Genomic DNA, 113615 nt, shown 5'->3' on the forward strand with positions numbered 1-113615 from the left:
CTGGCGCGACAGGCGAGCCGGACCGAGCACTTCAGAAGCGGCGGCCCGGGCTCGGGCCTGGCGGGTGGACGGGGATGACGATCTGGGCGGCGGGACGAGCGACCCGCGCAGCGCCGGAGCCGGTACGCCGCTCAGTTCGTCAAGCGGGCGCGGTCACGCACGGCGTGAGCGGATGAAGCCCGCGTGCCTCGGCCACGGGCGGGACGCCGCTCCGTGCTTATAGCTGAGGACACAGCCGCAGACCCCGAGTCGCAAGTTTGCGACGCATACAAATCTGTGAGCACAACCGCATGGCTTTCGCGGTCGATGCCCGCTGGGCATGCCTTCATCTCATTGCCGGTCAGTCACTTGGAAGGAGTTTCTTGAGAGGTTCCGTTCTTCGGAGGAAGAACCATGTAGTCCGAGATGGCCTCAAGCACCAGCTCCGGCAAACTTTCCGCGACCGCCTCTCTCATTTGGCGGGTGGCCCCTGGATCAACCGAGGCCTGCGCAAACGCCTGTTCTCGAGCCTCTGCACTGGGCCATTGCGCGTAGCTGTACCACCAACCATCCGCCCCGCGATGAAGGCGCGACCCAAGCGATCCACGCTCAGCAAGCAGCCGTTCCGATACACGCGACCACGCTTGGATGAACTGCTGTTCCTTTCCTTCATGCAGGCGCCACCGATAGAGGACAGCGAACCCAGGCCCCCGTTGCTTCATGCTCACTCTTTGCTCATCCTTGGAGACGGCTAGTTTGCCCGAGCCCTAACGGCTGCCTCCCGATGGCGCCGTATGGCACCAAACCTGATCTCGATCTCCTTTGCCAGAAGTGTTTGACGCTCTCCGCCGGCTACGGCCGCGGCGCAAACGAGATCGGCGTCGGGACCTGAGCAGTGTTGTTGACGTGGTCGGACGTGATCTGCAGCACGTACACCTGATCGTTGTAGGTCTGCCCTGCCGCGCAGGTCCGGTTGGTCGATGGGCCGACGACCGTCCCGGTGCTGCTGGTGCAGTAGCCCTCGATGTGCGAGTTCAGCACTCCCGAGGAAATGGTGCCCGTCGCAACGTCCAGTGACAGCGAAGCAGGAAGCGCCGGCCGTCCGGCAGGCACGACTGCCTTCAGTCCCGCCAGGCATGCCTGCGTCACACCTTGCACGGTCAACGTCCAGGCATTCGACTGGCCGAGTCGATAGGTCAACGCCTCGCGCTCCTCGACCTTGATGCTGGGCGCGTAGTGGAACGTGACCGTTCCGGTCTGCTCGCACCCGTTGTCATTTCCACCGCCGCAGCCGGCCAGGATCGTGACCGCCGCAGTTGCGAGGCACACGGTCTTTCCGAACCACATGGATATCCTCCTCACAAAATACTCACGGGCAGCTCTCCACATTGCGGAGAACACCCATCTTCTGACCACCGAACTGAAATGGAAACCGGCCCTCAGCGCTCCCGCGCTGCCTCCTGCCCGATCTTCTGCACTGGCGACAGCAGGTACTCGATCACCGAGCGTTTGCCCTGGTGGATCTCCGCAGCGACCAGCATGCCGGGGTTCAACGCGAGCTGTTCACCTGTGGCCGCACTAGTCAGCTTGCTGCCTTTGAGGCGCACGATCGCGCGGTAGGTCAGCATCGGCGCCTGGCCCTGCGGCGTCTGCTTCGGGTCGGCGGCATCGGCGCTGACCAGGGCCACCTCGCCTTCGAGCATGCCGTACTTCTGGAACGGGTAGGCCGCGACTTTGAGCATGGCCTTCTGGCCCACGGCCACAAAGCCTACGTCCTCGTTCTTCAGCAGCACCTCCGCTTGCAGCGGCTCGTCTTGCGGCACGATGTTCATCAACAAGGCACCGGCCGCGACCACCGCGCCGTGGGTCGTCGTCGCGAGGTCCTTCACGACACCGGCATTCGGTGCGCGAATCTCCAGCATGCCGGCCTTGACGTTGGACTTCTCGAGTTCCTGCCCGCTGCGGTTGAGCAACGCGACGGTTTCGATGCGTTCATTCTCGAGCTGCGAGCGGTATTGCGAACGCAGCGACGCGATGCGCCGTTCGGACTGCGCGATGGCGGCGTTGAGGCCCTGCACGTTGGCCGCCTGCACCTTCAGGTCCTGCTCCTTCTCGAGCGCCTCTCGGCCTTTCTCGTTGGCCGCCAGCTCGCCGACAAAACCTTCCTGCACCAGCTTGCGGTAGGCCTCGGCCGACTGGCGGTAGCTGGGCAGTGTCTGCGTCAGCTTGTCCAGCAGCTGCTGCGCCGCGCGCAACTCGGCGCGCGCCTTGTTGAGCGCTTCGTGCTCCTGCGCGAGGCTGTCAAGATAGGCCTGCCGGCGCGCGCGGAACTGGCCTTCCACCTGCGCGTAAAGCGACATGGGGTCCTCCTTGCCAGGCAGGAAGGGCCGATCGGCCAGCTCGGCGTCGATGCGCCGCAGCGTCAGCTTCTTCAGCGCCACGTCATGGCCGAGCGCCTGGGTGTCTGCCTGCGACAGCCGCGCGTCCAGGCGCAGCAGCAGCTGGCCCTGCTGCACGACGTCGCCGTCTTTGACCAGGATCTCGGCCACCACACCCGCCTCGGCCGGCTGCACCACCTTCGTGAAGGTCAGCGGAACGAGCCGCCCTTCGGCCGTGGCGATGATGTCCAGCTTCGCGAAGACGGCCCACACCAGCAGCAGCCCGATCAGTGCCGCCACGGTCATCAGCAGCGTGCGCGGCAGCCGCGCCGGCGGGCGCTCCTGGATGGCCAGCAGGTCCGGCGCGAAATCCAGGGCCTCCGGCGAGAGCAGCGGCGCGCGCGGTGCCTGCGCAGTCGCGTCAGCCATGGGGGCGGAACTCCTTGAGCACCGGCTGGCCTTGCGGGTTGACCAACCAGGCGTGCACAGTCTGGCCCGGCGCCACTGCGGCGATGGTTTCCTTGGCCACCGACTCGGCATCGCCGAACGGAGCCACCACGTCGATCAGCCAGGGGTTCGCACCGCTCTTCCACTCGTGCGGCGCAATGATCGGCGCCGTCGAGCGCAGCCGCTGGTCCACCGCGTCGCTGACGAAGGCCCAGGTCACGAAGGCCCAAGGCAGCTCGACCTTGGAGAACAGGCGGCACTGGTCGAGCACCAGCGGCGGCATGAGCCGCCAGTCGATGTCGGCCAGGAAGGTGAAGCGCCGCTGCGCATCGCGTGAGTACAGCCACAGCGCCGGCCCGAGCAGGGGCAGCTTGGCAAGCTCTTTCTTGGCCGCTTCGAGCTGGGCGGCGGGGTTGTCGAATGTCGGTTGTTGGGGGGTGTTCATGGGATTCCTTCAGGAGTTCTGGCGCCTCACGACAGCACCGGCGCGGGGCGGTCGCCACGCCATGCAGTCGTGCGCCCGCTGGCGCCGATGGCGGCGAAGACCAGCTCATCCTGCCCGGGGGCCGGCATCGGCGTGATCGGGCTGGGCAGGCCGACGGTCTGGTCCGCGATCAGGCTGAGGCCAGCCTGCAGCGCGGTCCAGGGGTCGATGGCCGTCGAGGCGCTCAGCGTTTGCCAGTTCGAGCCATTCACACCCGGCATGCGGTTGCGCACCGCGCGCCAGTCGAGGTCGCCGTAGCTGCCGCTGGTGGCGTACCGGTAGGCCAAGTCGCCACCGATGGCCTGCGTGTCGCTGCCGCGCAGGTAGGCCGCGTCGAGCTCACCGGCCAGCGCCCACGACGTGACCTGTGCATTGGCTGCGCGGGCCTGGTCGAAACGCTGGACGAGCCGCTCGAAGTTGAAGCTCACGACCTGGCGGTTGCGCAGGCGATCGCCGGAAGCGGCATCGTAGTCGCCACCGGCCGCGCCGGTGACGACCTGCAGTGTCGTCAGGTTGCGGCGCGTTTCGTCGAGGTACCAGTCGCGGAAGGTGACCCCGTCGCCCCGGCCGAGATCCAGCACCAGGTCGTTGCCGGACCGGCTGAGCCTCAAGTCTTCGTAGCGGATGCCGCCGCCCAGGCTCAGCGTATCGCGCTGCCAGCTCGAGGTCATCACGGTGTCGGCACCGTCGCCGCGGTTGAAGGCGATGACGTCGGCGTCCATGCCGGCATCGATCACGTCGTTGCCACGCCCGGCCGCAATGAAGTCCGCACCGTTGCCGCTGCTGATGCGGTCATTGCCGGCACCGGCGTCAATGAAGTCACCGTCGTTGTCGCTGACGATGATGTCGTTGCCGGCACCAGCGACCAGCACGTCCTGGCCGTTGCCGGAGCTCAGCACGTCGTTGCCGTCACCGGCGGCCAGCAGGTCGGCGTCGTTGCCGCTGTCGAGGCGGTCGTCACCACTGCCGGCATAGAGCTCGTCCTCGCCGTTGTTGCCGTCCAGCAGGTCGTTGCCGGCGCCGCCGTCGAGCCGGTCCGCATCGTTGCCGCCCCAGAGCTGGTCATTGCCGCGGCCGCCGACGAGCAGGTCGCGGCCGTTGTCGCCGTCGAGCCAGTCGTTGCCGGCGCCGCCCCACACCTCGTCGGCCTCGTTGCCGCCATAGAGGCGGTCGTTGCCGCCTTCACCGAACAAGCGGTCGGCGCCGTTGTCGCCGTACAGCGTGTCGTGGCCGCTGCGGCCGTAGACCACGTCGTTGCCGTTGCTGGCATAGACGGTGTCATCGCTGCGGTCGCCGGTCAGGGTGTCGTTGCGGTTGCTGCCGTACAGCGTGCGCGGCGCGACCATCAGCTGCGACAGGCTGGCTACCTGGCCGTCGGCAAACTCGAAGCGCTCGATCGGTGCGCTCCCGTCGGCGCCCAGCACCAGCTCGATGCCCTGTTCGGTCTCCTCGCCGTCGGCGTCGAGCACCGCGATGAAGAGGCGGTTCCGGCCATCGACCCGCACCATGCGCGCGGCCACCGAGTCCAGCGTCATGCCGGGGCCGAAGCGCAGGGTGTCGGCACCCGCGGCGTCGGAGATGAGGTCGCGGCCCTCACCCTGGAAGTACAGGTACAGATCGTCGCCGGTGCCGCCTTCCAGCGTGTCATGGCCCTGGCCGCCGGCCAGCACGTCGCTGCCGGCACCGCCGTCGAGGCGGTTGGCCGCGACGTTGCCGACCAGCACGTTGGCGAGCTCGTTGCCGTGGCCGTCGATGGCCTGCGAGCCGGTGAGGACCAGGTTCTCGACGTTGGCTGCCAGCGTGTGGCCGACCGAGGCGAGCACGGTGTCGTTGCCGGCCTCGGACGCTTCGATGACCGCATCGGCCTCGTTGTCGACCACATAGCGGTCGTCGCCGGCGCCGCCGGCCATCTGGTCGGCTCCTGCGCCGCCATCCAGCACGTTGGCCCGTTCGTTGCCGAACAGCAGGTTGTCGAGGTCGTTGCCGGTGCCGCGCTGCGCGGTGCCGGTGAGCGTGAGCTGCTCGACATGCTGCGGCAACACGTAGTCGATGCTGGCGCTGACGCGGTCGAACCCGGCACCGGCCTCCTCGATCACCAGGTCGCCGGCGTTTTCGACGACGTAGCCGTCATCGCCCTCTTCGCCGGCCATGCTGTCGGCGCCGGCGGCGCCGTCGAGCAGGTTGGCCGCGGCGTTGCCGGTGATGCGGTTGTCCAGCGCATTGCCGGTGCCAGCGATGGCGGCGCCGGTGAGCACGAGGTTCTCGACGTTCTCAGCCAGGGCATGGTCGATCGAGGCGAGCACGGTGTCGACGCCTTGGTCGGCCCGCTCATGCACCTGGTCCGCGTGGTCGTCGACGACGTAGGTGTCGTTGCCCAGGCCGCCGGACATCGTGTCGGCGCCTTCGCGGCCGTCCAGCAGGTTGTCTTCGGAATTGCCGACCAGGGTGTTGGCGAGTGCGTTGCCCGTGCCGGCGACGGCGGCGCCGGTGAGCACGAGGTGCTCGACGTTCTCGGCCAGCGCATGATCGACCGATGCCTGCACGGTGTCGGCACCTTCATCTGCGCGTTCCTGCACGCGATCGGCGTCGCTGTCGACGATGTAGGTGTCGTCGCCAGAGCCCCCTGCCATCGTGTCGCCGCCTGCACCGCCGTCGAGCGTGTCGTTGCCCGTGTGGCCACGCAAGGTGTTGTCGGCCGCATTGCCGGTCAGTGCCTGGCCGCTGCTCGCGGTGCCGGTCAGATGCTCGAGGCCGGCGCCCAGGGCGTAGCTGGCCAGGCTGGTCTCGACCGTGTCGATGCCGGCGTTGGCCTCTTCGATGGCACGGTCGCCGAGGTGGTCGACGACGTAGGTGTCGTCACCCAAGCCACCCGCCATCGTGTCGGCGCCAGCACCACCGTCGAGGCGGTTCTGGCCGGCGTTGCCGGTCAGCTGGTTGTCGAGATCGTTGCCGACGGCGCGAGCGTTGCCGCTGCCGGTGAGGACCAGGTTCTCGACGTTGGACGCCAGCGCGTGGTCGATGCCGGCAAGCACGGTGTCGGTGCCTTGGTCCGCAGCTTCGAACACGGCGTCGCCCGCGTCATCGACGACATAGGTGTCGTCGCCCAGCCCGCCGGCCATGGCGTCGGCGCCGGTGCCGCCGTCCAGCAGGTCGTTGCCGCCTGCGCCCAGCAGCGTGTCGTCGCCTGCCAGGCCGAACAGGCGGTTGTCGGCGTCGTTGCCGCTCAGGCGGTTCGACAACGCGTTGCCGGTGCCGTCCACGGCCCGCGCGCCGGTGAGCACGAGCTGTTCGACATGTGCGGTCAGGGTGTGATTGACCGAGGCACGCACAGTGTCGTTGCCTTCGCCGAGCTGTTCGACCACGGTATCGGCCACGTCGTCCACCACATAAGCGTCGTCGCCCGCGCCGCCGATCAGCGTGTCACGGCCGGCCGCGCCGTCCAGCGTGTCGTTCCCGGTATGGCCGCGCAGCGTGTTGTCGGCCGCGTTGCCGGTCAACGCCGTATCGTCCTGGCTGGTGGCACTGGCGTTTTCCGCATGGGCTGCCAACGTGTAGCTCGCCAGGCTGGTGAGCACCGTGTCTTGGCCGGCGTCGGCTGCTTCGACCACGCGGTCGTTCGCGTCGTCGACCACATAGGTGTCGTCGCCCAGCCCACCGGACATCGTATCGCCGCCGGCGCCGCCATCCAGGCGGTTGCGGCCGCTGTTGCCGATGAGTTGGTTGTCCTGTGCGTTGCCCAGTGCATCGATGTCGGCGGTGCCGGTCAGCTCCAGTGTCTCGACATTGGCCGCGAGTGCGAAGCTCACCGAGCTCAGCACGCGGTCGTTGCCTTCGTCGGCGTTCTCGACGACGAGGTCGCTCGCGTTGTCGGCCTCGTAGGTGTCATCTCCGGCACCGCCGTGCAGGCGGTCGGCTCCACTACCGCCGTCCAGCAAGTCGTCGCCCGAACCGCCGCCGAGATCGTCGTCGCCCGAGCCCCCGAGCAGCGTGTCGTTGCCGGTGCCACCGTCGATCGCGTCGTCGCCGGCCTGGCCGTCCAGGGTGTTCGCCAGCGCGTTGCCGGTCAACACGTTGTGCAGCGCATTGCCACGGCCTTCGACCACCCCTGCGCCCAGCACGAGCGCCTCGACGTTGTCGGTGAGCGTGTAGCTCGCCAGCGTGTTGACGGTGACCCGGTCGTGGCCCTCCCCCACCGCCTCGACGACCTGGTCGCCCGCGTTGTCCACCACATAGCTGTCATTGCCGCGGCCGCCTCGCATGGTGTCGCCGCCAGCGCCGCCGTCCAGCGTGTTGGCCGCGCCATTGCCGGCGAGCACGTTGTCGAGTTCGTTGCCGGTACCGTCAATGGCGTTGATGCCGATCAGCGCGAGGTTCTCGACATTGGCGGACAGCGTCGCCGTGATGCGGCTTTGCACCGTGTCCACGCCTTCGCCGGCCGCTTCGACCACGCGGTCCCCAGCGTTGTCCACGACGTAGACGTCGTTGCCGCTGCCACCCGCCAGGGTGTCGGCACCCTGGCCGCCATCGAGCGTGTCGTTGCCGGCCAGGCCTTCGAGCAGGTTGGCGCCGTCGTTGCCAACGAGCGTGTTGGCGCCGGCATGGCCGGTGCCGCGCAAGCCGGCCGTACCGAGCAGCGTGAGGTTCTCGAGCGTATCGGCCAGCGTGTAGCTGATGCTCGAGCGCACGGTGTCCTCGCCGCCGCCGGCGGCTTCGACCACCACGTCGTCGGCGCCGTCGACTTCATAGGTGTCGTTTCCGGCACCGCCGTCCATGGTGTCGGCCCCCTCGCCGCCGGACAGCAGGTCGTTGCCGATGCCCCCGTCGAGCTGGTCGCTGCCGTCCAGCCCCCACAGCTCGTCATCGCCGTCCCCGCCGAGCAACTGATCCCGGCCGCCTTCGCCGAACAGGCGGTCGTTGCCGGCATCGCCCGACAGCAGGTCGTTGCCGGCACCGCCCGAGACGAAGTCGTTGCCGTCGGCGCCGAAGGCGACATCGTTGCCGGCCTCCATCGTCAGCACGTCGTCACCCGCACCGCCGATGGCCAGGTCGTTGCCGGCACCGGTGAACACGGAGTCGTTGCCGCTGCCGGCGTCGACGAAGTCGTTGTCTGCGCCGGTGAAGACGAGGTCGTCGCCCGCGCCGGCCTGCACCATGTCGTTGCCGCCGTCGTCGTTGACCACATCGTTGCCGGCAGCCATCACGAACTCGTCCGAACCGGAGGTGCCGAACACGAGATCCGCCGCGTCGGTGCCGGTGAAGCGCTGGCCCTGCGCAAACGGGGCGACGTTCGCATGGGTGGTGCTGCCGTCGTCGTTCGTGATCTGGGTGACGTTGCGGTACTGCAGCGTCACGTCGGCCATCGCCAGCGTGCTGCCGTCGGTACGCGTGACGACCCCCGTGCCATGCACGGTCTGGCCGTTGATGACGCGGAACTGGCCGTCGCTGGCGAGCGCCACGCTCTGGATGCCCAGGTCGGTCAGCGAGCGCATCTCGCCGGCATCGACCACGCCATCGCTGTCGGCGTCTTGCCAGACGTTGAAGTCGCCCCACTTGTCGTCGGCCGCCGAGAACAGGCCGTCGCCGTTGGTGTCGAAGGCGCGCAGGCCTTCGAGGTCGGTCTGGGCGCCCGAAACATAGCGCGCGAAAGTCAGCTCGTCGACGGTGTCGACACTGCCGTTGCGGTTCTCGTCGAAGACGAGCACACCGTCGTCGGGCCCCACCCAGGCCGTACGGCGCCGCCAGCCTTCGCCGTTGACCGTGAGGAAGACGTTGGAATCGTCCACGTCGATGAACTCGAAGCCATCGCCGTCGAGGTCGAGCGCGATCGGCTTCTTGCCGCCGGAAGCGACGTCCGGGTTGGGACGGGGGCCGTAGTGCGGCACCGTCACGGTCTGCGTCGTGAACGTGTTGCCGCTGGGATCGGACAGGTCCGTCACGCGCACGATGAAGGTGTCGTAGCTGGGCGAAGCGCCCTCGGCACGCGTGTGGTCGTCCGTGACGACGTTCTGGTACACGTCAGTGCCCTGCACATCCTGCTCGACGTAGCGCCGGCCGGTGTAGGTGAAGGATCCGGTGCTCGCGTCGATCGTCGCTTCGCCGTACAGCGGCGCGGACACGATCGAGTAGCTCACCTGCGTGGCCCCGTCGGCGTCGTTCGACGTCAGGCGCCCGTCGTTGCCGGCCTCCGTGGCGATCGGTGCGTCGTGCAGGAAGGTCGGCGGCGTGCCCTGGATCCGGTAGCGCTGGCCGTTGAAGTTGACATCCAGATAGGTCGGCGCCGGGTTGTCCCAGTTCCATTGGCTGGAAGACGTCACCCTGGCCCACTCCCTGTCGAAGTAGCCCTGCGGGATGGTGGTGTCCACCACAGGACCGGTCTCGGCGTAGTGGCCGCTTTCGCTGTCGCCCGAGCTCGTCTGGATCCACTCCAGCAGGCGACCGCCAACCGTGGTGTATGGCTGGTAGAACGGCAGGCCCTGGTTGGGATGGATGGTGTACTCGGTCACACTGCCGTTGTCGCCGCCGAGCTCCACCGAGCGGGTGGTGGTGAGCACACCGAAACCGTACACCGCACGCGACGGCAGCTCGACGGTCACGGTGGGTGCATCGTTGACCGGCTGCAGGTCGATCGTCACGCGCGCGGTACGCGTCTGCCCGTCGCTCGCGGTCACCGTGTACTCGAAGCCCGCCTGGCCGGCGTAGTGGTGTTCCGGCGTGAACGTGACCACGCCCTGATCGATGTCCAGCGCCGCAACACCGTGCTCGCCGTTGCCGACGGCCGTGATCGTGAGACCGGCCATCGAGCCGTTGAAGCGGTCGTTGGCCAGGAGCTGCGCGATGGTGATGCTGATGGACTGGTTCGCGCCCGGGCTGCTGGCGTTCGGCAGGTCCGGCGACATGCCGTCTTCATAGGACGTGATGCTGTCGTCGCGCACCACGAAGTTGGTGCCCTGGCCGCTGCCGCCGCCGGCGTCGTTGACCTGCGTGACGAACAGCGTGCTGCTGCCGTCGCTGTGATCGACCTGGATGCCGCCTTCGACGAGGTTGACCCGCACCCCTTCGCTGCTGGCCTCGATCTCGGGGCTGCCCATGGCGAAGAACTGCCCGTCCCGGGTGAAGCGGCTCATGCCGTAGTCGAGGCTGGTGATGCCCAGTTCGCTGAGCGTGCGGGTTTCGCCGTTGTCCTGCACGCCGTCCTGGTCAGCGTCCTGCCAGACGCGCAAGGCGTTGAACACCGGGTCGCTGGCGTTGATCACGCCGTCTGCGTTGGCATCGACCCAGGCCATGCTGCGCACCCCTCGCGCATCGTTGCTGACCAGCCCGTTGCTGAACAGTTCTCGGCCGGAGTCGGCCACGCCGTTGAGGTTGCGGTCGAGCACGAGGATGCCCTCGCCGGAACCGACCCAGCCGGTCTGCGCGACGTAGCCGGTGTCGTCCCAGTCGAAGGTGACGTTGCTGTTCGCGTCGGTGACGGTGGTGATGGTGTTGTCGCCGTTGAGGTCGAGCACCACGGGGCGGAACTCGCCGGAAAGACGCTCGCCGTTGGCGTCGGCCGGGGCGGCCTGGCCTCGGCGCCCGGCACGCTCTTCCTCGGTGAGGCCGGCGTTCGGGTCGCCGATGTCCTGCTGCATGCGCGCCGTTTGCACTTCCCACATCGGCGCAATGGCCTGGCGCTCGATGGCGCTGTCCACCATGCGCTGGAAGACGTCACGCCGCTGCGCGAGATCGGTGGGGTCGGCGTTGTAGGGCGTGAAGTCGTCGTTGTAGCGAAGTTCCGGGTAGCGGGCTTCGCCGGTGAGCGGGTCGATCTCGACCACGGCGTAGCCGGGGTCGGCCTGGCGTGCCTCGCGCCACGTGATCGTGGGCAGGCGCTGCGGGATGATGCCCAGCGGGATGCCAGGATTGGCTTGCTGTGCGGATTCGATGACGCCGCGCAGGTAGCCAAGCAGGCCGTCGAAGCTGCCGCCGTTGCCTTCCATCAGGAAACGCACGCGGTCGGGGCCAAGGGACTCGCCGACGATGTCGACCTCGACGTCGGTCATGCCTGGCTGGAGGATGCCTGGCGTCCCAACCGTGATCGTCACGCCCGAGATCTCGTTGCCCTCCTCATCGAGCAACGGGCCGCGCGACAGCTGCACGTCACGCGGGTTGGCGAAGCGGATGCGCGCCGTGGCCCAGGACTCGGGCGGCTCGTCCCCAATGCTGCTAATCAGCAAGTAGGCGGCATAGATCCACCCGATGTAGGGCACGCCCATCGCAGAAGCGATGGCCACGCCAGCGCCCGTGTAGTCGCCGTTCTTGATGGCGATCACGGCGTTGACATATGGAAGCGCCTGACCGACGGTGTTTGCGACGCCGTTCAGGGTTTGGCTGGCGACCTCCCGCCCCAGCTCCTGGGCGACGGCATTGGCTGCGGCGTTGACTGCAACCAATGCATTGGCCGTCGCACTCAATCGTTGCAGGTCACTCCCCGAGCCACCGAATGCGTTGTGCAGGCTGTACAGGCTGGCAATACCGTTGACAACAGCCGTGGTCGTGAACAACGGCTGGTCGTTGATGACGGGCGCACTACCTGGGGCACTCGGGTTCGCCAGGTTGTTGACAAGTCGCAGGCCACTGCTGAGTACTGGTAGCGGCTCTCCGCTACGGATGGCTTGCACCAGGCTGTTGAGATCCTGTATTGCGGTCCCGAATCGCTCCAGGTTCGTGGCAGCAGGCGCAGTTGTACGATTTGTAATGACTCTGCCTTCGCTGTCCCTGCCACCCGTGATGACGTCACCGCGATAGTTCGTGAACTCGCTCAGTTGGCTGCTGTCATCGAAGGTCTGCACCTCCGCCGGGGTTGCCACGTCCGCCGTGACCCGGTTTCCACGCGTACCGTACTCATCCCAGATCCTGTTGCCGAATTCGTCGACACCTTCCGTGTGGACTGGCACCTTTCCATCCGGGAATTGGTCCGGATTGAAGGCTCGATCACTCGGAACGTCGGCAATGCTCAGGCCAGCATTGCGCAGGAAGCCTGTGGAGGCTTCGAGCGTCAAGGCCCCGAGCCCTTGGTCATAGAAGCCACCGATGTCGCCGTGATTCCCGTAGAAGTCGAAGGTCGATACGTTGCTCTGTTCCGTGTAGTCTGCAGCAGGGAACAGCAGGCGGAACTCGTCGGCAGCACGGATGACGGCGATGTTTTCGGCATTCGGCGCGAATGCCAAGTTGCCATCCACACCAGTGGTGACCGGATCGAATATCACACCTGCGGAGACACCAACTTCGCCAGGCGCGATTAGCACTGCCCCGGTACGCGGGTCGACCAACCCTCTTTCGTAGAGAAGTTGCGAGAAGATCGCCGCTGGCGCCCCACCGCGACTGAAGCCAGTGACCATCGTCGTCACCGAACCTCCAGGGTTGTTTTCCAACCACTGCGAGGCGCTTAGCGCAAAGTCGTTGTAGGCGCGTGTGGCCGTGGTGATGACTTCTTGCGTCACCATCGCGGGTATCCCCTCCGAACCAGGCAGGCTGCCATCGGTACCGGGGCCAGGGTAATACTGGGCGTCTAGGTTCGGATTGACCGCGCGCTGCCTGTTCACCTGGTCGAGGAGTTGTGCAACGTTTGTGGTCTGGGTCGTACCGGACTCAGGCAAATCATTCCGGTCGTTGTTGGTGCCGTCGAAGGCCGCAAAGAAGACGAACTGACCAAGCTGAACGACCTGCCTGGCGGCATTCGCAATGCCTCGTGCTTGTTGCTGTGCTTCCTGGACTTCTTGAGACGTAAGCGTTGTGGCGATGGTGCCCATGTTGTTCAGTTGGATGTGTTGGGATGAAGCGGCAGAACCTTCAGATGCGAGAACTTGCGCAGTGGGCTGGGCGGGTCTCCCGCAGCACGCCTTTTCGGAGTGATCAGGTAGACATACAACTGCGTATTCCGGACGACGAAATAGATACGGTGACCTGTTAAATCAGCCGGCAGCTTGTCTCGCAGGTCGGCTGTGTCTTCATAGACTTGCCCGGTAGCTTTGACGCGCCACTTCACGTACAAGTCTTCTCCACGGAGCATGGGTCCATTGACTCCCGCTCCTTGGTTGGCAATGCCGTAGCGCTGCTCTTGCAGCTTCGAGTTCGTCATCTCCGATGTGCCATATCGGTAACTGAGGACCTCGATATCGGGGCTATCCCAGACTGCGTTGAACTCGAACGAGTGATCAACCAGCCCCGCACCGCTGGCACAAGCCACCTGCAGCGCCAGCAGAGCTGACAGCACGACCCAACTTGCGCAGCGCAGGACTGTCATGTGCCACAGCCGCAATGAGGTATTCCCGAAGGTGCTCCAGGTCATCCCATGCCTTTTACAAAGTTTCCACCAACCCGCCGGTATCCCATCCTTGAAGCGAAACGCTCGAGAGGGACTGATTCGGTGTCACTGTTGATGCCAAAGTAGATCTCGAACGCTTCGCGATTCAATGCCCATTGCTCAAACGCCCTCAGCAGCCTCACCCCATATCCGCCCATCCGCGCCTCCGGCAGCACGTCGAAGTGCATGACGCTGGCGGTGTAGAGGTCCGAGAAGATCTGCTTCTCCATCACACCAATCAACGCACCGACGATGCGCTGCTGCGCACCTTCCGCGACGAAGAACACATAGCGCCCCCTGTCGTGCTGGATCAACGACGCAAAGGCCTCTGCCGTCTTCTGCGCATTGAAGGGCTGATTGCGAAAGCGCGTCAGCGCGTGCATGCGATTGCCGGCCTCCACGAGAGCCGGGATGTCTGCGAGTGTTGCGAATCGGATGCTCATGGCGTTTCAGTGGATACGAAACCTACTGCGCAGCGCGCAGGTTCTGCAGCTCTTTCAGGGCGGCTTCCTCGTGCTGCTGCTTCAGCGTGCATCGCAGATCGGTGTAGATGCCCACCGACCTGAGCAGGAGCACCTCGGTCTCCACATAGGCAGTCTCACCAGGCTGCAGATGCACGGCCAGCGGAGAAGGTCCGCAGTACATCACCCCGAAAACGTCTTTCACCACCACGCTGTGGTGACCGGGCGGCAGGACCACCCGCTGCCAGCTTCCGTTGGGCAGGCTCAGCGGCTCTTGGGCGCCGTCGATCAAGACGCGGTGCGGCGTGGCGGCACCCAGCATCCGCGCCACGCGGTAGACGTAAAGCTGTGCGCTGTCGCTAGACACTGGTTCGGGCTTCTGGAACACCGGCCCGGTGGCGCAGCCCGTCACTGTCAGCAGCGTTGCAACCAATGCGGACAAACGAATCATGGGGCGTTGGGACTTCATGGTCACGTAGCTGCAATCATGGGTGTGTAGGCACGTTCGTGGCCCGCTGCCCGCCCTCGGCCGGCACCACCTTCAACCGCTGCCCCCCCTCCCTGGTGAGGTGGATCACGTCGTCGATCTTCAGCGCCTTGGGCATCGCATGGGTGATGAACAGCATCGTCACCCTGCCCTTCAGCCCGTTGATGGTCTTGGCGAAGGCTTCTGCCGTTTCGCCGTCCAGCGCCGAGGTGGCCTCGTCGAAGATCAGCACCTTCGGTCCCTTGAGCAGCGCCCGTGCGATGGCCAGGCGCTGCTTCTGCCCGCCCGACAGCCCCGCGCCGCGTTCGCCAATCTCGGTCTGGTAGCCCTTGGGCAATGCCTCGATGACTTGGTGGATGCCGGCCATCTTGCAAGCCTGCACCACCTGCTCGAAGCTGGCCGCCGGGTTGCCGGCGCGCAGGTTGGCGAAGACGCTGCCGGAGAACAGCACCGTCTCCTGCGGCACCACGCCGAAGTAGCTGCGCAGCTCGTTGGCCGCGAGATGCCGGATGTCGACGCCGTCGATGCGGATCTGCCCGTCGGTGGGCGTGTAGAAGCCCATCAGCAGCTTGGCCAGCGTGCTCTTGCCGGTGCCCGAGGCACCCATCAGCGCAACTGCCTGGCCCGGCTCGATGGTGAGGCTGAGGTCCTGGTAGAGCAGCGGCAGGTCTTCGGCGTAGCGGAAACCCAGCCCTTGCACCTCGATGCGCCCGCTGCCCGCCTGGTGGCGCTGCGGTGTAAGACTGTACGGTTCGGCCGGCGCGTTCATCACATCGCCCAGGCGCTGCACGCTCAAGCTGGCCTGCTGGAACTGCGACCACAGGCCGACGATGCGCATCACCGGCTGGCTCAGCTTGCCGGCAAACATCTGGAAGGCCACCAGCATGCCGATCGTGAAGCTGGGCTCGGTCATCACCGTGTAGGCCCCCATCATCAGGATCAGCAGCGTCATGAGCTGCTCCATCGTGCTGGCGAACACGTTGTAGGTGTTGCCGATCTGCTTGGTCTTGAAGCCGGACTGCAGGTAGCTGGCCAGGTAGTCGCCATAGCGCTGGCGCAGCTGCGGCTCCATCTGCAGGCTCTTCACCGTCTCGAAGCCGCCAATGTGTTCGGTCACGAAGGCCTGGTTGCGCGCGCCGAGCAGGAACTGCTCGTTGAGTCGTGCCTGGAAGACCGGCGCCACCAGCACGCTGGCGATGCCGATGACCAGCAGGATGCCCACCGAGATGCTGGTCAGCAGCACGCTGTACCAGAGCATCACGCCCAGGCAGATGAGCAGGAACGGCAGGTCCAGCAGCAGCGTCACGGCGGCGCCTGAGACGAACTCGCGGATGGTTTCCACGCCATGCAGGCGCGCGGCCACCACGCCGGTGGGGCGGTGCTGGAAGTAACGCACCGGCAAGCGCAGCAGGTGCTCCCACACTGCGGCTCCGAGCACCGCGTCGACGCGGTTGCCGGTATGCAGCACGAGGTACTGCCGCACCCACGTGAGCAGGCTGGAGAACACGGTGAAGATGACCATGGCCACGCCGATGGCGATCAGCGTGCTCTGCGTGCGGTGAACGACCACCTTGTCGATGATGGCCTGCGTGAACAGCGGCGTGGCCAGCGCGATGAGCTGCAGCGCCAGCGAAGCGAGCAGGACGTCGCGCCAGACATGGCGGTGCTTGAGCAGCTCGGGCACGAACCAGCGGAAGCCGAACCGGCGCGTGGTGCCCGCGGCGTCCGGATCCTGCACGGCTTCACCTTGCGGGGCGGCGAGCCACGCGTCGCCGCTACAGGTGGCGAAGAAGTCGTCGTTGGAGAGCGTCTCGGGCTGGTTGCGACCCGCGCGAAATAGCACGACCTTGCCGTCGGCCGCTGCAGTGACGATGCCCAGAGCAGGTGTGGGTGCGTCGGGTTCTGCCGGGTCTTGCGTCAGCCCGACCAGCAGAGGAAAGACCAGCCGCTCAAGGTTGGAGCGCTTGAGCTTGACATGCTTGATGCGCAGGCCGAGCGCGATGCCGGCACGCATCAGCGTGGCATGGCTGCACGGTGGCGGGAAGTCGCGCTCGACCAGCTCGGCCGAGAACGGCTGCCGGTGCAAGGCGCAGATCGAACCAAGAGCCCAGAGGAGCTCTGCTTGGGGAACAGCTTGTGCAGCCCCCCTCCCTGTTGTTGTCACGATCTTGTGAAGGCAGAAAACTAACTGCGGCGCAGTCTATAGAAACGTTTGTTTACCTCCAGCTGTATCGCACCCCCAGAAGGTGGAGCGGCGCATCGAACTCGGCAGCGACGTGGAATTTTCCCGGGCGCGGTCGGAGTTCCGTCATGGCATCGACAGACGTTGGATGACACCCGGCATTGACGGCCGTGCCGCCCGACGCCGCGGCACGCTCAGGCTCTTTGACAGGTATGTCGTGCTGCGGTCCGCAACAGCGAGCAGCGCGCACGAGTATTGCCTCGGCAGCGCCTTCATCGCCTCAATGACCTGGGTGCCACCGCGACTCCCTAATGAGAGGGATACGCCAAACGCTCATCGACGCCCTCGCCTGCCTATCATGGCCAGCACCCATCAGTTTCGGAGTTGCGATGACCTACACCGAGACCCGTCACCACGAGCTGCGCAGGACGCGGCTTCAGATGGTGGATGGCAACCTGGTCCTGAACCAGCGGCAGAGCGAGGGCGGCTTGAGCTGCCGCGTCTACCACAACGGCTACTGGGGCTTCGCATCGGCTCCCCGGGGTGACGCCGCGGCGCTGCAACAGCAGGCGCACCTCAACGCCCAGGCGATGGCGCGCTTCGGCACCCGTGGCGCCCATGCGCTGCCCGGTGGCGGCTACCGTGGCGAGCATCGCTTCCAGGGCAAGCCGCCGATCAGCACCGGCCAGGCCGCCGAACAGCTCGCCGCGCTGCATGCCTACTGCAAGCGCCGTTACCCGACCCTGAAGTCCACCCGCTTCCTGCTCCGCGAGGAGGAGCATGCAAAGCAGCTGGCAACCAGCGAGGGCGGCGAGTCCCTGTCCGCCATCCGGCGTGCCACCTGCCACCTGTTCATGGTGGGCGAGGATGCGCAGGGCGCGCCGGTGGAGATCGACGAGCCGCTGTCCGTCAAGGGCGGCCTGGGCGACTTGGACTTGAGCGTGGAAGCGCTGGCGCCGGTACTGGAGCAACTGCACGAGCACGTCCAGGCCAAGCGCCATGCGGTGCCGGCCGAGGGCGGCCTGCACACCGTAGTGATGGCGCCGGCGCTGGCCGGCATCCTGGCGCACGAGGCCATGGGTCACCCTTGCGAGGCGGACATCGTGCTGGGCGGTGCAATGACGGCCGATCTGCTCGGCCAGCGCGTCGGCAGCGAGCTGGTCACGATGATCGACTACGCGCACAGCGTGGACGGCCAGGAAGCGATGGTGCCGGTCTACGTGGACGATGAAGGCACGCCGGCGCGCGACGCGGTGCTGATAGAGCGCGGCATCCTCAAGGGCTACATGAGCAGCCGCGAGACGGCGGCCCGCCTCGGCATCGAACCCAGCGGCAACGCGCGCGCCTTCGGTCCGCATGACGAGCCGCTGGTGCGCATGCGCAACACCGCCATCCTGCCCGGTCGCGACCGCTACGAGGACATGATCGCCGGCGTCGATTCGGGCTATCTGCTGCTGAAGACCACCAACGGCCAGGCCGACTCGACGACCGAATTCATGTTCGGCATCACGCTGGCCTACGAAATCAGGAACGGCCGCGTCGGCCGCGCCATCCGCGACACGACGGTGTCGGGCTCGGCGATCAAGGTGCTGCAGAGCGTGGATGCGGTGTCCGACCAGATGCACTGGACCTGCGCCGGCTACTGCGGCAAGAAGCAGACGATGATTGTCTCGATGGGCGGGCCGGCGCTGCGCGCGCGCGCCCACCTGGGGGGGCAGTGATGACGGCGCAGGAGCTTCTACAGGACCGCGCCGAGCAGGCGCTCGAACGCATGAGGGCCGCCGGCTTCGATGCCTCGCGTGCCGAGGCCAGCGTGCAGGCCACGACCGAGTTGAACGTCGCCCACAACGAGCCCAGCCTGCTGCGCAGCACCGTGGTCGAGAAGCTGGCGCTGGCCGGCCTCGTCGACGGCCGCATGGCCACCACCGAACTGACCGACCTGGGCAACGACGCCATCGCCGCCGCCGTCAGCGCGCTGCATGTCGACGCGCTGGCCGCTCCCCAGGACGAAGCCAACACGATCTGCGCCGGACAGGTGGCCGAGATGGCGCACGGCCCGCTCGAGGCGGACCAGGCGCTGATCGCCGACAAGGTGGCGGAGCTGCTCGCCTTCCGCGCGCGCGAGGTGCCGACGGTCATGCTGGAGGAGGCGTCGATCGCCCACCAGCGGCTGGATGCGCGGCTGCTCAGCAGCAGCGGCAGCGCCATCGGCCGCCGCATCGGCTGCTACCAACTGGCGATGATGGGCACGGCGAAGGAAGGTAAGCGGACCAGCTCCTTCAACTACACCCAGGGCCGTGCGGCCGAGCTGGAATCCCAGTCCATCGAACGTCATGCCGGCATGGACCTTGTCCTGCGTGACACCGTGCGCCAGGTGCACACTCAGCCGCTGGCGGCCAGGTTCGTCGGCGACGTGGTGCTGACGCCGCTGGCCGCCGCCAGCCTCTTCAGCTGGCTGCTGAGCCAGGTGGCCGACATGCAGCTGATCGCCGGCAGCTCGCTGTACCGCGAACGCGTGGGCCACGCCATCGCGTCCCCGTTGTTGTCCTTGCGCAGCCGCTTCGACGGGCCGGGCAACAGCGCCATGTCGGCCGACGGCTGCGTGGCCGCGCCGATGGAGTTGCTGCGCGCCGGCCAGTTGACGTGCCTGACGCCCAGTCTCTACGCCAGCCGCAAGACCGGCCTGGCACACGTGCCGGTAGCCGCCGAGGGCTGGGAAGTGCCGGCCGGCCATTCAGCGCTGGCCGAGCTGGTGGGCGGCGTGCGCCAGGGCGCGCTGGTTGGCGGCCTGTCGATGGGCGACCCAGCGCCAAATGGCGACTTCTCCGGCGTCATCAAGAACAGCTTCCTGATCGAAGGCGGCAGCGTCGGGCCCGCGCTGCGCGAGACCATGATCAGCGGCAACATCGCCCGCATGCTGCAGGACGTGCAGGGCATCAGCCGGGAACGCATCGACACCGCCGCCTGGTGCCTGCCGTGGTTGCGCATCGGCGGGCTGCACTTCATCTGAACTGCCGGTGAATCGATCCGCGACACCCACGGGGTCAGTCGAGTGAGGATCTGAACGTCGGTCGCACGTGCTTCATGCGTCACTACGCGGCGGGGCGAATCGCGGGCACCTGTAAGAAACAGGGCCGGCCGAGGACTACCTGGGAAGAAGCAACCCAACAGCCGCGCCCACCATGCTTGATACCCCTTCGACTTCCGGCCTCGGCGAGCTCAGCCGACAGGACGTGCTGTACCGGGACGCCGCAGGCCAGTACGGCCTCGACATTGCCCGCTTCGTTGCCGGCTATGAACGCGACGAGGCACGGCGCCAGGAACTGCTGCAGGACGTCCATGTCGCGCTGTGGCAAAGCTTCGCGGGCTTCCGCGGCCAATGCGCACTGCGCACCTGGGTGTACCGGGTTGCCCACAACGTCGGCGCGTCCCACATCGAGCGCGACCGCAAGGTCGCCGAGCGCGGCTACCTTGGCCTCGACGATGCCGCGGCTGAAGCCGTCGTCAGCGATGACGCTGGCATCGCATCCGTGGAACGCCGTATCGACCTGCAGCGCATCTTCGCGCTGATCCACCGCCTCAAGCCGGCAGACCGGGAGGTGATGCTGCTCTACCTCGAGGATCTCGACGCCGCCGCCATCGGCGAAATCACGGGCCTGTCCGCGCGCAATGTCGCGACCAAGGTGCACCGCATCAAGGCCGTACTCACCCAGCAACTCCGCATCCGGGAGCCCCAGCGATGAACCGTCCCCATGACCCCCTCGACCCGCTCGATCCCCGCGATTCGGAGGACGACCTGAAGCGCTTGTGGCGCTCGCAGGCGGCGCCGGTGACGGAGTTCGCCGTTGACGAGTTGCGCCGCGCCGCCGTTCGTTTCCGGCGTCGCGTCGCCTGGCGCAACGGCATCGAGTACATCGCCTGTGCCGGCGTGGCGCTCGTGTTCGCGCTCCAGCTGGTCGCGTTCCCGTACCCGCTGATGCGAGCGGGCAGCGTGCTCGTCATTGCCGGTGCGCTTGTGGTCGCTTGGCAGCTGCACGCCCGGGCCTCGACCCAGCCCACGCCCGAGGATCGCGGCCAGCGCACCTGGGTCGACTACCACCGCCACCAGCTCGAGCGGCAGCGCGATGCACTTCGCTCCGTGGCCCTCTGGTACATCGGTCCTTGGGTGCCAGGCCTCGTCGTCATTCGGTGGAGCGTGGAGACCGAGCTCCGCGTGGACGCATCACTCGTTCGAGGGCTCGTGGCCAGTCTGGCCATCGCCGTCGTACTCGTGGCAGTCGTCATCGTCAACCGTATTGCCGCCCGCAAGCTACAGCAACGCATCGACCGGCTGGACGAGGAGGCCCGCTGACATGGTCGGTACCGATTTCGCGCGAGCAAGGACCGAACCGACACTAACACACGGCCTGCAATTCGTCCTCCTCACAGGCAGGCCATGCTGTCGGCACGGCGGTTCGTCACTCCTATGGTGCTCCCACGAGCCGCCCTTTCTAGAGTCGAACCTTCAACAGATGACAGGGAGAAAGTCATGGATCTCTTGATCGAGGCCCGCGGCCTGAGCGTGCGGCACGGACACAAGACGGCACTGGAGCGGATCGACCTCGCCGTCGCGCCCGGGCGCATCGTGGGGCTGGTCGGCCACAACGGTGCGGGCAAGACCTCGCTGCTCAAGGCCCTCGTGGGCCTGCTGCCGGTGGAGGGCAACTTGCAGGTGCTGGGGTTGCATCCGCACCGGCAGCGCGTGCGGCTGCTGGAATCGCTTTGCTACATCTCGGACGTGGCCATCCTGCCGCGCTGGGCACGGGTGGAGCAGCTGATTGCGCTGATGACGGGCCTGCAACCGCGTTTCTCGGCCGAGCGCGCACGAGAGCTGTTGCGCCGCACCAGCGTCGGCCTCTCGCAGCCAGTGGATCGGCTCTCGAAGGGGATGGTGGCACAGGTGCACCTCGCGCTCGTCGCTGCCGTAGATGCCAGGCTCATGCTCCTGGACGAGCCGACCCTGGGACTCGACATGCCGTCGCGCCAGGCGTTCTATGCCATGCTGGCCGGCGAGTGGTGCGACGGCCGGCGCAGTGTCGTCGTGGCGACCCACGAACTGGAGCAGATCGAGCCGGTGGCCACAGACGTGGTGATCCTCAACGAGGGCCACGTCACGCTCAGCACCCCGCTGTCTCAGGAGCCGCATGCCAGCGGCACAACACGCAAGCGCCCGACACTGGCAGAGTTGTTTGCCGCGCTCACCCGCTCACCCGAAGTTCTGCCCTTGGGAGGATGAGCCATGCACACCCGTTTCCAGGCATTGCTTCTGCGCGAGTGGATGCAGTACAGGACAGGTTGGCTGTGGTTGACCCTCAGCGGACCGGTACTGGCAGTCGTCCTCGAATTGCTACGTCCCTGGACCGTGCAGCCGGACAGCCTCGTCCTGATGGGTACGTCGGGGGCGATCACGCTGACGGCGATGATCTTCTGGCTGGCCGTGCCGGTGCAGGCGCTCGGACTGGCAAGGCGGGATGAAAACGACCGGTCGATCGAGTTCTGGATGACCTTGCCTGTGGGCCACTGGGCAAGCGTTGGCGCGACGCTGCTGATGCACCTGTTCCTGTTGCCACTGGCCGCGCTTGGCACGGCCTTCCTCTGCGGCACGGGCATCGGCCCGATCCTCGTGCTGGTCAAGCATGGTCCGCAGGCCTTGCTGGACGTCGCCTGGCTGCAGGCGAGCGCCGCCAACGCGGCGCTCTTCGCCCGCATGGCGGTGAGCCTGCTGTTGGGCATCCTGTGGCTGATGCCCGTGGTGCTGGTCGCCATGGTGGCCAGTGCGTGGCTCAAGCGCTGGGGGCTGCCCCTTCTTGCCGCGGGCTTGGCCGTCGCTCACGTGCTCGGTGGCGGGCTCAGGGAGCAGACCAGCCCTGTGACGAAGTTTCTTGGCCGGTTGCTCATGCAGGCGCAGTCGCGCATCACCGACGCAGGTTTGATCGAGGCGGGAAGCGGCGACCTGGCCACGTGGTGGATCACGCCGCAGCAGGTAGCCGGGGAGACATGGCTCGGCCTCGAAAGGCAGCCTTGGAGCATGCTGGGGCTGGGCCTTCTGGTGAGCGCCGCCTGCTATGCGTTGCTCGTCGCACATCGGGGGCGCAGGCATGGAGGGCCCCGGTCGATCCCAGGCTTCAATGCCTCAGCGTTTGGAAGACGTGGTAGCCCAGTTACGGGTGTTGACTAGCTTCTTGCCAAGCATGGCGTGGGCGTCGTCGTAACCAAGCCGGAACGGTGTATCGGCCGTCGCCCGTTCAGTGCAGTCCCAGGTCGATACAGGCACTGGCCGACTCGGTTGCCAATACACGCGGTGGCGTCGCCCCTGCTTTTCCGTACTTTTTCCGTACCACCAAGAAAAAAGCACCTAGCGTCGCCGCCAAGTGCTTGATCCTTCTACCGAATTTGGTAGGCGCGATTGGACTCGAACCAACGACCCCCACCATGTCAAGGTGGTGCTCTAACCAGCTGAGCTACGCGCCTGGAAAACCGCGACTGTAGCACAGGTTTTTGGCGCTGCTCTTTCGGCTACTTGCGACGTGCGCTGCGCACGCCGCTCACCTGCCTTGCCACCCCCAGCACCGAGGCCAGGCGGGCCGAGTCGGTCACCTCGACCGTGAAGGTCATCCACGCCGTGCCCTTGAGTGTCTGCGTATTGACGCCGATCACGTTCATCTTTTCCTTCGCGAACACTTCGGAGATGTCGCGCAGCAGGCCTTGCCGGTCGGCCGCCTCCACCGCCACGTCCACCGGGTAGACCGCCGGCTTGTCGCGGGTGCCGGCAGCGGCGCCCCACTCCACCGCGATCACCCGCTCGGGCTGGCGGCCGGCCATCTGCCGGAAGTTGGAGCAGTCGGCGCGGTGAATCGCCACGCCCTTGCCTCGGGTCACGTAGCCGCCGATGGCATCGGGCGGCGCCGGTTTGCAGCAGCGCGCCAGCGTGGTCAGCAGCGACTCGACGCCCACCACCAGCACGCCGCCCTTGGGCGTGCTGCTGCTGGACTCGCCGCGCGAGAGCTTCTGGGCCAGCGCCTCGTCGGGGTCGGGCGCCGGTTCCGCGGGCTTCAGCAGGTGCTCGATGTTCTTGAGCGAATACTCATCCTTGCCCACCACCTCGAACAAGGCGTCGGCATTGCGAAAGCCGAGCTGGTTCGCCAGGTCTTCCAGCTTGATGGCCGTCCGCCCCTCGCGCTGCAGCAGCTTTTCGACCGCCTCGCGGCCGCGCGCGATGGTCTGCTGCTGCGCCAGCGCGTTGAACCAGGCACGCACCTTGGCCTTCGACCGGGTGCTCTGCAGGTAGCCGAGCTCCGGGTTCAGCCAGTCGAGCGAAGGACCGCCCTCCTTCAGCGCGGTCACCTCGACCGTCTGCCCGCTTTGCAGCGGGGTGTTGAGCGGCACCATGGCCCCGTCGACCTTGGCGCCGCGGCAGCGATGGCCCAGGTCGGTGTGCAGGGTGTAGGCAAAGTCCACCGGCGTGGCACCGGCCGGCAGGTCGATGATGGCGCCCTGGGGCGTGAAGACGTAGATGCGGTCGTCGAACAGCCCTTCGCCCGCCGCGCGGCCCTGATGCTTGCCGTCGTCGGCGGTGGCGAGGTCGCGCTCCCAGGCGAGCAGCTGGCGCAGCACGGCCTTGCGGGCCTGCGCCACCTGCTCCTCGAAGTCGCCGGCGGCGACCACGCCGCTGTAGCCGCGCGCGCCGGCCTCCTTGTAGGCCCAGTGCGCCGCGACACCGCTCTCGGCGTGTTCGTGCATCTCGCGCGTGCGGATCTGGATCTCCACCGGCCGGCCGGAAGAACCCAGCACGACGGTGTGCAGCGACTGGTAGCCGTTCGCCTTGGGTCGCGCGATGTAGTCGTCGAACTCGTCGGGCAGCGAACGCCACAGCTCGTGCACCCGGCCGAGGGCGGCATAGCAGTCGGCCACGCTGTTCACGATGACCCGCAGTGCACGCACGTCGAACACGCGCTCGATCGACAGGCTCTTGCCCTGCATCTTTTTCCAGATGCTGTACAGGTGCTTCGGTCGCCCCTGCACCTCGGCCTGGATGCCCACGCGCCGGAGCTCGGCCTCGAGCTTCGCCCGCGCCTGCTCGATGTTTTTCTCGCGCTCCACGCGGGTTTCGTCGAGCAGCCTGGCGATGGCCTTGTAGTCGTCCGGCTGCAGGAATCGGAAGGCGAGGTCCTCGATCTCCCACTTGATCTGCCAGATGCCCAGGCGGTTGGCCAGCGGCGCAAAGACCTGCAGCGACTCGCGCGCCAGCACGCCCGGGCAAGGATGCTTCGACACCGCGTAGTAGCGCAGCGTCTGCAGCCGCGAGGCCAGGCGCATGAGCACCACGCGCAGGTCGCGCGAAAAGGCCAGCAGCATCTTGCGCACGCGCTCGAGCTGCTCGGCGCTCATCTGCGTGTCGCGTTCGGCGGCTTCATCGGCCAGCGCGTCGCGCGCGCTGCGCTGGATCTGCACCAGCTTGCGGGTGTGAGCCACCAGGCTCGCATAGCTCTCGCCGTAGGCCTTGGCCACCACCTCCTCGGGCTTGTTGAGGTACTCGGCCGCGTACACGAGGTAGGCCGCAGCCCGCATGGAAGGCGCCGCGCCGATGTTCTTCAGGATGGCTGCCACGCCATCGGCGTGATGCAGGGCATCCTCCCCGGTGCCGAAACGCTGGCCGGTGAGCAGCGGCTCCGCGAAGGCCCGCGCCTTTGCCAGCATGGCTTCCTCGGTGGCCAGGGCCTGGCCGGGCGATGCATCGCCCGCCAGTTGAACGATGGGCGCCGCCTGCGCGGCGACGTCCGCCAGACTCGTCTTCATGCCAGCAGAAAGTCCTTCACGATCGCCACCTGGTCGTCGGCGACCAGGGTCGGCGCATGACCCACGCCGTCAAGCTCGACCAGCCTCGCCCGTGGCCCGCGTTGCGTCATGGCCACCGCCGTCTCGTGCGACAGCAGGTCGGACTGCCCTCCGCGGATCAGCAGGGTCTCGCAGCGCACCGCGTCATAGCGCTGCCACAGCAGGGCCTCGCCCGCCGCGGCCAGCTGAGGCGTCACTGCCTTGAACGGCAGCGCGATGCGCGGGTCGTAGTGGCCGACGAAGCCGTCGCCGTCCGGCTTGAGCTGCGGCCGGGTCAGCGCGAGCCACTGCTCGCGCGTGTGCGGGCCGAAGCCCTGCGAGATGCTCCAGAGGTAGTCGGCCGCCTCTTCCAGGCTCGCATATCGCCTGGGCATGCCCAGGTAGCCGCCGATGCGCAGCAGCGAGTCGTACTGGATCGCCGGTCCCACGTCGTTGAGCACCAGCCGGCGCACCGGCGTGTCGGGCAGCGAGGCGAGCCCCAGGCCGATGAGCCCGCCCATCGAGGTGCCCACCCAGTCGAGCTGCTGCGCGTTCAGCCGTGCCAGCAGCGTCACCATGTCGGCCACGTAGGTGGGGATCTGGTAGCCGCTCGGGTCGGCCAGCCAGCCGGACTGGCCGCGGCCCACGACGTCGGGGCACACCACCCGGTAGTGCTGGCACAGCGCCTGCGCCAGCGTGTCGAAGTCGCGCCCCTGTCGCGACAGGCCATGCACGCACACCAGCACGCGCGGGTTGGCCGGGTCGCCCCATTCCCAGTAGGCCATGCGATGCAGCCCCTGCGGGTCCAGGCATTGCACGTGCTGCAGTCGCGGTTCAGTCATTTTTCAAGGTCCCGGGTCAAAATGGTTCGATCGTAACCAAGCCCCTGCACCCCTTCGGAGGATATCGACATGCTGAAAGCAAAGACCGCGCTCGTCACCGGCTCCACGAGCGGCATTGGCCTGGGCATCGCGCTCGCGCTGGCGCGCCAGGGCGCCAACATCGTGCTCAACGGATTCGGCGACGTCGAAGCGCCGAAGGCGCAGGTGGCCGCGCTGGGCGTGAAGGTGGGCTACCACGGCGCCGACATGAGCAAGCCTGCCGACATCGCGGCGATGATGGACTACGCAGCCAGGGAGTTCGGCGGGGTGGACGTCCTCGTCAACAACGCCGGCATCCAGCACGTGGCGCCGGTGGAGGAGTTTCCTGCCGAGAAGTGGGACGCCATCATCGCCATCAACCTGAGCTCGGCCTTCCACACGACGCGGCTCGCGATCCCCGGCATGAAGGCGAAGAACTGGGGCCGCGTGATCAACGTCGCCTCCACCCACGGCCTGGTCGCTTCGGCGCAGAAGTCGGCCTACGTGGCTTCGAAGCACGGCATCGTCGGCTTCACCAAGGCGGTGGCCCTGGAAACCGCGACCACCGGCGTCACCGTGAATGCCATCTGCCCCGGCTGGGTGCTCACGCCGCTGGTGCAGAAGCAGATCGACGACCGCGCCGGGCGCGAAGGCATCTCGGTCGACAAGGCCAAGAACGACCTGCTCGGCGAGAAGCAGCCGTCGCTGCAGTTCACCACCCCCGAGCAGCTGGGCGAGCTGGCGGTGTTCCTGTGCTCGGCCGCTGCCGACAACGTGCGGGGGGTCGCCTGGAACATGGACGGCGGCTGGGCCGCCCAGTGATGCAGGTCCCTCGGCCGGCGAGTACGCCGGCCGGCCTGCTCGCCCGATTCGGGTGCTCTACCGCAACGCTACGGTGCCGTTGACGTTCACCGTGATGGTGCCCTTGCCGGGCTCCACCGGCAGCGCCGCGTCGGCCGCCTCGGCCGCACCCTTGGCCATGCTCATCATCCGCGGCATCGGGGTGAAGCCGGGTTCGCTCGCCTGCACCGCCACCTCGCGCAGCGTGTAGCCGCTGAAGCCGAACTGCCGGGCGACGTCGGCTGCCTTGGCCTGGTACTTCTTGATCGCCTCGGCGGTGACCGCGGCCTCATGCTTCTCGCGCAGCTCGCGCGACAGGCTGTAGCCCACGTTGGTGATGTTCATGCCTTGCAGCTTGCCGGCGGTCTGGGCCACGCGCTGCGTGTCCTTGCCCTCGAGCACCAGCTCGGCATTGCCCTGCCAGCCCGAGATGCGGCCGTCGCGTGAATAACGCGGATACAGCGAGAAGTTGCCGGTGCGCACCTCCATCGCGCCGGGCAGCGCGGACTTCTTCGCTTCGTTCAGTGCGGCATCGAGCACCTGCTTCAAGGCAGCCTGCACGCCGGCTGCTTCGGCCCCGTCGCGGGTGGCGTTGAGCGTCACCGTCAGCAGGTCCTTGGTGACCTCGAGCTCGGCGCTCGAGCTGAGTGCCACCACGTTCTGCGGCGGCGGGTAGCTTTGGGCCGCGGCCAGGCCGCAGGCCAGGAACATCACGCTTGCGAGAGCGGTATGTCGTAGCAGATGCATCAGCGTCTCTCCTGAGGGGGCATTAGGTTTTGAGGAAGTCGATGGTATCGAAGCGGCCCTTGACCACCGGCTCCGGGCTGATGCCCCACCAGCGGGCCGCCACGGTGCCGTACACCTGACGGAAATCGGTCGTGTGCACCAGGTTGCCGGTGTCGTCCAGCGTGTCGAGCGATGGCTGGCGGCCATGCAGGCCGCCGCGCACCGCACCACCCAGCGCAAAGTGCGCCGCCGCGGTGCCATGGTCGGTGCCGTTGCTCTGGTTCTGCCGCGCGCGGCGGCCGAACTCCGAATAGCTCAGCACCAGGGTGCGGTCCCAGGCGCCCGACTCGATGAGCCCGGCGCGCAGCGCGGCGAGGCCTTCGGCGAGTTGCTTCAGCAGGCTGGCATGGGTGCCGGGCTGGCCCTGGTGGGTGTCGAAGCTGCCGATCGACACATGGAACACCGGCACGCCGCCCTTGCCTTTCTGCCCGGCGACGATGTGGCACACCGCCTTCACCGCCTGACCGAAGCCGTGGTTCGGGAACTCGGTGGACAGCGGGGCCGCGGCCGAGCCGCGCAGGCCTTCGGCCGCCTGCAGCACGTCGCCTTCCACGCGCAGCACATGGCGCAGCGCCGCGTTGCCGCTGCTGGCCGCCGGCCTCGCCAGGCGGGACTGGCTGATGAACGCCTCGGGCTGCGTCAGCGCCACGGCACGTGCACCGGCCAGCGCGCCGAGCCCGGCGTTGCCCACCGCCACGCCCTCGGTGGTGAAGCGGCTGCTTTCGCGCAGGCCCGACGCCATGGCCCGCGCCACCCACCCCTCGTCGAGGTATTCGTTCGATCGCGAGCCGGTCTCCCAGATCTCGATCGATCGAAAGTGCGACAGGTTGGGCTGCGGATAGCCGAGGCCCAGCAGCACTGCCAGCTCCTTGCGCTCCCACAGCGGCAGCAGCGGCTGCAGCGACGGGTGCAGGCCCAGCCGTTCGTCGAGCGGCAGCACCTCGCCCGGCTTGATGCCGATGGTGGGCCGAAGCTGCGCATACAGCGGGTCGGCATACGGCACCACGGTGTTCAGGCCGTCGTTGCCGCCCTTGAGCTCCACCAGCACCAGCACGCGGTCGGCTGCCCCGGCGGCGCGCTGCTGGCCTTGCGCCCAGGCGCCCGGCAGGGCCAGGCCGGCCAGCGCCAGCGAAACGAAGTCGCGTCGGTTGGGATGCGTCATGACGGTGTCTTTCACTTGAGCTGGTAGGCGGGGTCCAGGGTCAGGACCCGCAGGTAGGCAAGGCCCACGGTGCCGGCCGGCACCGCATTCACCGGTGGTGCCGCCAGCACCGCCGACTCGATGCGGGCCTTGGCAGCGGCATCCGGTTCGCGGTCGGGCCATGCACCGAAGCCTCGCAACCAGCCGTCGGCATCGAACACGAAGCCGAACGGGTTGACCTTTCCACCGCCGCCGCGTTGAAGCTCGCGCAGCTGGGCCCGTGCCGCCTTGCGCTCGCGCGGCGCGGCGCCGGCCAGGCTGTCGCGCATCTCCCGCATCTCGCCCCGCCGGCCCGTCGCCATGCCGTCTGCGGCCGGCGTCATCTCGACCGCGCGGAACAGCCGCTCGGTGAAGCGCTTGCGCTCCAGCAGCGTGGTGCTGTCGATCCAGGCCGTGTAGCCGGGCCAGCCCTTCACGTTGGGCGGCGCGAACAGGCCCTGACCCAGCCTGGCGGTCACCAGCGAAACCGGCAGCGCATCGGCAAGCTGCATCTCGAACTGCCGCAGGCTGCCCACCGCCAGCTCCACCGGCGACTTGATCAGCACCGCGCGGTTCTCCGGCGCCCAGAACGCCTCGCTCAGCAGCAGCTCGCGCAGCGCCGGGGCCATCTGCCAGTCGCCCGTGCGCAGGCGCTCGGCCACGCGTTCGAGCTCCGCCTTTTCGGCTGCATTGCGCGGCTCGGGCGACACGAACTCGCGCCACAGCTTGCCGCTGATGAACCGCGCGGCCTGCGGCTGCTCGAGCAGCAGGTCCAGCACCTCATCGGCGCCGAAGCGGCCGCTGCGGCCCAGCACCGTCTTGCTGCCGGCGTCGTGCAGCCGCGGCCGCAGGCGGGCCTGCCATTGCACGCGGTCCACCGTCCAGCCCGAAAAGGCCCGCGCGGCCTCCTTCACGTCAGCCTCGGTGTAGTGCCCCTCGCCCAGGGTGAACAGCTCCATCACCTCGCGGGCGAAGTTCTCGTTGGGCGCCTGCACCCTGTTGCCGGCGCCGTCGAGGTAGATCAGCATCGCCGGGTCGCGCGCGATGCCATGCAGCAGCTCGCGAAAACTGCCCAGCGCCTGACGGCGCAGCAGTTCGTGCTGCCGCCACATGCCTTGCGGCTGGCGCACCTTCTGCACCGAGGTCGAGAAATGGTTGTGCCAGAACAGCGTCATGCGCTCGGCCAGCGGCGTGGGCGTGGCGAGCATCTGCTCGAGCCACCAGGTGCGCAGCTCCAGCGACTGCTCGACCACCCGCTCCAGCGCGGCCTTGCGTTGCGCGGGGTCGTCCAGGCGGTTGAGCGGCGGCTCGATGGGTTCTCGGGTGAATGCCGGGGGCTCGACCAGCAGGCGGGCCTGCTGCGCATCGGCCAGCAGCCGGTCGACGGCCTGTGCGGGGGTCTGGCCCACCCAGGCCCGCAGCTCGGCAGGCGACGGCGTGAAGCCGGTACGGCTGAGCAGGTGCCGCGCGTCGGCTTCGTCGAGCCGCTGCGGCAGCGCGGCCCACGCGCCGCCCGCGCCTGCCAGCACCAAGGCCGCCGCGGCCAGGACATGCCTGTGGATCTGCTTCATGGATCTCTTGCCTCTCTCGGTTTCTCTTGTTTGGACGAAACAACGACCACTGTCGCAATGCCGCCGACACCGCCGTCCTCGGTCGCGCGTAAACCAAGGTAAAGACGACTTCAAGCCAGGGACTTGCAGCCAAGAGCGCCGAGGGGCAAGATTTGTAACAGCTGGTCAGGGGGACCGGTTTTGTGCAGTGATGCCGCTCACAATGCGCGGCTGTTACAAATATGGAGGTGCTTTATGACCCCGCCGACCAATCCAAATCAACGCGCCGACCGCATCGTGGTCGTCGATGACGACGCCCGCATCCGGGACCTGCTGCGTCGCTATCTCACGCAGGAAGGGTTCGAGGTGCTGCTGGCCGAGGATGCCAAGGCGCTGAACCGCCTCCTGACGCGCGAGACCGTGGATCTCATCGTGCTGGACCTCATGCTGCCCGGCGAAGACGGCCTGTCCATCTGCCGCCGCCTGCGCGCCGCCAGCGACTCCACCCCGATCATCATGCTGACCGCCAAGGTCGAGGACGTCGACCGCATCGTGGGCCTCGAAGTCGGTGCCGACGACTACCTGCCCAAGCCCTTCAACCCGCGCGAGCTGCTGGCCCGCATCCATGCCGTGCTGCGTCGCCGCCCCGCCCTGGAGGCACCGGGCGCGCCGGCCAAGGAGCCGCAGACCGTCACCTTCGGGCCGTTCGAGTTCGACCTTGCGCTGCGCCGCCTCAGCAAGGAAGGCGAGCCGATCGCGCTCACCACCGGCGAGTTCTCCATGCTCAAGGCCCTGGTGCGTCACCCGCGCCAGCCGCTGTCGCGCGACAAGCTGGCCCAGCTGGCCCGCGGCCGCGAATTCGAGCCGTTCGACCGCAGCCTGGACGTGCAGATCTCCCGCCTGCGCAAGATGATCGAACCCGATCCGTCCCAGCCGCGCTACATCCAGACGGTGTGGGGCGTAGGCTACGTGTTCGTGCCGGACGGCACGGCCTGAGGATCCGGACAGAGGGGGACGCTTGGCCAGCAAGGGGGACAACGCAGCCGACACGCAACCGATGCAGCCTCGCGCGCCAGCCCAAGGCAGGCCGCGACGCGACAAGGTGCGTGAGCGGTCGTCCTCGTCCTCTTCTTCGCACGCCTCGCGACCCCGCAAGCGCTTCAAGCTTCCCCGGCTGCTGCCGCGCCGCGGCATCGCGCTCAGCCTGTTCTGGCGCACCTTCATCCTGCTCTCGCTGCTGCTGGGCTGGGGCATCTTCGCCTGGGTGCAGACCTTCCGGGCGCTGGAGTTCGAACCGCGCGCAGTGCAGGCCGCGCAGCAGATCGCCAGCCTCGTGAACCTGTCGCGCAATGCGCTCAAGTACGCCGACGTGATCAACCGCGTCACGGTGGTGAAGGCGATCTCCGACCAGGAGTCGATGAAGCTGCTGCCGCGCGAACCCAAGGACAAGTACGAGCCCTTCGAGGTCGACCGCCTCACCCGCGCCATCAGCCAGGAGCTGCGATCGCGCCTGGGGCCCAACACGGTGGTCGCGAGCTCGGTCAACGGCGAACCGGGGTTGTGGGTCGGCTTCGTGATCGAGAACGACCAGTACTGGCTGCAGGCCGAACGCACCCGTGTGCAGCCGGTGCAGGGCTCGACCTATTTCGTCTGGGTGGGCATCGCCCTCTTCGCCACGGTGCTCGGCTCGGCGGCGATCGCCGGCCTCATCAACCGGCCGCTGCAGCAGCTGTCGTTCGCCGCCAGCCGCATCCGCGAAGGCGAGTTCGACTCGCGGCTCGACGAGACCATGATGACCCGCGAGATCCGCGAGGTGAACCAGGGCTTCAACCGCATGGCCCGCGAACTCGCCAAGGTGGAAGAAGACCGCGCCGTGATGCTCGCCGGCATCTCGCACGACCTGCGCACGCCGCTGGCGCGCCTGCGCCTCGAAACCGAGATGAGCGTGGTCGACGACGAAGCCAAGCGCAACATGGCGGCCGACATCGACCAGCTCGACGCCATCATCGACAAGTTCATGGACTACGCGCGGCCTGGCGAGGTGAAGCTGGTGCCGGTGCACCTGGCCCCGCTGGTGGAACGCGAAGCCGCCGCCTTCCGCGACCCGAGCCAGATCCGCATCGAGGTGCGCCTGCCCATCGACACCCATGTGATGGCCGACGACACCGAACTCGGCCGCGTGCTGGCCAACCTGTTCGAGAACGCGCGCCGCTACGGCCGCACCACCGAAACCGGCTGGGCTCGGGTGCAGGTGAGCTATGCCAGAACCGGGCCGTGGGTGATCATCAGCGTGCGCGACCACGGGCCGGGCGTGGCGCAGGAAAAGCTGGCCCAGCTCACCACGCCCTTCTTCCGCGGTGACGCGGCCCGTACCGCAGCCACCGGCGCCGGCCTGGGCCTGGCCATCGTCGAGAAGGCGATCCAGCGCATGGGCGGCACCTTCGAGATCAACAACGCGCCCGACGGCGGGCTCGTCGCGCACATCCGCCTCAAGAAGGCGCCCTGACGGGCCGCCATCACCCGTCACCGCATGAACTTACTCGCGTCGCGAGTAAGCCCGCGGCCTATGCTCTGCTCTCCCAAAAGGAGACCCGACATGCCGTCGTCACCCAAGCGACCTGCCGTACTCGACCTCATCGGCAACACACCGCTGCTGCAGGTCACCCGCCTCGACACAGGCCCCTGCACCCTCTTCCTCAAGCTCGAATCGCAGAACCCGGGCGGCTCCATCAAGGACCGCATCGGGCTGGCGATGATCGAGGCCGCCGAGCGCGAAGGAAAGCTCCGGCCCGGCGGCACGGTGATCGAGGCGACTGCCGGCAACACCGGCCTCGGCCTCGCGCTGGTGGCGCGGGCCAAGGGCTACCGCGTGGTGCTGGTGGTGCCTGACAAGATGTCGAACGAGAAGGTGCTGCACCTGAAGGCGCTGGGCGCCGAGGTGCACACCACGCGATCCGACGTCGGCAAGGGCCACCCCGCCTACTACCAGGACTACGCCGCGCGCCTGGCGAGGGAGATCCCCGGCGCCTTCTACGCCGACCAGTTCAACAACCCGAACAACCCGCTGGCCCACGAGCGCACCACCGGCCCCGAGATCTGGCAGCAGGCCGGCCACGAGCTCGACGCCATCGTGGTGGGCATCGGCTCCTCGGGCACCCTCACCGGCCTCACGCGCTACTTTCGCGGCGTGCAGCCCCGGCTCGAGTTCGTGCTGGCCGACCCGGTGGGCTCCATCCTGCGCGACCAGGTGCTGACCGGCACGCACGGCGAAGCGGGCTCGTGGGTGGTCGAAGGCATCGGCGAGGACTTCATACCGCCGATCGCCGACCTGTCGGGCATCAGGCACGCCTACAGCATCAGCGACGAGGAAAGCCTCAACACCGCTCGCGAGCTGCTGCGGGCCGAGGGCATCCTGGGCGGTTCGTCCACCGGCACGCTGCTGGCCGCGGCCCTGCGCTTCTGCCGCGAGCAGACCCGGCCGCTGAGGGTCGTCACCTTCGTCTGCGACACCGGGACGCGCTATCTGTCGAAGGTCTACAACGACGCCTGGATGATCGACGAGGGCCTGCTGCACCGGCGCGAATACGGCGACCTGCGCGATCTCGTCGGCCGGCGGCGCAACGAAGGCGCGGTGGTGAGCGTCGGGCCGCAGGACACCCTGCTCACCGCCTTCCAGCGCATGCGGCTGGCCGACGTGTCGCAGCTGCCGGTGCTCGACGATGCCGACAGGCTGGTGGGTGTGGTCGACGAGTCCGACCTGCTCTTCAAGCTGCAGGCCGACCCCGCGCACTACACCGACCCGGTGGCCGAAGCGATGACCACCTCGCTCGAGACCCTGGCGCCCGGCGACAGCCTGCGGGCGCTGCGCTCGGTGCTCGACCGGGGCTTGGTGGCCATCATTGCCGACGCACAAGGATTCCACGGCCTCATCACCCGCTTCGACCTGCTCAACCACCTGCGTAGACAACGGACCGCCTCATGACCCAGGACACCTCCCCCCGCGCCTTTGCCACCCGCGTCATCCATGCCGGCCAGTCGCCGGATCCGTCCACCGGCGCGGTCATGCCGCCCATCTATGCCACCTCCACCTACGTGCAGCAGAGCCCCGGCGTGCACAAGGGGCTGGACTACGGCCGCTCGCACAACCCCACGCGCTGGGCCTTCGAGCGCTGCGTGGCCGATCTCGAAGCCGGTGCCGGCGCGTTTGCCTTTGCCTCCGGGCTCGCAGCCATCGCCACCGTGCTCGAACTGGTGGACCACGGCGCGCACATCGTCGCCAGCGACGACCTCTACGGCGGCACCTACCGTCTGTTCGAGCGGGTGCGCCGGCGCAGCGCCGGTCACAGCTTCAGCTTCGTGGACCTGTCCGACCCCCGGGCGCTGGCAGACGCCATCCGCCCCGAAACGCGGGTGCTCTGGGTCGAGACGCCGAGCAACCCGCTGCTCAAGCTGACCGACCTCGAAGCCGTGGCCCGCGTGGCGCGCGAACGCGGCCTCATCGCCGTGGCCGACAACACCTTCGCGAGCCCCTGGGTGCAGCGGCCGCTGGAGCTGGGCTTCGACATCGTGGTGCATTCGACGACCAAGTACCTCAACGGCCACTCGGACGTCATCGGCGGCGTGGCCGTCGTGGGCGGGCAGCCGCGCCAGGCCGAATGGCTCGAGCGCCTGGGCTTCCTGCAGAACGCGGTGGGCGCAATCGCCAGCCCCTTCGACAGCTTCCTGGCGCTGCGCGGCGTGAAGACGCTCGCGCTGCGCATGGAGCGGCACTGCAGCAATGCGCTGGAGCTGGCGCAATGGCTCGAAAGGCAGCCGAAGGTGGCGCGGGTCAGCTACCCCGGCCTGCCCTCGCACCCGCAACACGAGCTGGCGCGCCGGCAGATGCGCACCGGCTTCGGCGGCATGATCTCCATCGACCTGGCCACCGACCTGGCCGGCGCGCGCCGCTTCCTCGAACGCTGCGAGGTCTTCACCCTGGCCGAAAGCCTGGGCGGCGTCGAAAGCCTGATCGAGCATCCGGCCATCATGACCCACGCGACCATCCCGCCCGAGCAGCGGGCGAAGCTGGGCATCGGCGACGGGCTGGTGCGGCTGTCGGTGGGCGTGGAAGACGTGGAGGACCTGCGGCGCGACCTGCAGCAGGCGCTGCAGGCCGTGTGATTTCACAGCACCTTGACCATCTCCACGTGCGCGATGCCGGCCTCGTCGAACTCCGGCCCGCGCTCCACGAAGCCGGCCCGGCTGTAGAAGGCGGCCGCCGAGGTCTGCGCATGCAGCACCGCTTCGCGGTCGCCACGCTCCTTGGCGGCCTTCATCAGCGCGTCGAGCACCGCACGGCCCACGCGGCTGCCGCGCATCGGCTGGCGCACCGCCATGCGGCCGATCTTGGCGACGCCGGGCACGTGCTCCAGCAGCCGGCCGGTGGCCAGCGGCAGGCCGTAGCGGTTGTAGGCCACCGCATGCAGGCAGTTGTGGTCGGCCTCGTCCCATTCCATGTCGGCCGGGATGTTCTGCTCCTGCACGAACACCTCGGTGCGGATCGCGCGAGCGTGTTCGCCCAGTTCGGCCCAGCGGCCCACACGCACTTCCACCATCGGCTTGCCGGCCTCGAAGTCCTGCAGCACCTGGCGGAAGTCGGGCGGCACGGTCTTCGAGGTCCTGGTGGCCGGGTCGGCGAACACGTAGACCACTTCGCAGTTCACCAGCAGTTCGTCCTGGCGGAAGATGCCGCTGGAGAACACGATGGACGAGTTGCCGATGCGCGCGCAGCGGATGCCCACGTCGAGCACGTCGTCGTAGTGCGCCGACGCGTGGTATTCCACCGAAGCCTTGCGCACGAACAGGTCGCCGCCGAAGTGTTCGAAGGCCTGCGGATACGGAAACGCCATCGCACGCCAGTAGTCCGACGTGGCGGTGTCGAAGTACATCAGGTACTGCGGGTTGAAGACGATCTTCTGGGCGTCCACCTCGGCCCAGCGCACGCGCAGTCGGTGCATGAAGCGGAAGTCGCTGCGTTTCATGGGAACAGTCTTTCTTTCAATGCTTGTGCGGCCGAAGCCTGCGCCTCCAGCGCCTGCGGGATGGCCCGGCCCATCTTGATGAAGTCGTGCGTCATGCCGCGCCACAGCTCCAGCTGCACCGGCACCCCGGCCAGCCGCAGCTTGTCGGCATAGGCCACGCCTTCGTCCACCAGCGGGTCGCATTCGGCAAGCCCCACCCAGGCCGGTGCCACGCCGTCCACGTCGGCGGCGTTCAGCGGCGCGAACCGCCAGTCGTCGCGCTGTGCATCGTCGATGTAGTGCCTGAAGAACCAGTCGATGCCCTCGGCCTCGAGCAGGAAGCCGCGGGCGAAGGTGGTGTGCGAGGGCGTGTCCTGCCGTGCGGTGGTGCCGGGCGTGACGAGCAGCTGCAATGCGAGCTCGACACCCGCATCGCGGGCCATCAGCGCACACACCGCCGACAGCGTGCCGCCGGCGCTGTCGCCGCCCACCGCCAGGCGGCTGCCGTCGAGGCCGAGTTCGCCTGCCTGGGAGGCCAGCCACTGCAGGGCCGCGAAGCTGTCGTCCACCGCCGTCGGGAAGCGGTGCTCAGGCGCCAGGCGGTAGGCCAGCGACACCACCGCCGCGCCGCTGCGCTGCGCCAGCTGCCTGCACAGGCTGTCGTGCGTCTCGATGCCGCCGATGGTGAAGCCGCCGCCGTGCAGGTACAGCAGCACCGGCAGCCGCTCATGGCTTTGCGCATACAGCCGGGCACGCAAGGGCGCGTTGCCGGCGCCCGGAATGTCGAGGTCCTGCACCCGGGCCAGCGGCACACGCGGCAGGTCGAGGATCTCGGCGGCCGAGTTGTAGGCCCAGCGGGCTTCCTTGGGGCTGAGCGTGTGATAGGCCGGCACCTTGGCTCGGCGGATGCGTTCGAGCACTTCGCGCATGCGCGGGGTCAGCAAGTGCTCCGCAGTCGACGTCGATTTCATCCTCGGGAGAGCTTCTGCGCGGGGCCCCCGGTGCGCTGTCGCCGACACGACAGGCTGCTTCATGGTGAGCCCTCATGGTTGATGATTTTTCCCGCGAGGATACTCGCAGCAGGCATTCCCCGAGGCAGCCATGGCCAGCATCTTCTACGTCACGCAGATCGAGTTCGAGTTCGGCGCCGTCAAGGCGCTGGCTTCGCATTGCGAGCGCCTGGGCATCACCCGCCCGCTGGTCGTCACCGATGCCGGCGTGCGCGCCGCCGGCGTGCTGGCCCACGCGCTCGACGCACTGGCCGGGCTGCCGTACGCCGTGTTCGACCAGACGCCGTCGAACCCGACCGAAGCCGCCGTACGCGCCGCCCATGAGGCATGGACCGCGAACCGTTGCGACGGCCTCGTGGCCGTGGGCGGCGGCTCCAGCATCGACCTGGCCAAGGGGCTGGCCATCATGGCCACGCACCCGGGGCCGCTCACCACCTACGCCACCATCGAAGGCGGCTCGCCGAAGATCACCGCGGCGGCCGCGCCGCTCATCGCGGTGCCCACCACCGCCGGCACCGGCAGCGAGGTGGCGCGCGGCGCCATCGTGATCGTCGACGACGGGCGCAAGCTCGGCTTCCACTCGTGGCACCTCGTGCCCAAGCTGGCCGTCTGCGACCCCGAGCTCACGCTGGGGCTGCCTCCGCTGCTCACCGCGGCCACCGGCATGGACGCCATCGCCCACTGCATGGAGACCTTCATGTCGGCCGCCTTCAACCCGCCGGCCGACGGCATTGCGCTCGACGGCCTGGAACGCGGCTGGGCGCACATCGAGAAGGCCACGCGCAACGGCAGCGACCGCGACGCACGGCGGCAGATGATGAGCGCGTCGATGCAAGGCGCCATGGCCTTCCAGAAGGGCCTGGGCTGCGTGCATTCGCTCAGCCACAGCCTGGGCGGCATCAACCCGAGGCTGCACCACGGCACCTTGAATGCGGTGTTCCTGCCGGCCGTGGTGCGCTTCAACGCCGGGGCCGCCAGCGTGCAGGCCGAGCGTCGGCTCGAGCGCATGGCGCATGCGATGGGCCTTGCGTCTGCCGGTGACATTCCCGATGCCATTCGCGAGCGGAACGCCAGCCTCGGCCTGCCGGCCGGCCTCTCGGCCATGGGCGTGGAGCGCGGCCTGTTCGACCGCATCATCGAACACGCCCTGCTCGACCACTGCCACAAAACCAACCCGCGGCTGGCCTCGGCAGACGACTACCGGCAGATGCTCGAAGCGTCGATGCAGGCGTGAGCTACTGCCGGCCCAGCAGCGTGCTGGCCGCGATCACCTCGCGCAGCCGCTCGGTCACCGCCTGCGGCGCCTGCCACTGCGGCGCGCTGCGCATCACTGCGGCCAGCCGCCACAGCAGCTTCAGCTCGCCGTGAGCCTGTTGCAGCGGCTCGCCGGCAACGTCGTCGCCGCCGGCGCAGAACTCGATGCGCAGGGGCCGCCCGCCCCGCTGCACACGCAAGGCGGCCGCCTGGCGCTCGCATGAACATTCGGCGCTCGCGTCCGCCAGCCCGCACCGCCCGCGCAGGAAAGCTTCGAGCCGGCGCCGGCCGCGCGACAGCCGCTGCCGGTAGGCCGCCGGGCTGATGCCCAGCACTTCGGCGCCCTGCGCCGTGTCGAGCGCGAAGATCTCGCCCAGCACGAGCGCCAGGCGATGCTCCACGTCCAGGCACATCAGCATGCCCTGGGTGCAGCGCAGCCCCACCTCGCGGGCCTCCAGCCGCAGCGTCGGGTCGGCGCAGTCGGCTGCCGGCAGCGGGTGCTGCCGCGTGACGGCCAGGCCGGCATCGAGCTGGCGGGTCATGTCGTCCAGGCTCGCGGCCGCCTGCGAGCGCCGCTTCCGGGCCGCATCGCGCAGGTGGTTCGTCGCAATGCTGTAGACCCAGGTGCGCAAGGTGCTGCGCCGCTCGAAGGTGGCCAGCGAGGTGACCACCCGGATGAGGATCTCCTGAGTGGCGTCCTGCGCATCGGCGAAATGGCCGAGCAAACGCAGCGCGAGGCGAAAGACGTCGTGCTGCACCGCCTCCACCACCCGCCGCAGCGCCGCCTCGCTGCCGGCCAGGGCGGCATCGACTTCCTGCAGCAATTGCTCTTCATTGCCCTTCATGCGTCGGCTCCATGCGCAGGCTGCCCCAGCACCGCGATCGTGGCAAGCGCGGTGGCGACATGTTCGCGTTCGCCTGGCGCAGCGAACGCGTAGACGTCCGCCCGGGCCACCACCTGCCGTCGGCCCACGCGCACCACCTCTCCCACCGCTTCGAGGCTGCTGCCGCGCGCCGGCGCCAGCAGGTGGATCTTGAACTCGGAGGTCACCACGTCGCCCACCACGGTGGCGGCCGCCCAGGAGCAGGCGGTGTCGGCCATGTAGCCCAGCACCGAACCGTGCGCCGAGCCATGGTGCTGGCGGTGTTCCGGGCGCAGCGGCACGCGCAGCACCACGCGGCCGGGCGCCACGTCGGCCACCTCGGTGCCCATCCAGCGGGCAAACGGGCTGATGGCGATGACCTGGCGCGTGGCGGCGAACAGGTCGGTGAAGTCGAATGCCGCGCCGGCGGCCACGCGGGCGGCATCGGCAAGGCGGATCGGGGCAGGTTCGGTCGTCATGGCAGTTCCTTCGCGAGGTTGGAACTGCCTTTGACGGTGTCAGGACCCGGTTTGTGACTGGAGCGCGAACCGCGGCTGCGCCACACCGTCGATCACCACCGTCTCGACGAACATCGAGAAGGGCCGCACCCACAGGGCGCCCTCGCCGTACAGCGGCCGGTAGACGACCAGCGCCTCGTGGGTTTCGCTGTGGCGGGCCACGCCATACACCTCGTAGAGGCCGCCCTTGTAGTGCCGGTAGCGCCCGGGATCGAGCGCCGGCAGCGGCGCCAGCGTGTCGACATGCGGCATGCCGGCCCCTTTCATGTGCGCTTGCGCGCCGACGCCTGGGCGGTGCGCATGAAGGCCTGCCGGTCCCTCGTCGCGCGCTCGAAGCGGCGGGCGATGTTGCCGCACACCAGGTCGCACAGCTGGTAGACGGATTCGTCGGCGATGCGGTAGTACACGCTGGTGCCCCGGCTTTCGCGTGCGACCAGCCCCTGCTTGGTGAGCATCGCCAGGTGGCGCGACACGTTGGCCGCCGTGTAGCCGCACAGCTCGGCCAGTTCGCCCACGTTGCGCTCCCCCTCGCGCAGGAAATTGAGGATGCGCAAACGGGTGGGCTCGGACAGCGCCTGAAAGTAGGTCGCGACCTGCTCCAGCGCCTCGGCGGACAGACCTTGCATGAGAAGACACGGCTGGGGTGACGAGGCCTCCATGATGCATGAACCGGGCCGCCCTCTTGTCGTCCTTGACTCAGCCTTTATTTGACTATTTAGCTGATTAGCTAAATACTGCAAACCATCATGAATGCCAGACATCCCAATGCCGCGCGCGCCATGCTGCGTTCCGCCACGCTCGCGGTGGCGCTGCTCGGCCCGCAGGCTGCCTTCGTAGCCGCCGCGCCCGCGTTGGTGACCGCGGCGGTAGAGAGCGACGCCGCGGCAGGCCGCGCCGGTTTCGACGGCGTGGTCGAGGCCGTGCGCCAGACTGCCGTGGCGGCGCAGGTGGCCGGCGCCATCGTCGGCATCGACGTGAAGGTGGGCGACACGGTCAAGGCCGGCCAGGTGCTGGTGCGCCTCGACGCACGCGCAGCCGAGCAGACCGCCGCGGCCGGCGCCGCGCAGGTGCAGGCGGCCCGGGCCGCGCTGGAGGTGGCCGCAAGCGAGTTCGACCGCCAGAAGCAGCTGTTTGCCCAGCAGTACATCAGCCAGGCCGCCCTCGACCGGGCCGCGGCGCAGTTGAAGGCCACGCAGGCCGAAACGCAGGCGCAGCTCGCCCAGGCCGGCGCGGCGCGCACCCGGTGGGGCTTGCACGTGGTGAAGGCGCCGTATGCCGGGGTGGTGGCCGAGTTGCCGGTCACGCTGGGCGACATGGCCCTGCCCGGCCGGCTGCTGGCATCGCTGTACGACCCCGCGTCCCTGCGCATCACCGCGGCCGTGCCGCAATCGGCCGTGGCGGGGCTGGGCGACACGTCGGGCGTACGCCTCGAACTCCCCGGCCTGCCTGCCGAGCGCCGCTGGCTGGCTGCCGCGGCCGTGCAGGTGCTGCCCACGGCCGACCCGGGCACCCACACCGTGCCGCTGCGGCTGATGTTGCCCCCGGGCATCCAGGGCGTCTCGCCCGGCATGTTCGCCCGGGCCTGGCTGCCGGTGCGGGCCGCCGGCGGAGCCCGGCTGTTCATCCCGGCGCAGGCGATCGTGAGGCGCGCCGAGATGACCGGCGTTTACGTGGTGGACGCGAGCGGACGCGCCCTGTTGCGCCAGGTGCGCCTGGGCCCGTCGGCCAACGGACGCACCGAGGTGCTGGCCGGCCTGTCGGCCGGCCAGCGCGTCGCCCTCGAACCGCAGGCGGCGGTCCGCCTGCCCTGACCGCTGCACGGCGATGAGCCCCCACGAAAGCCCGCTCGGCATCTCCGGCCGCATCGCCGCGTTCTTCCAGCAGGCTCGGATCACGCCGTTGCTGGCCCTCCTGGCGCTGCTGCTGGGCGGCTTTGCGGTGCTGGTGACGCCACGCGAGGAGGAGCCGCAGATCAACGTCACCATGGCCAACGTGCTGGTGCCCTTCCCCGGCGCCTCGGTTCGCGACGTGGAGCAGATGGTCGCCACGCCGGCCGAGCAGGTGCTCTCGCAGATCGCCGGCGTCGAACATGTCATGTCGGTCTCGCGCCCTGGGCTGGCCACGATCACCGTGCAGTTCGAGGTGGGCGTGCCGCGCACCGAGGCGCTGGTGCGGCTGCACGACACGGTGCAGGCCCACGCCGACTGGCTGCCTGCCGGCCTGGGCGTGGGCGAGCCGCTGGTCAAGCCCAAGGGCATCGACGACGTGCCCATCGTCACATTCACCCTCTTCACCAAGGACCCCGCCGCCGGCGCCTTCGACCTGGAGCGGGTGGCCCACAGCCTCGAAGCCGAGCTGAAGCGGGTTCCCGGCACGCGCGAGATCGCCACCGTGGGCGGCCCCGGGCGCGCCGTGCTGGTGGAGATCGACCCGGCGCGGCTGGCCGGCAGCGGCCTCGTGGTCGGCGATCTTCGAGCCGCGTTGCAGTCGGCCAACGCCGGCATGCCGCTGGGCGATCTGGTGTCGGGCAACCGGGCGGTGGCGCTCGAGTCGGGCGACTTCCTGCGCGGCGCCGACGAAGTCGGCGAACTGGTGGTGGGCGTGCACGGCGGCAAGCCGGTCTTCCTGCAGGACGTGGCGACCGTGCGCGACGGCGCCCTGCCCGCCTCGCGCTACGTCTGGCACGGCGTGGCCGGCGGCGCGGAGTATCCGGCGGTGACGCTGTCGGTCACCAAGAAGCCCGGCGAGAACGCCATCGCGGTGGCCGACGCGCTGCTGCAGCGCATGCAGGCCTTGCGCAACACGGTGATCCCGGCCGGCGTGGAGGTGGCCGTCACCCGCAACTACGGCGCCACCGCCAACGACAAGGCCATGAAGCTCATGCAGAAGCTGCTGTTCGCCACCGCGTCGGTGGTGGCGCTCGTGTTCCTGGCGCTCGGCCGGCGCGAGGCCGCCATCGTGGGCGCTGCCGTGGTCCTCACGCTCACCGCCACGCTGTTCGCCTCGTGGGCCTGGGGCTTCACCCTCAACCGGGTATCGCTGTTCGCGCTGATCTTTTCCATCGGCATCCTGGTGGACGATGCCATCGTGGTGGTCGAGAACATCCACCGCCATCAGCAGCTGCACCCCGGCCGGTCGCTGGCCGGGATCATCCCCGGCGCCGTCGACGAAGTGGGCGGGCCCACCATCCTCGCCACCCTCACGGTGATCGCGGCGCTGCTGCCGATGGCCTTCGTCTCGGGGCTGATGGGGCCATACATGAGCCCCATCCCGATCAACGCCAGCATGGGCATGCTGCTGTCGCTGGCGATCGCCTTCGTGGTGACGCCGTGGCTGGCGCGGCGGTGGATGAAGCCTGCCCACCACGGCGGCCACCACACGCAACCGGCCCTGGGCGCCCGGCTCGGCCCCTTGTTCGAACGCGTGTTCCGCCCGCTGCTCGACGAACGGCGCGGCGCGCGCAATCGCCGCTTCGCGGCGCTCGGCGTGGCCGCGCTCATTGCCGTGTCGCTGGCCCTGCCTGCCATCGGCCTGGTGCAGCTCAAGATGCTGCCTTTCGACAACAAGTCGGAGTTCCAGGTGGTGGTCGACATGCCGGCCGGCACGCCGCTCGAGCAGACCGCCGCCGTGCTGCGCGAACTGGGTGCGCACCTCGCCGCCGTCCCCGAGGTGACCGACTACCAGGCCTATGCGGGCACGGCCGCGCCGATCAACTTCAATGGCCTGGTGCGGCAGTACGACCTGCGCGCCGGCGGCGAGGTCGGCGACATCCAGGTCAACCTGGCGGACAAGCACCGGCGCGACGAACAGAGCCATGCCATCGCGATGCGCGAGCGCCCGGCCCTGCAACGCATCGGGGCGCGCTTCGGCGCCAACGTCAAGGTGATCGAGGTGCCACCCGGCCCGCCGGTGCAGTCGCCCATCGTGGCCGAGGTCTACGGACCCGAGGCCGAAGGGCGGCGGGAAGTCGCCAAGGCGGTGCGCTCGGTGTTCGAACGCACACCCGGCATCGTCGACGTGGACGACAGCAGCATCGCGGCGGCGCCGCGCACGGTGCTGGTGGTGGACCGCCGCAAGGCGGCCCTGCTGGGCGTGCCGCAGCAGGCGGTGGTGAGCACGCTGCGTGCGGGCCTGCCCGGCGAGGCGGTGGGCTACCTGCACGACGCGTCCAAGTACCCGGCGGCTGCCGTGATGCAGCTGCCGGCCGAGCGGCACGGCGACCTGGAAGCGCTGCTGCAGCTCGCCGTGCGCAGCGCCAGCGGCAGGCTGGTGCCCATCCGGGAGCTGGTGACGGCCAGCGACACGCAGCGCGAACAGCCGGTCTTCCACAAGGACCTGCTGCCGGTGACCTATGTCGTCGGCGACATGGCCGGCGAACTGGACAGCCCGCTGTACGGCATGTTCGCCATGCGTTCGAGCCTGGCCGGCCTCGCCATGCCCGGCGGCGGCACGCTGGACGAATACTTCATCCGCCAGCCCGACGATCCGTATCGCGGCTATGCGATCAAGTGGGACGGCGAATGGCAGATCACCTACGAGACCTTCCGCGACATGGGCGCCGCCTACGCAGTGGGACTGGTGCTGATCTACCTGCTGGTGGTGGCGCAGTTCGGGTCCTACCTGGCGCCCCTGATCATCATGGCGCCGATACCGCTCACCCTGGTGGGCGTGTTGCCGGGCCATGCGCTGCTCGGTGCGCAGTTCACCGCCACCAGCATGATCGGCATGATCGCGCTGGCCGGCATCATCGTGCGCAACTCCATCCTGCTGGTGGACTTCATCAACTTGCAGCAAGCCGCCGGCGTGCCGCTGAAGGAAGCCATCGTGCGTTCGGCCGCCGCGCGCGCCCAGCCGATCGCGCTGACCGGCCTGTCCGCCATGGTGGGCGCGTTCTTCATCCTCGACGACCCCATCTTCAACGGGCTCGCGATCTCGCTGATCTTCGGCATCCTGGTCTCGACGCTGCTCACCTTGCTGGTGATTCCGCTGCTCCATTTCGTGGCCTGGCGCCACCGCCTTGCTTCCCGCCCCCTCCCTGCTGCTGAAGGAGCACTGACATGACCTCGTGGCAAGCCGTGCGGCTGATCGCCGGCATCTTCATCCTGCTGTCACTGGCGCTGGGCATCCCAGGCAGCCCGCTGTTCACGAGCGAATGGTGGCTGACCTTCACCGCCTTCGTCGGCCTGAACCTGCTGCAAAGCGCATTCACCGGCTGGTGCCTGATGGAAACACTGATGCGCAGGCTGGGCTTGAAACCCGGCTGCTGAGTGCCATGGCTTGCGTGACATCAACGCCTGGCAGCCGGAGCCGGCCTAAGGTTCCCGGATCTTCCTCTGGAGAGGCACCATGAAAGTGAACGTCGGCAACGCGGACAGGATCGTGCGCATCGTGGCGGGCGTGGCTCTGATCGGGCTGGCGCTGACCGGCACGATCGGCGTGTGGGGCTACATCGGCGTCGTGCCGCTGGCCACCGGCCTGCTGCGCACCTGCCCTCTGTATTCGGTGCTGGGCATGAGCACCTGCCCGCTGCAGAAGCCCTGAGCGGCGCTGCGGCGTTCAGGCCGCCTGCACTTCCTGGCCGGCGAGCTTGTTGCGCGGCACGGCCTCGTCGATCAGGCGCGGCCGCGGCAGCTTCAGCTCGGCCATCTGGGCGATGAAGCTCTCGCGCGTGTGCCCCGCGAAACGCGGGTTGCTGCGCCGCTCGGCGCCGATGGTGCTGTGCGTGCGGCCGTGGTAGTCGTGGCCGGGCAGCACGATGGTGTGGTCGGGCAGCGTGAACAGCTTGCGCGTCACGCTGTCCCACAGCGCGCCGGCGTCGCCGTTCTGGAAGTCGGTGCGGCCGCAGCCGCCGATGAGCAGGGTGTCGCCGGTGAGCAGGCGGTCCACCCACAGGAAGCAGCAGCTGCCGGGCGTGTGGCCCGGGGTGGTGATGACCCGGAGATGGTCGCCGCCGAAGCGCACCCGGTCGCCGTCGGCCAGCGCACGGTCATAGCCGGCGGCGTGGCATTCGGCGCCCACCATCGTCTTGGCGCCGGTGTCGGCGCGCAGCGCACTGGCGGCCGTCACGTGGTCGGCATGCACGTGCGTGTCCACCACCGCCACCAGCCGCACCGCCAGCTCGCGCAGCAGCTTCAGGTCGCGCTGCACCTGCGTCAGCACCGGGTCCACGATCACGGCCTCGCGGGTGGGCTCGTCGACGAGCAGGTAGGTGTAGGTGCTGGATTCCGGGTCGAAAAGCTGGCGGAACATGGACGCTCTCCACGCTCGTGAGAGACGCCGATGATGCGCCTTTTGTCGGACGAATTCAGTATTCAGTGGCAACGACCGGCGAAGCCGCTACGGGGTGGTCCCATCACGCCGCGGCCTCGATCGGCACGCTGGCGGCGTCGGCCAGCTGCGTCACCATCACCTGGTCGATGCGGTAGTTGTCGACGTCCATCACCTCGAAGCGGTGGTCATGCCAGGTCACGCAGTCGGTGCGCCGGGGCACGCGGCGCAGCATCACCATCAGGAAGCCGGCCAGTGTGTCGTACTGGCCGCGCTGCGGCAGCTCGGCCGGGTCCACGTCGAGCGCGCGCAGCACGTCGACGATGGGCGTGAGCCCGTCCATGAGCCAGGAGCCGTCGTCGCGGCGCACGATCTGCTCCTCGTCCCACGGCGACACCAGGCTGCCCATCACCGTGCTCATCACGTCGTTGAGGGTGATCACGCCCACCACCAGGCTGTATTCGTTGACGATGACGGCGAAGTCCTCGTGCGCCTGCCGGAACTGCGTGAGCATCTCCGACAGCGTGATGCGGTCGGGCACCAGCAGCACCTTCTGCAGCAGCCCCTTGGCCGCCTCGCCGCGCAGGCCGATCGGCTCCTGCTTCAGCACGCGGGCGAACAGGTCGGCCGCGTCCACGTAGCCCACCACCTGGTCGATGTGCTTGTCGCACACGAGGTAGGTCGAATGCGGCTGCGCCGCGATGCGCGCGCGGATCAGCTCCTCGTCGTCGTCCTGCAGCAGGTAGACGATGCGCTCGCGAGTGGTCATGGCGCTTTCGACGGTGCGGGTGTCGAGCTCGAACACGTTCTCGATGACCTGCTGCTCCTGCTGGTGCAGCACGCCGGCCTGGGTGCCGGCCTCGGCCATGGCCAGGATGTCGTCGGGCGTGATGCGGTCGTCGCGCTGCTCGGGCAGGCCGAACAGCTTGAACATCAGGCTGGCCAGCCCGTTGAACACCCACACCACCGGACTCAGCAGCGTCATCCACCAGCGCATCGGCCCCACCACGCGCACCGCGGCGCGTTCGGGCTCGGTCATGCCCAGCCGCTTCGGGAACAGGTCGGCAAACAGGATGAACAGCGACGTGATGGCCAGGAAAGAGGCCAGGAAGCCGACCGTCTCGGCCGTGCGCAGCTCCATCACGTATGACAGCACCGACACGAAATACGGCGTCAGCGCGCCTTCGCCGACGATGCCGCCGAGGATGGCCACCATGTTCTGGCCGATCTGCACCACGGTGAAGTAGTTGCCGGGCTGCTGCTGCACGTCGAGCACGCGCTCGGCCCGCACGTCGCCTTCGTCGGCCATCTGCCGCAGGCGCAGGCGGCGCGCCGCGGCCATCGAGATCTCGGCGATGGAAAGGAAGGCGCTGGTGGCGATGAGCGCGGCAATGGCGGCGAGGCTGCCGGAAAGTCCCATGGCGTGCGAGTGTAGACGCGCCGCTTTCGCGCGATCAGAGGACGCTCACCGCACCGATGGGGGTGCCGCTCTCCAGCCATTGCGCCCATTCGTCGGCCAGCCGCTCGCTTTCGTCCACCGCGCGCTGCCAGGCCTTCACGCGGCTGGCGAGGTCGGTGCCGTAGCGCTTGAAGTCGGCGCGGTCGGGCAGCTTGGCGTTGGGCAGCGTGGCCACCCATTCGGGCGCAGGCGCGAGCACCACCACGTTGTCGAGGAAGGGCGTGCTGCGATGGCGATGCTTGAGCATCTTGTCGAGCCAGCCGGGCACCACCTGCTTCTGGAAGTGGGGGTAGAGCACCAGGCCGCCGCCTTGCATCGAGCGGTAGTTCCAGTGCAGGTGGTAGTCGGTGATGCCGCCGTCCCAGTAGGCGCCGGGCGGCCCGCCCGGGATGTCGTGCACCGCCTTCAGCACGAAGGGAATGGAACACGAGGCCAGCAGTGACGGGCGGAAGTTCTGCGGCGTGAGCCTGACCTTGCGGTGGCGCAGGTCGTTCAGGTCCACCGGCATGTCCTCGCCGTGCGACGAGAACACCACCCGCTCCAGCCAGGCGCCCAGCCCTTTTCGGGTGAAGGCATTGGTGAGCGTGGCGCCCAGGTAGCCCAGCGGCGTGCGCAGCCGGCCCTCGCGGCCCAGCACGTGGCGCCCGCGCGAGGTGACGATGTGCAGCCGCAGGCGCGGATGTTCGATCAGGGCCTCGACCTGGCCGTCGAAGAACTGCAGCAGCTCACGTTCGAAGTCGCGGCTCACCTGTTCGGCGGTGGGCATCTTGCGGCCCGGCTCGAGCTCGTAGTCCTGGTGGATGTAGTCATGGGCGAGCCGCTCGAAGCCCGCCACCGGATCGGCCAGCGCGCCGGTGGCCATGCGCCAGGCGCCGATCGAGGCGCCCACCAAGTGCACGGTGTGGCCGGTGGGCGGCAGCCAGCGGCCGAACAGGTGGCGGTCGAGGTGGTTGAGCACCAGCCCCTTGGGGCCGCCGGCGGCCCCGGCGATGACACGGACGTCCTGCGGTCGCAGGCCTTGTTGTTCGATGCGGGCCCGCGCGCTGGGGCCGGCGTAGATGCGTAGCGCTTGCATGGCGCGAGATGTTAGGGCCTATGCTCGCGGCCTTTCGATTCGAACCTCGAGGAAGCCCCGCATGACCGGCACCACGACAAACACCCGCGGCCCCGCGCGGCGCGCCGCCTCGCTGCTGCCCGCCGCCGTCGGCCCGCTCGCCTGCCTGGCGATGTACGGGCTGGGCGCCGCCGGCGGCGTCGCGCCGATGCTCGCTTCGCTGCTGCTGGCCGGCCTGCTCTTCGGCGCCGTGCAGGCCGGCACCCGCTGGGCTGCGGCCTGCTTCGCGCTCGCCGGCGTGGTGCTGCTGGCCATGGCCGCCGGTGCGGTGCCGGGGTTCGGCCGCGTGCCGCTGGACGGTGCGGCAGGCGGTGCTTCGGTCAACGCCGCCAAGGCCGTCGCGGGGCTGGCGGCGGTGGCCATGTTCCCGTCGCACTGGGCATGGAACCGCCGCTGCACTTTCATCGCAGCCGCCTGCCTTGCAGGCGTGCCCCTGCTGGCGCTGTCGCTGGGCTTCGTGCGCTGGGCACCGGCTGCAATCGAAACCCTGCTCGCCTTCGCGCTGGCCAACCTGTTCACCGTGCTGGCCGAGGAATGGTTCTTCCGCCACTGGGTGCAGCGCCCGCTGATGCGCTGGGGCGCAGTCGTCTCGGTTGCCGTGAGTGCGCTGCTGTTCGGCCTGGCCCACCTGGGCGGCGGTACGACCTTCGCCGTGCTGGCCACGGTTGCCGGCCTCGCCTATGCCGGCGTCTGGCGGGCCAGTGGCGGCAGCCTGTGGGCGGCAGCCGCCCTGCACTGGGCGCTGAACCTGCTGCGCGTGACGTTTTTTGGATGAAGGGCGATTAGTTGAGCCCTGTCAGTAGTAACCCGTAGGTGCCACCCCCCGGAAGACAGCCATAAGGGCCAACCGTACAAAGCTGTCCCCAGGAGTATTAGAAATGGACCGTCGAACCTGCCTGCAAGCTGGCGCTGGCGCATTGTTTTCAGCGATGGGCGCGGCTGCGTTTGCCCAGGCCGGCTCCAAGGCGAAGGCGGGTGCCGCAGGCACCCATGCAGCGCTGCCGCTGCTGCGCATCTACATCCCCGGCGGCGCCGGCGGCGGCTGGGACCAGACCGGGCGTGCGCTCGGCGCCGCCATCCAGTCGGCCGGCCTCGCGCAGCAGGTGGAATACGAGAACAAGGGCGGCAAGGGCGGCACCATCGGCCTCACCGACTTCGTGGAGCGCTACAGCCACGACCCGGCAGCGCTGATGGTCGGCGGCATGGTCATGGTGGGCGCCATCGCGCTGAACCAGCCCAAGATCACCCTGGCCCAGGTCACGCCGATCGCCAGGCTCACCAGCGACTACATGGTGCTGGTGGTACCGGCCAGCTCGAAGCTGAAGGACGTCAAGGCACTGGTGGGCGCCATGCAGCAGGACCTCGGCTCCGTCACCTTCACCGGCGGCTCGATCGGCGGCGTGGACCACATGCTCGCCGGCATGATGGCCCGGCAGCTGCGCCTGGACGCCGGCGCCCTGAAGTACGAACCCACGAGCAGCGGAAAGGAAGCGATGGCGCTGCTGGCGAGCGGCAAGGCGCAGGTCGCGATCTCGAGCTACAGCGAGTTCAAGACCGACATCGACAACAAGACCCTCATCCCGCTGGCCACGTCGTCGCGCAAGTCGCTGTACGGCATTCCGTCGCTGGCGGAGCGCGGCGTCTCGACCGAACTGGCCAACTGGCGAGGCGTGTTCGGCCCGGGCCTGGTGAGCGAGGACCAGAAGGAAACGCTGCGCCGCATCGTCATCCGGGCCACCGAAACGCCGGCATGGCGCCAGTCGCTGCTCGACAACAGCTGGATCGGCGCCCTGCTCTATGGCAAGGAATTCGCCGACGCCCTCGAAATCGAGCAGGGCATCGCCAGCGCGGTGACGCTGATGCTCAAGCTCAAGAAGAGCTGAACCGGCGGGCGCGCAGCGCCCCGCCATGGCCGGGCTTCAGCCTGCCTTGATGACGCCGCAGGCGATGCGCGCGCCGGCATTGCCGGTGGGCTGCGTCTTGTAGTCGTCGGGGTTGGCATGGACGATGAGGCCCTTGCCGACCAGGTCGGTCGCGCCCGAGCCAATGGTCACGCCGGTGAGCTTGAAGGTCGCCTCGGCATAGCCGTTGGCATCGGCCTTCAGCCCGGGCATGTCGCCGGCATGGTGGTCGGCATGCTGGGGGCCGTGAGGCTTGCCCGTCGGGTTGAAGTGGCCGCCGGTGCTCATGCCGTCGCCGCTGGAGCAGTCGCCCTTCTCATGCGCGTGGAAGCCGTGTTCCTGGTTGGGCTTCAGGCCCGCCACCTTCACGCGCACCTGCACCCCGTCGGGCAGTTGCGTGAACCACGCGGTGCCCGAAGCGGTGTTGCCCGTGGTGGCCTGCAGCGTTGCCACGGCCGTGGGGCCGGAGGCCAGGGCGGCAGCAGGCTTGGCGGCGGCCACCTGCGGGGCACCGGACATGTCCGCGCAGGCCGTGGCCAGGGCGGACAGTGCGGTGACGGCAAGAACGCTGGCGTATCGCTTCATGCAGGAACTCCTTGGGTTGTGATTCGTTGGGCAGGTTCACACGACCTGCGGAGTTTCCGACGATCCGCAGGCGCCGTCACCACCCAGAACGCGGTAACGAAGCGGGTCGTTCAGCGCTTGGTCTGCAGCTTGGCAAACGCCGCGGCCATGGCGTTCTGCGAGGCAGGCTGGCTGGCCCCGCGGCCACCGCCACCGCCGAAGCGTTCATTGCGCGCCGCCGGCCGGAAGCTGTTGTCGCCTCGTTCGCCGCGAGGCGCCGGCGCGGCGTCGAGCTTCATCGTGAGGGAAATGCGCTTGCGGGCGAGGTCCACCTCCAGCACCTTCACCTTGACGATGTCGCCGGCCTTCACCACTTCGCGGGCGTCGTTGACGAACTTGTTCGACAGCTGGCTCACGTGCACCAGGCCGTCCTGGTGCACGCCCAGGTCGACGAAGGCGCCGAACTGGGCCACGTTGCTCACCGTGCCCTCGAGCACCATGCCTTCGGCCAGGTCCTTGATGTCCTCGACGCCGTCGTTGAAGCGCGCCACCTTGAAGTCCGGGCGCGGGTCGCGGCCGGGCTTCTCGAGTTCGGCCAGGATGTCCTTCACCGTGATGGCGCCGAACTTCTCGTCGGCAAAGGCCTCCGGCTTCAGCGAGCGGATCACGTCGCTGCGTCCCATCACTTCGGTAATGGGCTTGCCGGTGGCGGCGAGCATCTTCTCGACCACCGGGTAGGTCTCGGGGTGCACGCCCGACACGTCGAGCGGGTTGTCGCCGCCGCGAATGCGCAGGAAGCCGGCCGCCTGCTCGAAGGTCTTCTCGCCCAGGCCCGCCACTTCACGCAGCTGGCGGCGGTTCTTGAAGGCGCCATTGGCGTCGCGCCAGCGCACGATGCTGGCCGCCACCGCGGCGGACAGGCCCGACACGCGCGACAGCAGGGGCGCGGATGCGGTGTTCAGGTCCACCCCCACCGAGTTCACGCAGTCCTCGACCACGGCGTCCAGGCTGCGGGCCAGTTCGCTCTGGTTGACGTCATGCTGGTACTGGCCCACGCCGATGCTCTTGGGCTCGATCTTGACCAGCTCGGCCAGCGGGTCCTGCACCCGCCTCGCGATCGACACCGCGCCGCGCAGGCTCACGTCGAGCTCGGGCAGCTCCTTGCTCGCGTATTCCGAGGCCGAATACACCGAGGCGCCGGCTTCGCTCACCACCACCTTCTCGAGCGGCGTGCCCGGCGCCATCTGCTGGATACGCTTGATGAGGTCGGCCGCCAGCTTGTCGGTCTCGCGGCTGGCGGTGCCGTTGCCGATGGCGATGAGGTTGACGCCATGCGTGGCCGCCAGCCGGCCCAGCGTGTGGATGGAGCCTTCCCAGTCGCGCTTGGGCTCGTGCGGGTAGACAGTGGCGGTATCGACCACCTTGCCGGTGTCGTTGACCACCGCCACTTTCACGCCGGTGCGGATGCCCGGGTCCAGGCCCATCACCACCCGCTTGCCGGCGGGTGCGGCCAGCAGCAGGTCGCGCAGGTTCTCGGCGAACACCTTGATGGCCACCTTCTCGGCCTCCTCGCGCAGGCGGGCGAACAGGTCGCGCTCCAGGCTGAGGCTCAGCTTGACCTTCCAGGTCCAGGCGACGCACTTGCGGATGAGGTCGTCGGCCGGCCGCTTGCCATGGCTCCAGCCCAGGTGGCGTGCGATGCGCCCTTCGGCCAGCGACGGCTGCCCCGGCACCACCTCCTCGTCGAGCACCAGCTTGGCGTCCAGGAATTCGAGCGTGCGGCCGCGAAAGACGGCCAGCGCCCGGTGCGAGGGCACGCGGCTGATCGGCTCGTCGTAGTCGAAGTAGTCGCGGAACTTGGCGATGTCGGGGTTGTTCTCGTCCTTGCCGTCCATCAGCTTCGACTTGAACAGCCCCTCTTCCCACAGCCACTCGCGCAGCTTGCCCACCAGCGCGGCGTCCTCGGCCCAGCGCTCGGACAGGATGTCGCGCACGCCGTCGAGCACCGCGAACGCATCGGCAAAGCCCGCCTCGGCATTCACGAACCCGGCTGCCTCGGCCATCGGGTCGAGCGACGGGTCGGCGAACAGCTTGTCGGCCAGCGGCTCGATGCCCGCCTCGCGGGCGATCATGGCCTTGGTGCGGCGCTTGGGCTTGTAGGGCAGGTAGATGTCCTCGAGCTCCTGCTTGGTGGGCGCCGCTTCCACCGCGGCGCGCAGCTCGGGCGTGAGCTTGCCCTGCTCCTCGATGCTCTTGAGCACCGCAGCGCGGCGTTCCTCGAGCTCGCGCAGGTAGGTCAGGCGCGCTTCGAGCTCGCGCAGCTGGATGTCGTCCAGGCCGTCGGTGGCTTCCTTGCGGTAGCGCGCGATGAAGGGCACGGTGGCCCCGCCGTCCAGCAGGTCGACGGCGGCATTCACTTGGGCCGGCCGAACCTTCAGCTCGGCGGCAATTTGCAGCAGGATCTTTTCCAAAACTAGAGACGTCGGGTCGCAGGAAGCGGGCGAGTTTGCCATAGCGGGCGGGGCCGAAAACCGCAGGACGCCCCGGCCGGAACCGCAGTTTGTGAGCAGAGGTTCTCGCAAGCACCCCGGTGCCGCGCCGCCTGCGGTTGGCCCCGCCCCGGCGACCGTTGCGGGCGCCGGTTTCGCACTTCGTCGCCGCAGCCCGCGCCGGGCCCGAACATGCCCCTACGATGGCGCCCATGACGCAACCGACCGAGCCGCTCCTTCCCGCCCCGCCGCACCGGCGCGACCGGTCGCTGTGGCTCGGCTATGCAGGCCTGTGCCTGCTGGCCTGGGTGCTGTACGGGGTGGCCGGGACCGACTGGCAGCGCGGCGGGCTGCGCGCCTTCGACGCGCTGTACGAAGCCACCTGGAACCTGACGCCTGCCATGCTGCTGGGCACGCTGGTGCTGCCCTGGGTTCGCCGGCTGCAGCGCCTGGCGCCGCCCTGGCCGCTGCGCGCCGCCCTGCACGTGGCGGCCGCCTGTGTCTTCGCGCTGCTCTGGCATGCGCTGGACTTCGCCCTGTCGTGGTGGTTCTTCGGGCCCGACCACGCCTGGGCCACGCTGGCGCAGCAGCTGCTGTGGCGCAGTGCCTGGGCGGTGTTCGTGTACCTCGCGATCTACCTGGGCTTCAGCGGCGCCCTGCATGCGCGCCGTGCCCGTGATGCGGCGGTGAGCGCGGCACATGCCGAGTCGGCCCTGGTCCGCGCCGAGCTGGCCGTCATCAGCGGCAAGCTCAACCCGCACTTCCTGTTCAACACGCTCAACTCGATCCACTTCCTGATGCGCCGCGACACCCCCGCGGCCGAACAGGCGCTGCTCGGCTTCGCCCGCATGATGCGCTACCTGCTGGACAGCCGGCGTGGCGCCGCCGACCGCGTGCCGCTGCGCGAGGAGCTCGATTTCGTGCGCGACTACCTCGCGCTCGAGTCGTTGCGCCTGGGCTCGCGGCTGCAGGTGCAATGGTCTGTCGACGACGGCGCCCTGGACGACGAGATCCCGCCGCTCACGCTGCAGCCGCTGGTGGAAAACGCCATCGCCCACGGCATTGCGCCGCGGGTGGCAGGCGGCACGGTGCGCATCGAGGCGCGCCGGTCGGCGGGCGACGGCACGCTGTCGCTGCAGGTGGCCGACGACGGCGCGGGCTGCGACTGGCCGCCGCCCGCCTCGCGCCCCGGCGGCCGGGGCGTCGGCCTGCATTCGCTGATGCGCCGGTTCGAGATGGACTACGAAGGCCGGGCCCGGCTCGACGTGTCCACCGCCCCCGGGGCCGGCTTCCGGGTCCACATCGTGATTCCTCAACTCGAGCTCCACACATGAAGCGTTTTCGAACCCTCATCGCCGAGGACGAGCCGCTGGCCGCCGAAGGCCTGGCCGACTGGGTGCGCGAGCTGCCGCAGCTGGAGCTGGCAGCCGTGTGCGCCGACGGCGACAGCGCGCTGCGCACCATCCGCGAGCTGCAGCCCGAGCTCGTGCTGCTGGACATCCAGATGCCCGGACGCACCGGTCTGGAGGTGCTGCGCGCGCTGGCGGACGACGAATGTCAGCCCGCCGTGATCTTCACCACCGCCTACGACGAGCATGCCCTCACCGCGTTCGAGCTGCATGCGGTGGACTACCTGCTCAAGCCGTTTGCGCAGGAGCGCTTCAACGAAGCGGTCGGGCATGCGCTGTCGCGGCTGGCCGCCGGCGAGGGGGCGCCGCTGCTGCCGGCGCTCGAATCGGCCGCACGGCCCGACGACGACGAACCGCTGCTGCGCCTGCTGGTGCGCGACGGCCAGCGGATCGTGCCGCTGCTGGTGGAAGAGATCGAGTACCTGCGCTCTGACACGAAGTACACCGCCATCGCGAGCCGGGGCCGCAACTACCTGGTGCGCCTGCCGATCGCGAGCTTCGAGAAGCGGCTCGATGCGCGGCGCTTCCTGAAGGTGAACCGCTCCTGCCTCATCAACCTCGACTATGTCGAGGCCATGACGCCCGACGAAGGCTCGCAGTACGTGATCCGCCTGCGCGACGGCACCAGCGTCACCGCCAGCCGCGAGGTGTCGAAACAGCTGAGGTCGCAGATCCTATGAAACGACGCCCCTTCCTGCTCGCGCTCGCCCTGGCGGCGCCCCTGCTGCTGGCTCCGGCGAGCCAGGCCCAGACGAACACGGTACGTGCCATCTCGCCAGGCAGCTTCGATGCCATCGACATCTCGGGTTCCGCCGTCGTGAGGTTCGAGCAGGGCCCGCGCGACGAGGTGCTGTACGAGGGCGACGACACCACGCAGGACGCGCCCGAACTCGAGGTGCGCAACGGCACCCTCCTGCTGCACCAGGGCGGCGCCTGGAAGTTCTGGAACGCCCGCAAGCTGCACCTGCTGGTGAAGGCGCGGGCCCTCCGGCGGGTGAGCATTGCCGGCGCCGCGGACTTCCATGCCCCCACGCCGGTGAAGACCGACACGCTGGCGATCGACATCTCCGGCGCCGGCAGCGCCCGCTTCGACCAGCTCAAGGCCGACCAGCTCAACTTCACGGTCTCTGGCGCGGGCGACGGGCAGATGGCCGGCGCGGTGGGGACGGTGAACGTGCAGATTTCGGGCAAGAGCCGCTTCGCCGGCGGCCGGCTCGCGAGCGACCGTGCGCAGGTCACCATCAACGGCGTTGGCAGCGTGGAGGTGTGGGCCGCCTCGCAGCTCGACGTCTCGATCTCGGGTGTGGGCAGCGTGGACTACTGGGGCTCGCCGGTCGTCCGGCGCACGGTGGCCGGCCGCGGCGAAATCAACGAGCGGGGCAAGCGCTGAGCCGCTGCAGCACCCCGCGTGCGGCGACGCGGCCGCTGGCCACGCAGGCGGTCAGCAGGTAGCCGCCCGTGGGCGCTTCCCAGTCGAGCATCTCGCCGGCACAGAAGACGCCCGGCAGCGCCCGCAGCATCAAGGTCTCGTCCAGCGCCTCGAAGCTCACGCCGCCGGCGGTGCTGATGGCCTCGTCGATGGGCCGTGGCGCGACCAGCCGCAGCGGCAGGGCCTTGATGGCGGCCGCCAGCCGCGCCGGATCGTTGAAGACCTCGGCCGGCAGCACCTCCCTCAGCAGCGCCGCCTTCACGCCGTGCAGGCCGAGGCGGCTTTGCAGGTGGCTGGCCATGGAACGCGAGCCACGCGGATGGGCCACCTCCGCCAGCACCCGGGCCGGTTCATGGGCGGGCAGCAGGTCGAGGTGGATGGTGGCGCTGCCGGCGGCCGCGATCTCGTCGCGCAGCAGTGCCGAGACGGCATAGACGAGGCTGCCCTCGATGCCACCCTCGGTGACGACGAATTCGCCGGTGCGCTGGAAGCGGGTGCGGCCGTCGGCGCTCTCGAACGACAGCACCATCGGCTTCAGCGGTTCTCCCGCATGGCGGCTGCGGAAGTGTTCGCTCCAGCCCTGCGGCGGCCGGCCGGGTGCCGCGGCCGCGCCCTGCCCCACGTCGAACCCGCAGTTCGCCGGCTGCAGCGGCGCGATCACGACACCGCGTTCAGCCAGCAGCGGCACCCAGGCGCCGTCGGAGCCGAGCCTCGCCCAGCTGGCGCCGCCCAGGGCGAGCAGCACCGCATCGGCCTGCACTTGCGCCTCGCCGGTGGGGGTGGCGAAGCGCAGCGCCTGCCCCGACCCTGCTTCGGCAAAGCCGAGCCAGCGATGGCGCATGTGCAAGCGCACCCCGGCCTGGCGCAGCCGGTGCAGCCACGCCCGCAGCAACGGTGCCGCCTTCAGGTCGGTGGGGAAGACCCGGCCGGAGGTGCCGACGAAGGTGTCGATGCCCAGCCCCTTGGCCCAGTCGCGCAGCTCGTTCGCGCCGAAGCCGCGCAGCCACGGCTCGACCTGCGCACGGCGGTCGCCGTAGCGGCCGAGGAAGGGCTCGAAGTCTTCGGAATGGGTGAGGTTCAGGCCACCCTTGCCGGCCAGCAGGAACTTGCGGCCGACCGAGGGCATGGCGTCGTAGAGGTCGACCTGGGCGCCGCCTTCGGCCAGCACCTCGGCGGCCATCAGGCCTGAGGGGCCGCCGCCGACCACGGCGACCCTGACGGACTGCGAGGCGGGCAAGGGCCTACCCCGCCTTCAACCCCAGCTTCTCGAACAGTGCTTCGTCGCGCGCCACGTCGGGGTTGCCGGTGGTGAGCAGCTTCTCGCCATAGAAGATGGAGTTGGCGCCGGCGAGGAAGCACAAGGCCTGCACCGCCTCGCTCATTTCCTGGCGCCCGGCCGACAAGCGCACCCGGGCCTTCGGCATGGTGATGCGCGCCACCGCGATGGTGCGCACGAATTCGAGCGGGTCGAGCTGGTCGGTGCCGTGCAGCGGCGTGCCTTCGACCTGCACCAGCTCGTTGATCGGCACCGACTCGGGATACGGGTCCATGTTGGCCAGCTGCGCCACGAGCCCGGCGCGTTCGCGGCGGGACTCGCCCATGCCGACGATGCCGCCGCAGCACACCGACATGCCGGCTTCGCGCACGTTGGCCAGGGTGTCCAGGCGCTCCTGGTAGTCGCGGGTGGTGATGATGCGGCCGTAGGCTTCGGGCGCTGTGTCGAGGTTGTGGTTGTAGTAGTCGAGTCCGGCTTCGCGCAGCGTCTGCGCCTGCGGCTTGCTCAGCATGCCCAGCGTGCAGCAGGTCTCCAGGCCCAGCGCCTTCACTTCCTTCACCAGCACGGCGACCTTCTCGACGTCGCGGTCCTTCGGCTCGCGCCAGGCGGCCCCCATGCAGAAGCGCGTGGCGCCGGCGTTCACCGCCGCCTTGGCGGCATCGACCACCACCTGCACGTCCATCAGCTTGCCGGCCTCGACGCCGGTGTCGTAGTGCACCGACTGCGGGCAGTAGCCGCAATCCTCGGGGCAGCCGCCCGTCTTGATGGACAGCAGCGTGGAGCGCTGCACTTCGTTGGCGTCGAAGTATTCGCGGTGGGTCTGCTGCGCACGCCACAGCAGGTCGTTGAAGGGCAGCTCGAACAACGCTGCCACGGCATCCACCGGCCAGCGCTGCTGCTCTGCGGCGGCCGCGGCCACCGCCTGTGCACTGGCGCGGCGAACGAGTTGAATGGTGTGGTGCTGCTGGCTCATGAAGGGAGGTCTCTCGGACAACAAGCCGGGGTTTCTACCACAGCCCGGCCCCCTCCCCGGCCTTTCAGTAACCGGTGGCCCGGCTCCAGCGCTGCTGTGCCGCGAGGAAGGTGGACTCGCCCACTTCCTCGACTTCGATCCGGCTGCCGGCATTGAACTCGGACATCAGGTCGTTGCGGCCGCGAGCCATCGCACGCGGGTCGCGCCGGATGAGGGTGACGTCCAGCGCCGCCCGCAAGCCGATCAGGCCGCGCGGGGCGCCGGCGTCGAGCACGGTGTCGAGCTGGTTGGCCGTCTTGCGCAGCACCGGCGGCGGCAGCATGTCGAGTGCCTTGGTGCCGTGATGGCGCAGCGCGCCTTCGAGAAGGTCCAGGTGGCGCAGCACCTTGCGGGCGCGCGGGTGTCGCTCCAGCACCTCCACCAGCCCCAGCCGCCAGTCGGCCACCTCGGCCGGCTCGGCTTCCTTCGGTGGCACGGCCTCTGCCGCCGCTTCGGGTTGCGGCACCGCCTTTCGCACAGGCGGTGCGACGCCGGCGGCCAGCAGTCGGGCCGCGGTGTCGTCGGGGTGCTCGAACAGCACATGCAGATGCAGCCCGCGCCATTCGAAGCGCAGCCGCTTCTCACGCTGGCGGGCGAACCAGGCCGCCAGGCGGCCGAGCGGATGGGGGGAGCGACGGCCGGGGGGTGTGACTTTGCGCACTTCGAACTTCCAGCGAGCGTTTTCGGCTGGTTCATGCTGCCACAGGGCCCCCTGCGGCGGCCTGGAGAAAGAGCGTGCGAGTGCGGAGTTTTTCTCGGCCTCGGCCGGCTCAGACGCCGGCCTGGCGCAGCGCCTCGCGGAGCCGATCGCCGATCTCGGGTTTACCCTCGAACGGGTCGCTCGGGTTGTGCATCTGCACCAGGTCCTCGAGGCGCTTTTGCGCCATGCCCAGCGCCTGCGGGTGGCTGAAGATGTAGAAGCGCTCGTCGCGCATCGCGTCCACCACCATCTGGGCCACGTCGGCCGCGGTGAGCTTGCCGGAGGTCACCGCCTTGGCGCTCATGGCCTGCGCGATCAGCTGGCTGGCCGTGGGCTTTTCGTCGCCGCGCTGGTCCTTCGGGCGGTTGCGGTGGCTCTCATGGATGCCGGTGGGCACGAAGTACGGGCACAGCACCGAGCAGTGCACCTGGTCGGTGACGAGGCGCAGGTCCTGGTAGAGCGTTTCGGACAGGCTCACCACCGCATGCTTGGTGACGTTGTAGACGCCCATGTTGGGCGCGTTGAGCACGCCGGCCATCGACGCGGTGTTGGTGATGTGACCCCGGTAGGCCGGGTCGGCCTTGGCGGCGGCCAGCATCACCGGCGTGAACACCCGCACGCCATGCGCCACGCCCATGAGGTTGACGCCGACGACCCATTCCCAGTCCTTGAGCGAGTGTTCCCAGATGAGGCCGCCGAAGCCCACACCCGCGTTGTTGAACACGAAGTGAGGTGCGCCGAAGCGGTCTTTCGTGGCCGCCCCGAGGGCCTCGACCTCAGCCGCCTTCGAGATGTCGAGCCGGAATGGCAGCACCTCGACCCCCAGGCCGCGCACTTCGGCGGCAGCCGCCTCCAGCGCGTCGGCCTGCACGTCGGCCATCACGATGTTCATGCCCTGGCGCGCCAGCAGACGGGAGGTTTCGAGTCCGAAACCGGAGCCGGCGCCGGTGATGACAGCCGTCCTGCCTTTAAAGTTTTCCATGAGAAATTGCCTCCAAATATATGTCAGCCAATGAGATTCAGCCTCCGGCTTTCCGGATCTGGAAGCCGATGCGCGGGAAGTGCACGACCACCGTGCCGGCGCGTTCGTCGCTGCGGCGCACCGCCACTTCGTCGGCGCTCAGGCCGACCAGCGTGCCGGCCACCGGGTCGGTGCCGTAGTCGGTGGCCGCCACGGTGACCGCTTCGCCGGCCTCGAAACCCAGCCCCGGCAGCACCTCGACGGGCGCATGCCGGCCGTCTGCCGAGGCCGCCAGGGCCAGCGCCTCGGCGCCTGTCATCTTTTCGGCGCGGCCGTGGCCGATGGCCTGCATGCGTTCGTACCAGGCATCGAGGTGCCTGTGCGGTTCCAGGATCACCGCCAGCGGCGGCGCGCGCCGCACGTACCAGAGGCAATGGAAGACCGAGAAGTCGGCGATGCACGGCACGTCGGCCAGCAGGAAACGGCTGCCGCGGCCGAGCTGCTGGTCGAGCCAGCCCAGGTAGGTGCCCAGCTGCGTGGCGGCGTCGTGCGGCAGCAGCCGGCGCATGCCGGCGGTGAAGGCGGCCCGGTCCGCCGCGAAGGCCTTGATGGCCTCGGGCGGAGCGCCGCCGAAGATGTGCGCCAGGCCGGCGGGCTGCATGGTGTAGGGAATGACCGTCCAGAACAGCGTGCTGTCGGCCCAGGCTGCCAGCGCATGGGCCATCGGGCCTGCCGCTGCCGGAAAGAGCGAGGGTTCAGGCTGCAGGCGCTCCAGCACCCGGGCGATGAGCGCGGTGTCGCAGTAGACGTCGGCGCCGATCTGCAGGAACGGCGTCTTGCGGTAGCCGCCGGTCAGCGCCACCACGTCGGGCTTGGGCGCGATGACCGGCACCGACACGGTCCGGTAGGCCAGGCCCTTGTAGCCCAGGAGAAGCCGGGCTTTCTCGCTGAACGGCGAACTCGCGTACTGATGCAGGATCATGACACCCCGCTCGCCGAGTACGGCGATCGACCCTCCAGGAGGGTCGGGCCTTGCTTGGGGCGGCCCGGCGCGGCGGCCCGCGAGCGGTGAACTGTCATTGCGGCATGGCTCGGTTGATGATGCTGTCAAAGTCCACGCCCGCCGGCAGCGTGCCGAAGGCCTGGCCCCAGTCGCCCGCGAGGCGCGAGCGGCAGAAGGCGTCGAACACCGCTGGCGGTGCATGCTGCGCCAGCAGCGCGCCCTGTACCGCCAGCGCGATGTCCTGGGCCAGGCGGCGGGCGTCGGATTCCTCGCTCCAGTCCTCGATGCGTTCAGGCAGGCTCACCACGAAGCGCTCGAAGGCCGAATGCTGCCCGCGGGCCGGCAGCAGCTCCTGGTGCAGCGCTGCGGCCACGTCGGGGCCGCGCTTGAGGGCCCGCAGCAGGTCGAGCGCCATGATGTTGCCGGCGCCTTCCCAGATGGAGTTGAGCGGCATCTCGCGGTACACGCGTGCCATCACGCCCTCGCCGCCCTCTTCCACGTAGCCGTTGCCGCCCAGGCATTCCATGGCTTCCTGCGCGAAGTGGCTGCCGCGCTTGCAGACCCAGTACTTGGCCACCGGCGTGAGCAGGCGCCGCATGTGGGCCTCGTGGGCATCGCCCGGCCGGTCGTAGGCGCGGGCCAGGCGCAGTGCGAGCGCGGTGGCGGCTTCGCTCTCGATGGCCAGGTCGGCCAGCACGTTGCGCATGAGCGCCTGCTCGACCAGCCGCTTGCCGAAGGCCGCGCGCTGGGCCGCATGGTTCAGCGCGAGCGACAACGCCTGGCGCATCAGCCCGCTGGTGCCCAGCGCACAGTCGAGCCGTGTGAGCGTGCCCATTTCGAGGATCTGCGGCACGCCGCGGCCTTCTTCGCCCACCAGCCAGGCCTGGGCGCCCAGGAACTCGACCTCGGAGCTGGCGTTGGCCTTGTTGCCGAGCTTGTCCTTCAGGCGCTGGATGCGCAGGGTGTTCACCGTGCCGTCGGGCAGCAGCCGCGGCAGGAAGAAACAGGACAGGCCTGCCGGCGCCTGCGCCAGCACCAGGAAGGCATCGCACATGGGCGCCGAGAAGAACCACTTGTGCCCGACCAGGCTGTAGCGGCGGCCCCAGGGCGTGTCTTCCTCGAAGGTGGCCTGCGTGGTGTTGGCCCGCACGTCGGAACCGCCCTGCTTTTCGGTCATGCCCATGCCCATGGTCACCGAGGTCTTGTCGGTGAACGGCGCAAAGCGCGCGTCATAGGCCGTGGCGGCCAGCTTGGGGAACCAGGCATCGAACACCGCCTGGTTGGCACGCAGGGCCGGCGTGACCGCATAGGTCATCGAGATGGGGCACATCACCGAAGGCTCGAGCTCGGTGAACAGCATGAAGCCGGCGGCACGCTGCACATGCGCGTGAGGCCCGCCGGCCCAGGGCGTGCCGTGCAGGCCCGCCCCTACGGCCGCGCCCATCAGCACGTGGTAGCTGGGGTGGAACTCGACCTGATCGACGCGCCGGCCGAAGCGGTCGTGGCTGTGCAGCTGCGGCGTGAACACATTGGCCAGCCGCGCGTGCTGCTGCATTTCGGCGGTGCCGGCCAGCGCACCCAGCCGTTCGAGCGGCGCCGGGTCCAGCCCCTTGGCGTTGAAGGCCAGTGCGTCGCGCAGCGGCCGGTTGGCGGCGAACAGGTTGCAGCCGGCAAGCGGCGCCGGCTGGTTGAAGACCTCGTGGGTCTGCGCAAGCGGGTTCATGGGCGCCTCCACATCTCGATGTGAGGGATGTCGTCTTCGAGATATTCGTCGCCGACGCTCTCGAAGCCAAGCGAACCGTAGAAGCGTCAGACCAGCTGGACCAGCTGCTTGCCGAAGTTGCGGCCCTTGAGCAGGCCGAGGAAGGCCTCTGGCGCGCTCTCGATGCCTTCGGCCACCGTCTCGCGGTACTTGAGCTTGCCGGTGGCCACCAGCATGCCGAGTTCCTTCAGCGCCTCGGGCCACGCCTCCATGTGCTCGCTGACGATGAAGCCCTCGATCTTGAGCCGGTTCACCAGGATGAGCTGGGGCGCCGACAGCGGGATGGGCTCGCCGTTGTAGCCGGAGATCATGCCGCACATGGCCATGCGGCCGAAGGCGTTCATGCGCAGCATCACCGCGTCGAGGATCATGCCGCCCACGTTCTCGAAGTAGCCGTCGATGCCCTTCGGGCAGGCGTCCTTCAGCGCCGCGTTGAGCGACTTCACGTCCTTGTGCTGCTTGTAGTCGATGCAGGCGTCGAAGCCCAGTTCCTCGACCACGTACCTGCACTTGTCGGGGCCGCCGGCAATGCCCACCGCGCGGCAGCCGCGCACCTTGGCCAGCTGCCCCACCGCGCCGCCCACCGCTCCGCTGGCGGCGCTGACCACCACCGTCTCGCCCGGCTTCGGGTCGATGATCTTCACCAGGCCGTACCAGCCGGTCACGCCCGGCATGCCCACGGCGCCCAGGTAGGCCGACAGCGGCACGTGGGTCGTGTCCACTTTCTGCAGCACGCCGCGCTGGTTCGCATCGACCAGCTGGTACTGCTGCCAGCCGCCCATGCCGACCACCTTGTCGCCCACCTTGAAGTGGCTGTTCTTCGACTCGACCACCTCGCCCACCGTGCCGCCGATCATGACTTCGTTCAGCGGCTGCGGCTGCGCATAGCTCTTGCCTTCGTTCATGCGCCCGCGCATGTAGGGGTCGAGCGAGAGGAAATGGTTGCGCACGAGCACCTGGCCCTCGGCGAGCGCGGGCACGGGCTGCTCGACCAGCTTGAAGTTGTCGACGGTGGGTTCGCCTTGCGGGCGGGAGGCGAGCAGGATCTGCTTGTTGAGGGTGGCCATGGTGGTCTCCAGGTCTGTTGGTGCTGGTCAATCGGAACCGGCGCCGCCGAGGGTCGTGCCCTCGCGGCGCTGCAGGGGTTTCACGCTGCGCTTCTCGCCCGGCAGCGCGCGCAGGTACTTGAAGGTGCCGGTGGCATGGGCGCACAGCTCGCCGGCTTCGTTGAGGATCGAGGCTTCGCAGAAGGCCAGGGTGGCCGTGCGGTGCAGCAGCCTGCCGACGGCGCGCAGCCGGCCTTCGCCCGGCAGCATGAAGCTGGTCTTCATCTCGATGGTCACGACGCCGGGGCCGAAGCCTTCCTGGTCGCGGTTGACGCTGCGGGCCGCATGCGCCATCGCCACGTCGAGCAGCGTCATGCTCACGCCGCCGTGCGCCACCTTGAAGGAGTTGAAGTGGGTTTCGGTGAGGGCCAGCTGCAGCTCGGCTTCGCCGTCGCCGATGCGGGTGAGCTCGAAGCCCAGGGCCTCGACGAACGGAATGTGAACCGGAAACTCCATGGTCCGCGCGGCGTCAGGCGCCATGGACGGCGCTCACGCCACCGTCGACCGCCAGGATCTGCCCGGTGATGTGCTTGCCGGCGTCGGAGGCGAACAGCAGCGCGGCGCCCTTCAGGTCCTCGTCGTCGCCGATGCGGCGCAGCGGCGCATGCTGGGCCAGCGCCTCCACGCCCACACGCTCCAGCGTGCCGCGCGTCATCTTGCTCGGGAAGAAGCCCGGTGCGATGGCATTGACGGTGATGCCGTACTTGCCCCATTCGCCGGCGAGCGCCCGGGTGAAGTTGACCGCTGCCCCCTTGCTCGTGTGATAGGCGATGGCATCGAGCACCGACGAGCCCGCGAGGCCCGCGATCGAGGCCACGTTGATGATGCGGCCGCGCTGCCGCGGGATCATGCTCAGCCGGCCGATCGCCTGCGAGAGCAGGAACATGCTGCGGATGTTGAGGTTCATCACCTTGTCCCAGGCCTCGACCGGATGGCTCTCGGCCGGAGCGCCCCAGGTGGCGCCGGCGTTGTTGACCAGGATGTCGACCTGGCCCAGGCGCTCCATCGCCTCTGTGGCGATGCGCTGGATGTCGCTTTCAGCGCTGGCGTCGGCGGCGATCCAGCGGGTGTCGATGCCCTTGGCCTGCAGGTGCGCGGCAGACTCTTCCAGGTCGGCTGCCTTGCGCGAGGTGAGCAGGATCTTCGCGCCCGCCTCGCCCAGGCTCTCGGCGATCTGAAGGCCCAGGCCGCGCGAGCCGCCGGTCACGAGGGCCGTGCGGCCGGTCAGGTCGAGAAGCGTCTGGATGCTGCGGGTCATGGTGAGGTTGTCTCCGGTGTTTCTGGGGGGCTATGCGGGCGTGCCGGCGGTGTCGTAGTCGAGCACCGCGCGGGTTTCGCGCAGGGGCCCGAGCTCGGCGCTGACGGCCTTGTGTTGCGGATGGATCTGGTAGGCGTCGAGCGCGGCCTTGTCGGTGAAGGTGGACACCAGCACGACGTCGGCATTGGCCTCCAGGCCTTCGCAGCGGATGCCGACGTCGAACTCCACGATGCCGGGCACCAGGGCCTTGCAGGTGTCGAGCAGGGCCTTGAACCGCGGCGCGTCACCGGCGTGCTTGAGCTTCCAGATCACCACGTGGCGGATCATGGCCTGGCCTTTCCCTGGCCGCTGTCACCCAGGCGCGACCTCACGTAGATCAGCACCACGCCGACCGCGGCCGTCACGCCGCCGATGGCGGTGACCACGGTGCCCAGCACCGCGTCCTGCCGCATGACGAAAAGGCCCAGGCTCACCGCCAGCAGGCCGCCGTAGATCAGCACCCAGACCCAGGTTTCGAGCGTCGAAGCTTTCATGAAGAGTGGTTCGTCAGTGGTTGAACATCAGAACCATTCTGCTCTGGCTTCGCGGCAGGTCGCGTCGCGGCTGGCCACCACGGCCAGCCAGGCCTCGGTCTTGGGCAACTCGTAGCGGAAGAAGTAGCGCGCGGCGGCCAGCTTGCCCTGGTGGAAGTCGCTGTCGTGGCCGTGCGCGGCCAGGGCCACGTCGAGCCACAGCCACGCGAGCACGGTGTGGCCGAAGGCCTGCAGGTAGGGCGTCGCATTGGCCAGCGCCTCCTCGGGCACCGCGGTGGACCAGGCCGCCTTGGTGGCGTTGCCCAGCCGCTTGAGCGCGGCGGCCAGAGCATTGGCCTGCTCGGCGAGCCCGGCCACCTGCATGGCGCGCTCGATGGTCTGGTTCACCCGGCCGGCCAGCTTCATGAGCCCGGCGCCGCCCTCCATGACGACCTTGCGGCCCAGCAGGTCCAGCCCCTGGATGCCGTGGGTGCCCTCGTGGATCATGTTGAGCCGGTTGTCGCGCCAGTACTGCTCGACCGGAAAGTCGCGCGTGTAGCCGTAGCCGCCCAGCACCTGGATGGCCAGGCTGTTGGCCTCCAGGCACCACTCGCTGGGCCAGCTCTTGGCGATGGGCGTCAGCACCTCGAGCAGCAGCTTCGCCTCGCGCGCCGCCTCGGGCGAGCCGGTCTGTTCTTCGTCGACCAGGCGCGCGCAATACAGCTCCAGCGCCAGCGCGCCTTCGCAATACGCCTTCTGCGCCAGCAGCATGCGCTTCACGTCGGCGTGTTCGATGATCGCCACCTGCGGCGCGGCGGCGTCCTTGCCGCCCACCCCCACCGGCCGCCCCTGCGGGCGCTGCTTCGCATAGTCGAGCGACGCGAGGTAGCCGGCATAGCCCAGCATGGTGGCGCCCAGGCCGACCCCGATGCGGGCCTCGTTCATCATGTGGAACATGCAGCGCAGGCCGTCGCCGGGCCGGCCGACGAGGTAGCCGATGGCCCCTGGACCGCCGCGCACCTGGAACCTGCCTTCGCCGAAGTTGAGCAGGGTGTTGGTGGTGCCGCGGTAGCCGAGCTTGTGGTTGAGGCCCGCCAGCGCGACGTCGTTGCGTTCCGTCAGGCGGACCCGCGCACCCTCACCCCTGCCCTCTCCCGCCAGCGGGAGAGGGTGCGCGCCGTTCTCCCCCTCGCCCGCTGGCGGGAGAGGGTCGGGGTGAGGGGCGTCCAGCTCGACCAACCATTTCGGCACGATGAACAGCGAGATGCCCTTCACGCCCGGCAGCGGCTTGCCGTCTTCGCCCGGGATCTTGGCCAGCACGAGGTGGACGATGTTCTCGGTGAGCTCATGCTCGCCGCCCGAGATCCACATCTTGTTGCCCTTGAGGCGATAGCGCGGGCCCAGCGGGTCGGCTTCGAAGTCGGCGCCGTCGGGCACCGCCCGGGTCGCCACGTCGCTGAGGCTGGAGCCGGCCTGCGGCTCCGACAGGCACATGGTGCCGAACCAGCGGCCGGCGAACTCGTTCTTCGCGAACACCTCGCGCTGCATGTCGGTGCCGTGGGCCATCAGCAGGCTGGCATTGCCGCTGGTGAGCATGGCGTAGCCCCCCATCGACACGCTGGCCATCGAGAAGAAGCTGTTGGCGGCCATCTCGATGACGCAGGGCAGCTGCATGCCCCCCACTTCATATGGCTGCGCCGCGGCCAGCATGCCGCTTTCGGCATAGGCCCGCGTGGCCTCGCGCGTGGCTTCGGGCAGGTGCACCCGTTCGCCGTCGAAATGGGGCTCCTGCGTGTCGGACAGGCGGTTGAACGGCGCGAACTTCTCGCGCGCGATGCGCTCGCAGGTGTCGAGCACCGAGTCGAAGGTCTCGCGCGAGTGGTCGGCAAACCGCTCGCGCTCGTTCAGGCCGTCGGCATGGAGCCAGTCGTAGAGCAGGAAGTCGAGGGTGGCTCGCATGCCGACAGCCATCACAGGACTTCGAACACGCCAGCCGCTCCCATGCCGCCGCCGATGCACATCGTCACGCACACCTTCCGGGCGCCGCGGCGCCTGCCTTCGATGAGCGCATGGCCGGTGAGGCGCTGGCCGCTCACGCCATAGGGGTGGCCGATGGCGATGGCGCCGCCGTTGACGTTGAGCCGGTCCATGGGAATGCCCAGCGTGTCGGCGCAGTACAGCACCTGCACCGCGAAGGCCTCGTTGAGCTCCCACAGGTCGATGTCGGAGACCTTCAGGCCCAGGCGCTTGAGCACCTTGGGCACGGCGAACACCGGGCCGATGCCCATCTCGTCGGGCTCGCAGCCGGCGACGGCAAAGCCGAGGAAGCGGCCCAGCGGCTTCAGGCCCTTCTGCTGCGCGTAGGTGTCGCTCACCACCACGCAGGCGCCGGCGCCGTCGCTGAACTGGCTGGCATTGCCCGCGGCGATCACGCCGCCGGGCAGCGCCGGGCGGATGCCGGACACCGCTTCGAAGGTCGTGCCGGGCCGCAGGCCTTCGTCCACGCTCACCGTCACTTCCTTGCTGCGCAGGCCGAGCACCGGATCGGCCACGCCGGCGGTCACGGTGATGGGCGCGATCTCGTCGTTGAACCTGCCGGCTTCCTGCGCGGCGCAGGCCTTCTGCTGGCTGGCGGCACCGTACTGGTCCATGCGCTCGCGGGCGATGCTGTAGCGCTTGGCCACCGTCTCGGCGGTCTGCAGCATCGACCAGTAGATCTCGGGCTTGTGCTCGCGCAGCCAGCCCTCGGCGATCATGTGCTTGTTGGCCTCGTTCTGCACGCACGAGATGCTTTCCACGCCGCCGGCCACGTACACGTCGCCCTCGCCCGCGATGATGCGCTGCGCGGCCATCGCGATGGTCTGCAGGCCGCTGGAGCAGAAGCGGTTGACGGTGACGCCGCCCGCCGTGACCGGCAGGCCGGCGCGCAGGGCGATCTGGCGGGCGATGTTGCTGCCGGTGGCGCCCTCGGGCGTGGCGCAGCCCATCAGCACGTCCTCGACGGCGCCGCCTTCGATGCCGGCGCGCTCGACCGCGGCCTTCACCACATGGCCGCCCAGCGTGGCGCCATGGGTCATGTTGAACGAGCCCTTCCAGCTCTTGGCGAGCGGGGTCCGGGCGGTGGAGACGATCACTGCGTTGGTCATGGTGTGTTCCTCGAATTCGTCGTCGTATCCGGGTGCGGCTCTTAGGAGAAGCTCTTGCCTTCGGCGGCGAGGCGGGCCAGCAGCGGTGCCGGCTCCCAGAACTTCGCGTCGTCATGCGGGTTCTTCGCAAACCGCTTCATCGCCTGCACGACGTTGAACAGCCCCACCGTGTCGGCATAGTTCATCGGGCCGCCGCGGTGCAGCGGGAAGCCGTAGCCGGTGAGGTAGACCATGTCGATGTCCGAGGCCCGGCTGGCGATGCCCTCCTCGACGATCCTGGCGCCTTCGTTGACCAGCGAAAACACCAGGCGGTGCACGATCTCGTCGTCGCTGATCTTGCGCGGCGTGATGCCCAGCTCCTTGCGGTGCTTCTCGATCATCTCGTTGACCACCGGGCTCGGGATCGCGTCGCGCTTGCCCGCCTGGTAGTCGTACCAGCCGGCGCCGGTCTTCTGGCCGAAGCGGCCCATCTCGCACAGCAGGTCGGCGGTCTTGCTGTAGCGCATGTGGGGCTTCTCGACATAGCGGCGCTTGCGGATGGCCCAGCCGATGTCGTTGCCGGCGAGGTCGCCCATGCGGAACGGGCCCATCGCGAAGCCGAACTTCTCGACCGCCTTGTCGACCTGCTCGGGCGTCGCGCCCTCCTCGAGCAGGAACCCGGCCTGGCGGGAGTACTGCTCGATCATGCGGTTGCCGATGAAGCCGTCGCACACGCCCGACACCACCGCGGTCTTCCTGATCTTCTTGGCGATCTGCATCACCGTGGCCAGCACGTCCTTGGCGGTCTTGTCGCCGCGCACCACCTCCAGCAGCTTCATCACGTTGGCCGGGCTGAAGAAGTGCATGCCGACCACATCCTGCGGGCGCTTCGTGAAACCGGCGATCTTGTTGACGTCGAGCGTCGAGGTGTTGGAGGCCAGGATCGCACCCGGCTTCATCACCTCGTCGAGCGTCTTGAACACCTTCTCCTTCACGCCCAGTTCCTCGAACACAGCCTCGATCACGAGGTCGGCATCCCGGATGCCGCTGTAGTCGAGCGTGGTGGACAGCAGGCTCATGCGCTGTTCGTACTTGTCCTGCTTGAGCTTGCCCTTCTTGACCTGGGCCTCGTAGTTCTTGCGGATCGTGGCGATGCCGCGGTCCAGCGCCTCCTGCTTCATCTCGAGGATGGTGACCGGGATGCCGGCATTCAGGAAGTTCATCGAGATGCCGCCACCCATGGTGCCGGCGCCGATGACGGCCACCTTCTCGATCTTGCGGATCGGCGTGTCTTCCGGCACGTCCGGGATCTTGCTGACGGCGCGCTCGGCGAAGAACGCATGGCGCAGCGCCTTGCATTCCGGCGTGAACATCAGGCCCACGAAGAGTTCGCGCTCATAGGCCATGCCGTCCTCGAACCGGCGCTTGAGGGAGGCTTCCACCGCGTCCACGCACTTCAGCGGGGCCGGGAAGTTGCGCGACATCGCGCCCACCGTGTTGCGGGCGAACTGGAAGAAGGCATCGGCGTTCGGATGCTCGACCTTGAGGTTGCGCACCAGCGGCAGCGGCCGCTTGTCGGCCACGTCTCTTGCAAAGGCGATGGCGGCTTCGACCACGTCGCCCTCGGCCAGCTTGTCGAAGAGCTTCTGGCCGGGCAGGCCGGCGAGCACCTCGCTCTTGACCGGCTCGCCGCTCACGATCATGTTGAGGGCGGTTTCCACGCCGAGCACGCGCGGCAGGCGCTGGGTGCCGCCGGCGCCGGGCACGAGGCCGATCTTCACCTCGGGCAGCGCCACCTGCGTGCCGGGCGCTGCCACGCGGTAATGGCAGCCGAGCGACAGCTCCAGGCCGCCGCCCATGCACACGCTGTGGATGGCCGCCACCACGGGCTTGCTGCTGTTCTCGACCGTCTTGATGACCGACAGCAGGTTGGGCTCGGCCAGGGCCTTGGGCGTTCCGAATTCGCGGATGTCGGCACCGCCCGAAAAGGCCTTGCCGGCGCCGGTGATGACGATGGCCTTGACCGCTGCGTCGTTCTCGGCGCGCTCGATGCCGTCGGTGAGGCCCTTGCGGGTCTCGTAGCCGAGGCCGTTCACCGGGGGGTTGTCGAGCGTGATGACGGCGACGTTGCCGCGCAGTTCGTAGGTAGCACTCATCCGTAGGCCTCGCTTGCTGAGTTGAGCTCGGGCGAGCTCGAAATAGAACGATCGTTCGATTCTAGGAATCAAAAAAGCCGGCGCTGTCTCATCAGTGACAAGGAACGCCGGCTTCGGAGGTTTTGCACCCTGGTTCAGACCTCCAGCCACTCCTTGCGAATATAGGCGTTGGCCCGCAAGTCGGCAGGCGTGCCCTCGAAGACGATGCGGCCATGGCCCATGACGTAGCAGCGCTCAGAGATTTCCAGCGCGATGGTGAGCTTCTGTTCCACCAGCAGCACCGAAACACCGCGGCGCTTGAGCTCCTTCAGGTATTGCGCCACCAGCTCCACGATCTTGGGCGCGAGTCCCTCGGTCGGCTCGTCGATCATGATGAGGTCCGGGTCGCCCATGAGCGTGCGGCACAGGGTGAGCATCTGCTGTTCGCCGCCCGACAGCACGCCGGCCTCGGTGTGCTGCCGCTCCTTGAGCCGCGGGAACATCCCGTACATGTCGTCGAAGCTCCAGCGCGGCTTGCCCTTCTTCCTGCCGCCGCCCTTCTCGCCCAGCATCAGGTTCTGGTGCACGGTGAGCTCGGGAAAGATGTCGCGGTTCTCGGGCACGTAGCCGATGCCCAGGTGCGCGATCTCGTAGGCCTTCCTGCCCAGGATCTCGTCGGCGTTCCACTTGATGGAGCCCTGCCCGTCCACCAGGCCCATGATGGTCTTCACGGTGGTGGAGCGGCCCGAGCCGTTGCGGCCCAGCAGGCTCACGATCTCGCCGGGCTTCACGTCGAGCGTGACGCCGTGCAGCACATGGCTCTTGCCGTAGAAGGCATGCAGGTTGTCCAGATGCAGTCCGCTCATCAATGCGCTCCTGCCGCTTGCGCCTGCTGCTCGGCCAGCACCGAGCCGAGGTAGGCCTCCTGAACCCGCGGATTGGCCCGCACCTTGTCGGGCGTGTCGAAGGCGATCACCTCGCCGTACACCAGCACCGCGATCTTGTCGGCCAGGCCGAACACCACGCCCATGTCGTGCTCCACCGTGAGCAGCGTCTTGCCCTCGGTGACCTCGCGGATCAGCTGCACGAAACGCTTGGTCTCGCTCTTGCTCATGCCGGCGGTGGGCTCGTCGAGCAGCACCACGCTGGCGCCGCCGGCGATGGTGATGCCGATCTCGAGCGCGCGCTGCTCGGCATAGGTGAGGTTCATGGCCAGCACGTGGCGCTTCTTGTCGAGCTTGATCATCTCCAGCACCTGTTCGGTGCGGTCGTTCACGTCGCGCAGGTCGGCCAGGAAGCGCCAGAACGCGTAGCGCGCCTTCATGCTCCACAGCACCGCGCAGCGGATGTTCTCGAACACCGACAGCCGGGTGAACAGGTTGCTCACCTGGAAGCTGCGGCTCAGGCCCCGGCGGTTGATCTCATAGGGGGCGAGGCCGTCGATGCGCTCGCCGTGGAGCCTGATCTCGCCGCTGCTGGCGCCGAAGCGCCCGCTGATGAGGTTGAACAGCGTGGACTTGCCCGCGCCGTTGGGTCCGATGATGGCCACCCGCTCGCCAGGCTTCACCTGCAGGTTGGCGCCGCGAATGATTTCCGTCTTGCCGAAGCTCTTGCGAACGTCGATCAGCTCGACGGCGTAGGTTGCTGTGGTCATAGTGCTTCCCGCCGCTTGATCTCGGCTTCGATCTCTTCCTGGATGGTGTCCCACTGGCGCTTGAACTCGCGCCGCGTGATCTCGAACATCGCCAGGCCGGTGACGAACACGAAGGCCGCGCCGAACCAGCTGTCCAGTCCCTGGGCATTGAGCGTCACGCCGGCGAAGGTGAGCTCGGGCCCGAGGGCGATGTTGAGCTGCAGGTGGTAGACCATCTCGATCATCGCGGCCGCCCCGACCAGCATCACGAAGGCGCAGCCGCCGAGCGCGAGGTAGGATGTCCACAGCCTGCGCAGCTTGCCGAAGGCGGCCACGCGCAGGTTCATCATGATCAGGCTGGCGATGCCGCCCGGTGCATAGGCCACCATGAACAGGAAGACCAGTCCCAGGTAGAGCAGCCAGGCCTTGGTGAGCTCGGACAGCAGCACCAGCGCCAGCACCATCAGCACCGCGCCGATGATCGGCCCGAAGAAGAAGGTGGCGCCGCCCAGGAAGACGAACAGCAGGTAGGCACCCGAGCGCGCGGCGCCCACCACCTCGGCGGTCACGATCTCGAAGTTGAGCGCGCCCAGGCCGCCCGCGATGCCGGCGAAGAAGCCCGAGATCATGAAGGCGATGTAGCGCACGTGCTGCGTGCTGTAGCCGATGAACTCGACCCGCTCGGGGTTGTCGCGCACCGCATTGAGGATGCGCCCGAGCGGCGTGCGGGTGAGCGCGAACATGGCGGCGGTGCAGACGAAGCAGTACACCGCCACCAGGTAGTACACCTGCACCTGGGGCCCGAAGCTGATGCCCATGACCGGCTGGCCCACCACCCGGTTGCCGGTGATGCCGCCTTCGCCGCCGAAGAACTCGGGGATCATCAGCGACATCGACCACACCAGCTCGCCGATGCCCAGCGTGATCATCGCGAAGGTGGTGCCGGCCTTCTTGGTGGTCACGTAGCCCAGCAGCGCGGCGAAGAACAGCCCCGACAGCCCGCCTACCAGCGGCACCAGGCTCACCGGCACCGCCAGCTTGCCGGCCGACACCATGTTGAGCGTGTGGATGGCGAGGAAGGACCCGAGCCCGCTGTACACCGCATGGCCGAAGCTCAGCATGCCGCCCTGCCCCAGCAGGATGTTGTAGGCCAGGCAGGCAATGATGGCGATGCCGATCTGCGTGAGCATGGTCTGCCCGAAGCTCGACTTCCACACCAGCGGCGCGAGGGCCAGCAGCAGCGCGAAGAGGCTCCAGAGCACCCAGCGGCCCACGTTGTAGGGCCTGAAGTGGAAGTAGGCTTCGCGGGAGCGGGCCTGTCGGGCCGGCAGCGTGCCGGCGCCTTGTGTCGTTGTCATGGGTGTGGAAGACATGTCAGCCCTCGCGCGTGCCGAGCAGGCCCTTGGGCCGGAAGATCAGGATCAGCACGAGCAGCAGGTACGGCAGGATGGGCGCGGCCTGGGGCAGCGTGATGCGCAGCAACGGCCAGCCGAAGGTTTGCGGCCCCACCGAGCCGCCGAGGGCGTTGATGAGCGTGGCGAGAGACTCGTCGACCGTGAGCGGCAGCGTCTGCAGCAGGCCGATGACCAGCGAGCCGACGAAGGCCCCGGCCAGCGAGCCCATGCCGCCCACCACGACCACCACGAAGATGATGGAGCCGACGATGGCCGCCATCGACGGTTCGGTCACGAAGGTCATGCCGCCCACCACGCCGGCCAGGCCGGCGAGTGCACAGCCGCTGCCGAACACCAGCATGAACACGCGCGGCACGTTGTGCCCCAGCGCCTCGACCATCTCAGGATGCGTGAGCGCTGCCTGGATGACGAGGCCGATGCGGGTGCGGGTGAGCAGCAGCCACAGCGACACCAGCATCACCAGCGCCACCACCATCATGAAGAAGCGCGTCGCCGGGAAGGTGGAGCAATGCACCACCGCCCCCGCAGCCGCCGCGCAGCGCTCGGCCGGCGCGGCGCCCCACACGAGGCCGAAACCATCGACCGACGACTGCACGATGGTGAAGGCAGGGCCCTGCAGCACCGCCGGCGGCGAGAACGGCACCGGCGACAGGCCCCACACCAGCTTCACCAGCTCGAGGATCACGTACGACAGCCCGAAGGTGATGAGCAGTTCGGGCACGTGGCCGAACTTGTGCACCCGCCGCAGCGCGGTGCGCTCGAACAGGGCGCCCAGCGCGCCCACGGCCAGCGGCGCGAGCAGCAGCGCCGGCCAGAAGCCCACCACGCCGGCGATCGCATAGGCCACGTAGGCACCCACCATGTAGAAGCTGGCGTGCGCGAAGTTGAGCACGCCCATCATGCTGAAGATGAGCGTGAGCCCCGAGCTGAGCATGAACAGCAGGAGCCCGGAGCTGATGCCGTTGAGGATGTTGATGAAAAGCTGGTCCACGAGCGGATTCCGTGCGGCGAAGGGCTTCTGATGAACCGCGGGCCCGGCGGAGCGTGCTCCGGCGGGCCCGGGCGGCGGGTCGGCTGCGGGTTACGAAGCCGAGGGCCGCTTCATCTGGCACGAGGTGGGCGTGCTCGACACGTACGGTTCGAAGGTCTTGACCGGCTGGAAGTTGAAGCCGGTGTTCTCGACGCTGTAGTCGTTGGGCGCCTTGCCGGCCTTCTGCCACACCGCGATGTAGAGCGTCTGCTGCAGCTGGTGGTCGGTCTTGCGCATCTCGACGTCGCCGTTGAGGCTCTTGGCCTGCAGGCCTTCGAGGGCGAACGCCACCTTGAGCGGGTCGGTGCTCTTGGCCTTGGCCATGGCCGCCGACAGCAGCGTGTAGGCGTGGTAGATCTGGCCGGTGTAGTAGTCGTCGTTGAAGCGCTTCTTGTACTCGTCCATGATCCTGCGCGCTTCGCCGGTCATGGCGCTGTGCATCACGCCCACCTGGTACACGCGGCCCGCAGAGTTGGCGCCCATGGCGGTGGGCGTGCCCGAGACGGCAGCGTAGTAGGTGTAGAACTTGGCGTTCAGGCCGGCGTCGTTGGCGGCCTTGACCAGCAGCGTGAGGTCGGACGACCAGTTGCCGGTGACCACCGTGTCGGCGCCCGAGGCCTTGATCTTGGCGATGTAGGGCGCGAAGTCGCGCACCTGGGCCAGCGGATGCAGGTCCTCGCCGACGATCTGGACGTCAGGGCGCTTGCGCGACAGGTTGTCCTTGGCATAGCGCGCCACCTGGTGGCCATGGGCGTAGTTCTGGTTCAGCAGGTAGACCTTCTTGATGTCGGGCTGGTCCTTCATGAAGGTGGTCAGCGCCTCCATCTTCATGGAGGTGTCGGCATCGAGGCGGAAGTGCCAGAAGCTGCACTTGCTGTTGGTGAGGTCCGGGTCCACCGCGGCGTAGTTCAGGAAGACGACCTCCTTGCCCGGGTTGCGCTCGTTGTACTTGTTCAGGAAGTCGATGATCGCGGTGGCCGGGCCGGTGCCGGTGCCCTGTGCCACGTAGCGGATGCCCTGGTCGATGGCCGACTGCAGCGCGCTCACGGTTTCTTGCGGGCTCAGCTTGTTGTCGAAGGAGACGATCTCGAACTTCACGCCCGCGGGGTTGTTCTTGCTGAACTGCTCGGCGAGGAACTGGAAGCCCTTGAGCTGGTTCTGGCCGGTGGCCGCCGTGAGGCCGGTGAGCGCGTCGATCCAGGCGATCTTCACCGTCTCGTTGAGCTTGCCGGCCGGCGCAGCCGCCGCCGGCTTGGCCGCAGGCTTGGCCTGCTGGGCCTGCACGGCCAGCATGCTCGACAGGAGGATGGCCGACGCAACGGCCGTGGTACGAGCGATGCGGTTGAGCTTCATTGCTTTGTCTCCTTCGCGGCTGATGCCTGCTTGTCTAGGGTGGCCAAAAGGTTATTCGCAATCCGTTCGCACGGCTTCAGGGATGACCCGAGCGGACCTTGTCGCCCACAGGACACCCGGCACGAAAAGGCGCTGCTTCATGAGGTCGGAAGCTTGTAGTCCTTGTAGAGCTCCCGCAGCTTGAGCTTCTGGATCTTGCCGGTGGCCGTGTGCGGAATCTCGTTCACGAACACCACGTCGTCGGGGATCTGCCACTTGGCGATCCGGCCTTCATAGAACTGCAGCATTTCCTCGCGGCCCACCTCGGCGCCGGGCTTCCTGATGATGACGAGCAGCGGCCGCTCGTCCCACTTCGGGTGCCGGCAGGCGATGACGGCAGCCTCGTGCACCGCCGGATGGGCCATGGCGATGTTCTCCAGGTCGATGGAGCTGATCCATTCGCCGCCGGACTTGATGACGTCCTTGCTGCGGTCGGTGATCTGCATGAAGGCGTCGGCATCGATGGTGGCCACGTCGCCGGTGGGGAACCAGCCGTTCACCAGCGGCGAACGCGGGCCCTTGTAGTAGCTGTCGATGACCCAGGGCCCGCGCACCACGAGGTTGCCGGAGGCCTTGCCGTCCCAGGGCAGCTCGGCATCGTTGTCGTCGATGATCTTCATGTCGATGCCGTAGATCACCTTGCCCTGCTTCTCGAGGATGTGCCGCTGCTGCTCCTTGGGCAGGTCGAAGTGCTTGGCCTTGAGCTTCGACAGCGTGCCCAGCGGCGACAGCTCGGTCATGCCCCAGGCGTGGATCACGGTGACGCCATAGTCGTCTTCGAGCGTGCGGATCATCGAGGGCGGACAGGCCGAGCCGCCGATCACCGTGCGGCGGAAGGTGCTGAACTTCAGCTCGTTCTGCTTCACATAGGTGAGCAGGCCGAGCCACACGGTGGGCACGCCGGCGCTGAAGCTGACCTTCTCGCTTTCGAACAGCTCGAACAGCGACTTGCCGTCGAGGTGCGGCCCGGGGAACACCACCTTGCAGCCGGAGAGCGCGGCCGAGTAAGGCAGCCCCCAGGCGTTGACGTGGAACATCGGCACCACCGGCAGCACCACGTCCTGGGCCGACAGCGACATTGCGTCGGGCAGCGCGGCCGCATAGGCATGCAGGATGGTCGAGCGGTGGCTGTACACGGCCCCTTTCGGGTTGCCGGTCGTGCCGGACGTGTAGCAGATGCTGGAGGCGGTGTTCTCGTCGAACTCGGGCCAGTCGAAGCGACCGTCCTCGGCCTCCACGAGCTCCTCGTAGCACAGCAGCTTCGGAATGCCGGTCGACGCCGGCATGTGGGCGCGGTCGGTCATCAGCACGAAGTGCCTGACGCTCTTCATGCTGTCGGCCAGCTTCTCTATCAGCGGCAGGAAGGTCAGCTCGAAGCACAGCACCGTGTCCTCGGCATCGTTGGCGATCCAGGCGATCTGCTCCGGGAACAGGCGCGGGTTGATGGTGTGGCAGACCAGCTGCGAGCCCGAGGTGCCGTAGTAGATCTCGAGGTGGCGGTAGCCGTTCCAGCCCAGCGTGGCGACACGGTCGCCGGCCCGGCAGCCCAGCCGGGCCAGCGCCTGGGCCACCTTGCGGGAGCGCAGCTCGGCGTCGGCCCAGGTGTAGCGGTGGAGGTCGCCTTCGACCCGCTTCGACACGATCTCGGTGTCGCCGAAATGCCTCGCGGCATGCGTGATCAGCGAAGAGATCATGAGGGGCATCTGCATCATCTGGCCCATCAGCTGCGCCATGGTGTCTGTCTCCTTTCGAACCGGGTTCCGTACCGATGCAGCGCATCATGAAACGGCGCTGCTGCGAGTGGTTTGCGGTATACCCTAGTCGCCCTTGAAAAACTGTCGCGCTGACTACACTTGGCCGGATGACCAGTGTCTTGCCCCAAGGGCAACCTCCAGGACCGGCCGGCTCCGCGCAAGCGCCAGACGCCCCGATCGACGGCCTGCGATGGACCCACCGCTTCGCCGGCCTCGGCGAGCGTTTCCACACCCGCCTGCCCTCCACCCCGCTGCCCGACCCGCACTGGGTCGCCATCAGCGACAGCGCCGCAGCCGCCCTGGGCTGGCCCGCCGACTGGTGGCGCCACCAGCAGTCGCTCGCAGCTTTCAGCGGCGGCACGCCGTGGCGCGGCATGCAGCCACTGGCCAGCGTCTACAGCGGCCACCAGTTCGGGGTCTGGGCCGGCCAGCTCGGCGACGGCCGCGCCATCCTGCTGGGCGAGGTGGACACGCCTTCCGGCCCGATGGAGATCCAGCTCAAGGGCAGCGGACTCACGCCCTACTCGCGCATGGGCGACGGCCGAGCGGTGCTGCGCTCGTCGATCCGCGAGTTCCTCTGCTCCGAGGCCATGTTCCACCTGGGCATCCCGACCACGCGCGCGCTGGCCATCAGCGGCTCGGCGCTGCCGGTGCGGCGCGAAACCGTCGAGACGGCAGCTGTGGTGACGCGGCTGTCGCCCAGCTTCATTCGCTTCGGGCACTTCGAGCACTTCTGCCACCACGACCAGCACGCCGAGCTGCGCCAGCTGGCCGACTTCGTGATCCGGCACCACTACCCGGAATGCCTGGACGCGCCGCAGCCGTACGTCGCGCTGCTGGAGGCGGTGACGCGCCGCACCGCCCGCCTTCTGGCCGACTGGCAGGCGGTGGGGTTTGCCCACGGCGTGATGAACACCGACAACATGAGCATCCTCGGGCTCACCATCGACTACGGCCCGTTCGGCTTTCTCGATGCGTTCGATCCCGGCTTCATCTGCAACCATTCGGACACCCAGGGCCGCTACGCCTATGCCCGCCAACCCAACGTGGCGCTGTGGAACCTGCATGCGCTGGCCCAGGCCCTGCTGCCCCTGGTCGGCGAAGGCGAGGAAGCCAGCGACCTGCTGCTCGAGGCGCTGGAGCCGTATCGCACCGAGTTCCCCGCCGCGCTGGAGGCACGCATGCGGGCCAAGCTCGGGCTCGCCACCGAGCAGCCCGCCGACCGGGAGCTGATCGACGGACTGCTGAAGCTGATGGCGGCCGACCGCGTCGATTTCACGATCGCCTTCCGCCGGCTGGCCGACTTCGGCAGCGCCGCCGGGGCCGATAACGCCGCGGTGCGCGACCTCTTCCTCGACCGTGCCGGCTTCGATGCCTGGGCCGGCCGGTACCAGGCGCGCCTGCAGGCAGAAGACAGCCTCGACGCCGAACGCGCCGTACGCATGAAGCGGGTGAACCCCAAGTTCGTGCTGCGCAACCACCTCGCCGAGGTGGCGATCCGCCAGGCCGGACAAGGCGATTTCAGCGAAGTGCAGCGGCTGCTGAAAGTTCTGGAGCGCCCGTACGACGAACAGCCTGAGCACTCGGCCGACGCCGGGTTCCCGCCCGACTGGGCGCAACACATCGAGGTGTCCTGTTCATCATGAGCCAGCCTGACAACAAGGATCGCAAGGTCAGCAAGTCCGAAGCCGAATGGCGTGCACAGCTCGACCCGGTGCAGTTCGAGGTGACCCGCCACGCCGCCACCGAGCGTGCCTTCACCGGCAAGTACTGGGACCACTGGAAGGACGGCGTCTACAACTGCGTATGCTGCGGCACCCCGCTGTTCGCCTCGGAAACCAAGTTCGACGCCGGCTGTGGATGGCCGAGCTATTTCGAGCCGCTGCAGAGCGAGGTGATCGAACGGGTGGTCGACCGCAGCCACGGCATGGTGCGGGTCGAGGTGCGGTGCAACAACTGCGGCGCCCACCTGGGCCACGTGTTCCCCGACGGCCCCGAGCCCACCGGTGAGCGCTTCTGCATCAATTCGGCCGCGATAGACTTCGACGCCACCCCGAAGTAACGGCCAGTAAAAGGCGTGCGGGGCCCGGTGCCGCCACCCAAGGCGCAGCATGATGCGCGGTGGCGGCAGGTGCCCTGCCCGAGCCGCCTCATTGCATGAAGATCTTTCTCGATTTCCTCCCCATCATCCTGTTCTTCGCGGCCTTCAAGTTCGCCGATGGCCGCCCCGAAGACGCCGCCGCCTTTGCCACGGACCATTTCGGTTTCATGGTGTCGGGGGGCGTCGTCGGCGCCAAGGAGGCACCGGTGCTGCTGGCCACGCTGGTGGTCATTGCCGCCACCCTGCTGCAGGTCGTCTACCTCAAGCTGCGCCGCCAGAAGGTGGACACCATGCTGTGGGTCAGCCTCGGGCTCGTCACCGTGCTGGGCGGGGCCACCATCTGGTTCCACAACGAGACCTTCATCAAGTGGAAGCCGAGCGTCCTGTACTGGGTGATGGGCGGCGCCCTGCTGGCGGGCCAGGTGTTCTTCCGCAAGAACCTGCTGCAGGCGCTCATCGGCAACCAGCTGCCGCTGCCCGAGGCGGTGTGGCACCGGCTGAACATCGCGTGGATCGTGTTCTTCACCGCGATGGGCTTCCTGAACCTGTACGTCGCCTACAACTACTCCACCTCGACCTGGGCCACCTTCAAGGTCTTCGGCGCCACCGGGCTGATGCTGCTGTTCATGCTGGGACAGGGCGTCTACATGAGCCGCCACCTGAAGGATGAAGAAGCGCCGGCGGCCGAAGACGGCGCCGCGCCGGCGCCCCCGCCCGCCGAAAAGCGGGGCGTCACTGCGCAGGACATCGAGTCGGCCCTGCGCAGCGCGCTCGCGCCGCAGGCCCTGGAGGTGCAGGACGACAGCCACCTGCATGCCGGCCATGCGGGGGCCCGCGAAGGGCGCCATTTCACCGTGCGCATCGTCAGCGAGCGCTTCACCGGCCTGAACCGCGTGGCGCGCCATCGGCTCGTTTATGATGCCCTGCACGAGCTGATCCCCCAGGGCATCCATGCCCTGGCCATCCAGGCGGACACACCCGAACGACTCCCCGTGCACCAATCCTGAGCCGCTGCGGCCGCTCCCTCTGCACGCCCCCCTCACCCTCCCTTGCTAGAAAGGCACGTTCCTCGATGAAGAAGCTTTCCTTTGCTGCAGGCCTCGGCGCTGCGGCGCTGTCCGCAGCACTCGCCCTGCCCATGGCCGCATCGGCCCAGAACGTGGCCACCGTCAACGGCAAGCCGGTTCCGAAGGCGCGGGTGGACATGCTGATGATGCAGGTGACGCGCCAGCAGGCGGCCCAGGGCCAGCCCGCCCAGGTGACGCCGGAGCTCGAGAAGCAGGTCAAGGACGAAGTCGTGCTGCGCGAGATCTTCATGCAGGAGGCGCAACGCCGCGGCCTGCAGGGCAGCGACGACTACAAGGCCCAGCTGGAGCTGGCCCGCCAGAGCATCCTGATCCGCGAGCTGTTCAACGACTTCCAGAAGAAGAACAAAGTCAGCGACGCCGAGGTCAAGGCCGAATACGACAAGTACAAGGCCCAGGCCGGCGACAAGGAATACCGCGCCCGCCACATCCTGGTCGAGAAGGAAGAAGACGCCGTGGCCCTGGTCAAGCAGATCAAGGGCGGCGCCAAGTTCGAGGACCTGGCCAAGAAGAGCAGCAAGGATCCCGGCTCCGCGCAGAACGGCGGCGACCTCGACTGGGCCGCGCCCGGCAGCTACGTGCCCGAGTTCTCGCAGGCGATGACCAAGCTGCAGAAGGGCGAGATGACCGAAACGCCGGTGAAGAGCCAGTTCGGCTACCACATCATCAAGCTCGAAGACGTGCGCGACACGCCCTTCCCTCCCATCGAGGAAGTGAAGCCGCAGATCGAGCAGCGCCTCACCCAGCAGAAGCTGGCCACCTTCCGCGACGAGCTGAAGTCCAAGGCCAAGACCGACTACAAGTTCAACTGAACGACCTGAACAAGCCGAACGACCGGTTCGCCGGCACACGACAAAGGGCGCCCGTGGCGCCCTTTGTCATTGCCACGCAGGGTTCTCCTAGCGGAGCTGCATCCACAGCATCAGCAGGCCGATCAGCACCGGCTGGTGCAGCATGTAGAAGCTCAGGCTCCAGCGGCCCAGCAGCGCCAGCGGCCTGAAGGCGCCGGGGAGAATGCCGCCCACCCAGTGCGGCCGGTTTCGCAGCACCCACAGCCCCGCCGCCAGCCCCCACCACATCACGCCCAGCCAGGGCAGCAGCGGCACGTAGTCTTCGGTGACCGGCTTGCGCGTCACCAGCCCGACCCAGCTGGTCCAGCGGGTGTCGAAGAAGCTGTGCTGCACGAGGCGCGGCAGCAGCACCGCCAGCAGCCCGAGCGGCCACAGCCACGGGCCCATGCGGGCGGTGAAGCGCGTCACGACGAGCATGACCGCGATGCCATGCAGCACCCCGAAATAGATGTAGCTGCGCGGGAACATCAGGTAGGAGCCGATGCTCACCAGCACCGCGCAGCCGGCCACCTGTGCCCAGCGGCGCCAGAAGCGCCGCCAGGTCTGCCCCTGTGTCACCGCGATGGCCTGGCCGAAGCCCGCGCAGAACAGGAACAGCGACACGATGACGGTGCGCTGCGTGGTCCAGAAGGGGTCGCGGTAGAAGTTCTGCTCGATGAGCCGGAAGTGGGCGAGGTCGAAGCAGAAATGGAAGACCGCCATCCAGACGATGGCGACGCCGCGCAGGGCATCGAGGCGGTCGTAGCGGGAAGCAATCGGAGCAGTGGTTTCGTTCACGGCCGGCACGATAGCGCATGCGCTGCGGCGACCTAAAATTGCCGGCTCCATGCGCACACCCCGTCCTGAGCTCGAACTGCTCGCTCCCGCCCGCGACGCCGACATCGGCATCGAAGCCGTCAACCACGGCGCCGACGCCGTCTACATCGGCGGCCCCACCTTCGGCGCCCGCCACAACGCGAGCAACGAGGTGGCCGACATCGAGCGGCTGGTGAAGCATGCGCACCGCTACGGCAGCCGCATCTTCGTCACCCTCAACACCATCCTGCGCGACGACGAGCTCGAGGCGGCCCGCCGCCTGGTCCGCCAGATGTACGACATCGGGGTGGATGCCCTCATCGTGCAGGACATGGCGCTGCTGGAGCTCGACATCCCGCCGATCCAGCTGCATGCCAGCACGCAGTGCGACATCCGCACCCTCGAGAAGGCACGCTTCCTCGGCCAGGCCGGCTTCTCGCAGATCGTGCTGGCGCGCGAGCTGACGCTGGCGCAGATCCAGGCCATTGCCGAGGCCACCGACGCCACCATCGAGTTCTTCGTGCACGGCGCCCTGTGCGTGGCCTACAGCGGCCAGTGCTATGTGAGCCATGCGCAGACCGGCCGCAGCGCCAACCGCGGCGACTGCTCGCAGGCCTGCCGCCTGCCCTACACCGTGACCGACGGCCAGGGCCGCATCGTGGCGCACGAGAAGCACGTGCTGTCGATGAAGGACAACGACCAGAGCGCCAACGTGCGTGCACTGGTCGATGCCGGCGTGCGCAGCTTCAAGATCGAGGGCCGCTACAAGGACATGGGCTATGTGAAGAACATCACCGCCCATTACCGCCAGCTGCTCGACGGCGTGCTGGAGGCGCGCACCGACCTGCACCGGGCCTCGTCCGGGCGCACCCGCTTCTTCTTCACGCCCGACCCGGACCGCAACTTCAACCGAGGCTCGACCGACTACTTCGTCAACGGCCGCAAGGACGACATCGGCGCCTTCGACACGCCCAAGCATGCGGGCCTGCCGCTGGGCCACGTCACCCGGGTCGCCAAGGACCATTTCGAGGTCGAGCTGGCCGCGGGCGCCGACGCGCTGAACAATGGCGACGGCCTGACCTACTACGACCTGCAGAAGGAGCTGGTGGGCGTGCAGGTCAACACGGCCCAGCCGCTGGGCGCCGACGGCCGGCTGTGGCGGGTGTTCCCGAACGAGCCGGTGGCGCAGCTGAAGGACCTGCGGCGCGACACCGAGCTGTCACGCAACCGCGACATGGCCTGGGACCGCCTGCTGGGCCGGAAGTCGGCCGAGCGCCGCATCGGCGTGTCGATGCGCCTGGACGAAACGCCCGCCGGCTTCAGCCTCACCCTCACCGACGAGGATGGCCATCGCGGCACCGCGAGCGTGGAGCATGCAAAGGAGCCCGCACAGAACACCGGCAAGGCAGACGCCACGCTGCGCGAGCACCTGGCCAAGCTGGGCAACACCTGCCTCGAGGCGCGCGAGATCGAACTGCACCTGTCGGCGCCGTGGTTCATCCCGGCCGGCGTGGTGAACGGCCTGCGGCGCGATGCGGTCGAGTCGCTGGAGCAGGCCCGCGACGCCGCCTGGCAACGCCCGCCGCGTGCGCGGCCGGCCGAGCCGCCTGCGCCCTACCCCGACGACACGCTGAGCTACCTGGCCAACGTCTACAACCACAAGGCGCGCGACTTCTATGCGAAGCACGGCGTCAAGGTGATCGAGTCCGCCTACGAAAGCCATGAGGAGCCGGGGGAGGTGAGCCTCATGATCACCAAGCACTGCGTGCGCTATTCGCTCAGCCTGTGCCCCAAGCAGGCCAAGGGCGTCACCGGCGTGCAGGGCACGGTGCGCGCCGAGCCGCTGGTGATCGAGAACAACGGCGAGAAGCTGACGCTGCGCTTCGACTGCAAGCCGTGCGAGATGCACGTGGTCGGCAAGATCAAGCGCAACGTGATCGACCGTGCGGCCGCGGTGCCGATGAAGTTCTACAAGACGCGGCCGGTGGCGCCGCACTGATCCGCCGGCGCCCCCTTCGAGGGGAGCGCCGCAGGCGCTGCGGGGTCGAGCCTATTCAATCCACCTGCGCGCATTGCGGAACATGCGCATCCACGGGCTGTGCTGGCCCTTGTCACCGCTCGTCCAGCTCATGAGCACATTGCGGAACACGCGTTCCGGGTGCGGCATCAGCACCGTGAAGCGGCCGTCGGCCGTGGTCACCGAGGTGAGGCCGTCGGGGCTGCCGTTGGGGTTGAACGGGTAGGCCTCGGTCGGCGCACCGGTGTTGTCGACGAAACGCATCGCGCGAAACACCTTCGCCGCGTCGCCGCGCTGCGAGAAGTCGGCAAAACCTTCGCCGTGGGCCACCGCGATGGGGAGCCGGCTGCCGGCCATGCCGGTGAAGAAGATCGAGGGGCTTTCGAGCACCTCCACCAGCGACAGGCGGGCTTCGAACTGCTCGCTCTTGTTGCGGGTGAACTTCGGCCAGTCCTGCGCGCCGGGGATGATGGGCGACAGCGCGGCCATCATCTGGCAGCCGTTGCACACACCCAGCGCGAAGGTGTCGTTGCGGCCGAAGAAGGCCGCGAACTGCTCGGCCAGGGTCGGGTTGAACATCACCGAGCGGGCCCAGCCCTCGCCGGCGCCCAGCGTGTCGCCATAGCTGAAACCGCCGCAGGCGATGAAGCCCTTGAACATGTCGAGCCGGGCGCGGCCGCTCTGCAGGTCGCTCATGTGCACGTCGAAGGTGTCGAAGCCGGCCTGGTGCATGGCATAGCTCATCTCGACGTGCGAATTGACGCCCTGCTCCCGCAGCACGGCGAGCTTCGGGCGGGCGCCGGTGGCCACGAACGGCGCGGCCACGTCCTCGGAGGCGTCGAACGTCAGGTGCAGGTGCAGACCGGGGTCGTCGGCCTTGCCGGCCGCCGCATGCTCGGCATCGGCGCAGGCCGGGTTGTCGCGCTGGTGGGCAATGCGCCAGCTCACCTCGTCCCAGGTCTTGTGCAGCTGCTCCAGCGCAGCGGCGAAGACCTGCTTCGTATCGCGCCACACTTCGAGAACGCCGCGGTCGTTGGGCTTGCCGATCACATGGCTGTGCTTCGACAGGCCGAACTCACGCAGCGTGGCCATCACCGCATCGCGCTCGCCGGTGCGCACCTGGATCACCGCGCCCAGCTCCTCGTTGAACAAGGCCTTGAGCGTGAGTTCGGCGCGGCGCTCGCCCACCTGCTGCGCCCAGTTCTTGGAGTCGCCGTATTCCGCGCGGCTGTCTTCGATGCCGGCGCTTTCGGTCACCAGCATGTCGACGTTCAGGCTCACGCCCAGGTGGCCGGCAAAGGCCATCTCGGCCACGGCCGCCCACAGGCCGCCGTCGCTGCGGTCGTGGTAGGCCAGGAGCCGGCCTTCGGCGCGCAGCCTGTTGACGGCACCCACCAGGGCTTTCAGCTGCGCCGGGTCGTCCAGGTCGGGCACGCCGTTGCCGAACTGGTTGAGCACCTGCGCCAGCATCGAGCCGCCCATGCGGTTGCGGCCGTTGCCGAGGTCGATGGCGATCAGGGTGGTGTCGCCGGGCTGCAGCTGCGGCGTGAGCGTGCCCCGCACGTCGTCCAGCGTGGCGAAGGCAGAGACGATGAGCGAGACCGGGGCGGTGACCTGCTTCGTCTGGCTGCCCTCTGCCCAGCGGGTGCGCATCGACAACGAGTCCTTGCCCACCGGCACGCCGATGCCCAGCGCGGGGCACAGGTCCATGCCGACCGCCTTGACGGTGTCGTACAGCGCGGCGTCCTCGCCCGGCTCGCCGCAGGCGGCCATCCAGTTGCAGCTGAGCTTCACCCGGGGCAGCTCGATCGGTGCCGCCAGCAGGTTGGTGATGGCCTCGGCCACCGCCATGCGGCCCGAGGCCGGCGCGTCCAGCGATGCCAGCGGGGTGCGCTCGCCCATGCTCATGGCCTCGCCGCGGAAGCCCGCATAGTCGGCCAGGGTGACGGCGCAGTCGGCCACCGGCACCTGCCAGGGGCCCACCATCTGGTCACGGTGGTTGAGGCCGCCGACGGTGCGGTCGCCGATGGTGACGAGGAAGCGCTTGGAGGCGACCGTCGGGTGGCGCAGCACGTCGAAGGCCACCTGCTCCAGCTTCACGCCGGTGAGGTCGAGCGGCCGTTCCTCGCGGGCCACCCGCTTCACGTCGCGGTGCATCTTGGGCGGCTTGCCCAGCAGCACCTCCATCGGCATGTCGATGGCGCGCTCGCCGCCCGGGCCGTCCTCGAGGATCAGCTCCTTGTCGTCGGTGGCCGTGCCGATGACGGCGAACGGACAGCGCTCGCGCTCGGCCATCGCGGTGAAGATCGGCAGGCTTTCAGGGGCCACCGCCAGCACGTAGCGCTCCTGGCTTTCGTTGCACCAGATCTCCTTCGGTGCCAGGCCGCTTTCCTCGAGGGGCACCTTGCGCAGGTCGAAGGTGGCGCCCTTTTCCGCGCCGTCCACCAGCTCGGGGAAGGCGTTGCTGATGCCGCCGGCGCCCACGTCATGGATGGCCAGGATGGGGTTCTTGTCGCCCAGCGCCCAGCAGTGGTTGATGACCTCCTGCGCACGGCGCTGGATCTCAGGGTTGCCGCGCTGCACCGAGTCGAAGTCGAGTGCCGCGGTGTTGGTGCCGGCGGCCATGGAGCTGGCGGCGCCGCCGCCCATGCCGATGCGCATGCCGGGGCCGCCGAGCTGGATGAGCAGCGTGCCGGCGCCGAACGGCAGCTTGTGCGTCTGCCCGTCGCTGATGGTGCCCAGCCCGCCGGCGATCATGATCGGCTTGTGGTAGCCGCGGCGCACGCCGGCCACCGTCTGCTCGAAGACGCGGAAGTAGCCGCCCAGGTTGGGCCGGCCGAATTCATTGTTGAAGGCGGCGCCGCCCAGCGGGCCCTCGGTCATGATCTGCAGCGCGCTGGCGATGTGCTCCGGCTTGCCGTAGCGCACCTGTTCCCACGGCTCGCTGGTGCCCGGCAGCTGCAGGTTGCTCACCGAGAAGCCGGTGAGCCCGGCCTTGGGCCGCGCGCCGCGGCCGGTGGCGCCTTCGTCGCGGATCTCGCCGCCCGCGCCGGTGGAGGCGCCCGGGTGCGGCGAGATGGCGGTCGGGTGGTTGTGCGTTTCCACCTTCATGAGCACGTGCGCGGTCTCGTGGCGCGCGGCGTACTGCGGCGCATTCGTGTAGCCCAGCGGCAGCCAGCGCTCGACCGGGCCGCCCTGCATGACCGCGGCGTTGTCGCTGTAGGCCACCACCGAATACTGCGGCGACAGCTTCTCGGTGTTGCGGATCATCCCGAACATCGACAGCTCCTGCGCCTGGCCGTCGATGGTGAACTTCGCGTTGAAGATCTTGTGGCGGCAGTGCTCGCTGTTGGCCTGCGCGAACATCATCAGCTCGACGTCACTGGGATTGCGCTTCAGGTTCCGGAAGGCGGTGACGAGGTAGTCGATCTCGTCGTCGCTGAGCGCCAGGCCGAATGCCTTGTTGGCCGACTCGAGCGCCGCGCGGCCCTCGCCCAGCACGTCGACATGCTCCATCGGCTTGCCGGGCTGTTCGTCGAACAGGTGGGCGGCGGCCTGCCGCTCGAAGGCGGCGCTTTCGGTCATGCGGTCGTGCAGCAGCGCGGCAACCGCTTCACGCTCCTCGGCCGACAGCGGCTTGCTGCCGCTCAGCAGGCCGCCCTTGAGCGAAAGCCGGTATTCCGTCACACGTTCGACCCGGTGGATCGCCAGGCCGCAGTTGTGCGCGATGTCGGTGGCCTTCGAAGCCCAGGGCGACACGGTGCCGAAGCGGGGTGTCACGACCACCAGTTCGCCATCGGCCGGGCCGGCATACGGGTCGCCGTAGGCGAGCAGCGCGGCCAGCTTGTCGGCCTCGCCGCCTTCGAGCGCCCGGTCCAGCCAGACCCAGTGCACGAAACGGGCATGCACCGCGGTGACGCGGGGAGCCACCGCCTGCACCTTCGGCAGCAGGGCCTGGGCGCGGAAGGCAGACAGGGCATTGCCGCCCTCGAAAGAAAGAATCTGGGAGGTGCTGGAAGTCACGGGCGGGCTCGTGTGGGGTGGTGCTGGGGACGGCGACGGGAGCAATCCCGGAGAACCCGCGATTTTAGGGCCGCTGCGCCATAATTTCGCCCCATGACCATCACCATCAAGACCGGCGCCGAGATCGACGGCATGCGGCTGGCCGGACGGCTGGCCTCCGAGGTGCTCGACTACCTCACGCCCCACGTCAAGCCCGGCGTCTCGACCGAGCAGCTCGACAAGCTGGCGCACGACTACATCGTCAACGAGCAGCAGGCCATTCCCGCGCCGCTGAACTACGCGCCGCCGGGCTACACGCCCTACCCCAAGTCGATCTGCACGTCGATCAACCACCAGGTCTGCCACGGCATCCCGAACGACCGGCCGCTGAAGAACGGCGACATCGTCAACATCGACGTCACCGTCATCAAGAACGGCTGGCACGGCGACACCAGCCGCATGTTCATCGTGGGCGAAGGCTCCATCGCGGCCAAGCGGCTGTGCGCGCTGACCTACGAGGCCATGTGGAAGGGCATCGTGAAGGTGAAGCCCGGCATCCGCCTGGGCGACATCGGCCACACCATCCAGACCTTCACCGAGAACCAGGGGTTCTCGGTGGTGCGCGAGTTCTGCGGCCACGGCATCGGCCAGAAGTTCCATGAAGAGCCGCAGGTGCTGCACTACGGCCGCCCGGGGACGCTGGAGGAGCTGGTACCGGGCATGACCTTCACCATCGAGCCGATGGTCAATGCGGGCCGCCGCGAGATCAAGGAAACCGGCGACGGCTGGACCATCGTCACGAAAGACCGCTCCCTGTCGGCCCAATGGGAGCACACCGTGCTCGTCACCGAAACCGGCTACGAGGTGCTCACCCTCTCGGCCGGCAGCCCGCCGCCGCCCGATTTCGCGACCAAGGGTTGACGCCCATGTCGGCAGTACCCGGCGATGCGCCCGTGCCGCAGGAGCAGCCCACTCCGGGCGCCCCGGCGGCCTCCTCGCTCAAGACGCTGCGGGCCCAGTTCCGCGACGGCAAGACCGCGCTGATCCAGCGCTTCCGCGACGCACGGCCCACCGCCCCTGCCGCCGGCCGGCTGGTGCGGGCCCTGGCCAAGCACGTGGACCGCACGCTGCAGGACCTCTGGGAACATGCCTTCATGCCGCGCGGCGCCGCGCTGCTGGCCGTGGGCGGCTTCGGCCGCGGCGAGCTGTTCCCCTATTCCGACGTGGACGTGCTGGTGCTGCTGCCCAGCAGCGTGCACGGCAGCGACGACCCGGCCATCGCGGCGCACCGTTCGGCCATCGAGGGTTTCATCACCGCCTGCTGGGACATCGGCCTGGAGATCGGCTCCAGCGTGCGCACCATCGACGAATGCGTGGCCGAGGCGCAGGCCGACGTGACGGTGCAGACCGCCTTGCTCGAGTCGCGCTTCATCTGCGGCTCGCGCAAGCTCTACAGCGGCTTCAAGCGTGCCTCGGCCTCGGTGATGAACCCGTCGGCCTTCCTGCGCGCCAAGACGCTGGAAATGCGCCAGCGCCACACGAAGTACGAAGACACCCCCTATTCGCTGGAGCCCAACTGCAAGGAAAGCCCCGGCGGCCTGCGCGACCTGCAGGTGGTGATGTGGGTCGCCCGCGCTGCCGGCCTCGGCAAGACCTGGAGCGAGCTGGCCAGCAAGGGGCTGGTCACGCCGTTCGAGGTGAAGCAGCTGCAGCGCAACGAGGGGCTGCTGAAGCTCATCCGCGCGCGGCTGCATGTGGTGGCCGGCCGCCGCGAAGACAGGCTGGTGTTCGACCTGCAGACCGCGGTGGCCGAAAGCTTCGGCTACAAGGCCACCAAGGCGCACCGGGCCTCGGAAGCGCTGATGCGGCGCTACTACTGGGCAGCCAAGGCGGTCGCGCAGCTCAACCAGATCCTGATGCTCAACATCGAGGAGCGCATCAACGGCTCGCAGGAGGCGCAGATGCGCCCCATCAACGAGAAGTTCCTCGACCGCGGCGGCATGCTGGAGGTGGCGAGCGACGACCTCTACGAGCGCGACCACCATGCGATCCTCGAGACCTTCCTGACCTACCAGCGGACGGTGGGCATCAAGGGGCTCTCGGCGCGCACCCTGCGGGCGCTGTACAACGCCCGCGAGCTGATGGACGCGAAGTTTCGCCGCGACCCGCGCAACCGCGAGCTTTTCATGCAGATCCTGCGCGAACCGCAGGGGCAGACGCATGCCTTCCGCCTGATGAACCAGACCTCGGTGCTGGGACGCTACCTGTGGGTGTTCCGCCGCATCGTCGGGCAGATGCAGCACGACCTGTTCCACGTCTACACCGTGGACCAGCACATCCTGATGGTGCTGCGCAACGTGCGGCGCTTCTTCATCCCCGAGCATGCGCACGAGTACCCGTTCTGCTCCCAGCTGGCCGCCCAGTTCGACCGGCCGTGGGTGCTGTACATCGCTGCGCTGTTCCACGACGTGGCCAAGGGCCGGGGCGGCGACCACTCCGACCTGGGCGGCACCGAGGTGCGGCGCTTCTGCCGCGAGCACGGCATCGAGCGCGACGACACGCAGATCATCGAGTTCCTGGTGCGCGAGCACCTCACCCTGAGCCGCATCGCCCAGAAGGAAGACCTGAGCGACCCCGACGTCATCACCGCCTTCGCGGCCCGCATGAAGAACCAGCGCTACCTCACCGCGCTGTACCTGCTCACGGTGGCCGACATCCGCGGCACCAGCCCCAAGGTCTGGAATGCGTGGAAGGGCAAGCTGCTCGAAGACCTGTACCGCCTCACCCTGCGTGCACTCGGCGGCTCGCGCCCGAACATGGACGCCGACATCGAGGCACGCAAGCTCGAGGCCCGTCACACGCTCGCGCTCTATTCGGTGCTGCCCGGCGCCGAAGAGGCGCTGTGGAAGACGCTCGAGGTCAGCTACTTCGCACGACACGATGCAGCCGACATCGCCTGGCATGCCCGTTCGCTGTCGCGCCACGTGCAAAGCGACCGGCCGATCGTGAAGGCGCGCTCGTCATCGGTGGGCGAAGGCCTGCAGGTGCTGGTGTACTCGCCCGACAAGGCGGACCTGTTCGCTCGCATCTGCGGCTACTTCGACAGCGCCGGCTTCAGCATCCTCGACGCGAAGATCCACACCACCACTGCCGGCTATGCGCTCGACACCTTCCAGGTCATCAGCGCCGCGCCGGTGGAGCACTACCGCGACCTCATCTCGTTGGTGGAAACCCAGCTCGGCCAGGCGCTCAACACCGAAGCGCCGCTGCCCGAATCGAGCCGCGGGCGGCTGTCGCGCCGGGTGAAGTCCTTCCCCATCACCCCGCGCGTGCTGCTCAAGCCCGACGACCGCGGCCAGCGCTGGCTGCTGTCCGTGTCGACGAGCGACCGCACCGGGCTGCTGTATTCCATCGCCCGGGTGCTGGCCCGCCACAAGATCAACCTGCAGCTGGCCAAGATCAGCACGCTGGGCGAACGGGTGGAAGACACCTTCCTCATCAACGGCAGCGCGCTGCAGCAGAACCGGCTGCAGATCCAGATCGAGACCGAGCTGCTCGACGCGATCACGCCCTGAGGGCCACCACCCGGGAGGCGCCGGCCGCACCCAACAGGGCCACGGCCGCAGCCGCCGCAAAACACGCCAGGTAGGTCGCGGGACCGATCGCCGTGCCCTCCTGCGGCGCAAGCAGCGCGCCGCCGAGCGCGAGCACCATGGCGGAGGCCAGCGCATCGGCCAACTGCAGCGCCGAGCTGTGGATGCCATGCGACTCGGGCGGCGAAAGCTCCAGCGTCAGCACCGACAGGACGGGGTACACCATGCCCATGCCGAGCCCGGCCAGGCCCCAGCCGGCCACGCCCACGCCCAGCGGCATGCCGGGCATCAGCACGAGCCCCTGGGACGCGATGCCGGCCATCAGCAGCGCCATGCCGCGCCGCAGCGACCGGGCCTTGGCCTGCAGGCCGACGTTGTGGCGGCCTTCGTACCACGAGCCTGCCGACCAGCCCAGCGCGCCGATGGTCAATGCCGAGCCGGCCCAGGCGGGAGACAGCCCGCGCTCGGTGGTCATCATCAGCGGCACGAACACCTCGGCACCGAAGAATCCGGCCGCCGCGAGGCCCCGCAGCGCGACGACGGTCGGCAGGCCCCGGGTCAGCTTCCAGGTACCTGTGGGCAGCAGCCGCGGCACCGCCATCAGCACCGCAGCCAGGGCGACGGCCAGCAGCAGCACGCCCATGCCGTCACGCCGCTGGCCGGCCACGTGCAGCAGCGCCGCACCGACGGCCGCCGCCAGCGCCCAGAGCAGCCGCCCGCGGCCTTCGTCGGCCGGCTCCGCTGCCTGCGCGGGCGGGTGCATGTCCTTCAGGCCGGGCAGCATCAAAAGCGCCGAAGGCACGGCCAGCAACGCCGGCAGGAGGAACACCCATCGCCAGCCGACCCATTCCACCAGCAGGCCGGCCACCGAAGGCCCCACGATGGACGGCAGCACCCATGCACCTGCGAAAGCGGCGAAGACCCGCGGATGCAGATCGCTCGGGTAGGCACGTCCCACCACCACGTACAGCGCCACCGAGAACACGCCGGAGCCGAAGCCCTGCAACACCCGCCCGATCACGAGGAGCTCCATGGAAACCGCCAGCCCGGCCAGCAGCAGCCCGGCGACGAACAGCACTACGCCGCCCCACAGCGGCCGGTTCGGCCCATGCCGGTCACTCCAGCGACCGGCGGCTACTGTGCCCACCACCGCCATGGCCAGCGGTGCGCCAAAGGCCAGCGCGTAGAGGTGCAGCCCGCCCAGCGCGGTGGCCACGGCAGGCATGGCACTGGCCACTGCGATGTATTCGAAGGCCATCTGGCCGATCAGCATGAGCGAGCCGACCGACAGCATGCGATACGGCCGCGACCAGAGGCCCGCGGCCGGCGGTGCCGGCATCGCGACCATGTCCAGAGAGCTCATCGCGCCCCCTGCTTCTTCACGCCACGAACCCTGCGGACACCCGGCTTCGGGGTTGTGCCGGCGGTGGCGGTGGCGGTGGCGGTGGCGGCGCGCCGCCAGCCCATGAAATACAACGGATTCATCACGCCTCCTGGATTGGATGGCGGCACCTTAAGATCTCAACCTAACTTCAGGTCAAGCACCTGGCCGACAGGAAGAAGGGAATGAAGATGGATCCGGTGACCCAGGCCCTTGGCGAGTTCAGTGTCGGGGAACTCGCAGCCCGCAGCGGCGTGGCCGTATCGGCCCTGCACTTCTATGAACGCGAAGGCCTCATCACGAGCCGGCGTACGCCGGGCAACCAGCGCCGCTACGCCCGCGACGCGCTGCGCCGTGTGTCGTTCATCCGGGTCGCGCAGCGGGTGGGCATCCCGCTGGCCGAGATCCGCGCGGCGCTCGGCCGCCTGCCCGATGGCCGCTCGCCCACCCGGGCCGACTGGGAAAAGCTCTCGGCCGCCTGGCGCGAAGACCTGGATGCACGCATCGCGCAGCTGAAGAAGCTGCGCGACACCCTGAGTGACTGCATCGGCTGCGGCTGCCTGTCGATCGACCGCTGCAGGCTGCGCAACCCGGCCGACAAGCTGGCCTCGCTGGGGCCGGGCGCGCACCGGCTCGAGCTCAATTCGGGCGGGTCCTAGCCCCGCTCGAACACCGCGATCGACTCCACGTGCGCGGTGTGCGGGAACATGTTGACCACGCCCGCGGCCGTGCAGCGATAGCCCGCCTGGTGCACCAGCAGCCCCGCGTCGCGCGCCAGCGTGGCGGGGTTACAGCTCACATAGACGATGCGGCGCGGCGCCTGGTAGCCGGGCGCCACCGATGGGTCCTGCGCGATGTCGGCCAGGGCCTTGGCCAGCGCGAAGGCGCCTTCGCGCGGCGGATCCACCAGCCAGCGGTCGGCCGGGCCGTACTTCAGCAGGTCCTTGGGGTCGATCTCGAACAGGTTGCGGGCTTCGAAACTCGTCTTGCCCGAAAGGCCGTTGTACGCCGCGTTCTCGCGCGAGCGGGCCACCAGCGCCTCGCTGCCTTCGATGCCCAGCACCTCGCGCGCCACCGTGGCGATGGGCAGCGTGAAGTTGCCCAGGCCGCAGAACCAGTCGATCACGCGATCACCAGGCTGCACGTCGAGCAGCCGCAGCGCGCGCACCACGAGCACGCGGTTGATGTAGTGGTTGACCTGCGTGAAATCGGTCGGCTTGAACGGCATGGTGATGCCGAACTCGGGTAGCGTGTAGGCCAGCGGCATGCCGCCTTCGTCGAGCAGGTGCACAGAGTCCGGCCCCTTGGGCTGCAGCCACCACTGCACGCGGTGCTCACGGGCGAACTCGCGCAGGCGCGTCCTGTCGTCTTCGGACAGCGGCTCGAGGTGCCGCAGCACCAACGCGGTGACGCTCGCCTCGCCGGCTTCGCCGATGGCCAGCTCGATCTGCGGCAGGCGGTCGCGGCCGTCCATCGAGGCGATGAGCCGGCGCAGCGGCACCAGCATCGCGCTCACATGCGGCGGCAGGATCTCGCAGCTCGCCATGTCGGCCACGTAGCTGGACTTGCGCTCGTGGAAGCCCACCAGCACGGTGTCCTTCTTGACCACGAAACGCACCGACAGCCGGGCGCGGTAGCGGTAGCCCCAGGTCGGACCCTCGATGGGCCGCAGCACCTGCTCGGGCTTCACCTTGCCCAGGTGCCAGAGGTTGTCCTCGAGCACCCGCTGCTTGACCGCCACCTGCGCGGCCACGTGGAAGTGCTGCATCTTGCAGCCGCCGCAGGTGCCGAAGAAGCTGCAGCGCGGGCGCACCCGCTGCGAGCTTTCACGGCGCAGCGCGGCGACCTGGGCCTGTTCCCACTGGTTCTTGCGGCGCGTGACGTTCACGCGCACCTCTTCGCCGGGCAACGCGCCTTCGACGAACACCACCTTGCCTTCGACGTTGTGGGCCACGCCCTGAGCCTCGAGATCGAGCGACTCGATCTTCAGCCATTCATCTTTTCCAGTCATGGGCGCAATTGTCTCAGCCCCAGGCGGCCAGGTATTCCTTCCAGTGCGGCTCATCGATGCCTGACAGGGTGGACTTCACGAACTCGATCTCACGCTCGTACTCGGCCTCGGTGAATCCGCCGCGCATCTTCTGGAAGCGGCAGTACAGCAGGTAGGTGTTCATCACGTCGGTCTCGCAGTAGCGGCGGATGTCCTCCAGCTGCCCGGCGCGATAGGCCGGGAAGACCGCCGAGCCGTCCATGCCCAGCTTGCCCGGGAAGCCGCACAGCTTGGCCATCGCGTCCAGCGGGGCGTTGGCCCGAGGCTGGTACATCGCCAGCAGGTCCATCAGGTCGAGATGGCGCATGTGATAGCGGCCGATGTAGTTGTTCCACTTGAACTCGCGGTCGTCCTCGCCGAGGTCCCAGTACTTGTTGGCCACCACGCCGTGGCGCAGCGCACGGTAGTGCAGCACCGGCAGGTCGAAGCCGCCGCCGTTCCAGCTCACCAGCTGCGGCACATGCTTCTCGATGGTGTTGAAGAAGGTCTGGATGACCTTGGCCTCCTGGCTCTGGCCGTCCAGTTCGCGATCGACGAAGGAGTGCACGCGCAGGCCTTCGGCGTTGCGGAACACGCACGAGATGACCAGCACCCGCTGCAGGTAGTGCGGCATGAAGTCGCTCTTGCCCTCTTCGGCGCGCTCGCGCTGGATGGCCTCCCACAGTGCGTCGTCTGTGGTGTCGAGTGCGGTGCCGCGCAGGGCACGCAGCCCGGTGAGGTCGGGGATGGATTCGATGTCGAAAACGAGTACGGGCCAGGCCATGCAGCCTTCTCCAAACCATGCAAACCGGAAGTTGAAGGGAATGATCGATCAGAAGATCGAGTCGCGGTCGATGCCGTTGCGGATCATGCGTCGCTTGAGCTTGAGCAGGGCTTCCTGCTGGATCTGCCGGATGCGTTCGCGCGTGAGGCCCAGCCGCTCGGCGAGCACCTCCAGCGTCTCCGGCTCGCGGTCGCGCAGGCCGTAGCGGCCGGCCAGCACTTCGCGCTCGCGCTCGCTCAGTTCTTCGAGCCCGTGGTTGAGCAACTGCTCCACCTCATGGCTCAAGGTGAGGCCCATCGGGTCGGCGGCCTGGTCGTCGGCCACCATGTCGAGCATCGACTCCGAGTTGTCGCGCTCCAGCGGGGCGTCGAGCGAGGCCGGCAGCTCGGCGAACTTCAGCAGGTCGGCCACCTCGGCCACCGGACGGCCCAGCGTGGCTGCCACATCCTCGACACGGACCGGTTTTTCGCCGTCGATGGACGAGCGCGACTCGAGCGCACGGCGTGCCTTGAGCACCTGGTTCAGGTCGCGCACCACATGCACCGGCAGCCGCACGAGCCGCGCCTGGTGCATGATCGCGCGCTCGATGTTCTGGCGGATCCACCACGACGCGTAGGTCGAGAAGCGGAAGCCGCGTTCGGGCTCGAACTTGCCGATCGCATGCATGAGGCCGAGGTTGCCCTCCTCGATGAGGTCGGTCATGGGCAGGCCGCGGCCGAGGTAGTTCTTGGCAATGCTCACCACCAGCCGCAGGTTGCGCTCGATCATGGCCTGGCGCGCGCTGAAGTCGCCGGCACGGGCGCGCGTGGCCGTGTGGTACTCCTCCTCGGGCGTCAGCAGGGGAGCGCGGCGGATCTCTCGCAGATAGGTCTGCAGGGTGTTGCCGACCTCGGGGTCACCGGCCGGGAGCTCGGCGCCGTTGCGCGCCACGACCGCCGGGTCGGCTTCGGACTCCTCGGCCGCGCCGTTGACCACCAGCGGCTCGATGTCGTCGTCGAGCTCAGGCGGCGGCGGCAATGCACCGTTCACGACGGCCGGCACGGCATGCCCGTTCGCGGCACCAGGGTGTGATGGACGTTTCTTGACCATGACGAACCCCGGAGCCCATTGCCTTCAGCGCGGCGGCAGCAGCTTGGCCGGATCGACGGGCTTGCCTTGCTTGCGCACTTCGAAATGAAGCTGCACGCGTTCGGCGTCGGTCGAACCCATCTCGGCAATCTTCTGCCCGCGTCGCACGGCTTGATCCTCCTTCACCAGCAGGGCCTGATTGTGCGCGTACGCGGTGAGGTAGGTGTTGTTGTGCTTGATGATGACGAGGTTGCCGTATCCACGCAGCCCCGAGCCGGCATAGACTACTCGGCCATCGGCTGCCGCCAGCACAGGATCACCCGCCTTGCCGGCGATCGCCAGGCCCTTGTTCCGGGCCTCGTCGAAGTTGGCCACCACCGTGCCGGACGCCGGCCACAGCCAGTTCAGCTCGTCGTCGTCGATGCGGGCCGCAATCGGCGCCGGGTTGGCCGCAGCCGGCGGTGCGGAGCCGGCCACGGTGGGGGGTGGCGAGCTGGCTGCGGGTGCCGGCTTCGCATCGAGCGGCCGCGTCTGCACGCTGCTGGAGGTCACGCCCCGCGCAGACGCAACGGTCGGATCCACACCCGGAGGCACGACCCGCAGCACCTGCCCCACCTCGACCACGTTCGGGTTCTCGAGGTTGTTCCACTTGACGATGTCACGCCAGTTCTGGCCCGACTCCAGGCCGATGCGGATCAGCGTGTCGCCTTGCTTGACGGTGTAGTAGCCGGGCTTGCCGGCGTTTTCGGCACCCGGCAGCACCTTCGGCGCTTCGGGCGTGGCAGCTGCGGCTGCCGGCGGGCGCGAACCGTTGGCGCGCTCCTCCACCGGTGCGCGATGGTTCGTGCTGGCGCAGCCGGCCAGCACAAGGGCAACGCCGGCGCTCGCGAGCACGGCGGCCCGGCGCGCGGACTTCACCGCAGGAATCTGAATGTCAAACGAGTTGAAGAGCATGAAGTACGGCAATCGCCTCAGTTGACGCCCGATTTTAGAGGGACGAAATGGACCGCCTCGTGAACGCGCCGGTGCAGCTGCCCCTGCGCATCGCGATCCACCACCACCAGCACCTGACCGCCGTTCGCTTCGACCATCGGCGCCACGAGCCGGCCGCCGGGCGCGAGCTGCTCCAGCCATGTGGCAGGCAGCGCCGCGCCGCCGGCAGCCGCAATGATGCCTTCGTACGGCGCGTTGGGCGCGTGGCCCAGCATGCCATCGCCATACACGAGCCGGATGCCGCTGGTCGGCAAGCCCAGCGGCGGCAGCAGCGCCAGGTGTGCCCGCGCCTTGTCATGCAGCGGCCGCAGGCGCTCCACCGAAACCACATGGCGAGCCACACGCGCCAGCACCGCGGCCTGGTAGCCGCAACCGGTGCCGATCTCGAGCACCCGGGCCAGCGGGGCGGTGCGGCCGGCGAGCATGAGTTCGATCATGCGTGCCACCACCGAAGGCTTTGAGATGGTTTGCGACAGGCCGATCGGCAGGCTGGTGTCTTCGTAGGCCTGGTTGGCCAGGGCGGTGTCGACGAAGAGGTGGCGCGGCACCGCGGCCATGGCCGAGAGCACCTGTTCGTTGCGCACGCCGTCGGCACGCAGGCGCTCGACCATGCGGCGGCGCACGCCTTCGGAGTCCAGCCCGAGGCCGGCCGGCTTCGTGGCACGCGCCCGGTCGCGTTCGGCCTCCTGCAAGGGGCGCTGGGGACGCAGCGGTTCGGCCGGGGCGGCCCGCTTCGTGCCGAGCTGGCCGAGCTGCAGCGGAAACTTCGCCGGACGGCGCGTGCTGCCGTGACCGCTCATGCACGTTCCAGCCAGCTGACCCAGGAGGGCGCGGCACGATGGTCGGTGAGGTCCACCTGCAGCGGCGTGACCGACACCAGGCCTTGCGCCGTGGCGTGGAAGTCGGTGCCCTCGCCTGCTTCTCGCGCATCGCCGGCGGCACCGATCCAGTAGATCGGCTCGCCGCGAGGGTTGGCCTGGCAGATCACGGGCTCGCTCGCATGCCGGCGCCCCAGCCGCGTGACCCGCCGCCCGGCGATCTGCTCGTGCGGCAAGGCCGGGATGTTGACATTGAGCAGCCAGGCTGCGCCGGCCGGCGGCGAGGCGAGCACCTGCTCGATCAGCGAACGTGCCACGCGTGCCGCGCTGTCGAGGTGCTGCCAACCCTTTTCGACCAGCGAAAACGCGATCGACGGCACCCCGAACAGATAGCCTTCCATGGCCGCCGCCACCGTGCCGGAATACAGCGTGTCGTCGCCCATGTTGGCGCCGTTGTTGATGCCGGAGACCACCAGGTCGGGACGGTGCGGCAGCAGGCCGGTGAGCGCCACATGCACGCAGTCCGACGGCGTGCCGTTGATGTAGCGATAGCCGTTGCTGGCGGTGAACACGCTGAGCGGCCGATGCAGCGTGAGCGAGTTGGACGTGCCGCTGGCGTTCTGCTCGGGCGCCACCACGTCGATCTCGCCGAGCCCCCTGCAAGCCTCGACCAGGGCTGCGAGCCCCGGGGCCAGGTAGCCGTCATCGTTGGCAACAAGAATTCGCATGCGGCCGATTGTAGGGATTCGTCACCTGTGCGACGCGCGGCATCCGGCGCGCTGCCTATGATCCCTGCGCCCCTGAACCACCGAGGAGAACGCCATGCACGCCTGGCTCTGCGAGAACCCCGTCGGCCCCGAAGCCCTGCAATGGAAGGCGCTGCCCACGCCCGAGCCGCGCGCGGGCGAGGTGCGCGTGGCCATCAAGGCGGCCAGCCTCAACTTTCCCGATCTGCTGATCGTGCAGAACAAGTACCAGATGAAGCCGCCGCTGCCCTTCGTGCCGGGCTCGGAGTTCTCCGGCGTCGTGGAAGCGGTGGGCGAAGGGGTGAAGCATCTCGAGCCCGGCATGGCCGTCGCCTCCTTCGGCGGCCTGGGCGGGTTTGCGACGCAGGTGTGCGTGAGCGCGTCGCTGGTGATGCCGCTGCCGCCCGGCTTCGCCTTCGACGACGCGGCCGCGTTCCTGTGCACCTACGGCACGACGCATCACGCGCTGATCGACCGCGCGGCCTTGCGCGAAGGTGAAACCGTGCTGGTGCTGGGCGCGGCCGGCGGCGTGGGCACGGCTGCCATACAGATCGCCAAGGCAGCCGGCGCACGCGTGATCGCCGCCGCCTCGAGCGACGACAAGTGCGCCCTGTGCAGGCAGCTCGGCGCGGACGCCACCATCAACTACGCGAGCGCCAGCCTGCGCGACGAGCTCAAGGCGCTGACCGACGGCAAGGGCCCGGACGTGATCTACGACCCGGTGGGCGGCGATCTGGCCGAACCCGCCTTCCGCTCCATCGCGTGGCGGGGCCGCTACCTGGTGATCGGCTTTGCCGGCGGCAGCATCCCGGCGCTGCCGCTCAACCTGGCCCTGCTGAAAGGCGCCTCGATCGTCGGCGTGTTCTGGGGCGAGTTCGCAAAGCGCGAGCCGGCGAACAACGCACGGGCCCTGGCCGAGCTTGCCGGCTGGTACGCCCAGGGAAAGATCAAGCCGGTGATCGAGCAACGGCTGGCCATGCAGGAACTTCCCAGGGCATTCGAGCTGATGGGGCAGCGCAAGGTACGGGGCAAGCTCGTGCTGGAGAACCGCTGAGCCGGTACTCCGGGGGAAGGGAGCCCCTCCCCCCTACTTCTAGCGCCCCTCATTGAGGGGATCGCGAAACGGGCTGGCGCTGCCGGGGCGCGTGGATAATTTCACGATCCGGCACAAGGCAGTGCTCAGGGAGCCCATCCAATGGCAGTCAAGGTTCTGATCGTTGAAGACAACCCCGTCGCGCGTGCCTTCCTGTGCCGCGTGGTCCGTGAGAGCTTCAGCGATGCGATCACGATCTCCGAGGCCGGCGACCTGGAAACGGCTCGCCGGCACATCGGCATCCAGTCGGGCCAGCGGGCCACCGCCAGCACACCCGACCCGTTCAAGCTCGTGCTGGTCGACCTCGAGTTGCCAGACGGCAACGGCCTGGAACTGCTGACGGAGCTCGGCCAGTACCCGGCCACGAAGATCGTCACCACGCTGTACTCCGACGACGACCACCTGTTCCCCGCGCTGCAATGCGGCGCCGACGGCTACCTGCTCAAGGAAGACCGCTTCGAAGTGCTGGTCGAGGAGCTCCAGAAGATCGTGCGGGGCCAGCCGCCGCTGTCGCCGGCCATTGCCCGCCGGCTGCTGTCGCACTTTCGCCTGGGCGACAGCGGCGTCGGCGGCCTCACCGACTCGGGCTTCTCGCCACTCGATTCGCCCACCAGCCGCCCCATCCCGCTGGACCGCCGCGACCCGCCGGACCATGAGCGACTCACACCGCGTGAGACCGAGGTGCTCACCTACCTGAGCAAGGGCTTCACCATCAAGGAGATCGCGAGCCTCATGGGCATCAAGTGGTTCACCGTCAACGACCACATCAAGTCCATCTACAAGAAGCTCAACGTCTCGAGCCGGGCCGAGGCGGCGGTGCTGGCGAGCAAGCAGGGCCTGGTGTGACCTGACCCCGCGGGTCGCCTCCAGCCGGTGAACCGCGATGAGCCGCCCCCTCTTCGACCACGCTGCCGATTCAGACCCGGCAGCCAACGACCCGCTCGGTGACCCGGCCTCTCGCGACGCTGCCACGGGCATTGACTCGCTGATCGAGTTCGCTCGGCTCGACCGGCCGAGTCCGCATCGGCACAACGCAAAATGGATGGGCTGGCGTCTGCGCCTGCTGGTGGGGGCCGCACTGCTCGGCTGCCTGGGCATCGCGCTGCTGGCCCGCTGGGCCGCCTCCCAGCCCACCCTCGACGCCACCTGGCGCCTCAACCCGCAGGCCGCGGTGGAGCTCGCGAACACCGGCGACCCGCTGCTGAAACCCCATGTCGGCGAGGTGCTCGTCGCCGTGACCTCACAGGAAGGGCATCGACTGGCCATCGAAGGCCTGGCGCTCCAGCGCTCGCCGCGGTGGATGCCTGACGACACGCAGCGCGAGCGCCACCTGCGCCTGCATGACCAGCTGGCCCGGGCGCTCGCCGGGGGCACGGTGCAGCTGCACTTCTCCGACGGCCACACGCAGTCCTGGCGTCCGACCGCGGGCGGATTCGGCTCGCTGGGCCTGCTGTTCTGGCTGCTCGCGGCGCTGGCGCTGGCGCTCTACATGGTCGCGATGGTGGTGGTGCTGTCGCGCCCATCGCGCGGCAACCTGGCCTATGCCGTCATGGCCCTGTGCCAGGCCGGCAACCTGCTCTTCCTGGCGGCCGAGTCGGCCAGCGAGCTCACCCTGCCCGCCGGGCTGCCGCTGTGGGATCTGCAGGCGCGTGTCGCCTTCGACCTGCTGACCGGCGCTGCGCTCGTGCATGCCTTCAGCCGGTACCCGCACCGGCTGCCGGTCGCCCGCTGGGCCAGCGCGGTGGCGTGGGGTGCGGTCATCGCACTCTGTACGGCCAACGGCCTGGGCGTGCTGCCTCACGCCTGGTGGTGGGCACAGCTGGGCGGCGCGGCGCTGGGGGTTTCGGCCATCGGACTGCTCACCTGGTCTTACAGGCTCGAGCCGCATCCTTTTTCCGTCGTGCTGCGGCGTTTCGGCGTCGTCAACGTCGCCACGTGGATGCTGCTCACCCTGACGGTGGCATTGGCAGGCACGCAGTCGGGGCTGCAGCAGACCATCGTCTCGGTCGGGCCGATGATCTGGTACGTCTTCTTCTCGTCGATCCTGCTGCTGGTGCCTTTCCTGTCGCGCTCGCAGCAGCTCATGCGCGAGTTCTCGCTGCTCGCCGCCGTCAGCACTGTCGCCACCGCACTCGACCTGCTGTTCGTGGCCGTCTTCTCGTTCGGCCAGTTCACGTCACTCACGCTGTCGCTGTTCCTGTCGCTCGCCGCCTACTCGGGCGCGCGGCAATGGGTGCTCAGCCACCTGCTGGGCAGCAACATGCTCACGATGGAGCGCCTGTTCGAGCGGCTCTACCGCATGGCACGCGAGGTCGAGGCACATCCGCAGCGCACGCCGCACCTGCTGAGCCGGCTGCTGCGCGAACTGTTCGAGCCGCTGGAAGCGGCCATCGTGCAACGAGCCTGTTCGGGCTCGCGCATCGGAGGAGACGGCTCGACCCTGCTGGTGCCCATTCCGGACCTGATGGCCCCCCATCCGGCATCGCAGGGCGTGGTGGTGATCCGCTACGCGCACAGGGGCCGGCGCCTGTTCACGCCGGACGATGCACGGCTGACCGATCGCATCGTCGAGCAGCTGCGGCGCGCCGTGGCCTTCGACAAGGCGGTCGAGCAAGGTCGCAGTGAAGAACGCGCCCGCATCGCACAAGACCTCCACGACGACATCGGCGCGCGCCTGCTGACCCTCATGTACAAGGCGCCCACGCCCGAGATGGAAGACTATGTCCGGCACACGCTGCAGGACCTCAAGACGCTCACCCGCGGCCTGGCGGCGCACAGCCACCAGCTTTCGCATGCAGCGGCGGAGTGGAAGGCCGACCTGACGCAGCGGCTGTCGGCCGTCCATTGCGAGCTGGTGTGGAGCCTGAACTGCGACCAGGACGTGGACCTCGGCGTGGTGCAGTGGTCCGCGCTGACCCGGGTGCTGCGGGAACTGGTCACCAACGTGATCACGCATGCGCGGGCCACTCGGGTGGAGATCGCGCTGCAGCTCGAACGCGACCGGCTCGACCTGCTGGTGCGCGACAACGGCCTCGGGCGCGACCCGAAGAGCTGGGCGCAGGGGCTGGGCCTGGGCGGCGTGCGCAAGCGCGTGAAGCAGCTGGGTGGCACCGTCGAGTGGCGCGAGGTCAACGGCAGCGGCATCGAATGCCGGGTGCGCATTCCGGACGTATCGCAGCGGCGTTGATCCGCAGCGCCCATGAAAAAAGCCGAGCGTTCGCTCGGCTTCTTCTTGGGATCAGGTGGGGTGGCTGATGGGACTCGAACCCACGACGACCAGAATCACAATCTGGGACTCTACCAACTGAGCTACAGCCACCACAGAGTCGAGCATTATAGCCTAACGGCTGGCACCACTCGCTACATCTTCTGCAGTGCCGGCGGCCTTGGCGTTGCCCGTGACCTGGACCTTGTAGCGGTCCTTGAGGGCCGTGTAGTAGGCCTGCGCCTCGGCTGCGGCCCAGGCCTGCGCGTACTGGGCTTGCGAGCGTGCGGCATCGGCCACTGCGGGGTCGCGCGGCAGCACTTTGTTGATCCTGATCACGGCATAGCCTTGGTCGCCCAGGTCGGCACCGGCCCATGCCGGCGCGGGATCCGCGGGCGCCTTCAGCGCGGCCTCCACCACCGCACGCGGCATTTCAGCCGTGGGCTTGGCCCGCGACACCACCACCGCCGGCTGCAGCGTGGCTGCGGCCGCGTCCTTCTTCCAGGCTTCGAGCTGCGCTTCGCCTTCCTTGCGTGCCAGCGCGGCGGCCTGCTTCGCCACCACGGTGTCGCGCACCTTGGCCTTCACTTCCTCGAACGGGAGCTTGCGTGCCGGGCTGTGCTGCGTGACTCGCGCAGAGACCAGTTGGTTCGGACCGACTTCCACCGCTTCGGTGTTGCGCTTGTTGCGCAGGCTGTCGGTGCCGAACAGAGCGTCCAGCAGCTTCGAGTTGGCAAACGGGCCCTTGGTGTCGGGGCCAGGCGTGCGCGTCACGTTCTGCAGCGTGCGCACCTGCAGCTTCAGCTTGTCGGCCACCGGCTTCAGGCTGTCGGCCTGTTCGTAGACGGTGTTGGTGAACACCTCGGCGGCTTCTGTGTACTGCTGTTGGGCCTTTTGCTGCCTGAGCTCGTTCTCGATCTCTGCCTTCACCGCTTCGAACGGACGCTTCTCGCCGCCGCGCACGGCCGCGAGCTTGATGATGTGGAACCCGAAGTCGCTTTCGACCACGCCGCTGAGTTCGCCCGGCTTCAGTGAAAAGGCCGCGTCCTCGAACGGCTTGACCATCGCCCCGCGCCCGAAGAAGTCGAGGTCACCGCCCCTTGCCGCAGAGCCCGGATCCTGGGAGTTCTTCTTCGCCAGTTCCGCAAAACCGGCCGGGCTCTTCCGGGCCTCTGCGAGCAGTTCCTGCGCGCGTGCCTTGGCCTTCTCGCGATCGGCGGCCGGTGCAGACTTGTCGGCCTTGATCAGGATGTGGCTGGCGCGACGCTCCTCGGGCGTCGAATAGCGCTTCTCGTTGTCGGCGTAGAACTTGCGCACGTCGGCTTCAGCCACCGTGATGCCGGACTTGATGGCATCGAGGTCGAGCTGCACGTATTCGACAGACGCCTGCTCAGGCGCCTGGAACTGCGCCGCATGGGCTGCATCGTTGTAGTAGGCCTGCAAATCCGCATCGGTCGGGTTGACCTTGGCCGCGTAGGTCTTCGCATCGAACCGGGCAACCTGGATCTCGCGCTGCTGGAACAGCGAATCGAGCGCGAGATCCGCTGCGGTCGCCGGCCCCATGGCGCTGCCTTCGATGCCCAGCAGCACCTGGCGCGTGGACATGTTCTGGCGCAGCCGCTCAGCAAACTGCTCCGACGTCATGCCCTGCGCCGCGAGGAATTCCTTCTTGAGGCTGCCGTCGGGGTTGCGCAAGGCTGCGAACTCCGGTGTCGACGCGAACAGGCGCTGCAGGCGCTCATCCGTGGTGGCGAGGTTGAGCTTGTTGGCCGCGGTGAGGATCACGCGCTCCTGCACGAGTCCCTCGAGGGTTCGCTGCCGCATTTCCGGCGTATCGAAGAGCTTTGCATCGATGCCAGGCATCTGCGCGCGCGCGCGCTCGACCTGGCTGCGATGTGCCGCGTCCCACTCGGCCTGGGTCACTTCCTGACCCGCGACCTTGGCCACCGACTGCCTGCCTTCGTTGAAGCTGGAGTAGCCCTGAATGCCGAAGAAGACGAACGACGGGAAGATCAGCAGCACCAGCACGAACTGGAGCAGCCGGGTGTGTTTGCGAACGAAATCGAACATCGAATTAGCCCCGAAGGTAAAGCGCTGTTGTGCACAACGGCAAGTCGCTTGCGTCAGACGCGACAAAGGCGAACCATGGTTCGCCTTTGTCGGGAGGATCAGCTCTTGTCTTGAAGAGACTCTGCGGAAGCTTCGCTTCCTTCCTCGGGCGCTGCGCTCAAACGAGCGGCAATGATACTCGCCGGGAGGGGGCCGCCCTTGTGGTGCTGGCCTGGAAGCTTTGGTGGGTGCTGAGGGGTTCGAACCCCCGACCTACGCCTTGTAAGGGCGCCGCTCTACCAACTGAGCTAAGCACCCGCGAGATCGCTCTGGATCAGTTGACTGCGTCCTTGAGGGCCTTGCCCGGACGGAACTTCGGCACCTTGGCAGCCTTGATCTTGATGGTGGCGCCGGTGCGCGGATTGCGGCCGCTGCGAGCAGCGCGCTTGTTCACGGCAAACGTGCCGAAACCGACCAGCGACACGGTGTTGCCCTTCTTCAGAGTCGTCTTCACACCGCTGATCAAGGCCTCGAGCGCGCGCGTTGCAGCGGCTTTGGAGATGTCGGCCTGCTTGGCGATGTGTTCAATCAGCTCGGTCTTGTTCACGAAGGTACCCCCTCTCAAAGGTGTCTCAAAAAGTGTTCGGGATCGTGCGATTGGGAATTCGATCAGCAGTGGGAACTGCTCGAACGATTACAGCCGGGTGACACTGGAGTGTCAAGCGCGGGAAGCGGATTCTATGCGCAATTGCGCCCCATCATGCCCGCGCAACCCGCGTCAATGCTGGGTTGACAACACCGAGGCCGCGCCGTTGCGGCGCGGCCTGCTCTGGACTGGTGCGTCCGTTGAACGCGAGCCCGATGACGAGAGTGGAAGGCTCAGCTGAACGCCTGCGCGATCGCACGGCCGAGGTCCGCCGTGGTGGCCTTGCCGCCGAGATCGGGCGTGCGCGGCGCGTCGCTTTTCGGATCGAGCGCAGCTTCGATGGCCGCGACCACGGCATCGTGCGCATCGCGATGGCCGAGGAAGTCGAGCATCAGCGCGGCCGACCAGATCTGCGCAATCGGATTGGCGATGCCGCGACCCGCGATGTCGGGCGCCGAGCCATGCACCGGCTCGAACAGGGACGGGAAGTGCCGCTCGGGGTTGATGTTGGCCGAAGGCGCGATGCCGATGGTGCCGGCGCAGGCTGGCCCGAGGTCGCTCAGGATGTCGCCGAACAGATTGCTGGCCACCACCACGTCGAAGTGCTGCGGTCGCTGCACGAAATGCGCCGTGAGGATGTCGATGTGGAACTGGTCGACCGTCACCTCGGGATACTCCTTCGCCATCGCCGCAACACGCTCATCCCAGTACGGCATGGTGATCGAGATCCCGTTGGACTTGGTGGCCGAGGTGAGCTTCCTGCGCGGGCGCTGGCGCGCCAGCTCGAATGCGAACCGCAGCACGCGGTCCACGCCGGTGCGCGTCATCACGGTTTCCTGGATCACGACCTCGCGCTCGGTGCCTGCGAACATGCGGCCGCCGATGCTCGAGTACTCGCCTTCGGTGTTCTCGCGCACGATCAGCATGTCGATGTCGCCGGGCTTGCGGTCTGCCAGCGGCGAGCGGATGCCGGGCATCAGTTTCACCGGCCGCAGGTTCACGTACTGGTCGAACTCGCGCCGGAACTTCAGCAGCGAGCCCCACAGCGACACATGGTCCGGCACGGTCGCCGGCCAGCCGACGGCGCCGTAGAAGATCGCGTCGTGGCCGCCGATGCGGTCCTTCCAGTCAGCAGGCAGCATGTCGCCATGCTTCGCGTAGTAGTCGCAGCTGGCGAAGTCGAAGTGGTCGAGCTGAAGGCCGATGCCAAACCTGGCCGCAGCCGCCTCGAGCACGCGCAGGCCTTCCGGCATGACTTCCTTGCCGATGCCGTCTCCGGGAATCACGGCAATGCGATGGGTGTTGCTCACGGGGTTTCTCCTTCAAGAAAGACAAGCGCCTCGGCCAGCAGCCGATCGGGCAGTTCCTCGGCGATGTAGTGGCCGCACGGCAGCGCCTGGCCACTCACGCTCTCGGCCCTTTGACGCCACAGATCGAGCACGTCGAAACAGCGGCCCACTGCGCCGTGCTCGCCCCACAGCACACGCAGCGGCATGGCCAGGCGCCGGCCGGCGGCGATGTCCTCGTGGTCGTGCGCCAGGTCGATGCCGATCGACGCCCGGTAGTCCGCGCAGATGGAGCCGGCCGTTCCGGGGATGGCGATGCAGCGCTCGTATTCGGCCAGCGCCTCGGGCGCAAAGGCCTGCAGGCCCGCATGACGGCGCCCCATGACGTTGCGGACGTAGGCCACCGGGTCGGCTTCGATCAGCCGCTCAGGCAGCGGCGCCGGCTGCACGAGAAAGAACCAGTGCCAGTAGGCCAGCGCGAACTCCCGGCTGGTGCGCTCGTACATCGCGGCGGTGGGCGCGATGTCGAGCAGCAGCATGCGCGTGACCGCATCCGGATGGTCCGCGGCCAGCCGGTGGGCGACCCGCGCACCGCGGTCGTGCGCACAAACCGCGAAGCGCGCATGGCCGAGCAAGGACATGACCTGCAGCACGTCCTCCGCCATGGCGCGCTTCGAATAGGCCGACGAGTCCTCGCCGGCAGGCACGCGGGCCGAGTCGCCGTAGCCGCGCAGGTCCAGCGCCACCACGGTGAAGCGCCGCGCCAGCCGCGGTGCCACGCGGTGCCACATCACATGGCTCTGCGGGTGGCCGTGCAGCAGCAGCAGGGCCGGGCCGCGGCCGCCGACCCTGCCGTTCAGCCGAGTCCCGTTCACCGCAAACTGCTGGATGCGAAAACCTTCGAACATGCGGCGCATTCTGTGCCTGTGCCGATGCCGCATCAAGAAACAATCCGATAATCCATTCTTTCCAGGACGGCACAAGTCAAGAGGACGCGGCGATGATCGACCGATCAGACCTGATGATGGTCCTGCAGGTGATGGAACACGGCAGCCTGTCCGGCGCCGCGCGCGCACTGGACCTCGCGCCGCCGGTGGTGACCAAGCGCCTGGCTGCGCTGGAGGCGCGCATCGGCGTGCGGCTCTTCCACCGCACGACGAGGCGCGTTTCCCCGACCGCCGAAGGCCAGCAGTTCCTGCAGCACGCCAGGTTCCTCGCCGAAGGATTCAAGGCGCTTGAACAGACGCTCACAGAAGGCGCGCATGAACTGCAGGGGCCGCTGCGCCTGTGCAGCAGCTTCGGCTTCGGCCGCGCCTGGGTGGCCCCGCTGGTGGCGCAGTTCAGCGCCTTGCATCCGCGCCTCACGGTGCAGCTGCACCTGAGCGAACACCTCCCCGACCTGGCCGCAGCCGGGTTCGATGCGGCCGTCTGGCTGTGGACTCCGCGCGACACGAGCATGGTTTCGCGCCGGCTTGCCGCAAATCGGCGCGTCGTGGTCGCGGCGCCCGGCTATGTCGAGCGGCACGGCGCGCCGCAAACCCCGGCGGAACTGAGCCGCCACACCTGCCTCGTCGTGCGCGAGAACGACGACCGCCCTGCCCTGTGGCGTTTGCAGGCACTGGCCCGCCCTCAGCGTGACGTGCAGACGGTGCGCGTGGGCGGCCCGCTGTCGAGCAACAGCGGCGAAGTCGTTCGAGAGTGGGCCTTGCGCGGCCACGGGCTGATGCTGCGTTCGCTCTGGGACGTGCACCAGCATCTGGCCAGCGGCGCGCTGGTGCACCTGCTGCCGGAGTACGCCATGCTCGACGCCGACGTGCAGTTCCTGATGCCGCCGCGCGCCGCGGGCACCGACGTTCCGAAACGCCTGCGCGCGCTGCAGGACCACCTGAGCCGCGCGCTGGCCGATCCGCCGTGGCTCAGCGCGCCCGTGGCGGCGCCGCAGGGGCGCGCACGACGAGCGCCACGCCCACCGCGGTGAGCGCGAGGCCTGCCAGCGTGGGTACGGCCAGCGCCTCGTCGAACAGCAGCCAGGCCATCACCGCCGTGCAGGGCGGAACGAGGTAGAGCAGGCTGGTGACCTGCGTGGCGGCCCCTCGCTGGATCAGCAGGTAGAGCAACGAGCTGCCGCCGAGCGTCAGCGCCAGCACCGACCAGACCATGGCCCCGATGAAGTGCGGGTGCGGCGTGATGGGCTCCTGCTCCAGCAGCATGGCCAGGGGAGCCGTCAGCAGCAGCGCCGCAAGCAGCTGCACCGTGTTGGCCGTGCGCACGTCGCACGGCTCGACGAAGCGCTTCTGGTAGAGCGTGCCCACCGTGATGCCGACCAGCGCCAGCACGGCCAGCCCGAAATTCCAGCCGGTCACCTCGCCGACGCCGAGCTTGCGCCAGACCACCAGGGCGAGCCCCACGAAGCCCAGCAGCAGGCCGAGCCATTGCCTCGGGGTGACGCGGTGCTCGGTACTCATCGCCACACTCACCCAGATGGCGGTCAGCACCGGCTGCAGCCCGACGATCAGCGCGATGGTGCCGGCGCCCATGCCGGCCTTCACCGCGGCCCACACGCCGCCGAGATACACACCATGCATCAGCGCCCCGGTGACGGCCAGGTGCCCCCATTGCCGCGCGCCCTGCGGCCATGCCGCCCGCCCGATGACGATCCAGACCAGGAAGCACAGCGCCGACAGCGCATAGCGCAGCGCGAGGAACTTGAGCGGCGGCGCATAGGGCATGCCGTAGCGCGCCACGATGAAGCCCGTGCTCCAGATCAGCACGAAGACCCAGGGCATCGCCTGCACCACCAGCTGGCGCTGGCGTTCGTTGGCGGCAAAGGCCACGCTCAGCGCACCTTCGCGCGGATCTCGGGCAGCGCCTTCTGCAGGTAGTACACCATCGACCAGATGGTCAGCACCGCCGCGATGTAGATGAGCCAGGTGCCCCAGACCTTGGTGTCGATCAGGCCGAACAGCACGCCGTCGTACAGCAGGAACGGGATGGCCACCATCTGGACGGTGGTCTTGACCTTGCCCAGCATGTGCACCGCGACGCTGCGCGAGGCGCCGATCTGCGCCATCCATTCGCGCAAGGCCGAGATGGCGATCTCGCGGCCGATGATGACGAGCGCCACGAGCGCGTTCACCCGGTCCTGCTCGACCAGGATCAGCAAGGCCGCGCAGACCAGGAACTTGTCGGCCACCGGATCGAGGAAGGCGCCGAACGACGAGGTCTGGTTGAGCTTGCGCGCCAGGTAGCCGTCGGCCCAGTCGGTGAGCGCGAAGACGATGAACAGCACCGTCGCGATGATGTTGCGGGTGGGGCCGTCCAGCGGCAGGGAGAACACACCGACGATGAGCGGGATCGCGACGATGCGCGCCCAGGTCAGCAGCGTGGGCAGGGTGAAGAACATGCGGGCATTGTGCCGGACTTCATGCCCAAGCCCGGCGCTTGGTGCCAGATCTCACAGGCCTCACTGGTCGAGCGAGCGCAGCTTGAACTTGCGGTCGTCGTTGAACAGGAAGGTCTCGGTGTACTTCCAGGGCTTCGGCAGGCGCGACACGTCGCCGAACGGTGCCGCACGCTTGATGGCCTCGATGGCCAGCGGCACGGTGTCGCGCGCCTGGCGGGGATAGCGCATCACCTCCACGTGCCGCACGCTGCCGTCGGCGTTGAGTTCGATCTCGAGCACCGGGATGGCCAGCAGGACGTCGGGCGGTGTGCCGTCGAAGGTGCGGCCGGCGTTCGCGGCCGTGATGCGGCGCGCGGCGGCGAGGCGGTATTGGTCCCAGGTGCGGGCCGACGACGCCGGCGCCGGCGCCACCGGTGCGGCCACACCCGGCGAGGGTCGTGCGGGTGCGGGCGCCGGCGCACGTGCCGGCTCGCGGGTGCTGCAGGCCGCCA

At 68.4% G+C, this 113615-nt stretch carries 96 protein-coding genes, 3 tRNA genes and 1 pseudogene (1 of these 100 running past the window's edge); 35 read left to right on the top strand and 65 right to left on the bottom strand.

Going from position 1 to position 113615, the window contains the following annotated elements:
- Nucleotides 1-344: 344 nt before the first annotated feature.
- From E8D38_RS12080 to E8D38_RS29325, 5 genes are all read right to left on the bottom strand, one after another.
- Nucleotides 345-701: an antibiotic biosynthesis monooxygenase family protein gene (locus E8D38_RS12080; protein WP_140630513.1), complete on the bottom strand. Its 357-nt coding sequence runs from the start codon at nt 699-701 to the stop codon at nt 345-347.
- A 130-nt stretch (nt 702-831) separates the two neighbouring features.
- Nucleotides 832-1326, bottom strand: coding sequence for a hypothetical protein (locus E8D38_RS12085; protein WP_140630176.1), 495 nt, complete (start codon nt 1324-1326; stop codon nt 832-834).
- Nucleotides 1327-1418: 92 nt separating this feature from the next.
- Complete coding sequence (locus E8D38_RS12090) at nt 1419-2786, bottom strand: HlyD family type I secretion periplasmic adaptor subunit (protein ID WP_140630181.1); 1368 nt, start codon at nt 2784-2786, stop codon at nt 1419-1421.
- Nucleotides 2779-3249 carry a toxin-activating lysine-acyltransferase gene (locus tag E8D38_RS12095; protein ID WP_140630183.1) on the bottom strand — a complete coding sequence of 157 codons (471 nt, stop codon included), beginning with the start codon at nt 3247-3249 and terminating at the stop codon, nt 2779-2781. Before E8D38_RS12095 ends, E8D38_RS12090 begins: the two co-directional genes overlap by 8 nt.
- Nucleotides 3250-3275: 26 nt before the next feature.
- Entirely contained in the window at nt 3276-11717 is an 8442-nt protein-coding gene (locus tag E8D38_RS29325; RefSeq protein ID WP_281286107.1) for an Ig-like domain-containing protein, read from the bottom strand.
- A gap of 372 nt (nt 11718-12089) precedes the next feature.
- On the opposite strand from E8D38_RS29325, the gene E8D38_RS28950 reads away from it, so the two are divergent.
- Nucleotides 12090-12569: a hypothetical protein gene (locus tag E8D38_RS28950; protein ID WP_246099450.1), complete on the top strand. Its 480-nt coding sequence runs from the start codon at nt 12090-12092 to the stop codon at nt 12567-12569.
- 512 nt (nt 12570-13081) lie between these two features.
- Here the strand turns inward: E8D38_RS28950 and E8D38_RS12105 are convergent.
- The 4 genes from E8D38_RS12105 to E8D38_RS12120 are packed head-to-tail and all read right to left on the bottom strand — an operon-like array spanning nt 13082 to nt 16664.
- Entirely contained in the window at nt 13082-13615 is a 534-nt protein-coding gene (locus E8D38_RS12105; RefSeq protein ID WP_140630189.1) for a hypothetical protein, read from the bottom strand.
- Nucleotides 13612-14073 carry a GNAT family N-acetyltransferase gene (locus E8D38_RS12110; protein WP_140630193.1) on the bottom strand — a complete coding sequence of 154 codons (462 nt, stop codon included), beginning with the start codon at nt 14071-14073 and terminating at the stop codon, nt 13612-13614. Before E8D38_RS12110 ends, E8D38_RS12105 begins: the two co-directional genes overlap by 4 nt.
- A gap of 22 nt (nt 14074-14095) precedes the next feature.
- Nucleotides 14096-14560 (bottom strand): DUF2846 domain-containing protein, encoded by a 465-nt coding sequence (locus tag E8D38_RS12115; protein ID WP_140630197.1) that lies wholly within the window; start codon nt 14558-14560, stop codon nt 14096-14098.
- Between the two features lie 16 nt (nt 14561-14576).
- Nucleotides 14577-16664: a peptidase domain-containing ABC transporter gene (locus E8D38_RS12120; protein WP_342779537.1), complete on the bottom strand. Its 2088-nt coding sequence runs from the start codon at nt 16662-16664 to the stop codon at nt 14577-14579.
- 485 nt (nt 16665-17149) lie between these two features.
- On the opposite strand from E8D38_RS12120, the gene E8D38_RS12125 reads away from it, so the two are divergent.
- The 6 genes from E8D38_RS12125 to E8D38_RS12150 all read left to right on the top strand — a co-directional run bounded on the left by E8D38_RS12125 (nt 17150) and on the right by E8D38_RS12150 (nt 22977).
- Nucleotides 17150-18481 carry a TldD/PmbA family protein gene (locus E8D38_RS12125; protein WP_181179090.1) on the top strand — a complete coding sequence of 444 codons (1332 nt, stop codon included), beginning with the start codon at nt 17150-17152 and terminating at the stop codon, nt 18479-18481.
- A complete protein-coding gene (locus E8D38_RS12130; RefSeq protein ID WP_140630210.1) occupies nt 18481-19770 on the top strand; it encodes a metallopeptidase TldD-related protein in 1290 nt (429 codons plus the stop codon). Before E8D38_RS12125 ends, E8D38_RS12130 begins: the two co-directional genes overlap by 1 nt.
- Before the next feature lie 172 nt (nt 19771-19942).
- Nucleotides 19943-20503, top strand: a complete 561-nt coding sequence (locus tag E8D38_RS12135; RefSeq protein WP_140630213.1) for an RNA polymerase sigma factor — start codon at nt 19943-19945, stop codon at nt 20501-20503.
- Nucleotides 20500-21111 (top strand): hypothetical protein, encoded by a 612-nt coding sequence (locus tag E8D38_RS12140; protein WP_140630216.1) that lies wholly within the window; start codon nt 20500-20502, stop codon nt 21109-21111. Before E8D38_RS12135 ends, E8D38_RS12140 begins: the two co-directional genes overlap by 4 nt.
- A gap of 186 nt (nt 21112-21297) precedes the next feature.
- Nucleotides 21298-22035, top strand: a complete 738-nt coding sequence (locus tag E8D38_RS12145; RefSeq protein ID WP_181179092.1) for an ATP-binding cassette domain-containing protein — start codon at nt 21298-21300, stop codon at nt 22033-22035.
- A gap of 3 nt (nt 22036-22038) precedes the next feature.
- Nucleotides 22039-22977: a hypothetical protein gene (locus tag E8D38_RS12150; RefSeq protein WP_140630224.1), complete on the top strand. Its 939-nt coding sequence runs from the start codon at nt 22039-22041 to the stop codon at nt 22975-22977.
- 216 nt (nt 22978-23193) lie between these two features.
- Here E8D38_RS12150 and E8D38_RS12155 read toward each other — a convergent pair.
- From E8D38_RS12155 to E8D38_RS12165, 3 genes are all read right to left on the bottom strand, one after another.
- Nucleotides 23194-23270: transfer RNA gene (locus E8D38_RS12155), tRNA-Val, on the bottom strand.
- Between the two features lie 45 nt (nt 23271-23315).
- Nucleotides 23316-25595 (bottom strand): RelA/SpoT family protein, encoded by a 2280-nt coding sequence (locus E8D38_RS12160; protein ID WP_140630229.1) that lies wholly within the window; start codon nt 25593-25595, stop codon nt 23316-23318.
- Complete coding sequence (locus tag E8D38_RS12165) at nt 25592-26455, bottom strand: alpha/beta fold hydrolase (RefSeq protein ID WP_140630233.1); 864 nt, start codon at nt 26453-26455, stop codon at nt 25592-25594. Before E8D38_RS12165 ends, E8D38_RS12160 begins: the two co-directional genes overlap by 4 nt.
- 69 nt (nt 26456-26524) lie before the next feature.
- Here E8D38_RS12165 and E8D38_RS12170 point away from each other — a divergent pair, with 69 nt between their 5' ends.
- Entirely contained in the window at nt 26525-27295 is a 771-nt protein-coding gene (locus tag E8D38_RS12170) for a 3-hydroxybutyrate dehydrogenase (protein WP_140630240.1), read from the top strand.
- A 57-nt stretch (nt 27296-27352) separates the two neighbouring features.
- On the opposite strand, the gene E8D38_RS12175 is transcribed toward E8D38_RS12170, so the two are convergent.
- The 3 genes from E8D38_RS12175 to E8D38_RS12185 are packed head-to-tail and all read right to left on the bottom strand — an operon-like array spanning nt 27353 to nt 30850.
- Nucleotides 27353-28060, bottom strand: coding sequence for an SIMPL domain-containing protein (locus tag E8D38_RS12175; RefSeq protein WP_140630243.1), 708 nt, complete (start codon nt 28058-28060; stop codon nt 27353-27355).
- A gap of 22 nt (nt 28061-28082) precedes the next feature.
- Nucleotides 28083-29261, bottom strand: coding sequence for a DUF1501 domain-containing protein (locus E8D38_RS12180; protein WP_140630246.1), 1179 nt, complete (start codon nt 29259-29261; stop codon nt 28083-28085).
- An 11-nt stretch (nt 29262-29272) separates the two neighbouring features.
- Nucleotides 29273-30850, bottom strand: coding sequence for a DUF1800 domain-containing protein (locus E8D38_RS12185; RefSeq protein ID WP_140630250.1), 1578 nt, complete (start codon nt 30848-30850; stop codon nt 29273-29275).
- 234 nt (nt 30851-31084) lie between these two features.
- Here E8D38_RS12185 and ompR point away from each other — a divergent pair, with 234 nt between their 5' ends.
- From ompR to E8D38_RS12205, 4 genes are all read left to right on the top strand, one after another.
- Complete coding sequence (ompR, locus tag E8D38_RS12190; protein WP_140630253.1) at nt 31085-31825, top strand: osmolarity response regulator transcription factor OmpR; 741 nt, start codon at nt 31085-31087, stop codon at nt 31823-31825.
- A 181-nt stretch (nt 31826-32006) separates the two neighbouring features.
- On the top strand, nt 32007-33335 hold the full coding sequence (locus tag E8D38_RS12195) for a sensor histidine kinase (protein WP_140630520.1): 1329 nt from the start codon (nt 32007-32009) through the stop codon (nt 33333-33335).
- A 90-nt stretch (nt 33336-33425) separates the two neighbouring features.
- Nucleotides 33426-34811, top strand: a complete 1386-nt coding sequence (locus E8D38_RS12200) for a pyridoxal-phosphate dependent enzyme (protein ID WP_140630256.1) — start codon at nt 33426-33428, stop codon at nt 34809-34811.
- Nucleotides 34808-35989 carry a trans-sulfuration enzyme family protein gene (locus tag E8D38_RS12205; RefSeq protein ID WP_140630259.1) on the top strand — a complete coding sequence of 394 codons (1182 nt, stop codon included), beginning with the start codon at nt 34808-34810 and terminating at the stop codon, nt 35987-35989. The genes E8D38_RS12200 and E8D38_RS12205 overlap by 4 nt, the downstream gene beginning before the upstream one ends.
- 2 nt (nt 35990-35991) lie before the next feature.
- Here E8D38_RS12205 and E8D38_RS12210 read toward each other — a convergent pair whose 3' ends face one another.
- Together E8D38_RS12210 and E8D38_RS12215 are read right to left on the bottom strand one after the other, a co-directional pair.
- The gene (locus E8D38_RS12210; protein WP_140630265.1) at nt 35992-36849 is read right to left on the bottom strand and encodes a YbgC/FadM family acyl-CoA thioesterase; all 858 of its coding nucleotides are present in this window, start codon (nt 36847-36849) and stop codon (nt 35992-35994) included.
- Nucleotides 36846-37799, bottom strand: coding sequence for an alpha/beta hydrolase (locus E8D38_RS12215; protein WP_246099451.1), 954 nt, complete (start codon nt 37797-37799; stop codon nt 36846-36848). The genes E8D38_RS12210 and E8D38_RS12215 overlap by 4 nt, the downstream gene beginning before the upstream one ends.
- A 130-nt stretch (nt 37800-37929) precedes the next feature.
- On the opposite strand from E8D38_RS12215, the gene E8D38_RS12220 reads away from it, so the two are divergent.
- Nucleotides 37930-39072 carry an iron-containing alcohol dehydrogenase gene (locus E8D38_RS12220; RefSeq protein WP_140630268.1) on the top strand — a complete coding sequence of 381 codons (1143 nt, stop codon included), beginning with the start codon at nt 37930-37932 and terminating at the stop codon, nt 39070-39072.
- Between the two features lies 1 nt (nt 39073).
- On the opposite strand, the gene E8D38_RS12225 is transcribed toward E8D38_RS12220, so the two are convergent.
- Genes E8D38_RS12225 through E8D38_RS12240 form a run of 4 tightly spaced genes read right to left on the bottom strand, consistent with a single transcriptional unit; the run spans nt 39074 to nt 41099 of the window.
- Nucleotides 39074-39937 (bottom strand): RNA polymerase sigma factor, encoded by an 864-nt coding sequence (locus E8D38_RS12225; RefSeq protein WP_140630271.1) that lies wholly within the window; start codon nt 39935-39937, stop codon nt 39074-39076.
- The gene (locus E8D38_RS12230) at nt 39934-40434 is read right to left on the bottom strand and encodes a PaaI family thioesterase (RefSeq protein WP_140630275.1); all 501 of its coding nucleotides are present in this window, start codon (nt 40432-40434) and stop codon (nt 39934-39936) included. The genes E8D38_RS12225 and E8D38_RS12230 overlap by 4 nt, the downstream gene beginning before the upstream one ends.
- Nucleotides 40435-40473: 39 nt before the next feature.
- The gene (locus E8D38_RS12235) at nt 40474-40725 is read right to left on the bottom strand and encodes a DUF1653 domain-containing protein (RefSeq protein ID WP_140630279.1); all 252 of its coding nucleotides are present in this window, start codon (nt 40723-40725) and stop codon (nt 40474-40476) included.
- Between the two features lie 11 nt (nt 40726-40736).
- Nucleotides 40737-41099 carry an ArsR/SmtB family transcription factor gene (locus E8D38_RS12240; protein WP_140630283.1) on the bottom strand — a complete coding sequence of 121 codons (363 nt, stop codon included), beginning with the start codon at nt 41097-41099 and terminating at the stop codon, nt 40737-40739.
- Between the two features lie 120 nt (nt 41100-41219).
- On the opposite strand from E8D38_RS12240, the gene E8D38_RS12245 reads away from it, so the two are divergent.
- The 4 genes from E8D38_RS12245 to E8D38_RS12260 all read left to right on the top strand — a co-directional run bounded on the left by E8D38_RS12245 (nt 41220) and on the right by E8D38_RS12260 (nt 46014).
- Complete coding sequence (locus E8D38_RS12245; protein ID WP_140630287.1) at nt 41220-42284, top strand: efflux RND transporter periplasmic adaptor subunit; 1065 nt, start codon at nt 41220-41222, stop codon at nt 42282-42284.
- A gap of 13 nt (nt 42285-42297) precedes the next feature.
- On the top strand, nt 42298-45534 hold the full coding sequence (locus E8D38_RS12250) for an efflux RND transporter permease subunit (protein WP_140630292.1): 3237 nt from the start codon (nt 42298-42300) through the stop codon (nt 45532-45534).
- Entirely contained in the window at nt 45531-45740 is a 210-nt protein-coding gene (locus tag E8D38_RS12255) for a YgaP family membrane protein (protein WP_140630295.1), read from the top strand. The genes E8D38_RS12250 and E8D38_RS12255 overlap by 4 nt, the downstream gene beginning before the upstream one ends.
- Before the next feature lie 79 nt (nt 45741-45819).
- Nucleotides 45820-46014, top strand: coding sequence for a YgaP family membrane protein (locus tag E8D38_RS12260; RefSeq protein ID WP_140630298.1), 195 nt, complete (start codon nt 45820-45822; stop codon nt 46012-46014).
- Nucleotides 46015-46029: 15 nt separating this feature from the next.
- Here the strand turns inward: E8D38_RS12260 and E8D38_RS12265 are convergent, their stop codons facing one another.
- The 3 genes from E8D38_RS12265 to E8D38_RS12275 all read right to left on the bottom strand — a co-directional run bounded on the left by E8D38_RS12265 (nt 46030) and on the right by E8D38_RS12275 (nt 49274).
- Complete coding sequence (locus tag E8D38_RS12265) at nt 46030-46722, bottom strand: MBL fold metallo-hydrolase (protein WP_140630302.1); 693 nt, start codon at nt 46720-46722, stop codon at nt 46030-46032.
- A 103-nt stretch (nt 46723-46825) separates the two neighbouring features.
- Nucleotides 46826-48160: a polyamine export protein PaeA gene (gene paeA / locus E8D38_RS12270; RefSeq protein WP_140630305.1), complete on the bottom strand. Its 1335-nt coding sequence runs from the start codon at nt 48158-48160 to the stop codon at nt 46826-46828.
- Between the two features lie 34 nt (nt 48161-48194).
- Nucleotides 48195-49274, bottom strand: a complete 1080-nt coding sequence (locus tag E8D38_RS12275) for a patatin-like phospholipase domain-containing protein (RefSeq protein ID WP_140630308.1) — start codon at nt 49272-49274, stop codon at nt 48195-48197.
- 61 nt (nt 49275-49335) lie between these two features.
- On the opposite strand from E8D38_RS12275, the gene E8D38_RS12280 reads away from it, so the two are divergent.
- Nucleotides 49336-50088, top strand: a complete 753-nt coding sequence (locus tag E8D38_RS12280) for a CPBP family intramembrane glutamic endopeptidase (RefSeq protein ID WP_140630313.1) — start codon at nt 49336-49338, stop codon at nt 50086-50088.
- Between the two features lie 103 nt (nt 50089-50191).
- A complete protein-coding gene (locus tag E8D38_RS12285) occupies nt 50192-51196 on the top strand; it encodes a Bug family tripartite tricarboxylate transporter substrate binding protein (RefSeq protein ID WP_140630318.1) in 1005 nt (334 codons plus the stop codon).
- 36 nt (nt 51197-51232) lie between these two features.
- Here the strand turns inward: E8D38_RS12285 and E8D38_RS12290 are convergent, their stop codons facing one another.
- On the bottom strand, nt 51233-51733 hold the full coding sequence (locus tag E8D38_RS12290; RefSeq protein WP_246099457.1) for a superoxide dismutase family protein: 501 nt from the start codon (nt 51731-51733) through the stop codon (nt 51233-51235).
- Between the two features lie 176 nt (nt 51734-51909).
- Entirely contained in the window at nt 51910-54291 is a 2382-nt protein-coding gene (locus tag E8D38_RS12295; RefSeq protein ID WP_140630324.1) for a Tex family protein, read from the bottom strand.
- 188 nt (nt 54292-54479) lie between these two features.
- Between E8D38_RS12295 and E8D38_RS12300 the strand changes: the two genes are divergently transcribed.
- Genes E8D38_RS12300 through E8D38_RS12310 form a run of 3 tightly spaced genes read left to right on the top strand, consistent with a single transcriptional unit; the run spans nt 54480 to nt 57066 of the window.
- Nucleotides 54480-55601, top strand: coding sequence for a sensor histidine kinase (locus tag E8D38_RS12300; protein ID WP_181179093.1), 1122 nt, complete (start codon nt 54480-54482; stop codon nt 55599-55601).
- Nucleotides 55598-56356 (top strand): LytR/AlgR family response regulator transcription factor, encoded by a 759-nt coding sequence (locus E8D38_RS12305; protein WP_140630331.1) that lies wholly within the window; start codon nt 55598-55600, stop codon nt 56354-56356. The genes E8D38_RS12300 and E8D38_RS12305 overlap by 4 nt, the downstream gene beginning before the upstream one ends.
- A complete protein-coding gene (locus E8D38_RS12310) occupies nt 56353-57066 on the top strand; it encodes a head GIN domain-containing protein (RefSeq protein ID WP_140630333.1) in 714 nt (237 codons plus the stop codon). The genes E8D38_RS12305 and E8D38_RS12310 overlap by 4 nt, the downstream gene beginning before the upstream one ends.
- Here E8D38_RS12310 and E8D38_RS12315 read toward each other — a convergent pair.
- The 20 genes from E8D38_RS12315 to E8D38_RS12415 form a co-directional block, all read right to left on the bottom strand.
- Nucleotides 57044-58342, bottom strand: a complete 1299-nt coding sequence (locus tag E8D38_RS12315; RefSeq protein ID WP_281286108.1) for a TIGR03862 family flavoprotein — start codon at nt 58340-58342, stop codon at nt 57044-57046. The two genes, E8D38_RS12310 and E8D38_RS12315, sit on opposite strands and share 23 nt — an antisense overlap.
- Nucleotides 58343-58346: 4 nt before the next feature.
- Nucleotides 58347-59354, bottom strand: a complete 1008-nt coding sequence (gene bioB, locus E8D38_RS12320) for a biotin synthase BioB (RefSeq protein WP_140630338.1) — start codon at nt 59352-59354, stop codon at nt 58347-58349.
- A gap of 64 nt (nt 59355-59418) precedes the next feature.
- Nucleotides 59419-60054: a hypothetical protein gene (locus tag E8D38_RS12325; protein ID WP_140630341.1), complete on the bottom strand. Its 636-nt coding sequence runs from the start codon at nt 60052-60054 to the stop codon at nt 59419-59421.
- Nucleotides 60055-60163: 109 nt separating this feature from the next.
- Nucleotides 60164-61075, bottom strand: coding sequence for an SDR family oxidoreductase (locus tag E8D38_RS12330; protein WP_140630344.1), 912 nt, complete (start codon nt 61073-61075; stop codon nt 60164-60166).
- A 37-nt stretch (nt 61076-61112) separates the two neighbouring features.
- Nucleotides 61113-62036: a glutathione S-transferase family protein gene (locus E8D38_RS12335; RefSeq protein WP_140630348.1), complete on the bottom strand. Its 924-nt coding sequence runs from the start codon at nt 62034-62036 to the stop codon at nt 61113-61115.
- 94 nt (nt 62037-62130) lie between these two features.
- Nucleotides 62131-63780 (bottom strand): isovaleryl-CoA dehydrogenase, encoded by a 1650-nt coding sequence (locus E8D38_RS12340; RefSeq protein ID WP_140630352.1) that lies wholly within the window; start codon nt 63778-63780, stop codon nt 62131-62133.
- Between the two features lie 86 nt (nt 63781-63866).
- On the bottom strand, nt 63867-64886 hold the full coding sequence (locus tag E8D38_RS12350; RefSeq protein ID WP_140630355.1) for an NADP-dependent oxidoreductase: 1020 nt from the start codon (nt 64884-64886) through the stop codon (nt 63867-63869).
- Nucleotides 64887-64913: 27 nt separating this feature from the next.
- Entirely contained in the window at nt 64914-65405 is a 492-nt protein-coding gene (locus tag E8D38_RS12355) for a PaaI family thioesterase (protein ID WP_246099452.1), read from the bottom strand.
- Nucleotides 65395-66183 carry an SDR family oxidoreductase gene (locus E8D38_RS12360; protein WP_140630363.1) on the bottom strand — a complete coding sequence of 263 codons (789 nt, stop codon included), beginning with the start codon at nt 66181-66183 and terminating at the stop codon, nt 65395-65397. Before E8D38_RS12360 ends, E8D38_RS12355 begins: the two co-directional genes overlap by 11 nt.
- A gap of 30 nt (nt 66184-66213) precedes the next feature.
- Nucleotides 66214-66510 carry a Dabb family protein gene (locus tag E8D38_RS12365; RefSeq protein WP_140630369.1) on the bottom strand — a complete coding sequence of 99 codons (297 nt, stop codon included), beginning with the start codon at nt 66508-66510 and terminating at the stop codon, nt 66214-66216.
- Nucleotides 66507-66716, bottom strand: a complete 210-nt coding sequence (locus tag E8D38_RS12370) for a hypothetical protein (RefSeq protein ID WP_140630374.1) — start codon at nt 66714-66716, stop codon at nt 66507-66509. Before E8D38_RS12370 ends, E8D38_RS12365 begins: the two co-directional genes overlap by 4 nt.
- A gap of 27 nt (nt 66717-66743) precedes the next feature.
- Nucleotides 66744-68654, bottom strand: a complete 1911-nt coding sequence (locus E8D38_RS12375; protein WP_140630378.1) for an acyl-CoA dehydrogenase — start codon at nt 68652-68654, stop codon at nt 66744-66746.
- An 11-nt stretch (nt 68655-68665) separates the two neighbouring features.
- Entirely contained in the window at nt 68666-69841 is a 1176-nt protein-coding gene (locus E8D38_RS12380) for an acetyl-CoA C-acyltransferase (protein WP_140630381.1), read from the bottom strand.
- Nucleotides 69842-69882: 41 nt separating this feature from the next.
- Entirely contained in the window at nt 69883-71976 is a 2094-nt protein-coding gene (locus E8D38_RS12385; protein ID WP_140630384.1) for a 3-hydroxyacyl-CoA dehydrogenase NAD-binding domain-containing protein, read from the bottom strand.
- A gap of 134 nt (nt 71977-72110) precedes the next feature.
- Nucleotides 72111-72821: an ABC transporter ATP-binding protein gene (locus E8D38_RS12390; RefSeq protein WP_140630387.1), complete on the bottom strand. Its 711-nt coding sequence runs from the start codon at nt 72819-72821 to the stop codon at nt 72111-72113.
- Nucleotides 72821-73609 carry an ABC transporter ATP-binding protein gene (locus E8D38_RS12395; RefSeq protein WP_140630392.1) on the bottom strand — a complete coding sequence of 263 codons (789 nt, stop codon included), beginning with the start codon at nt 73607-73609 and terminating at the stop codon, nt 72821-72823. The genes E8D38_RS12390 and E8D38_RS12395 overlap by 1 nt, the downstream gene beginning before the upstream one ends.
- A complete protein-coding gene (locus tag E8D38_RS12400; RefSeq protein ID WP_425462766.1) occupies nt 73606-74961 on the bottom strand; it encodes a branched-chain amino acid ABC transporter permease in 1356 nt (451 codons plus the stop codon). Before E8D38_RS12400 ends, E8D38_RS12395 begins: the two co-directional genes overlap by 4 nt.
- 1 nt (nt 74962) lies before the next feature.
- Complete coding sequence (locus E8D38_RS12405) at nt 74963-75937, bottom strand: branched-chain amino acid ABC transporter permease (RefSeq protein ID WP_246099458.1); 975 nt, start codon at nt 75935-75937, stop codon at nt 74963-74965.
- A gap of 147 nt (nt 75938-76084) precedes the next feature.
- The gene (locus E8D38_RS12410; RefSeq protein WP_140630531.1) at nt 76085-77326 is read right to left on the bottom strand and encodes a branched-chain amino acid ABC transporter substrate-binding protein; all 1242 of its coding nucleotides are present in this window, start codon (nt 77324-77326) and stop codon (nt 76085-76087) included.
- 197 nt (nt 77327-77523) lie between these two features.
- On the bottom strand, nt 77524-79158 hold the full coding sequence (locus E8D38_RS12415) for a 3-(methylthio)propionyl-CoA ligase (RefSeq protein WP_140630409.1): 1635 nt from the start codon (nt 79156-79158) through the stop codon (nt 77524-77526).
- Nucleotides 79159-79298: 140 nt separating this feature from the next.
- Here E8D38_RS12415 and E8D38_RS12420 point away from each other — a divergent pair, with 140 nt between their 5' ends.
- The 5 genes and pseudogenes from E8D38_RS12420 (at nt 79299) to E8D38_RS12435 (ending at nt 83177) form a co-directional block, all read left to right on the top strand.
- Entirely contained in the window at nt 79299-80825 is a 1527-nt protein-coding gene (locus tag E8D38_RS12420; protein ID WP_425462767.1) for a protein adenylyltransferase SelO, read from the top strand.
- Complete coding sequence (gene msrB / locus E8D38_RS12425) at nt 80822-81241, top strand: peptide-methionine (R)-S-oxide reductase MsrB (protein WP_140630417.1); 420 nt, start codon at nt 80822-80824, stop codon at nt 81239-81241. The genes E8D38_RS12420 and msrB overlap by 4 nt, the downstream gene beginning before the upstream one ends.
- Nucleotides 81242-81336: 95 nt before the next feature.
- A pseudogene (locus E8D38_RS28955) lies at nt 81337-81960 on the top strand (septation protein A); the annotation flags it as partial.
- A gap of 78 nt (nt 81961-82038) precedes the next feature.
- On the top strand, nt 82039-82287 hold the full coding sequence (locus E8D38_RS28960; RefSeq protein WP_425462768.1) for a BolA family protein: 249 nt from the start codon (nt 82039-82041) through the stop codon (nt 82285-82287).
- A 65-nt stretch (nt 82288-82352) separates the two neighbouring features.
- The gene (locus E8D38_RS12435; RefSeq protein WP_140630419.1) at nt 82353-83177 is read left to right on the top strand and encodes a peptidylprolyl isomerase; all 825 of its coding nucleotides are present in this window, start codon (nt 82353-82355) and stop codon (nt 83175-83177) included.
- 87 nt (nt 83178-83264) lie between these two features.
- On the opposite strand, the gene E8D38_RS12440 is transcribed toward E8D38_RS12435, so the two are convergent.
- Nucleotides 83265-83918, bottom strand: a complete 654-nt coding sequence (locus E8D38_RS12440; protein ID WP_246099461.1) for an acetyltransferase domain-containing protein — start codon at nt 83916-83918, stop codon at nt 83265-83267.
- 124 nt (nt 83919-84042) lie between these two features.
- Here E8D38_RS12440 and E8D38_RS12445 point away from each other — a divergent pair, with 124 nt between their 5' ends.
- Nucleotides 84043-86010, top strand: a complete 1968-nt coding sequence (locus E8D38_RS12445; protein WP_140630425.1) for a peptidase U32 family protein — start codon at nt 84043-84045, stop codon at nt 86008-86010.
- A 51-nt stretch (nt 86011-86061) separates the two neighbouring features.
- Here the strand turns inward: E8D38_RS12445 and purL are convergent, their stop codons facing one another.
- A complete protein-coding gene (gene purL / locus E8D38_RS12450) occupies nt 86062-90051 on the bottom strand; it encodes a phosphoribosylformylglycinamidine synthase (RefSeq protein ID WP_140630427.1) in 3990 nt (1329 codons plus the stop codon).
- 93 nt (nt 90052-90144) lie between these two features.
- Here purL and map point away from each other — a divergent pair, with 93 nt between their 5' ends.
- Both map and E8D38_RS12460 read left to right on the top strand, forming a co-directional pair.
- Nucleotides 90145-90951, top strand: coding sequence for a type I methionyl aminopeptidase (gene map, locus E8D38_RS12455; RefSeq protein ID WP_140630430.1), 807 nt, complete (start codon nt 90145-90147; stop codon nt 90949-90951).
- A 5-nt stretch (nt 90952-90956) separates the two neighbouring features.
- Nucleotides 90957-93605, top strand: a complete 2649-nt coding sequence (locus tag E8D38_RS12460) for a [protein-PII] uridylyltransferase (RefSeq protein WP_140630433.1) — start codon at nt 90957-90959, stop codon at nt 93603-93605.
- On the opposite strand, the gene E8D38_RS12465 is transcribed toward E8D38_RS12460, so the two are convergent.
- Nucleotides 93595-94986 carry an MFS transporter gene (locus tag E8D38_RS12465; protein WP_219851731.1) on the bottom strand — a complete coding sequence of 464 codons (1392 nt, stop codon included), beginning with the start codon at nt 94984-94986 and terminating at the stop codon, nt 93595-93597. The two genes, E8D38_RS12460 and E8D38_RS12465, sit on opposite strands and share 11 nt — an antisense overlap.
- Entirely contained in the window at nt 94983-95108 is a 126-nt protein-coding gene (locus tag E8D38_RS29330) for a hypothetical protein (protein ID WP_281286110.1), read from the bottom strand. The genes E8D38_RS12465 and E8D38_RS29330 overlap by 4 nt, the downstream gene beginning before the upstream one ends.
- 81 nt (nt 95109-95189) lie before the next feature.
- Here E8D38_RS29330 and soxR point away from each other — a divergent pair, with 81 nt between their 5' ends.
- Entirely contained in the window at nt 95190-95663 is a 474-nt protein-coding gene (soxR, locus tag E8D38_RS12470) for a redox-sensitive transcriptional activator SoxR (protein ID WP_219851733.1), read from the top strand.
- On the opposite strand, the gene rlmD is transcribed toward soxR, so the two are convergent.
- From rlmD to surE, 6 genes are read right to left on the bottom strand one after another with little or no spacing between them, the layout of a single operon-like run.
- Complete coding sequence (gene rlmD / locus E8D38_RS12475; RefSeq protein WP_140630437.1) at nt 95660-97015, bottom strand: 23S rRNA (uracil(1939)-C(5))-methyltransferase RlmD; 1356 nt, start codon at nt 97013-97015, stop codon at nt 95660-95662. The two genes, soxR and rlmD, sit on opposite strands and share 4 nt — an antisense overlap.
- A gap of 13 nt (nt 97016-97028) precedes the next feature.
- Nucleotides 97029-97817 carry a 3'-5' exonuclease gene (locus tag E8D38_RS12480; protein ID WP_140630440.1) on the bottom strand — a complete coding sequence of 263 codons (789 nt, stop codon included), beginning with the start codon at nt 97815-97817 and terminating at the stop codon, nt 97029-97031.
- Nucleotides 97818-97865: 48 nt separating this feature from the next.
- A complete protein-coding gene (gene rpoS, locus E8D38_RS12485; RefSeq protein ID WP_181179097.1) occupies nt 97866-98906 on the bottom strand; it encodes an RNA polymerase sigma factor RpoS in 1041 nt (346 codons plus the stop codon).
- Between the two features lie 24 nt (nt 98907-98930).
- Complete coding sequence (locus E8D38_RS12490) at nt 98931-99839, bottom strand: peptidoglycan DD-metalloendopeptidase family protein (protein WP_140630443.1); 909 nt, start codon at nt 99837-99839, stop codon at nt 98931-98933.
- A 17-nt stretch (nt 99840-99856) separates the two neighbouring features.
- Complete coding sequence (locus E8D38_RS12495) at nt 99857-100678, bottom strand: protein-L-isoaspartate(D-aspartate) O-methyltransferase (protein WP_140630446.1); 822 nt, start codon at nt 100676-100678, stop codon at nt 99857-99859.
- Complete coding sequence (surE, locus tag E8D38_RS12500; protein ID WP_140630449.1) at nt 100675-101424, bottom strand: 5'/3'-nucleotidase SurE; 750 nt, start codon at nt 101422-101424, stop codon at nt 100675-100677. The genes E8D38_RS12495 and surE overlap by 4 nt, the downstream gene beginning before the upstream one ends.
- A gap of 94 nt (nt 101425-101518) precedes the next feature.
- On the opposite strand from surE, the gene E8D38_RS12505 reads away from it, so the two are divergent.
- The 3 genes from E8D38_RS12505 (at nt 101519) to E8D38_RS12515 (ending at nt 105722) form a co-directional block, all read left to right on the top strand.
- Entirely contained in the window at nt 101519-102496 is a 978-nt protein-coding gene (locus tag E8D38_RS12505) for an NADPH:quinone oxidoreductase family protein (protein ID WP_140630452.1), read from the top strand.
- A gap of 141 nt (nt 102497-102637) precedes the next feature.
- Entirely contained in the window at nt 102638-103381 is a 744-nt protein-coding gene (locus tag E8D38_RS12510; protein WP_140630457.1) for a LuxR C-terminal-related transcriptional regulator, read from the top strand.
- Between the two features lie 37 nt (nt 103382-103418).
- Nucleotides 103419-105722, top strand: coding sequence for a sensor histidine kinase (locus tag E8D38_RS12515; protein WP_140630461.1), 2304 nt, complete (start codon nt 103419-103421; stop codon nt 105720-105722).
- A gap of 56 nt (nt 105723-105778) precedes the next feature.
- Here E8D38_RS12515 and E8D38_RS12520 read toward each other — a convergent pair.
- The 6 genes from E8D38_RS12520 to E8D38_RS12545 all read right to left on the bottom strand — a co-directional run bounded on the left by E8D38_RS12520 (nt 105779) and on the right by E8D38_RS12545 (nt 110629).
- Nucleotides 105779-105854, bottom strand: a tRNA-His gene (locus tag E8D38_RS12520).
- Between the two features lie 21 nt (nt 105855-105875).
- Nucleotides 105876-107810, bottom strand: a complete 1935-nt coding sequence (locus E8D38_RS12525; protein ID WP_140630466.1) for a SurA N-terminal domain-containing protein — start codon at nt 107808-107810, stop codon at nt 105876-105878.
- 221 nt (nt 107811-108031) lie between these two features.
- Nucleotides 108032-108107 (bottom strand) — tRNA-Val (locus tag E8D38_RS12530).
- Between the two features lie 16 nt (nt 108108-108123).
- Nucleotides 108124-108396 (bottom strand): HU family DNA-binding protein, encoded by a 273-nt coding sequence (locus E8D38_RS12535; protein ID WP_140630471.1) that lies wholly within the window; start codon nt 108394-108396, stop codon nt 108124-108126.
- Between the two features lie 272 nt (nt 108397-108668).
- Nucleotides 108669-109745: a tartrate dehydrogenase gene (locus E8D38_RS12540; RefSeq protein ID WP_140630477.1), complete on the bottom strand. Its 1077-nt coding sequence runs from the start codon at nt 109743-109745 to the stop codon at nt 108669-108671.
- A complete protein-coding gene (locus tag E8D38_RS12545) occupies nt 109742-110629 on the bottom strand; it encodes an alpha/beta fold hydrolase (protein ID WP_140630481.1) in 888 nt (295 codons plus the stop codon). Before E8D38_RS12545 ends, E8D38_RS12540 begins: the two co-directional genes overlap by 4 nt.
- Before the next feature lie 92 nt (nt 110630-110721).
- Here E8D38_RS12545 and E8D38_RS12550 point away from each other — a divergent pair, with 92 nt between their 5' ends.
- Nucleotides 110722-111699 (top strand): LysR family transcriptional regulator, encoded by a 978-nt coding sequence (locus E8D38_RS12550; protein WP_140630486.1) that lies wholly within the window; start codon nt 110722-110724, stop codon nt 111697-111699.
- On the opposite strand, the gene E8D38_RS12555 is transcribed toward E8D38_RS12550, so the two are convergent.
- The 3 genes in view from E8D38_RS12555 to E8D38_RS12565 are tightly spaced (at most 60 nt apart) and all read right to left on the bottom strand, a layout consistent with a single transcriptional unit that may run on beyond the window.
- A complete protein-coding gene (locus E8D38_RS12555) occupies nt 111638-112507 on the bottom strand; it encodes a DMT family transporter (RefSeq protein ID WP_140630544.1) in 870 nt (289 codons plus the stop codon). The genes E8D38_RS12550 and E8D38_RS12555 overlap by 62 nt on opposite strands.
- Nucleotides 112508-112557: 50 nt before the next feature.
- The gene (gene pgsA, locus E8D38_RS12560) at nt 112558-113124 is read right to left on the bottom strand and encodes a CDP-diacylglycerol--glycerol-3-phosphate 3-phosphatidyltransferase (protein WP_140630489.1); all 567 of its coding nucleotides are present in this window, start codon (nt 113122-113124) and stop codon (nt 112558-112560) included.
- Nucleotides 113125-113184: 60 nt separating this feature from the next.
- On the bottom strand, nt 113185-113615 hold the 3' portion of the coding sequence (locus E8D38_RS12565; protein WP_140630492.1) for a hypothetical protein. Its footprint extends 61 nt past the window's final position; 431 of the gene's 492 nt are visible here — the last part of the coding sequence; the start codon falls outside the window, past its right edge — the gene reads right to left on this strand; the stop codon is at nt 113185-113187.

Origin of the sequence: Methylibium rhizosphaerae (assembly GCF_006386545.1) — a bacterium.
Lineage (GTDB): Bacteria > Pseudomonadota > Gammaproteobacteria > Burkholderiales > Burkholderiaceae_C > Pseudorivibacter > Pseudorivibacter rhizosphaerae.

Excerpts from the sequence above, each read along its gene's own strand:
- E8D38_RS12080 (WP_140630513.1), bottom strand. The coding sequence starts at position 701 with ATGAAGCAACGGGGGCCTGGGTTCGCTGTCCTCTATCGGTGGCGCCTG.
- E8D38_RS12085 (WP_140630176.1), bottom strand. The coding sequence starts at position 1,326 with ATGTGGTTCGGAAAGACCGTGTGCCTCGCAACTGCGGCGGTCACGATC.
- E8D38_RS12090 (WP_140630181.1), bottom strand. The coding sequence starts at position 2,786 with ATGGCTGACGCGACTGCGCAGGCACCGCGCGCGCCGCTGCTCTCGCCG.
- E8D38_RS12095 (WP_140630183.1), bottom strand. The coding sequence starts at position 3,249 with ATGAACACCCCCCAACAACCGACATTCGACAACCCCGCCGCCCAGCTC.
- E8D38_RS12105 (WP_140630189.1), bottom strand. The coding sequence starts at position 13,615 with ATGACCTGGAGCACCTTCGGGAATACCTCATTGCGGCTGTGGCACATG.
- E8D38_RS12110 (WP_140630193.1), bottom strand. The coding sequence starts at position 14,073 with ATGAGCATCCGATTCGCAACACTCGCAGACATCCCGGCTCTCGTGGAG.
- E8D38_RS12115 (WP_140630197.1), bottom strand. The coding sequence starts at position 14,560 with ATGAAGTCCCAACGCCCCATGATTCGTTTGTCCGCATTGGTTGCAACG.
- E8D38_RS12125 (WP_181179090.1), top strand. The coding sequence starts at position 17,150 with ATGACCTACACCGAGACCCGTCACCACGAGCTGCGCAGGACGCGGCTT.
- E8D38_RS12130 (WP_140630210.1), top strand. The coding sequence starts at position 18,481 with ATGACGGCGCAGGAGCTTCTACAGGACCGCGCCGAGCAGGCGCTCGAA.
- E8D38_RS12135 (WP_140630213.1), top strand. The coding sequence starts at position 19,943 with ATGCTTGATACCCCTTCGACTTCCGGCCTCGGCGAGCTCAGCCGACAG.
- E8D38_RS12140 (WP_140630216.1), top strand. The coding sequence starts at position 20,500 with ATGAACCGTCCCCATGACCCCCTCGACCCGCTCGATCCCCGCGATTCG.
- E8D38_RS12150 (WP_140630224.1), top strand. The coding sequence starts at position 22,039 with ATGCACACCCGTTTCCAGGCATTGCTTCTGCGCGAGTGGATGCAGTAC.
- E8D38_RS12160 (WP_140630229.1), bottom strand. The coding sequence starts at position 25,595 with ATGAAGACGAGTCTGGCGGACGTCGCCGCGCAGGCGGCGCCCATCGTT.
- E8D38_RS12165 (WP_140630233.1), bottom strand. The coding sequence starts at position 26,455 with ATGACTGAACCGCGACTGCAGCACGTGCAATGCCTGGACCCGCAGGGG.
- E8D38_RS12170 (WP_140630240.1), top strand. The coding sequence starts at position 26,525 with ATGCTGAAAGCAAAGACCGCGCTCGTCACCGGCTCCACGAGCGGCATT.
- E8D38_RS12175 (WP_140630243.1), bottom strand. The coding sequence starts at position 28,060 with ATGCATCTGCTACGACATACCGCTCTCGCAAGCGTGATGTTCCTGGCC.
- E8D38_RS12180 (WP_140630246.1), bottom strand. The coding sequence starts at position 29,261 with ATGACGCATCCCAACCGACGCGACTTCGTTTCGCTGGCGCTGGCCGGC.
- E8D38_RS12185 (WP_140630250.1), bottom strand. The coding sequence starts at position 30,850 with ATGAAGCAGATCCACAGGCATGTCCTGGCCGCGGCGGCCTTGGTGCTG.
- ompR (WP_140630253.1), top strand. The coding sequence starts at position 31,085 with ATGACCCCGCCGACCAATCCAAATCAACGCGCCGACCGCATCGTGGTC.
- E8D38_RS12200 (WP_140630256.1), top strand. The coding sequence starts at position 33,426 with ATGCCGTCGTCACCCAAGCGACCTGCCGTACTCGACCTCATCGGCAAC.
- E8D38_RS12205 (WP_140630259.1), top strand. The coding sequence starts at position 34,808 with ATGACCCAGGACACCTCCCCCCGCGCCTTTGCCACCCGCGTCATCCAT.
- E8D38_RS12210 (WP_140630265.1), bottom strand. The coding sequence starts at position 36,849 with ATGAAACGCAGCGACTTCCGCTTCATGCACCGACTGCGCGTGCGCTGG.
- E8D38_RS12215 (WP_246099451.1), bottom strand. The coding sequence starts at position 37,799 with ATGAAATCGACGTCGACTGCGGAGCACTTGCTGACCCCGCGCATGCGC.
- E8D38_RS12220 (WP_140630268.1), top strand. The coding sequence starts at position 37,930 with ATGGCCAGCATCTTCTACGTCACGCAGATCGAGTTCGAGTTCGGCGCC.
- E8D38_RS12225 (WP_140630271.1), bottom strand. The coding sequence starts at position 39,937 with ATGAAGGGCAATGAAGAGCAATTGCTGCAGGAAGTCGATGCCGCCCTG.
- E8D38_RS12230 (WP_140630275.1), bottom strand. The coding sequence starts at position 40,434 with ATGACGACCGAACCTGCCCCGATCCGCCTTGCCGATGCCGCCCGCGTG.
- E8D38_RS12235 (WP_140630279.1), bottom strand. The coding sequence starts at position 40,725 with ATGCCGCATGTCGACACGCTGGCGCCGCTGCCGGCGCTCGATCCCGGG.
- E8D38_RS12240 (WP_140630283.1), bottom strand. The coding sequence starts at position 41,099 with ATGCAAGGTCTGTCCGCCGAGGCGCTGGAGCAGGTCGCGACCTACTTT.
- E8D38_RS12245 (WP_140630287.1), top strand. The coding sequence starts at position 41,220 with ATGAATGCCAGACATCCCAATGCCGCGCGCGCCATGCTGCGTTCCGCC.
- E8D38_RS12250 (WP_140630292.1), top strand. The coding sequence starts at position 42,298 with ATGAGCCCCCACGAAAGCCCGCTCGGCATCTCCGGCCGCATCGCCGCG.
- E8D38_RS12255 (WP_140630295.1), top strand. The coding sequence starts at position 45,531 with ATGACCTCGTGGCAAGCCGTGCGGCTGATCGCCGGCATCTTCATCCTG.
- E8D38_RS12260 (WP_140630298.1), top strand. The coding sequence starts at position 45,820 with ATGAAAGTGAACGTCGGCAACGCGGACAGGATCGTGCGCATCGTGGCG.
- E8D38_RS12265 (WP_140630302.1), bottom strand. The coding sequence starts at position 46,722 with ATGTTCCGCCAGCTTTTCGACCCGGAATCCAGCACCTACACCTACCTG.
- paeA (WP_140630305.1), bottom strand. The coding sequence starts at position 48,160 with ATGGGACTTTCCGGCAGCCTCGCCGCCATTGCCGCGCTCATCGCCACC.
- E8D38_RS12275 (WP_140630308.1), bottom strand. The coding sequence starts at position 49,274 with ATGCAAGCGCTACGCATCTACGCCGGCCCCAGCGCGCGGGCCCGCATC.
- E8D38_RS12280 (WP_140630313.1), top strand. The coding sequence starts at position 49,336 with ATGACCGGCACCACGACAAACACCCGCGGCCCCGCGCGGCGCGCCGCC.
- E8D38_RS12285 (WP_140630318.1), top strand. The coding sequence starts at position 50,192 with ATGGACCGTCGAACCTGCCTGCAAGCTGGCGCTGGCGCATTGTTTTCA.
- E8D38_RS12290 (WP_246099457.1), bottom strand. The coding sequence starts at position 51,733 with ATGTCCGGTGCCCCGCAGGTGGCCGCCGCCAAGCCTGCTGCCGCCCTG.
- E8D38_RS12295 (WP_140630324.1), bottom strand. The coding sequence starts at position 54,291 with ATGGCAAACTCGCCCGCTTCCTGCGACCCGACGTCTCTAGTTTTGGAA.
- E8D38_RS12300 (WP_181179093.1), top strand. The coding sequence starts at position 54,480 with ATGACGCAACCGACCGAGCCGCTCCTTCCCGCCCCGCCGCACCGGCGC.
- E8D38_RS12305 (WP_140630331.1), top strand. The coding sequence starts at position 55,598 with ATGAAGCGTTTTCGAACCCTCATCGCCGAGGACGAGCCGCTGGCCGCC.
- E8D38_RS12310 (WP_140630333.1), top strand. The coding sequence starts at position 56,353 with ATGAAACGACGCCCCTTCCTGCTCGCGCTCGCCCTGGCGGCGCCCCTG.
- bioB (WP_140630338.1), bottom strand. The coding sequence starts at position 59,354 with ATGAGCCAGCAGCACCACACCATTCAACTCGTTCGCCGCGCCAGTGCA.
- E8D38_RS12330 (WP_140630344.1), bottom strand. The coding sequence starts at position 61,075 with ATGGAAAACTTTAAAGGCAGGACGGCTGTCATCACCGGCGCCGGCTCC.
- E8D38_RS12335 (WP_140630348.1), bottom strand. The coding sequence starts at position 62,036 with ATGATCCTGCATCAGTACGCGAGTTCGCCGTTCAGCGAGAAAGCCCGG.
- E8D38_RS12340 (WP_140630352.1), bottom strand. The coding sequence starts at position 63,780 with ATGAACCCGCTTGCGCAGACCCACGAGGTCTTCAACCAGCCGGCGCCG.
- E8D38_RS12350 (WP_140630355.1), bottom strand. The coding sequence starts at position 64,886 with ATGGCCACCCTCAACAAGCAGATCCTGCTCGCCTCCCGCCCGCAAGGC.
- E8D38_RS12355 (WP_246099452.1), bottom strand. The coding sequence starts at position 65,405 with ATGGCGCCTGACGCCGCGCGGACCATGGAGTTTCCGGTTCACATTCCG.
- E8D38_RS12360 (WP_140630363.1), bottom strand. The coding sequence starts at position 66,183 with ATGACCCGCAGCATCCAGACGCTTCTCGACCTGACCGGCCGCACGGCC.
- E8D38_RS12365 (WP_140630369.1), bottom strand. The coding sequence starts at position 66,510 with ATGATCCGCCACGTGGTGATCTGGAAGCTCAAGCACGCCGGTGACGCG.
- E8D38_RS12370 (WP_140630374.1), bottom strand. The coding sequence starts at position 66,716 with ATGAAAGCTTCGACGCTCGAAACCTGGGTCTGGGTGCTGATCTACGGC.
- E8D38_RS12375 (WP_140630378.1), bottom strand. The coding sequence starts at position 68,654 with ATGCGAGCCACCCTCGACTTCCTGCTCTACGACTGGCTCCATGCCGAC.
- E8D38_RS12380 (WP_140630381.1), bottom strand. The coding sequence starts at position 69,841 with ATGACCAACGCAGTGATCGTCTCCACCGCCCGGACCCCGCTCGCCAAG.
- E8D38_RS12385 (WP_140630384.1), bottom strand. The coding sequence starts at position 71,976 with ATGAGTGCTACCTACGAACTGCGCGGCAACGTCGCCGTCATCACGCTC.
- E8D38_RS12390 (WP_140630387.1), bottom strand. The coding sequence starts at position 72,821 with ATGAGCGGACTGCATCTGGACAACCTGCATGCCTTCTACGGCAAGAGC.
- E8D38_RS12395 (WP_140630392.1), bottom strand. The coding sequence starts at position 73,609 with ATGACCACAGCAACCTACGCCGTCGAGCTGATCGACGTTCGCAAGAGC.
- E8D38_RS12400 (WP_425462766.1), bottom strand. The coding sequence starts at position 74,961 with ATGTCTTCCACACCCATGACAACGACACAAGGCGCCGGCACGCTGCCG.
- E8D38_RS12405 (WP_246099458.1), bottom strand. The coding sequence starts at position 75,937 with ATGCTCAGCTCGGGGCTCACGCTCATCTTCAGCATGATGGGCGTGCTC.
- E8D38_RS12410 (WP_140630531.1), bottom strand. The coding sequence starts at position 77,326 with ATGCTGGCCGTGCAGGCCCAGCAGGCCAAGCCTGCGGCCAAGCCGGCG.
- E8D38_RS12415 (WP_140630409.1), bottom strand. The coding sequence starts at position 79,158 with ATGGCGCAGCTGATGGGCCAGATGATGCAGATGCCCCTCATGATCTCT.
- msrB (WP_140630417.1), top strand. The coding sequence starts at position 80,822 with ATGAGCCAGCCTGACAACAAGGATCGCAAGGTCAGCAAGTCCGAAGCC.
- E8D38_RS12435 (WP_140630419.1), top strand. The coding sequence starts at position 82,353 with ATGAAGAAGCTTTCCTTTGCTGCAGGCCTCGGCGCTGCGGCGCTGTCC.
- E8D38_RS12440 (WP_246099461.1), bottom strand. The coding sequence starts at position 83,918 with ATGGCGGTCTTCCATTTCTGCTTCGACCTCGCCCACTTCCGGCTCATC.
- E8D38_RS12445 (WP_140630425.1), top strand. The coding sequence starts at position 84,043 with ATGCGCACACCCCGTCCTGAGCTCGAACTGCTCGCTCCCGCCCGCGAC.
- map (WP_140630430.1), top strand. The coding sequence starts at position 90,145 with ATGACCATCACCATCAAGACCGGCGCCGAGATCGACGGCATGCGGCTG.
- E8D38_RS12460 (WP_140630433.1), top strand. The coding sequence starts at position 90,957 with ATGTCGGCAGTACCCGGCGATGCGCCCGTGCCGCAGGAGCAGCCCACT.
- E8D38_RS12465 (WP_219851731.1), bottom strand. The coding sequence starts at position 94,986 with ATGAGCTCTCTGGACATGGTCGCGATGCCGGCACCGCCGGCCGCGGGC.
- E8D38_RS29330 (WP_281286110.1), bottom strand. The coding sequence starts at position 95,108 with ATGAATCCGTTGTATTTCATGGGCTGGCGGCGCGCCGCCACCGCCACC.
- soxR (WP_219851733.1), top strand. The coding sequence starts at position 95,190 with ATGAAGATGGATCCGGTGACCCAGGCCCTTGGCGAGTTCAGTGTCGGG.
- rlmD (WP_140630437.1), bottom strand. The coding sequence starts at position 97,015 with ATGACTGGAAAAGATGAATGGCTGAAGATCGAGTCGCTCGATCTCGAG.
- E8D38_RS12480 (WP_140630440.1), bottom strand. The coding sequence starts at position 97,817 with ATGGCCTGGCCCGTACTCGTTTTCGACATCGAATCCATCCCCGACCTC.
- rpoS (WP_181179097.1), bottom strand. The coding sequence starts at position 98,906 with ATGGTCAAGAAACGTCCATCACACCCTGGTGCCGCGAACGGGCATGCC.
- E8D38_RS12490 (WP_140630443.1), bottom strand. The coding sequence starts at position 99,839 with ATGCTCTTCAACTCGTTTGACATTCAGATTCCTGCGGTGAAGTCCGCG.
- E8D38_RS12495 (WP_140630446.1), bottom strand. The coding sequence starts at position 100,678 with ATGAGCGGTCACGGCAGCACGCGCCGTCCGGCGAAGTTTCCGCTGCAG.
- surE (WP_140630449.1), bottom strand. The coding sequence starts at position 101,424 with ATGCGAATTCTTGTTGCCAACGATGACGGCTACCTGGCCCCGGGGCTC.
- E8D38_RS12505 (WP_140630452.1), top strand. The coding sequence starts at position 101,519 with ATGCACGCCTGGCTCTGCGAGAACCCCGTCGGCCCCGAAGCCCTGCAA.
- E8D38_RS12510 (WP_140630457.1), top strand. The coding sequence starts at position 102,638 with ATGGCAGTCAAGGTTCTGATCGTTGAAGACAACCCCGTCGCGCGTGCC.
- E8D38_RS12515 (WP_140630461.1), top strand. The coding sequence starts at position 103,419 with ATGAGCCGCCCCCTCTTCGACCACGCTGCCGATTCAGACCCGGCAGCC.
- E8D38_RS12525 (WP_140630466.1), bottom strand. The coding sequence starts at position 107,810 with ATGTTCGATTTCGTTCGCAAACACACCCGGCTGCTCCAGTTCGTGCTG.
- E8D38_RS12545 (WP_140630481.1), bottom strand. The coding sequence starts at position 110,629 with ATGTTCGAAGGTTTTCGCATCCAGCAGTTTGCGGTGAACGGGACTCGG.
- E8D38_RS12550 (WP_140630486.1), top strand. The coding sequence starts at position 110,722 with ATGATCGACCGATCAGACCTGATGATGGTCCTGCAGGTGATGGAACAC.
- E8D38_RS12555 (WP_140630544.1), bottom strand. The coding sequence starts at position 112,507 with ATGCCCTGGGTCTTCGTGCTGATCTGGAGCACGGGCTTCATCGTGGCG.
- pgsA (WP_140630489.1), bottom strand. The coding sequence starts at position 113,124 with ATGTTCTTCACCCTGCCCACGCTGCTGACCTGGGCGCGCATCGTCGCG.